We start from the raw sequence: 113049 nt of genomic DNA on the forward strand, positions 1-113049 counted from the left end.
CTCCGAGCCGGCCGCGCGCCCCTGGCCCGACGCCCGCGCCTGCCCCCCCCCGCTGCCCGACCCGCCGGCCGCGTCGCCGGCCCGGCCGGCCTCCCGCGCCCTCGGGGAGGATGGGGCCGTGACGAGGATGAGTGACGGCCGGTACGCGCCGGCGGGGTCGTTGATCGGGATGGTGCAGCGGGGGCGCGGGCTGGGTGCGCGCATGGTGGCGGAGGATCCGCGGGGGGCCGCCGAGGTGGTGGCGGGGTGCGTCCGGTGGGACTGGCGGTGGGACGACGCCGATCAGCGGGCGGTGTACCTGGCGCGGCTGCTGCGGGACGCGGGGGTCGAGGCCGCGCCGCTGGCGCCGGTGCCGGGTGGGCGGCGGCACGAGACGCACGGGGCGGGGGAGGCGGCGGAGGGGGACATCGAGGCGCTGGTCGAGCGGCTGGAGCGGGAGTGGGTGGAGCGCCGGTGGTGCGGGCCGGTGCACACGGCGCGGGCGTTGGCCGGGTTCGGGGTGCGGGCGCGCGGCGCGGCGTCGCTGCTCAGGCGCTTCTGGCTGTGGACGCCGCACTCGCACGAGCGGGTGGGGTACCTGGAGGCACTGGCGGTCATCGAGCCGGCCGGGCTGGACGGGATCTACCTGGAGTGCCTCTGGGACTGCGAGGAGGACGCCCGGCTGCTGGGGGTGGAGCGGGCTCCGGACGGGGCGCAGGTGCGGGAGCGGCTGCGGTACCTGGAGCGCGACGAGCTGGAGGGGGAGGCGGTCCGGGCGGCCGCCCGGGAGAGGCTGCTGCGGTGCCGGTCCGCTCGCGGTGAGCGAGTGCGAGGGGAGGGGCGGGAGCGGGCTAGAGTGGGAGGGTGAACGTGTGAGTGATGGTCCGGGCCGGTAGCGGCTCGGGCCTCATCCATTTCCGGGCACCTTCTGTGACCCGCGCGTTCACCGGCCCACCTGCCAGCACGAGCCTACGGAGGCCCCGCCTTGAGCGATCAGCCGTTCGCGCATCTGCACGTCCACACCGAGTACTCGATGCTGGACGGCGCCGCCCGGCTGAAGCAGATGTTCAAGGAGGTCGAGCGGCTGGGGCAGAGCCATGTCGCGATGACCGACCACGGCAACATGTACGGCGCGGCCGAGTTCCACAAGCAGGCCACCGCCGCCGGCATCACCCCGGTGATCGGCATCGAGGCGTACGTCGCCCCGGAGGCCCGCTCCAACACCAAGCGCATCCTGTGGGGCCAGCCGCACCAGAAGAAGGACGACGTCTCGGCGTCCGGCGCCTACACCCACAAGACCATCTGGGCCCGGAACAAGGAGGGCCTGCACAACCTCTTCAAGCTGACCTCGCGCTCGTACTCCGAGGGCTGGCTGGTCAAGTGGCCCCGGATGGACAAGGAGCTGATCTCCGAGCTGTCCGGCGGCCTTATGGCCACCACCGGCTGCCCCTCCGGCGAGCTGCAGACCCGGCTGCGCCTCGGCCAGTTCGACGAGGCGCTGCGGTCCGCCGCCGAGTACCAGGAGATCTTCGGCAAGGAGAACTACTTCCTGGAGCTGATGGACCACGGTCTCGACATCGAGAAGCGGGTCCGCGACGGGCTGATCGAGATCGGGAAGAAGCTCGGCATCCCGCCGGTCGTCACCAACGACTCGCACTACACCACCGAGGCCGACGCCGGCGCCCACGACCTGCTGCTCTGCGTGCAGACCGGCAAGAACCTCTCCGACCCGGACCGCTTCCGGTTCGACGGCACCGGCTACTACATCAAGTCGGCCGCCGAGATGTACGCCCTGGACCAGTCGGACGCCTGGCAGGAGGGCTGTCGCAACAGCCAGCTGCTGGTGGCCTCCCGGGTCGACACCGAGGGCATGTTCGAGTTCCGCAACCTGATGCCGCGCTTCCCGATCCCGGAGGGCTTCGAGTCCGAGGCGGACTTCTTCAAGTCCAAGGTCTGGGAGGGCATGGACTGGCGCTTCCCTGGCGGGTACGACGAGGAGCACAAGAAGCTCGCCGAGTACGAGATGGACACCATCATCCAGATGGGGTTCCCGGCGTACTTCCTCGTGGTCGCCGACTTCATCATGTGGGCGAAGAGCCAGGGCATCGCGGTGGGGCCGGGCCGTGGTTCGGCGGCCGGCTCGCTGGTCGCGTACGCCATGGGCATCACCGACCTCGACCCGATCCCGCACGGTCTGATCTTCGAGCGCTTCCTCAACCCCGAGCGCATCTCCATGCCCGATGTCGACATCGACTTCGACGAGCGCCGGCGCGGTGACGTGATCCGGTACGTGACGGAGAAGTGGGGATCCGACAAGGTCGCCATGATCGTCACGTACGGCACCATCAAGGCGAAGGCCGCCATCAAGGACTCCTCGCGCGTCCTCGGCTACCCGTACGCGATGGGCGACCGGATCACCAAGGCGATGCCGCCGGACGTCATGGGCAAGGGCATCCCGCTGTCCGGCATCACCGACAACAGCCACCCGCGCTACAGCGAGGCCGGCGAGATCCGCGGGCTCTACGAGACCGACCCCGACGTGCGCAAGGTGATCGACACCGCGCGCGGCATCGAGGGCCTGATCCGCCAGCCCGGTGTGCACGCGGCCGGCGTCATCATGTCCGCCGAACCGCTGACCGACCACATCCCGGTCTGGACCCGGCACACCGACGGCGTCACCATCACGCAGTTCGACTACCCCACCTGCGAGGGCCTCGGCCTTCTCAAGATGGACTTCCTCGGCCTGCGCAACCTGACGATCATGGACGACGCCGTCAAGGCGATCGAGAAGAACAAGGGCGTCAAGATCAATCTTCTTGAGCTGCCCCTGGACGACAAGCCGACCTACGAACTGCTGGCGCGCGGTGACACGCTCGGCGTCTTCCAGCTCGACGGCGGCCCCATGCGCTCGCTGCTGCGCCTGATGAAGCCCGACAACTTCGAAGACATCTCGGCCGTTCTGGCGCTGTACCGGCCGGGTCCGATGGGCGTCAACTCGCACACCAACTACGCGCTGCGCAAGAACGGGCAGCAGGAGATCACCCCGATCCACCCGGAGCTGGAGAAGCCCCTGGAGGAGGTGCTCAGGCCCACCTACGGCCTGATCGTCTACCAGGAGCAGGTGCAGAAGGCCGCGCAGATCCTGGCCGGCTACTCGCTCGGCCAGGCCGACCTGCTGCGCCGCGCCATGGGCAAGAAGAAGAAGGAGATCCTGGAGGCCGAGTTCGTCCCGTTCCAGAAGGGCTGCCGGGAGCGCGGCTACTCGGACGCGGCGATCCAGGCGGTGTGGGACGTCCTGGTCCCCTTCTCCGGCTACGCGTTCAACAAGGCGCACACGGCGGGCTACGGGCTCGTCTCCTACTGGACGGCGTACCTCAAGGCCAACTACCCGGCCGAGTACATGTCCGGCCTGCTCACCTCGGTCAAGGACGACAAGGACAAGTCGGCCGTCTACCTCAACGAGTGCCGGAAGATGGGCATCAACGTCCTGCCGCCGGACGTCAACGAGTCGGACGCGGACTTCACCCCGCACGGTGACACCACCGTCCGGTTCGGCCTGACCGCCATCCGCAACGTCGGCGGCCCGGTCGTCGAGTCGATGATCCGGACCCGGAAGACCAAGGGGAAGTTCTCCTCCTTCCCGGACTTCCTGGAGAAGGTGGAGTCGGTGGTCTGCAACAAGCGGACCGTCGAATCGCTGATCAAGGCCGGTTCATTCGACTCGCTCGGCCACACCCGCAAGGGCCTGACCGCGCAGTTCGAGCCGATGATCGACAACGTCGTCGGCATCAAGCGCAAGGAGGCCGAGGGGCAGTTCGACCTCTTCGGCGGCGACACGGCGAGCGACGAGCCGAGCTTCGGCCTGGACGTGGTGTTCTCCGAGGACGAGTGGGAGAAGTCCTTCCTGCTCACCCAGGAGCGGGAGATGCTCGGTCTGTACGTCTCCTCGCACCCGCTGCACGGCATCGAGCACGTGCTCGCCGACAAGGCGGACTGCGCGGTCGCGGACCTCGCCGAACGGCCGGACGGGACGATCGTCACCATCGGCGGCATCATCTCGGGCCTCCAGCGGAAGATGACCAAGCAGGGCAACGCCTGGGCGATCGCGACGGTCGAGGACCTCGCGGGCTCGATCGACTGCATGTTCTTCCCGGCCAGCTACCAGCTGGTCTCCTCGCAGCTGGTCGAGGACGCGGTGGTGTTCGTGCGCGGGAAGCTGGACAAGCGCGAGGACGTGCCCCGGCTGATGGGCATGGAGCTCACCGTCCCGGACCTGTCGAACGCGCACGCCGAGGCGCCGATCATCATCAACATCCCGAGCGGGAAGGTGACGCCCCCGTTGGTGGCGCGGCTCGGCGAGGTGCTGAGCAGTCACCGGGGGACGACCGAGGTGCGGGTCCGGCTGGAGGCGCGCAGCAGGACGACGGTGCTGCGGCTCGACCGGCACCGGGTGAAGTCGGATCCGGCGCTGTTCGGGGACCTGAAGCAGCTGCTCGGCCCGAGCTGCCTGGCGGGCAACGGGGCGGCGTAGGGGCTGTCCCCTGCGCGGACCCCGCGGAGCGCCCGTGCCCGGCCGGGTACGGGCGCTCCGCGCTACGCGGAGTTGCGCAGCGGGGCCGGTACGGCGGTGTGCAGGGCGGAGACGAAGGCGGAGATCGCGGGGTGGGCGCCGGCCCCGGCGCGGAACGCGGTGCGGGTGCGGCGGTACATCGGCAGCCGGGTGAGGACGACCCCCGGCGGCGGCCGGTCGATGCCGAGGTGCGGGACCAGCGCCACCCCCTGACCGGCCGCCACCAGGGCGAGCACGGTGGCGAAGTCGTCGATCTGGTGGCGGATCCGGGGCGCGAAGCCCGCGCTCTCGCAGGCCCGGACGGCCATGCTGTGGCACAGGGTGCCCGGCGGGGCGAGGATCCAGGGTTCGGCGCGCTGGTCGGCGACGGCGCCGGGGGCGCGGGCCGCCAGGTACATCGGCTCGGTGAAGATCGGCCGGGTCATCGCCAGCCCGGGCTCCGGGTCGGCGGGCACCAGGTCGTACTCGTGCAGCAGCGCCACGTCCAGCTCGCCCGCGCGCAGCGCCGCTGCGACCTCGGCCGGGTCGACCTCGGTGACCATCGGCTCCAGCCCCGGGTGCCAGCCGGCCAGTTCGGCGAGCACGGCGGGGATGATCGCGCGGGCCGCCGACGGGTAGGTGCCGATCCGCAGCGGGCCGGCCAGGCCGTCGCGGGCGTGGGCCAGTTCGGCGTCCGCCTGCTCCAGCCGTTCGAGCACGGCCTCGGCGTGCCGGACCAGGTTGCGCCCGGCGGGGGTGAGGGTGACCCGGCGGCCGGTGCGTTCCAGCAGCGGGACGCCGGCCTCCTTCTCCAGCACGGACAGCTGCTGGGACACCGCCGAAGGGCTGAAGCTGAGCGCCTCGGCGACGGCGGCGATGGTGCCGAGGTGGGCGAGTTCGCGCAGCAGGCGCAGGCGTCGGACATCGAGCATCGGCTCAGCTTACGAGAAGCTTCGGAAACGTGAACTGGACCTGGGGGATCGGCGGGCCGCAGGATCGTGGGCATGGAACTCAAGGGCATTTTCGTCCCGCTGGTCACGCCGTTCGCGGCCGACGGCTCGGTGGCGCTGGACGCGCTGGAGAAGCTGGCCGGCTCGGTGCTGGACGACGGCGCGGCCGGACTGGTCGCGCTCGGCACCACCGGTGAGCCGGCCGCCCTGAGCGCGGACGAGCGGCGCGCGGTCACCGAGGTCTGCGCGGCGGTCTGCGCCGGGCGCGGTGTGCCGCTGCTGGTCGGCGCGGGCGGGCCGGGCACCGCGGCGGCGGCCGAGGAGCTGGCCGGGCTGGCCGCCCGGGTGCCGGGGGTGGCGGGGGCGCTGGTGACCGTGCCGTCCTTCGTCCGGCCGGGCGAGGCCGGGACGGTCGCGCACTTCCGGGCGCTGGCCGAGGCCAGCTCGGTGCCGCTGGTCGTCTACCACATCCCGTACCGCACCGGGCAGGCGCTGTCGGGCGCCGCGCTGCTGGAGCTGGCCGCGCTGCCGAACGTGGCGGGCGTCAAGTACGCGACGGGCGGGGTGGACCAGGCGGCGGTGGAGCTGCTGGCCGCGGCGCCGGCCGGGTTCTCGGTGCTGGGCGGGGACGACGCCGTGCTCGCGCCGCTGCTGGCGCTCGGCGCGGACGGCGGCATCCTGGCCTCCGCGCACCTGGCGACCGCGCGCTTCGTCGAGCTGGCCGAGGCCTGGCAGGCCGGGGACGCGGCGCGCGCCCGGGCGCTGGGCCACCGGCTGACCGGACTGGCGGTGGCGGCCTTCGCCGCGCCGAACCCGGCGGTGGTCAAGGGCGTGCTGCACGCGCAGGGGCGGATCCCGACGCCGGACGTCCGGCTGCCGCTGCTGCCGGCCGGGCCGTCGGAGGTCGCGCGGGCGCTGGAACTCCTCAGTGGTCTGGACCACTGAGGACCACAGGATGGAATGCCGGGCCGCCCCGTGCCGGTGACAAGGCATGATGGGCGGAGTGCGGCTGTGAGTTGCAAGATCAAGAGGAGTAGTCGGATGAAGATCGGCATTGTCGGGGCCACCGGCCAGGTCGGCGGCGTGGTCCGCGAGATCCTGGCGGAGCGCAACCTCCCGGTGGAGCAGCTGCGGCTGTTCGCCTCGGCCCGCTCGGCCGGGCGCACGCTGCCCTGGCAGGGCACCGAGGTCACCGTCGAGGACGCGGCCACGGCCGACTACACCGGCCTGGACATCGTGATCTTCTCGGCCGGCGGCGCCACCTCCAAGGCGCTCGCCCCCAAGGTCGCCGCCGCCGGTGCCGTCGTGATCGACAACTCCTCCGCCTGGCGCCGCGACCCCGAGGTCCCGCTGGTCGTCTCCGAGGTCAACCCCGAGGCGATCGCCGACCGCCCCAAGGGCATCATCGCCAACCCGAACTGCACCACCATGGCCGCCATGCCGGTGCTGCGCCCGCTGCACGACGAGGCCGGCCTCGCCGCCCTCGTCGTCTCCACCTACCAGGCCGTCTCCGGCAGCGGCGTGGCCGGCGTCGCCGAGCTTCAGGACCAGGCCGCCAAGGTCGTGGACGGCGCCGCCGCCCTCGCCCACGACGGCTCGGCCGTCGAGTTCCCCGAGCCCAAGGTCTACCAGCGGCCGATCGCCTTCAACGTGGTGCCGCTGGCCGGTTCCATCGTCGAGGACGGCTCCAACGAGACCGACGAGGAGCAGAAGCTCCGCCACGAGAGCCGCAAGATCCTCGGCATCCCCGAGCTCAAGGTGGCCGGCACCTGCGTGCGCGTCCCGGTCTTCTCCGGCCACTCGCTGCAGATCAACGCCCGCTTCGAGCGCCCGATCAGCCCCGAGCGCGCGGTCGAGCTGCTGGCCGGCGCCCCCGGCGTCGAGCTGAGCGACATCCCGACCCCGCTCCAGGCCGCCGGTCAGGACCCGAGCTACGTCGGCCGGATCCGCGTCGACGAGACGGTGGAGAACGGCCTGTCGCTGTTCATCTCCAACGACAACCTGCGCAAGGGCGCCGCGCTCAACGCCGTCCAGCTGGCCGAGCTGGTCGCCGCCGAGCTCAAGGGCTGATCCCCGCCGCGCACCGCGCGAGGGCCCCCGTCCGCGACCGCGACCGGACGGGGGCCCTCGGCGTCGGTACCGGGAAAGCGCCGGACGGCCGGGGTTCGGCGGGCGGATCCGGGGGAACAAGGTGACCCAACGATCGGGCGGCTGCGGGCACCCCTCACCCCATCCCGCCCGGGCCCGGGCGCAGCGCGCCCACCCCGGCCCCGTCCGTCCCGGCGGAGCCCCACCCGAGGGCGAGCGGAAAGAGGTGCGCGATGGACCGCTGTGTCGTCCTGGTGGACGCCGGATACCTGCTGGGCGCCGCCGCGAGCCTGCTCGCCGGTGACCCCTCCCGTTCCAAGGTCACCGTCGACCACACCGCGCTGATCGCCGCCCTGCGCGAGCGCGCCGAGGCCGAGACCGGTCTGCCGCTGCTGCGGATCTACTGGTTCGACGCCGCGCCGGAACGCCGCCCGATGCCCGAGCACCGGCGGCTGCGCGTGCTGCCCCGGGTCACCGTGCGGCTCGGTGCGCTCACCCGGGCCGAGGGCCGCTGGGTGCAGAAGGGCGTCGACGCCGCGATGCACGCCGAACTCTCCGAACTCGCCCGCAACCGGGCCTGCGCCGACATCGTGCTGATCACCGGCGACGGCGACCTGCTGCCCGGCATGATGTCCGCCAAGGAGCACGGCGTCGTCGTCCACCTCTGGGCGCTGCAGGCCGCCGACGGCGACTTCAACCAGTCCGAGGACCTCGTCGGCGAGGCCGACGAGCGACGGGTGCTGGACCGCGAGTGGATCGAGGGCTCGTTCAGCCTGCGCGACACCTCCAGCGTCTTCCCCGGCCCCGGCGCCCGGCACGACATCGCCAAGATCCTCGCCGCGCCGCCCGCTGCGCCCCCCGCCACCCTGCCGGGCCCGCTGCCCGCGGCCCAGGTGCCCGGTCGCCCCGCCGAGGCCGAGCCGGTCGCCGTGGCGGCCCCCGCCGCCAACGGGCGCCCGCAGCCGGCCGTCGCCGGACTCAAGATCGTCCCCACCCCCAAGGACCTCGCCGGGCGCAGCGCCGACCGGCAGGCCGCGGCCGACCGGCAGCAGGCCGGCCCGGTGCTGCGCTGGTCCTCCGACCGCGGCTGGATCGAGCGGCCCGCCACCGAGCCCGCCGTCACCGCCGGCGACGGCCTGCCGACCCTGGCCCAGCTCACCACCGCCGAACAGCGCTGGGCCGACCGTGAGGAGGACATCACCTCCATCGGCGGCGACGCCCACGAGGTCGGCCAGGTCTTCGCCCGCCGCTGGACCGGCCGGATGGGTGACGTCGAACGGCTCACCGTCCTGTGGCCCGGCTACCCGCGCATCCCGCACCGGGTCGACGGCGAGCTGCTGCGCTACGCCGCCCGCTTCGGGCTGCTCGCGCACAAGGACGACCAGATCGACGAGCACGACCGGTACGCGATCCGGGCGGGCTTCTGGAAGGAGCTCGCCGCCAGGGTCCCCGGCGGTGACCTGGTCGTCGACGACTGACCGGTCCGGGGCGGCCCCCGGCGGCGCCGCGGGCGGGGCCCCGTTGTCCGGTTCGCCCGTTGCACCGCGTAGAGTCTCCGGTCGTGAGTGAGACGGCCGGGCGGGCACCCCAGGAGACCTCGCCGTGCTGCGCCGTACGCGACCTGGTCCGCACGTACCGCGCCGGGCGCGGCGCCTCGGCCACCGCGATCCGGGCCAACGACGGCATCACCCTGACCGTCCGGCAGGGTGAGATCTTCGGCCTGCTCGGGCCCAACGGCGCCGGCAAGTCCACCCTGGTCCGCCAGCTCACCGGCCTGCTGCGGCCCGACTCCGGCAGCATCGAGATCCTCGGCCACGACGTGGTCCGGCACCCCGAACGGGCCGCCCGGCTGCTCGGCTACCTCGGCCAGGAGTCCAGCGCGCTCGACGAGCTGACCGTCGCCCTCGCCGCCGAGACCACCGGGCGGCTGCGCGGTCTGAGCCGGGCCGCGGCCCGCGCCGCCGCCGACGAGGTGATCGCCGAACTCGCCCTGGAACCGCTCGCCCACCGGCCGCTCGCCAAGCTGTCCGGCGGCCAGCGCCGGCTCGCCTGCTTCGCCGCCGCCCTGGTCGGCGACCGGCCGCTGCTGGTCCTCGACGAGCCCACCACCGGCATGGACCCGGTCGCCCGGCGGGCCGTCTGGTCGGCGGTCGAACGCCGCCGGACCGAGCGCTCGGCCACCGTGCTGCTGGTCACCCACAACGTGATCGAGGCGGAGACGGTGCTGGACCGGGTCGCGGTGGTCGACGACGGCCGGGTGATCGCCTGCGACACCCCCGGCGGCCTCAAGGCGCTGGTCGACGGTGACGTCCGGCTCGACCTGGTCTGGCGCGACGAAGCGCCGCTGGCCGTCCCCGCGGTGGCGGCGCTCGCCGAACGGGCCGAGCGCACCGGCCGCCGCTGGACCGTCCGCACCACCCCCGAGCAGGCCCGCGAGCTGGTCGCCGCCGTCACCACCGGCCCGGCCTTCGCCGCCCTGGACGACTTCACCCTGGCCACCCCGAGCCTTGAGGACGCCTACCTCAAGCTGGGCGGCCGCCACGGAGGACTGGCCAAGTGACGCTGCTCTCGGCACCGGCGCGCACCACCCCGGACACGGCCGGCGGGCCCGCCCCGCTCGCGCCCGCCGCCCGGATGCTGCCCGCCCTCGCGGCCGTCTACCGGGCGCAGCTCGCGCGGGCCCGGGTGGCGCGGATCCCGCTGCTGTTCGTGGCCACCTTCCAGTCGCTCGGCATCCTGGTGATGATGCGGGGCGTCGTCGACTCCGGGCAGACCTCGGCCGCCCGGTACGTGGTGTCCGGCTCCAGCGTGCTGGTGGTCGCCTTCGTGGCGCTCAACCTGCTCGCCCAGTACTTCGGCCGGCTGCGGGCCAGCGGCGGGCTGGACCACTACGCGACGCTGCCGGTGCCGGCCGCCTCGGTGGTGCTCGGCACGGCCGCCGCCTTCGCCTCGTTCACCCTGCCCGGGACGCTCGTCACCGCGGGGGTCGGCGCGGTGATGTTCGGGCTGCCGCTCGGGCAGCTGTGGGTGCTGCTCGCGGTGGTGCCGCTGGCCGGGGCTGCGCTCTCCGGGCTCGGGGCGGCCTGCGGGCTGCTCGCGCCCAAGCAGGAGATCGCCACCATGCTGGGGCAGCTCGGCATGTCGGCGGCGCTGCTGCTCGGCGTGCTGCCGGTGGACAACCTGCCGCAGCCGGTGCTCTGGCTGCGCGACCTGCTGCCGTCCACCTACGCGGTGGAGGCCTTCGCCCGGACGTTCCGGCCGTCGCCGGACTGGGCGGCGGTGGCCGGGGACCTCGCGGTGTGCGCGGGAGTGGGCGTGGTCTCGCTGGCCGTCGCCACCTGGGCGTACCGGCGGGCGACCCGCCGCTAGCCGGTCGGTGCCCGGCCGGCGCCGGTCGCCCGGTCGGTGGGTGGCCGGGTCGCGGGGGCGTCGACCGTGAAACGATGGGGGGTGTGACCGTACCGAACACACCTCCGGATCCCGCGCGCGCCGACGGCTCCGATGCCGCGCCCGCGGACTCCGTGACCGGGGACTCCGTGCCCGCTCCGTACGCCGCGCCCGACCCGCACGCCGCGCGCGATCCGTACGCGCTGCCGCCGGGGCTCGACCTGGTGGCCGGCAAGCCGAAGCCGGCGGAGCCGCTCGCCCAGCGGCTGCTGCCCGAGCTGAGGATCGGGGCGGCCACGGTGCTGGCCTGCCTGGTGCTGGGGGTCGTGATGGGCGTGCTGTGGGCCTGGCTGGCGCCCAAGGTGCCGCTGGTCGTGGACGGCAACAAGATCCTCTACGCCGACCCGGAGGGCGAGCAGCGGGCCGGGGCCGACAGCGTGTTCGTGCTGATCGGGCTGGGGATGGGGATCCTGACGGCGCTGGGCGCGTTCCTGGTCAGCCGGAAGCGCGGCGGCGGGATCTCGGTGGCGGTCGGGCTGGCGGTCGGCGGGCTGCTGGCGTCGGTCGGGGCGTGGGGCCTCGGGCGGTGGCTCGGGCCGGGCCGCGACCTGGTCGCGGAGGCGCGGCGGGTCGGGAACGGCGGGCACTTCCAGGCGGACATCGACCTCGGGGCGTACGGGGCGGTGCTGGCGTGGCCGATGGCGGCGATGGTGCTGCTGCTGGCGCTGTCGGCGGCGTTCGGGAAGCGCGAGGAGGACCCGCCGCCGTACTGGGGGGTGCCGGGCCCCGCGGCCGTGGACGCGGGGGTTCCGTCGGCTGAGGAGCGGCGGGAGGGCTGAGGTCTGCCCCCCGACCTCGGGTCAGTGGGCGATGGGGGCGGTGCGGGCGTTGGTGAGGGTGACGAGGTGGGCGGGGGAGAGCTCGACCTCCAGGCCGCGGCGGCCGGCGGAGACGTAGACGGTGGGGTGGGTGAGCGCGCTGGCGTCGACGACGGTGCGCAGCGGGCGGCGCTGGCCGAGCGGGGAGATGCCGCCGAGGACGTAGCCGCTGCTGCGTTCGGCGGCGGCCGGGTCGGCCATCGCGGCGCGCTTGCCGCCGACCGCCGCGGCCAGCGCCTTGAGGTCGAGCCGGCCGGCGACCGGGACGACGCCGACGGTGAGGACACCGTCGATGTCGGCGACCAGGGTCTTGAAGACCCGCTCGGCCGGCACGCCGAGCGCCTCGGCGGCCTCGCCGCCGTAGGAGGCGGCGGCCGGGTCGTGCTCGTAGGAGTGGACGGTGAACGGCACGGCGGCGGTCTCCAGGGCGACCGTCGCGGGCGTGCCCTGGCCGCCCTTCTTCGGCTTCTTGGCCACGGGGGCTCCGCAAATCGGTGGGGTGCGGTCGGTGGGGTGCGGTCGGTGGACCGGGTCAGTTGGGGCTGAAGGACTGGCGGGTGAGGTTGACGGCGGGCAGCGAGGGCAGCCAGCTGAGCACCGCCGTCTCGCGGCGCAGCAGTTCGAGCTCGGTGCGCAGCCGCTGGGCGTTGTCGGGGCAGGCGAGCAGCTGCTGCTTGAGCGGGACCTCCAGGACGGCGGCCGCGGCGACCAGGTAGGACAGCACCTGCGGGTCGTCGGGCAGTTCCTGGCGGCCGACGGTGCTGGCCTCGCGGGCCCCGGCGAGCCGGCGCTGGTAGGTGCGGAAGACCCGTTCGACCTCGGCGGCCAGTGCGCCGGAGCCCTCGCCGGTGCGTTCCTCGATGGGTTCGAGCTCGCCGACGAGGTACGGGCCGCCGACGTCGACGGACCGGAGCCAGAACCGGGTGGTCCCGGTGATCAGCAGCTCGTACCGGCCGTCCGGCTGCGGCTGGACGGAGGTGACGTCGGCGACGCAGCCGATGTGGTGGAGCGCCTCCAAGGGGTCGCCGGTGGTGCCGAGGCCGTCCAGCGGGCCGGCCGGGCCGTCCTCGGGGCGGACCGGGGCGACCTCGCGGCCGTCCTTGATGGCGAGCACGCCGAAGCGGCGCGGCTGGTCCTCGGGTCGCTCCAGCAGGTCGGCGACCAGACGGCGGTAGCGCTCCTCGAAGACGTTCAGGGGCATCACCAGGCCCGGGTAGAGCACGGTGTTCAGCGGGAAGAGCGGAAGCCGTTCTGTCACGGCGGACAGCGTAGTTCCCCGGACCCGCCGGGCCTTCACGGCCCGGGTGCTCAGCGGTCCTCAGCCGCGCTGGAGCATCCGGCTGGCGCCGGCGGCGACCGTGGTGGCGAGCACCCAGCCGACCACGACCAGGCCGGAGGAGACCCACTGGGCGGTGCCGCCGGGGTTCCAGCCGGTCTGGCCGAGGTCGACGACCGGGAGCAGCTGGCCGAGCGCGTACAGCACCGGGTTCCAGTGCGGGCGCTCGTCGGCCTTGAGCGGCTGGAGCGCGTGGGTGGCGAAGTAGAGGCTGCCGAGCGCCCAGGCGAGCAGCAGCCAGAGCGCGGCGCGGCCGGGGCGGAAGCCGTAGCCGACGGTGGCGTCCTGGATCCGGCCCCAGATCCGGGCCGGCAGCGGCAGGGTCTGCCGGCGGCGGCGCTGCTTGGCGTAGAGCACCTCGCGGGCGTCGTCGTCGGCGCCGTCGCGGCGCAGCGCGGCGGCGAGCTGCTCGTAGGACTCGGGCTGGAACTCCACGGAGGAACGTTCCAGCCAGCCGATCCGCTGCCGGACGGGGAACGGCACGGCCGGGCGCAGGCACTCGTAGGTGAACCCGGTGAGCCCGACCGATCCCCCCTGCGGCCAGGAGCCGGGGGCGTCGACCAGGTTGCCGATCCGGGCCCGGGACAGCGAGACGGCGCCGCCCTCCGGGAACCGGCAGGTGAAGCGCAGTTCCGGGGTCTGGATCCGGCGCAGGGTCACCTCGTCGCCGTCGACCAGGTGGAACTCGGCGTCGGAGAGCAGACAGGCGTTCTCGAAGCGGCCGTCGGAGAGCCGGACCTGGCCGAAGGCGCGGAACGGCGTGCTCGGCGCGTCCGGCGGCGGGACCTCGCCGTACCCGGAGCCGTAGTAGGTCTGGGACCCGTACCAGCCGCCGTCGGCCGAGCCGCTCAGGTACAGGGTGTGGCCGACGGTGAGTCGCACCGCGTTGAGGGCGTTGCGGTTGCCCGGCGCGGCGCGCAGCTGGGCGCCGCGCAGCGAGAGCCGGCCGCCGATCCGGGCGGTCCGCAGGCTGACCTCGCCGTGGGTCGCCAGCCGGTCGGCCTCGCAGTCCTGGCTGACCGCGATGCCGTCGGCGGACAGCGCCCGGCCGAACCGGTCGCCGCCCAGGACGGCCTGGTTGATCAGCAGGTCGGTGCCGATCCGGGCGTCGGTGAGCCGCACGCCCTGGCGGATCCGGCAGCGGGCCAGGTGCAGGTCCCCGGAGGTCGCCAGCCGGGAGGCCTCCAGCCGGGGGATGAGGCAGTTGATGAAGCGCAGGGTGCCGGCCTCGGCCTCGGAGATCAGGACCTTCTGGTCGAAGCGGCAGTCGTGCAGCTCGACGTAGTGGCCGATGGTGCCGCCGGCCAGGTCGAGCGGGCCGGTGACCAGGGCGCCGGTCAGCTTGAGCGAGGCGACCCGGCCGGGGACCGCGGCCGGGCCGCCCAGCAGCAGCCGGGCGAGCACCCGGGCGCGGACCGTTCGCTCCGGACCCCAGACGGCCTCGCCGAACGGGTCGTCCTCGGCGGCCTCGCCGCTGCGCAGGTCGTGGATCCGGCCGAGCCGGAACGCCTGCCAGAGTGCCTGTTCGGCGGCCGTCCAGTCGTCCGGTGCCCGATCCGTCACGGTTCCCCCCGATTCCCCCGGCCTCCCCCGGCCGTCTCGCCCTTCGTATCACGGACTGAAATGCGGGACCGTCGGTTCCGGCCACTCCTTACACTGGGGGCGTGATCTCTCGAATCGATCTGCGCGGCTCGCTCGACGACCCGCGCGACCTGCTGCCCCGTGCCGACTTCGACGTCGCGGCCGCCCTGGAGAAGGTGCGTCCGATCGCCGAGGACGTGCATCATCGCGGGGTCGCGGCGCTGATCGAGATCACCGAACGCTTCGACGGCGTGCGGCTGGAGTCCACCCGGGTCCCGGCCGAGCAGATCGCGCGGGCGCTGGAGGAGCTGGACCCGAAGGTGCGCGCCGCGCTGGAGGAGTCGATCCGCCGCGCCCGCATCGTGCACGCGGACCAGCGCCGCGAGGGGCACACCACCCAGGTGGTGCCGGGCGGCACGGTCACCCAGCGCTGGGTGCCGGTGGACCGGGTCGGGCTGTACGTGCCCGGCGGGCTGGCCGTCTACCCGTCCTCCGTTGTGATGAACGTGGTGCCGGCCCAGGAGGCGGGCGTGCGCGGCATCGCGGTGACCTCGCCGCCGCAGAAGGCCTTCGGCGGTCGGGTGCACCCGACCATCCTGGCGGCCTGCGCGCTGCTCGGCGTCACCGAGGTCTACGCGGTCGGCGGTGCCCAGGCGGTCGCCATGTTCGCGCTGGGCACCGAGGAGTGCGAGCCGGTGAACATGGTCACCGGCCCCGGCAACATCTACGTGGCCGCCGCCAAGCGCTACTTCGCCGGGCGGATCGGCATCGACTCCGAGGCCGGCCCGACCGAGATCGCCGTCCTCGCCGACGACAGCGCCGACCCGGTGGACGTCGCCGCCGACCTGATCAGCCAGGCCGAGCACGGCCCGACCTCGGGCTCGGTGCTGGTCACCGACTCGGTGGCGCTCGCCGACGCGGTCGAGGCCGAGCTGAAGACCCAGGTCGCCCGTACCCGGCACAGCGAGCGGGTGGCCGAGGCGCTGGGCGGCCGGCAGTCCGGCGTCATCCTGGTCGACGACCTGGAGCAGGGCCTGGCCGTGGTCAACGCCTACGCGGCCGAGCACCTGGAGATCCAGACCCGCGACCCGCACGCGGTCGCGGCGAAGGTGCGCAACGCCGGCGCGATCTTCCTCGGCCGGTTCACCCCGGTCTCGCTGGGCGACTACGCGGCCGGCTCCAACCACGTGCTGCCCACCGGCGGCTGCGCCTGCCACTCCTCGGGCCTGTCCGTGCAGACCTTCCTGCGCGGCGTGCAGGTCGTCGAGTACGACCGCGAGGCGCTGGCCGGCATCGCCGAGCACGTCGTCAACCTGGCGAACGCCGAGGACCTGCCCGGTCACGGCGACGCGATCAAGGCCCGATTCGACTGGACGGTTCCCGGAACGTGACCACGATCGACGACCTTCCCGTCCGGGACGAGCTGCGCGGCCAGTCGCCCTACGGCGCCCCGCAGCTCGACGTCCCGGTCCAGCTGAACACCAACGAGAACCCGTACCCGCTCCCCGAGGAGCTGGTCGCCCGGATCGCCGAGCGGGTCGCCGAGGCCGCCCGGAACCTCAACCGCTACCCCGACCGCGACGCGGTCGAGCTGCGCGAGGGCCTGGCGGCGTACCTCACCCGCACCACCGGCCACGCCGTCGCCCGGGAGAACGTCTGGGCCGCCAACGGCTCCAACGAGGTGCTCCAGCAGCTGCTGCAGACCTTCGGCGGCCCCGGCCGAACCGCGCTCGGCTTCGAGCCCTCGTACTCGATGCACGCGCTGATCTCCCGGGGCACCGGCACCGGCTGGATCTCCGGCCCGCGCAACGCCGACTTCACCATCGACCTGGACGCCGCCGTCGCGGCGATCGCCGAGCACCGCCCGCACGTGGTGTTCGTCTGCTCGCCGAACAACCCGACCGGCACCGCCGTCGACGCCGCCACCGTGCTGCGGCTGTACGAGGCCGCGCAGGCCGCCCGGCCCAGCCTGGTGGTGGTCGACGAGGCGTACGTCGAGTTCTCGCACCGCGACTCGCTGCTGCCGCTGATCGAGGGCCGCCCCAACCTGGTGGTCTCCCGCACCATGTCCAAGGCCTTCGGCGCGGCCGGGCTGCGCCTGGGCTACCTGGCCGCCGACCCGGCGGTGGTGGACGCGGTGCAGCTGGTCCGGCTGCCGTACCACCTGTCGGCCGTCACCCAGGCCACCGCGCTGGCCTGCCTGGAGCACACCGACACCCTGCTCGGGTACGTCGGCCGGCTCAAGGCCGAGCGCGACCGGCTGGTCGAGGCGCTGCGCGGGCTCGGTCTGGAGGTGACCGACTCGGACGCCAACTTCGTCCAGTTCGGCCGCTTCGCCGACACCCACGCCGTCTGGCGGGCCATCCTCGACCACGGCGTCCTGGTCCGTGACAACGGCGTCCCCGGATGGCTGCGCGTCACCGCCGGCACCCCCGCCGAGAACGACGCCTTCCTGGCCGCCGTCGCCACCGTGATCAAGGAGCTCTAACCCGAATGACCCGCATCGGACGCGTCGAGCGCACCACCAAGGAGACCTCCGTCCTGGTCGAGATAGACCTGGACGGCACCGGCAAGACCGACATCTCCACGGGCGTCGGCTTCTACGACCACATGCTCGACCAGCTCGGCCGCCACGGTCTCTTCGACCTCACCGTGAAGACCGACGGCGACCTGCACATCGACACCCACCACACCATCGAGGACACCGCCCTCGCGCTCGGCGCCGCCTTCCGGCAGGCGCTCGGCGACAAGGTCGGCATCTACCGGTTCGGCAACTGCACCGTGCCGCTGGACGAGTCGCTCGCCCAGGTGACCGTCGACCTCTCCGGCCGCCCCTACCTGGTGCACACCGAGCCGGAGAAGATGGCGCCGATGATCGGCACCTACGACACCACCATGACCCGGCACATCCTGGAGTCCTTCGTGGCCCAGGCCCAGATCGCCCTGCACGTCCACGTGCCGTACGGTCGCAACGCGCACCACATCGTGGAGTGCCAGTTCAAGGCGCTGGCCCGGGCCCTGCGCTACGCCGCCGAGCGCGACCCGCGCGCGGCCGGCATCCTCCCGTCGACCAAGGGCGCACTGTGAGCAACTCCGCGATGATCCTCATCTTCGTCGGGCTCTTCCTGGCCGGCGGCGTCATCTCGTTCTGGAAGCAGAAGCACTCCAAGGGCGTCATCCTCGTGCTCGCCCTGGGTTCGCTGATGTGCCTGGGCTCGGGCCTCATGCGCCTGTAACCGTCGAGCGAACGAAAGACTGGGACACCTGAACATGGGCAAGAACGTCGTGGTGCTCGACTACGGCTCGGGCAACCTCCGCTCGGCGCAGCGCGCCCTGGAGCGGACCGGGGCGAACGTCACCGTCACCTCCGACTACCAGACCGCGATGGACGCCGACGGCCTGCTGGTGCCCGGCGTCGGCGCCTTCGAGGCCTGCATGCGCGGGCTGAGGTCGGTCCGCGGGGACTGGATCATCGGGCGCCGGCTGGCCGGCGGCCGGCCGGTCATGGGCATCTGCGTGGGCATGCAGATCCTCTTCGAGAAGGGCGTCGAGCACGGCGTGGAGAGCGCCGGCTGCGACGAGTGGCCGGGCACCGTGGAGCCGCTGGAGGCGCCGGTCGTGCCGCACATGGGCTGGAACACCGTGGACGCCCCCGAGGGCAGCCGGATGTTCGCCGGCCTGGACGCGGACACCCGCTTCTACTTCGTCCACTCCTACGGGGTGCGCAGCTGGGAGCTGGAGGCTCACAGCGCGCGGATCAACCCGCCGCTGGTCACCTGGGCCACCCACGGGCAGCCGTTCGTCGCGGCCGTCGAGAACGGTCCGCTGTGGGCCACCCAGTTCCACCCCGAGAAGTCCGGCGACGCCGGCGCCGCCCTGCTGACCAACTGGGTCAGCACCCTCTGACGACGGAAGAGTTTCAGATCATGAGCCGCCTCGAACTGCTGCCCGCCGTCGACGTCCGGGACGGCCAGGCCGTCCGCCTGGTCAAGGGCGCCTCCGGCACCGAGACCTCCTTCGGCGAGCCGCTCGCCGCCGCCCTCGCCTGGCAGGACGCCGGCGCCGAGTGGCTGCACCTGGTCGACCTCGACGCCGCCTTCGGCACCGGCTCCAACCGGGACCTGGTGCGCGAGATCACCGGGACCCTGGACATCAAGGTCGAGCTGTCCGGCGGCATCCGCGACGACGCGTCGCTGGCCGCCGCGCTGGCCACCGGCTGCACCCGGGTCAACCTCGGCACCGCCGCCCTGGAGAGCCCCGAGTGGGTCGCCAAGGCCATCGCCGAGCACGGCGAGCGGATCGCCGTCGGCCTGGACGTGGTCGGCACCACGCTGCGCGGCCGCGGCTGGACCAGCGAGGGCGGCCAGCTGTTCGACGTGCTGGCCCGCCTGGACGCCGAGGGCTGCGCCCGCTACGTGGTCACCGACGTCAACCGGGACGGCACCCTGACCGGCCCCAACCTCCAGCTGCTGCGCGACGTGTGCGCCGCCACCGACAAGCCGGTGGTCGCCTCCGGCGGCGTCTCCTCGCTGGACGACCTGCGGGCCATCGCCGGTCTGGTCGGCGAGGGAGTCGAGGGCGCCATCGTGGGCAAGGCACTCTACGAGCAGAAGTTCACCCTCGGAGAGGCGTTGGAGGCGGTTTCGGGATGACGGAACGTCGGATCGTGCGCGGCCGGCTCGGCGGCTTCTCCGTCTGGGAGGAGACCCTCGGCGCGTCGCAGGCGGTCGCCGCCGGGGACCACGTGCACGTCGCCGGTGCCCGGCCGCTGGTGGACGGCGTGCTGCACGGCGAGGGCGACCCCTACGAGCAGGCCCGGACCGCCTTCGGCAACGCGCTGGAGGCCCTGGCCGCGTACGGTCTGACGGCGGACGACGTGGTCCGCACCCGGGTGTACCTCACCCACGCCCGTGACATCGACGCGGCGGGCCGCGCCCACCAGGAGCTCTTCGGCGCGGTGCGCCCGGTGGCCGCCGTCGTGGTGGTGGAGAGCCTGGTCGACTCGCGGATGCTCGCCGAGGTCGAACTCGACGCCCACCGCGCCGGACTCGCCGCGACCCTGGAAGCTCTGGAAGGCAATCAGCCGTGACCCTCGCAGTACGTGTCATCCCCTGCCTGGACGTCGACGCCGGCCGCGTGGTCAAGGGCGTCAACTTCCAGAACCTCCGCGACGCCGGGGACCCGGTCGAGATGGCCAAGCTCTACGACGCCGAGGGCGCCGACGAGCTGACCTTCCTCGACATCACGGCCTCCTCCGGCGACCGCGAGACCACCTACGACGTGGTCCGCCGCACCGCCGAGCAGGTCTTCATCCCGCTCACCGTCGGCGGCGGCGTCCGCGCCGTCGAGGACGTCGACAAGCTGCTGCGGGCCGGCGCCGACAAGGTCGGCGTCAACACCGCCGCCATCGCCCGCCCCGAGCTGGTCCGGGAGATCGCCCAGCGGTTCGGCCGCCAGGTGCTGGTGCTCTCGGTCGACGCCCGGCGCTGCCCCGAGGGCACCGAGACCGCCTCGGGCTTCGAGGTCACCACGCACGGCGGCCGTCAGGGCACCGGGCTGGACGCCGTCGAGTGGGCCGGGCGCGCCGCCGAGCTGGGCGCGGGCGAGATCCTGCTCAACTCGATGGACGCCGACGGCACCAAGGACGGCTACGACCTGGAGCTGATCCGGGCGGTGCGCAAGACCGTGTCGGTGCCGGTGATCGCCTCCGGCGGGGCCGGGAAGCTCGCCGACTTCGCCCCGGCGGTGGAGGCGGGCGCGGACGCGGTGCTGGCCGCCAGCGTCTTCCACTTCGGCGACCTGCGGATCGGCGAGGTCAAGAACGCGCTGCGGGAGGCCGGGCACCCGGTCCGCTGAGGCCGGACCGGGTACCCGGTCCGCACTGCCCGGGCCCGGCTACTTGAGGGCGAGCAGCACGGACAGCAGGACCACCAGCAGGCTCAGGACCGCGATGACGCCGAGCGCCGGGCCGCCGAATCCCGCAGGGACTCGCCCGCCCGGACCAGCAGCCGGCCGGTGCCCATCAGGGCCCGGCCGGTGCTCGTCAGGGCCCGGCCGGTGACCGCCATCAGCAGGTCGGCGGTCACCGGGGGGCCCGGTGGGCGCGGCTGGTCCGGTGGGCCCTCCGGGGCCGGCGGTCCCGGCTGGAAACCGCACGTCGGCGACGTGCAGCGGCTCCTCGCGGGTCATGCGGTCCAGGACCACCAGCCGCAGCGGCTCGCCCTCGGCCGGGTCGTTCGTCGTGCCCGGGAAGGGGCGGGCCGGGCGCTTCGGGTCGTCGGCCAGGAAGTACTCCCGGACGGCGCCGCCGACCCGCTCGTGCACCGCGTCGAAGTACTCGGCGCCGGGCGCCCGGGCGGGCCGCTCGAGCAGGACCACGCCCTCGGTCAGCGGGGCCGCCCGGCTGCCGCTGCGGGCCCACTCGCCCGGCTGTCCCACCTCCGCCGCCTTCAGCGGGACCACCCGGTAGAGCAGCCAGAGGGTGGCGCCGTCGGAGCCGGTCACCTCGCGCAGGTAGGCGTGGTCGCCCGGTTCGCCGGAGGCGGAGTCGCCGAGCAGCGCGGTCTGCCGGCGCGCGACCAGCACGTCCGGCGCCGCCGCGACCGCGAAGCCGCCGGTCGGGGTGCAGACGATGGCGAACGGCCAGGCCGTCCGGCGCGGGGCGGCAACCGGGGCGCTCATGCCGAGGCCCCCCGCAGGTCGAGCCGGGAGCCGGGGTACTCGTCCTCGAACTCCTGCAGCCGGGCCTGGAACGCCTTGACGATCCGGGTCAGCGCCTCCTGGTCGGTGGTCGCCTGCTCGACCTCCCGGCGCAGCGCGGCGGCGTCCTCCTCGATCCGCTTCCCGATGCCGCGCTCCCGGTCCTGGACGAAGGCGACGAACGCTCCCAGGAAGTCCTCGCCGAGCGCCTGCAGCACCGGTGCCTTCGCCGCCCGCACCCGGAGGAAGGCCCTGATCAGCGGCAGCGTGCCGGTGACCCCCTGGAGCAGGCGCTGCCGCCGCTCCAGGGCGCCGTTGCTCTTCAGGGCGCCGGTCCGCCGGGCCTCGGTGAACTCCTGCAGCGCGGTGACGAAGAGGTCCACCACGACGGCCATGAAGGGCAGTTCCACGTTGAGCGGGACGGCCCGCGCGCCGGGCGTCTTCACCACGATCCCGTTCTCGTCGAGCCGGGCGAAGCCGAGCCCGACGGCGCTGACCGGGATGAGCCGGACGATCCCGGAGTCGCCCTGGGTGGCGCGCCGGGCGGCGACGAAGTTGCGGAACTCGGCCACGGCGTGCAGCCCGTCGGCCACCTGCCCGAGCGTGTACCCGGCCGCGGCCAGCAGGTCCCACTTGGTGACGACGATGTGCACCACGCCGGTCTCGTTCTGGTTGACGACGTTGAGGATCGGCCGCAGCTCGCTGAGCAGCAGCGGGTCGCCGGCCAGGAACCTCAGCACCTTCTCGCCGTCCAGCAGGAGCAGCAGGAACCGGGAGGTCTTGAGCAGCGCGTCGACCTTCTGGAAGGCCTCCGACCGCTCGTCGCCGTGGGTGAGCAGCTCGCCCGCGTAGTCGGCGTAGGAGACCGCGAACGGGTGCAGCACCCGGCGCCGGGTGGTCCGGACGTCGCAGGTGAAGTCCCAGGTCGGGAAGTCCGCGACGAAGGTCGGCAGCGGCCAGTCGCCGGGGCCGACGGCCTGCTCGTAGACGTGGTTGAGCCGTTGCGACTGGCTGAACGGCAGGGTGACCGAGAAGCCGAGTTCCGGGTCCTGCTGGGAGAGCCTGGCGAAGAGGCCGGCGAGGTAGACGGTCTTGCCGGAGGACCGTGGGCCCACCACGGTCACCGGGATCGAAGACATGAGTGCCCTTTCCGTACGAGCGGTCCGCACACGAGTCCCGCACGGGCGGGGCCCGCGCGTAGTAGAGCGCCCGGGGCGGTGGCCGGAACCCGTCGCAGGACGGGTTCGCGGACTTCGCAAGGTTTCCGTGATCTCAGGACGGCCCCGGCTCCCCGCCGGCGACCTCCAGCAGGCCGGGCAGGGAGAGCACGGTGGTGCTGCGGCGGCCGAGCCGGAGCAGGCCGCGGTCGGCCAGCTCGTGCAGGGCGTGGTGGACCCGCCGCTCCCCGGCGCCGATCATGGCGCCCAGCTCGACCTGGGTCAGCCGGGGGTGGATGGTGATGCCGACGCCGCGCGGACCGGTGGTGCCGTACCGCTGGGCCAGGTCGGCGAGGTCGTGGGCGAGCCGGTTGACCACCTGTTCGGAGGCGAGGCCGACCAGGCGGCGGGTGGTGGTGCGGCCGCGGTGCACCAGGCAGCGGCTCAGCGCGATCCCCGCCACCGGGTGGGTGCCGAGCCAGCGCAGCCACTCGGGCTGGGCGATCCGGCGGACGGTGACCGGGCCGGCGGCGGTCACGGTGGCCGAGCGGGGCCGGCCGTCCAGGGCGGCGGCCTCGCCGACGACGTCGCCGTAGGCGCGGACGTCCAGCAGGACCGGGGTGCCCGCGGCGTCCTCGACCGTGGCCTTGGCGAAGCCGGTCAGCAGGAGCAGGACGAAGCCGCCGCGGTCCTGGTCGAGGATCAGCGTCTCGTCGGGGCCGTGGCTCCGGCGGGTGCCCAGCCGCAGGACGTCCTGCTCGGCGGCGAACGCGGCGGGGGAGCCGTCCCGGCGCAGTTCGGCGAGCAGCGTGCCCGCGGGCCAGCCCCGGGCGGGCGGCCGGCCGGGGTCGTCGTGGAGTCGGTTCGCTTCGGGCGGCTGCGCCGGTCTCAACCCGCGGTCCTCCGCTGGACGGTGGGGTGGTCTGCTGGGGCGTGCCCGAGCGAGGCTAGCGCAGCGCCGGGGGGACGGGAAGGCCGGTGGCGGCCCGGCGCCGGCACCCGTCCGGATCGTCAACTGCCCCTCGCTGAACGGGACATGACGATCGGACGGGTGCCGGCTCCGGGGTGCCTTCGCGGGCTCTCAGGACTCCTTCGGGGGTTCGCCCTTGATCAGGGCGAACGGGGCGCCGAACGGGTCGGCGAGCCAGGCGATCCGGCCGACGTCCGGGACGTTCTCCGGCCCCATCAGCACGGTGGCGCCGGCGCCGGTGGCCCGGGCGACCACGCCGTCCACGTCCACGGCGCCGAAGTACGGCGTCCAGCTCGGCGGCTGGGCCTCGCCCATCACCGGGGCGATGCCGCCGAACGCGGTGCCCCGCAGGTCGCCCTCGGCGGGGGAGAGCACCTTGTACGTCATGCCGGGTGCGGGGAAGTCCTCGGAGCGCCAGCCGAAGACCTTCCGGTAGAAGGCGAAGCCCGCGTCGACGTCACTGGTGTGCAGCTCGGCCCAGATCAGCGCGCCGTCCTCGGAGACGACGTCCAGGCCGGTCACCGTGCCGGGCTGCCAGAGCGCGAAGTCGGCGCCCTGCGGGTCGGTCAGCTGGGCCATCCGCCCGGCGTCCATCACGTCCATGGCCGGGACCCGGACGGTGCCGCCGGCCTGCGCGACGGCCTTGCCGGTGGCCTCGGCGTCGGGCGTGCGGAAGTACGTCGTCCAGGCCGAGCGCGCGCCCTCCTCGGTGAGCGGGCCGACGGCCGCGGCCGTCTTCCCGTTCAGCTGGAGGAAGCCGTAACCGCCGGCCTCCGGGCCGGCGGACCGGAAGGTCCAGCCGAAGACCGTCCCGTAGAAGGTGGCGGCGGCGGCCGGGTCCGGGCTGCCGAGGTCGATCCAGCAGGGGGAGCCGGCGGGGAAGTCGGTGGTGAGCATGGTGTCGCGTCCCTTCGGGGGAGGGAGACGGGAACGACGGGCGGGGCCGGGCGGCGGCCCGCCCGGCCTCTGCCATCTGCGAGTCTGCACCCCGCCGGTGACATCCGCAGCCGGGACCGCCCCCGGCTACGGGATCGGCAGGGCGTGGCGCAGGGCCTCGACGGCGTCCTCGGGGCCGTCCACCGTCAGCTCGGCGCGGGCGCCGCGGCCGAAGGCGAAGAGCACCAGCTCGCCCGGCTCTCCGGTGATCCGCACGGTCGGCATGCCGGCCGGGCCGACGGTCAGGCTCCGGCCGTCCGGGTGGCTCAGCTGCAGCCGCACGGGGGAGCGGCGGCCGGCCTCCAGCCGGGCGATCAGCGGGAGCCGGCGCCAGAGCGCCTCGGCCCGGCCGGGCGGTGCGGGCCGAGGCCCGGGGCCTTCGCCGGCGCGGGCGACGTCCTCGGCGTGCACGTAGTACTCGACGGTGTTGGCCGCCTCGTCCGCGCCGGGCAGCGAGAACAGCGAGAGCACCGGCGGTCCGGAGCGGAACATCCGGACCAGCTCCTCGTAGGGCCGGTCGGCGTACGACTCCTGCACCCGGTGGGTCCAGCCGGCCAGCGGACCGACCCGGATGCCCGCGGCGGCGTCCGGCCGCCGCTCGCGGATCACCAGGTGGGCGGCGAGGTCCCGGGTGGACCACCCGGCGCAGAGGGTGGGCGCGTCCGGTCCGGCGGCGGCCAGCAGTTCGGCCAGGCGGTGGCGCTCGGCGAGGGCGTGGTTCGACATGCCCTCAGCCTAGGCGTCCCGCTGACGGGGGTTCAGCGCAGCTGCCCGGTGAGCTTGGTGGAGCCGGGCCGGTTGCTCGCGGTCAGGATGCAGGTGTAGTCGCGCCAGCCCTGCTGGTAGAAGGAGAAGTTCGGGCCCACCGGGTAGCTGTAGTACGGCCCGCCGCCGCCCTGCCGGGCCTCGGCGGCGGCCTGCGCCTCCTTGCAGCCGTCCCGCATCGCGTTGCCGATCTGGTAGTCGCCGGACAGCCCCTCCGGCAGCAGCTGGTCGGCGACGGCCTCGCCGTCGTGCTTCTCCTCGCAGGGGCGGGCCTCCGGCTTGGTGACCGTCTTGCTCAGCTGCGGGTGGTCCAGGCAGGCGCCGACGGTGAAGAAGCTGTACGGCACCGCCTTGCTCGGCGTGGGCGTCGGCGTCGGGGTGGGCGTCGGCGTGGGGGTCGGGGTGGGCGTCGGCGAGGCCGTGGTGGGGGTGGGCGGCGGCGGCTTGGGCGCCGGGTCGTCCGCGGGCCACAGCAGGACCGTCGCCACCACCGCGAGCAGGACCGCCAGCACCGCCGCGACGGCGATCAGCAGGCCCCGGGACGCCCGGGCGTCGGAGGTGCCCCCCGGGCGGGGGCGGTCGTCGTCGCCCGGCGGCTCGGCGGGGTCGGCGGCGCGCTGCTCGGAGGTCATGACCATGAGAATGGCGCAGAACCGGGCCGCCCGGCAGGCGGTTGGCACAACTCGTTCGATCGGATGGTCGGTCCGGCGCCCCGGGGACCGTCCGCCGCTGTTCACGGCCGCGGCCGCGATCCGGACGGCGGCCCGGCCGCCCGGACCGGGCTGACACAATGGCCCCATGTCCACCACACCCGCCGCCCCCGCTTCCACCGCCCTGGCCGCCGAGATCGCCGCCCGCCTCAAGCGCACCGAGGACGGCCTCCTCCCGGCGATCGCGCAGCAGTACGACACCGGCGAGGTGCTGATGCTGGGCTGGATGGACGACGAGGCGCTGCACCGCACCCTCACCACCGGCCGCTGCACCTACTGGAGCCGCAGCCGCCGCGAGTACTGGGTGAAGGGCGACACCTCCGGCCACGTGCAGCAGGTCAAGTCGGTCGCGCTGGACTGCGACGGCGACACCCTGCTGGTCAAGGTCGACCAGACCGGCGCGGCCTGCCACACCGGCGACCGCACCTGCTTCGACGCCGACGTGCTCCCGCTCGGCTGACCGACCGCCCGGCCGACCACCCCCTTCCGCCCCTCCGTCGTAAGGTGCCGCACGCCATGGACCTCGAAGCCTTCCGCAAGCTCGCCGTCGACACCCGGGTCATCCCGGTCACCCGCAGGCTCCTCGCGGACGGCCTCACCCCGATCGGCCTCTACCGCAGCCTCGCCGACGAGCGCCCCGGCACCTTCCTGCTGGAGTCCGCCGAGCAGGGCCGCAGCTGGTCGCGCTACTCCTTCGTCGGCGTGCGGTGCGCCGCCACCCTGACCGCGGCCCCGGACGGCGGCGCCCGCTGGCTCGGCGCCCCGCCGGTCGGCATCCCCACCGACGGCGACCCGCTGGAGGTGCTGCGCGCCGCGCTGCGGGCCCTGCACACCCCGCGCCACCCCGACGACGGCCTGCCCCCGCTCACCGGCGGCCTGGTCGGCTACCTCGGCTACGACGTGGTCCGCCGGCTGGAGAAGCTGCCCGACCTCAACCCGGACGACCTGAAGCTGCCCGAGCTGACCCTGCTGCTCGCCACCGACCTCGCCGTGCTCGACCACGCCGACGGCACCGTGCTGCTGATCGCCAACGCGGTCAACCACAACGACCTGGCCAGCGGGGTGGACGAGGCCTACGCGGACGCCGTCGCCCGGCTCGACGCGATGGAGGCCGACCTGCTCAAGCCGGTCGACCCGGGCCTGGCCACCTTCACCCCGAGCGGCCCCGGCGAGGTCCGCTCGCCGTTCGGCGGGGAGCCGTACCGGGCCGCGGTGGAGGAGATCAAGGAGCGGATCCGGGCCGGCGAGGCGTTCCAGGTGGTGCCCTCGCAGCGGTTCGAGGCGCCCTGCCCGGCCTCCGCGCTCGACGTCTACCGGGTGCTGCGCACCACCAACCCGAGCCCGTACATGTACCTGTTCCGCTTCCCCGGCCCGGACGGCGGCGCCGAGGGCGGCTTCGACGTGGTCGGCTCCAGCCCGGAGGCGCTGGTCAAGGTCACCGACGGCGCGGCGATGCTGCACCCGATCGCCGGCACCCGGCACCGCGGCGCCACCCCGCACGAGGACGCCGAGCTGGCCGCCGAGCTGCTCGCCGACCCCAAGGAGCGGGCCGAGCACCTGATGCTGGTCGACCTCGGGCGCAACGACCTCGGGCGGGTCTGCGAGCCGGGCAGCGTCGAGGTCGTCGACTTCATGCAGATCGAGCGCTACAGCCACGTCATGCACATCGTCTCCACGGTGACCGGCAAGGTCGCCGAGGGGCGGACCGCCTTCGACGTGCTGACCGCGTGCTTCCCGGCCGGCACCCTCTCCGGGGCTCCCAAGCCGCGGGCGATGCGGATCATCGAGGAACTGGAGCCCACCCGCCGCGGCCTGTACGGCGGCTGCGTCGGCTACCTGGACTTCGCCGGGGACTCCGACACCGCGATCGCCATCCGCACCGCCGTGCTGCGCGACGGCACCGCGTACGTGCAGGCCGGCGCCGGCGTGGTGGCCGACTCCGACCCGCACGGCGAGGACACCGAATGCCGCAACAAGGCCGCCGCCGTCCTGCGCGCGGTGGCCACCGCGAATACGCTGCGTAGGCCGTAGGACCGCCGGTCCCCGCGCGGGTCGCGGGGGCCGCCGCAGCGGAAGGGACAGCAGGATGCCGGAGGCGCAGCGGCGGATCGTGACCTCCGCCAGGGAGCAGCTGGTGCGGCAGCCGGGCGGCCACGGCGGCGTCCTCGCGGACGTGCGGCTGGACGGGCAGCCGGCCGCGCTGGTGCTGCTCGCCCCGGGGGCGGTGCCGGACCCCGCCGGGCACTACCGGGCCGGGGACGCGCTGGTGGTGCTGGACGTGCTCCCGGCGCCGGAGCCGGCCGGGCGCCACCGGTTCCACGCCGCCGCGGGCGTCCCGCTGTACGTCGTGGTGGACCCGCGGGAGGGCGTCTGCACGGTGCACAGCCGCCCGCTGCCCGGCGCCGGGTACCGGGAGGCGGAGCGGGTGCCCTTCGGGAACGATCTCTTCCTGCCGCTGGGGGAGCGCACCTTGGTGCTGGAGACGGGCGGTTTCCCGGTCGAGCCGCCCACCCCGGGTGCGGTGGCGGGGTGAGGGCGGGGGACACTGGTGCGGTGAGCGCTGAAGCCCCTACCGACGCCGTACCCCCCGCCCCCGCCGCCGCTCCCGCGCCCGCCGCGCGGGCCGGACGGCGCACGCTGGGGGTGATGCTGCTGCTCACCGTGCTGGGCGCGGTGCTGGTCCTGACCGCCGCCGGCCGGGTCTGGGCCGAGGGTACGGCGGGGACCCTGGAGGTCTCCGTCACCGGCGGGAAGATCTCCGAACTGCCCGCCGGGCTGGCGCTGGTGGCGCTGGCGGCGGCGGTGGCGGTGTTCGCGGTGCGCGGCGCCGGCCGGCTCGCGGTGGGGGCGCTGACCGTGCTGGCCGGGCTGGGCGCGGCGGCCGCCGCGGCGGCGGGCGCCGGGGACACCGCCGCGCTGGACGCGGAGGCGGCCCGCAAGCTGGCGCTGACCGGCTCGGCCGCGACCGGGGTCTCGCACACCGCCTGGCCGTGGGTGGCCCTGCTGGGCGGGCTGCTGCTGGCGCTGGCCGGGCTGCTGACCGCCCGGTACGGGCGCGGCTGGCCGGCCATGGGCAGCCGCTACGAGGCGCCGACCGGCAAGGCGGCGCCGGCGAAGCGGCGGGCCGCCGCCGCGGAGAGCCCGGCGGACCTGTGGAAGGCGCTGGACCGGGGCGAGGACCCGACGGCGGGCTGACCGGACGGACCGCCGCGCGCCGAGCGTCGACGCGCCGGGCCCGACTGTGACGTGATAGACCCGGCACCCCCTTTGGGGCGTGCTTGTGTGGCCCGGCACAATGGAGACGTCAAGTGGGACACGTCAACCCGTGAGGGGCCGAGCAGGCCCGGTCGGGCCCCGAGAGCGTAGGAGCACCATCCGATGGCAGCAGCAGCACACGGCCACAACCCCGCCGCCTGGACCGGCGTGACCATCTCGTTCCTCGGCTTCGGCATCGCCGGCGTTGCGATGATCCTCCCGTCGGTGCTGCTGACCTGCGCCGGCCTGGCGGTCGTCCTGCTCGGCGGCGTGGTCGGCAAGGCCATGTCGATGGCGGGCATGGGCAAGCAGCCCAGCACCATGGTCTACACCCCCGAGGAGCAGGCCGCGCTGGCCGCCGCCTCCGCCTGATCGAACGGCACCTCGCGTGAACGGCGGCCCGCGGGCCGCCGTTTCGCTTCTCCCGCCCGGGCGCCCGGGCGGGCACAATCATGGGCGTGAACGCCGCCCCCGCCCCCACCGCCGCCCGGCCCTCCGCGCCGCGCCGGCTGGTGCCGCCGCTGTCCGCAGTGGCCGCCGTGGCCATTCCCACCGGGTACGTCGCCACGGTGGACCCGAACGTCCCCGGGCACTACCCCGACTGTCCCTTCCTGGCGGCCACCGGCTGGTGGTGCCCCGGCTGCGGCGGGCTGCGCTGCGTGCACGCGCTGACCCACGGGGACCTCAGCGGAGCGCTGCACGACAACGCGGTCGCGGTGCTGCTGTTCGCCGTGCTGGGGGTGCTCTGGGTGCGCTGGCTCTGGGCCGCGCTGCGGGCCCTGCCCGGCCCCGGGCTCGCGCTGGGGGCCCGGCGCTGGGTGCTGGTGGGGCTGCTCGTCCTGGTCTTCACGGTGGTCCGCAATCTGCCGGTCGGCGCGGGCCTGGCACCGCCCCCGGTCTGACCGTTCCGGTGGTGGTGGCGGTGTGAAGCCGCAGTTCGCGGCGGTCGCCGGGGGTCCGTTCCGTGAGACGCGCGCCGGGCGGATGCGCCGTGCGCTCCCCCGTGCCGATACCATCGAAGGGCCGGAGGTCCGCTAGGCCGTCCGGCTCCTCGCCAGCGGGACCAGGACTGGCAGACATGATGGGGGCGCCCGAGTGAGTGTGCTCGACTCGATCGTCGAAGGGGTCCTGGAGGACCTCGCCGAGCGGCAGGCCCGGGTCTCGCTGGACGAGCTCAAGGAGCGCGCCGCCAAGGCCCCGGACGCCAAGGACGGCGTGGCCGCGCTGCGCGGCGACGGTGTCCGGGTGATCTGCGAGGTCAAGCGCTCCAGCCCGTCCAAGGGCGCGCTGGCCGCGATCGCGGACCCGGCGTCGCTGGCGATCGACTACGCGGCCGGCGGCGCCGCCGCGATCAGCGTGCTGACCGAACAGCGCCGCTTCGGCGGGTCGCTGGCGGACCTGGACGCCGTCCGGGCCGCCGTGGACACCCCGCTGCTCCGCAAGGACTTCATCGTCACCGCCTACCAGCTGTGGGAGGCCCGGGCGCACGGCGCGGACCTCGCGCTGCTGATCGTCGCGGCCCTCGAACAGCCGGCCCTGGTGTCGCTGATCGAGCGGGCCGAGTCGATCGGCCTCACCCCGCTGGTCGAGGTGCACGACGAGGAGGAGATCAAGCGCGCGGTGGACGCCGGCGCGCGGATCATCGGCGTCAACGCCCGCAACCTCAAGACCCTCGAGGTGGACCGCAACACCTTCGGCAACGTCGTCCACGCGATCCCGGACGGCATCGTCAAGGTCGCCGAGTCCGGGGTGCGCGGCCCGCTCGACGTGATCTCCTACGCCAACCTGGGCGCGGACGCGGTGCTGGTCGGCGAGTCGCTGGTGACCGGCAAGGACCCGCGGGCCGCGGTGGCCGACCTGGTCGCCGCCGGTGCCCACCCGGCGATCCGGCACAAGGACTGATCCCGCCGCCATGAAGATCGCCACCCGACTCGCTCCCGGCTGCCGCCCGCGCGGCTGCCGCGCGCCCGCACGCCGGGTGCTGGGGCGGCGGGTGCGGTACGTCATCGGCTGCGAACCCGGGCAGGTGCCGGGGCGGCGATGGCGCGAGACGTCCGGCTGAGCGCAGCCGACAGACGTCACCGTCAACCGTCGTCATCTTCCCGAGGGACTTCACCATGTCCGAACGGTCCGACAAGGACTACCTGCCCGGCGCCGAGGTGCCGGACGCGCGCGGCTACTTCGGCGCGTACGGCGGCCGCTTCATCCCGGAGGCGCTGGTCGCCGCCGTGGAGCAGGTCGCCGAGGAGTACGAGAAGGCCAAGGCCGACCCGGCCTTCACCGCCGAGCTCGACGCGCTGCTCAAGGACTACACCGGCCGCCCCAGTCCGCTGACCGACGTGCACCGGTTCTCCGCCGAGGCGGGCGGCGCGCGCATCCTGCTCAAGCGCGAGGACCTCAACCACACCGGCTCGCACAAGATCAACAACGTGCTGGGCCAGGCCCTGCTCACCAAGCGGATGGGCAAGACCCGGATCATCGCCGAGACCGGCGCCGGCCAGCACGGCGTGGCCACCGCCACCGCCTGCGCCCTGTTCGGCTTCGACTGCACCATCTACATGGGCGAGGTCGACACCCAGCGCCAGGCGCTGAACGTCGCCCGGATGCGGATGCTCGGCGCCGAGGTCATCGCCGTGAAGTCCGGCAGCCGCACGCTCAAGGACGCCATCAACGAGGCGTTCCGCGACTGGGTCGCCAACGTGGACTCCACCCACTACCTGTTCGGCACCGTGGCCGGCCCGCACCCCTTCCCGATGATGGTCCGCGACTTCCACCGGGTCATCGGCGTGGAGGCGCGCGAGCAGGTGCTGGAGCGCACCGGGCGGCTGCCCGACGCCGTGGTCGCCTGCGTCGGCGGCGGCTCCAACGCGATGGGCATCTTCCACGAGTTCATCCCGGACGCCGGGGTGCGGCTGATCGGCTGCGAGGCGGCCGGCGAGGGCGCCGAGACCCCGCGGCACGCGGCCACCCTCACCAAGGGCGACCCGGGCGTGCTGCACGGCTCGCGCACCTACGTCCTGCAGGACGAGGACGGCCAGACCATCGAGTCGCACTCGATCTCGGCGGGCCTGGACTACCCGGGCGTCGGCCCGGAGCACGCCTGGCTGAAGGACACCGGCCGGGCCGAGTACCGCCCGGTCACCGACGACGCCGCCATGCAGGCGCTGCGGCTGCTGTCCCGCACCGAGGGCATCATCCCGGCCATCGAGAGCGCGCACGCGCTGGCCGGCGCCCTGGAGCTGGGCCGCGAGCTCGGGCCCGAGGCCACCATCCTGGTCTCGCTCTCCGGGCGCGGCGACAAGGACATGCACACCGCCGCCGAGTACTTCGGCCTCTACGACGAGCCGGGCGCCGGCTCCGCCCACGGGGGTAAGTGACCATGGCTTCGAAGCTCAGTGGCATCCTGGCCGCCGCCGAGGCGGAGGACCGCGCCGCGCTGATCGGCTACCTGCCGGCCGGCTTCCCGTCCGTGGACGGCGGCGTGCGGGCGGTCAACGCGCTGATCGAGGGCGGCTGCGACATCGTCGAGGTCGGCCTGCCGCACTCCGACCCGGTGCTGGACGGCCCGACCATCCAGACCGCCGACGACATCGCGCTGCGGGCCGGCGTGCGGATCAAGGACGTGCTGCGCACCGTCCAGGAGGTCGCCGCCGCGCACCCCGCCGCGGCGGTGCTGGTGATGACCTACTGGAACCCGGTGGACCGGTACGGCGTCGCGCGGTTCGCCGCCGACCTGGCCGCGGCCGGCGGGGCGGGCTGCATCCTGCCGGACCTGCCGGTGGAGGAGTCCGAGGAGTGGCGCAAGGCGGCCGGGGAGCACGGTCTGGACACCGTGTTCGTGGTCGCGCCGAGCAGCAAGGACAAGCGGCTGGCCGAGGTCACGGCGGCCGGCAGCGGCTTCGTGTACGCGGCCGCGGTGATGGGCGTGACCGGCAGCCGGGCGCAGGTCGGCGACCTCGCCGAGGACCTGGTCGCCCGGACCAGGGCCACCACCGAGCTGCCGGTCTGCGTCGGCCTCGGGGTGTCGACCCGTGAGCAGGCCGCGCAGGTGGCCGGGTTCGCGGACGGCGTGATCGTCGGCTCGGCGTTCGTGCAGCGGATCCTGGACGCCGACGGGGACGAGGAGGCCGCGCTGGCGGCGGTGCGTTCGCTGGCCGGTGAGCTGGCGCAGGGCGTGCGCCGGCGGTAGGACCGCCCGCCACGGCTCGTCCGGCGGCCCGTCACCCCTTTGCCGGGGGTGGCGGGCCGCCGTCGTTCCCGGACCCGTTCGACGCCCGTCCGGTCAACCCGCCGACCCGAACGGGTGAACAGTGGCGGGCACGCGCACCAGCGGTGGTTGGGCCGCGTTGAGTGGAGGGACGAGTGCACCTGCCACGTGCCCGGTGCCCGGGGGCGAGCGAGCGGAAGGGGTCGGCCGATGCCCGGTCTTCAGCGAGCCGTGCTGCTGCGGGCGGCCGCGGCCGCGCTGGCGCTCGGCGCCGCGCTCGGGGCGCAGAGCGCGGTCGGGCCGGCGCTGGCCAGGCGGGGGGTGGAGCGGGCCGAGCGGGACGCCCAGGTGTGCGCGGAGGCGGTCCGGCTGGAGGCGGTGGCCCGGGCCGGCCGCTCGGCCGCCCGGGGCCGGCCGGAGTTCGCCGCCCCGGACCGCTCCGCCGCCGTCCGCCGCGACCTGGGGTGGCCGCCCGGCTGCGGCCCCGACCACCCGTTAGGGTGAAATGCCCTCAGAGTGTCTTAACCTTCACTCTTTTGGCTTAACTCGGAAATCAGGAGGAACCCGGCGTCCCCACGAGCGGTTCATAGGGGCGTGACGGTGTTTCCCGAGGGGGTTGTCCGGATGGCCGGGCCGGCGACTGAGTGGATCGGCACGGCCGCCCGGCTCGGCCTGGCCGTGGTCTGGGGCTGGGCCGGGCTGGCGAAGATCGCCGACCCGGCGGAGGCCGCCCAGGCGGTGCGCGCGTACGAGATCCTGCCCGAGTCCCTGGTCAAACCGGTGGGCCACGGGCTGCCCTTCCTGGAGCTGGCGCTCGCCCTGCTGCTGGTGATCGGCCTGGGCACGCGCCTGGTCGCGGCCGTCTCGGCGGTGCTGCTGCTCGCCTTCATCGGCGGGATCACCTCCGCGTGGGCGCGCGGCATCTCGATCGACTGCGGCTGCTTCGGCGGCGGCGGGGCGGTCGACGCCTCGCAGACCGAGTACCTGCAGGAGATCCTGCGCGACACCGGGTTCCTGCTGCTGGCCGGCTGGCTGGTCTGGCGGCCCCGTACGAAGTTCTCCGTGGACGGCTGGCTGGCCGGCTGAGTGCCGGCTCCGCCGTCCCGGTCCCACCCACCGCACCCCCACCCCCCGAACCTGGAATTCCAAGGCTGATGAGCGAGAAGAACCGAGAAGGCAAGCGCACCGCCCGTGAGCGGATGCTGGCGGAGCGGGCCGAGGACGAGGCCCGCGGCCGGCGGAGGAAGAAGCTGATCATCGGCGGTGTGGCGCTCGCGGTGATCGCCGCCGCGGTGGTCACCGGCGTGGTGGTGCAGGACCAGCGCTCCACCCCGGAGACCCCCACCGCCGTCCCGGCCGGCACCATCGGGGACAAGAACCTGGTCGTCCCGGTGGGCTCGGACAACGCGCCGTCCGTCCTCACCGTCTACGAGGACCCGCGCTGCCCCGCCTGCGGCATCTTCGAGCGGGAGTTCTCGTCCACCGTCAGCCAGCTGGAGGACGCGGGCAAGATCTTCACCAATTACCACATCGTCTCGTTCATCGACCGGGCCGTGCCGGGCAAGGGCTCCAAGTACGCGGCCAACGCGCTCGGCTGCGCCCAGGACGCCGGGCACTTCCGCGACTACCACGACGTGCTGTACCGCAACCAGCCGGACGAGACCAACGACGCCTTCGGGAACAAGGCCACCCTGATCAACCTCGCCAAGCAGGTCGACGGCCTGGTCACGCCGACCTTCGAGGCCTGCGTCAACGACCTGAAGTACAGCGGATGGGTGTCCGCCGTGCAGCAGGACTTCGACAAGTCCAGCTTCAAGTCCACGCCGACCGTGCTGCTCAACGGGCAGCCGATCTACCCGAAGTTCAACAACGAGGAGATCACCCCGGCCAACCTGGTGAAGTGGGTGGACGCGGCCAACCAGGGCAAGCAGCTGGGCACCCCCGGCACCCACGGCCAGTCCCCGGCGCCCACCAGCACCACCTCGGAGGCCAACAACCCCTCGCCGAACGCCGGCTGAGCGGGCGCGTACGCTGCGGGGTGGCCGCCGCCCCCTCCCCGTCCGGAGGGGGCGACGGCGGGCCGTGCTCCGGGCCCGCGCCCCGATCTGTGCCCGACTGTGACCGCCGGGGTGTCCTGGACGGGCCGTCGACCCTGTAGCGTCGGAGCTGCCATGGATATCGCCTACATTCCCAGCCCGTCGCGGGGTGTCCTGTACCTCGGACCGATCCCGCTGCGCGCCTACGCCTTCTGCATCATCCTCGGTGTCGTCGTCGCCGTCTGGCTCGGCAGCAAGCGCTGGGTCGCCCGGGGCGGTGGCCGGCACACCGTGGGTGACATCGCCGTCTGGGCCGTGCCGTTCGGCCTGGTCGGCGGCCGGCTGTACCACGTGATCACCGACAACCAGCTCTACTTCGGCGAGGGGAAGAACCCCTGGAACGCCCTGAAGATCTGGGAGGGCGGCCTCGGCATCTGGGGCGCGATCGCGCTGGGCGCGGTCGGCGCCTGGATCGGCGCCCGCCGCCGCGGCGTCCCGCTGCCCGCGTACGCGGACGCCATCGCGCCGGGCATCGTGCTCGCCCAGGCGCTCGGCCGCTGGGGCAACTGGTTCAACCAGGAGCTGTACGGCCGGGAGACCACCCTGCCGTGGGGCCTGGAGATCACCAAGACGCTGCCCAACGGCGAGGTCGTCACCACGATCCACCACCCGACCTTCCTCTACGAGTCGCTCTGGTGCGTGGGTGTCGCGCTGCTGGTGATCTGGGCGGACAAGCGGTTCACCCTGGGCCACGGGCGGGCCTTCGCGCTGTACGTGGCCGGGTACACGGCGGGCCGGTTCTGGACCGAGTGGCTGCGGGTCGACGAGGCGCACCACATCCTGGGCCTGCGGCTGAACGACTGGGTGGCGATCCTCGTCTTCCTCGGGGCCGTCGCGTACTTCGTGATCGTCGGGAAGAAGCGGCCCGGCCGGGAGGACCCGGCGAGCATCGATCCGATGGCGAGCGCCGAGGCACGGGTCGGGGAGCCCGCCGACGCGCCGTCCGACGAGCCGGGTGACCTGCCGAAGGCCGAGCGGGACGCGGAGCCCGCCGCCGGCGCCGCGGAGTCCGGCGCCAAGCGCGACAAGCTGGAGAAGGGCGCCAAGAACCCGGCCTGACCTGCGCCGACCCCTGCTCCCGGCCGCCTCCGCACCCCGTGCGGAGGCGGCCGAAGCCATGTTCGGACAGCCTAACTTTGCTGGAAGTGCCCAGCTCAAGAGGGTTACGGTCAGTCAGTAAGGCGATCTGACCAATGGACGGAGGGGAACGGCCGTGACTGCGACCGCCCTGGAACACGAGGCCGGGCACCAGCCCCGGATACCCGCCGCGGGGCACCACCGGGACGTCAACGGCGGCTGGCTGCGGCCGGCGGTGTTCGGTGCGATGGACGGCCTGGTCTCCAACTTCGCGCTGATGACCGGCGTCGTCGGCGGCGCCGTCTCCACCAGCACCGTGGTGCTCACCGGCCTCGCCGGGCTGGCGGCCGGCGCCTGCTCGATGGCGGCGGGCGAGTACACCTCGGTGGCCTCCCAGCGGGAGCTGGTGCAGGCCGAGATCGAGGCCGAGCGGCTGGAGCTGCGCCGCAACCCGCACGGCGAGCTGGCCGAGCTGGCCCAGCTGTACGTCGAGCGCGGGGTGGATCCCGAGCTGGCCCACGAGGTGGCGCGGCAGCTGTCCGCCGACCCGGAGCAGACGCTGGAGATCCACGCCCGTGAGGAGCTCGGCATCGACCCCAACGACCTGCCCTCGCCGTGGGTGGCGGCCGGGTCCTCCTTCGTCTGCTTCGCGGTGGGCGCGTTGCTGCCGCTGCTGCCGTACCTGCTGGGTGCGACCTCGCTGCTGCCGGCGCTGCTGGTCGCGGCGGCCGGGCTGTTCGTCTGCGGTGCGGTGGTGGCCCGGGTGACCGCGCGCAGCTGGTGGTACAGCGGCCTGCGGCAGCTGGCGCTGGGCGGTGTCGCGGCAGCGGTGACCTACCTGCTGGGCGTGCTGATCGGCGGGCAGGTCGGCTGACGCCGGACGGGTCGATGGGGCGAGCGACCGAGGGGCCGGAGGGACTGGCGGGCCGGGTCGGCCGGGCACTGTGCCGTTGCATTGTTATGCGCCCGAACGGGTGAGCTTGCACACATGGCCGCCCGGCTGGACCTGGCCTTGTCTCGCCATATGGGCCCATTCGCCGAGGAATCGCATCCGCGGATCGATTTCCGGGCTGGAATCGCAGGCCGCATTGATCGACTCCGATGGCCGGGGGATCCGGCCCCTGTTTCAGCCCCTGGAGCGCCGGGCACAATCGTCGGGACGTGCGGTGTGGCACGTTCCCTCATCACCCCCGTGACCTGCGGGTCCGTCCGCGATGTGGACGCTTTTTTCCGCTTCCCGGGGTCTTCGGCATCATGTAACGTGCGTGCCTCAATCGCATCAGGGCCAGCGTCGTCCCTACTGCACCAGTTTCGAAAGACGACGACGGGAGAGCCGATGCTGTCTGCATCCATGCACTCCGCCAACGAGCCCCAGGCCGGCGCCGCCCGCCCGCCGTACGCGCTCGTTCCGGATGCGCGACCTGCTGCTCAGGGCCTGTACGACCCGCGAAACGAGCACGACGCCTGTGGCGTCGGATTCGTCGCCACGCTGACCGGCACCGCCGACCACACCGTCGTCGAGCAGGCGCTGACCGTCCTGCGCAACCTGGAGCACCGCGGCGCCACCGGCGCCGAGCCGGACTCCGGTGACGGCGCGGGCATCCTCACCCAGATCCCGGACGCCTTCCTGCGCGCCAACGTGGCCTTCGAGCTCCCGGCGGCCGGCGGCTACGCGGTGGGCATCGCCTTCCTGCCCGACGCCGACGACGAGGACGCCGCCGCCGTCGCCCGGATCGAGGCGATCGCGGACGAGGAGGGCCTGACCGTCCTCGGCTGGCGCGACGTCCCGGTCACCCCCGACCTGCTGGGCGCCACCGCCCGCGGTGTCATGCCGCGCTTCCGCCAGCTCTTCCTGGCCGGCGAGGGCAAGACCGGCCTGGCGCTGGACCGGGTCGCCTTCGTGGTCCGCAAGCGCTCCGAGCGCGAGGCCGGGGTCTATTTCCCCTCGCTCTCCGCGCGCACCATCGTCTACAAGGGCATGCTGACCACCGGCCAGCTGGAGCCCTTCTTCCCCGACCTGTCGGACCGGCTCTACGCCTCCGCGCTCGGCCTGGTGCACTCGCGCTTCTCCACCAACACCTTCCCGAGCTGGCCGCTCGCCCACCCGTACCGGTTCGTCGCGCACAACGGCGAGATCAACACGGTCAAGGGCAACCGGAACTGGATGACCGCCCGGGAGTCCCAGCTCGCCACCGACCTCATCCCCGCCAACCGCAACGGGCAGGGGCTGGAGCGGATCTTCCCGATCTGCACCCCGGACCACTCCGACTCGGCCTCCTTCGACGAGGTCCTGGAGCTGCTCCACCTCGGCGGCCGCTCGCTGCCGCACGCCGTGCTGATGATGATCCCGGAGGCGTGGGAGAACCACGCCACGATGGACCCGGCCCGCCGCGCGTTCTACCGGTACCACTCCAACCTGATGGAGCCCTGGGACGGCCCGGCCTGCGTCACCTTCACCGACGGCATCCAGATCGGCGCCGTGCTGGACCGCAACGGCCTGCGCCCGGCCCGCTACTGGATCACCGAGGACGGCCTGGTCGTCCTCTCCTCCGAGGTCGGCGTGCTCGACATCGAGCAGACCCGGGTGGTCAAGAAGGGCCGGCTGCAGCCCGGCCGGATGTTCCTCGTCGACACCGCGGAGCACCGCATCGTCGAGGACGAGGAGATCAAGTCGGCGCTGGCCGCCGAGCACCCCTACGAGGAGTGGGTGGAGGCCGGGCAGATCCAGCTCGCCAAGCTCCCCGAGCGCGAGCACATCGCGCACACCCACGCCTCGGTCACCCGCCGCCAGCAGACCTTCGGTTACACCGAGGAGGAGCTGCGGGTCATCCTGGCGCCGATGGCCAAGACCGGCGCCGAGGCACTCGGCTCGATGGGCACCGACTCGCCGATCGCCGCGCTGAGCGAGAAGCCGCGACTGCTGTTCGACTACTTCGTGCAGCTGTTCGCGCAGGTCACCAACCCGCCGCTGGACGCGATCCGCGAGGAACTGGTCACCTCGCTGCTGTCCAACCTCGGCCCCGAGGGCAACCTGCTGGCCGCCGAGGCCGCCGCCTGCCGCTCCGTCGGCATCACCTTCCCGGTGATCGACAACGACGAGCTGGCCAAGCTGGTCCACGTCAACGCGGACGGCGACCAGCCCGGGCTCAAGGCCGTCACGCTGTCCGGCCTGTACAAGGTCGCCGGCGGCGGCGAGGCGCTGGCCGCCCGGCTCGCCGCGATCGCCGCCGAGGCCGACGCGGCGATCGCCGACGGCACCCGGATCATCGTGCTCTCCGACCGGCACTCGGACGCCGAGCACGCCCCGATCCCCTCGCTGCTGCTCACCTCGGCGATCCACCACCACCTCATCCGCACCAAGCAGCGCACCCGGGTGTCGCTGCTGGTCGAGGCCGGTGACGTCCGCGAGGTGCACCACGTCGCGCTGCTGATCGGCTACGGCGCCGGCGCGGTCAACCCGTACCTGGCCATGGAGTCGGTCGAGGACCTCGTCGCCCAGGGCACCTTCCTGACCGCGATCGAGCCCGAGAAGGCGATCAAGAACCTGATCAAGGCGCTCGGCAAGGGCGTGCTCAAGGTGATGTCCAAGATGGGCATCTCCACCGTCGCCTCCTACCGCGGCGCGCAGGTCTTCGAGGCCATCGGCCTCTCCCGGGAGCTGGTGGACGCCTACTTCGCCGGCACCACCACCAAGCTCGGCGGCATCGGCCTGGACGAGATCGCGAAGGAGACCGCCGCCCGGCACGCCAAGGCCTACCCGGCCTCCGGCATCCCGGCCGCGCACCGCGCGCTGGAGATCGGCGGCGAGTACCAGTGGCGCCGCGAGGGCGAGCCGCACCTGTTCGACCCGGACACCGTCTTCCGGCTGCAGCACTCCACCCGCAACCGCCGCTACGACGTCTTCAAGCAGTACACGGACCGGGTGAACGAGCAGTCCGAGCGGCTGATGACGCTGCGCGGCCTGTTCAAGCTCGACGCGCTCGGCCGCACCCCGGTGCCCGTCGAGGAGGTCGAGCCGGTCTCCGAGATCGTCAAGCGCTTCTCCACCGGCGCCATGTCGTACGGCTCGATCTCGCTGGAGGCGCACGAGACCCTGGCGATCGCGATGAACCGCCTCGGCGGCAAGTCCAACACCGGTGAGGGCGGCGAGGACCCGGACCGCCTGTACGACCCGGAGCGCCGCTCGGCGATCAAGCAGGTCGCCTCCGGCCGGTTCGGCGTCACCTCCGAGTACCTGGTCAACGCCGACGACATCCAGATCAAGATGGCCCAGGGCGCCAAGCCCGGCGAGGGCGGCCAGCTGCCCGGCCACAAGGTGTACCCGTGGGTCGCCAGGACCCGGCACTCCACCCCGGGTGTCGGTCTGATCTCGCCGCCGCCGCACCACGACATCTACTCGATCGAGGACCTGGCGCAGCTGATCCACGACCTCAAGAACGCCAACCCCGAGGCCCGCATCCACGTGAAGCTGGTCTCCGAGGTCGGCGTCGGCACGGTCGCGGCCGGCGTCTCCAAGGCGCACGCGGACGTCGTGCTGGTCTCCGGCCACGACGGCGGCACCGGCGCCTCGCCGCTCACCTCGCTCAAGCACGCGGGCGGCCCCTGGGAGCTCGGCCTCGCCGAGACCCAGCAGACCCTGCTGCTCAACGGCCTGCGCGACCGGATCGTGGTGCAGACCGACGGCCAGCTGAAGACCGGCCGCGACGTCGTCATCGCCGCCCTGCTGGGCGCCGAGGAGTTCGGCTTCGCGACCGCCCCGCTGGTGGTCTCCGGCTGCATCATGATGCGCGTCTGCCACCTGGACACCTGCCCGGTCGGCGTCGCCACCCAGAACCCGGTGCTGCGCGAGCGGTTCTCCGGCAAGCCCGAGTTCGTGGTCAACTTCTTCGAGTTCATCGCCGAGGAGGTCCGGGAGATCCTGGCCTCGCTGGGCTTCCGCTCGATCGAGGAGGCCGTCGGCCACGCCGAGCACATCGACGCCGAGGCCGCGGTCGACCACTGGAAGGCCGCCGGGCTCGACCTCGCCCCGCTGTTCCACGTGCCCGAGCTGCCCGAGGGCGCGGCTCTGCACCGCACCACCACGCAGGACCACGCGCTGGACAAGGCCCTGGACAACCAGCTGATCGACCTGGCCCAGGACGCCCTGGAGAACGGCGACGCCGTCCGCATCCAGCTGCCGATCCGCAACGTCAACCGGACCGTCGGCACCATGCTCGGCCACCAGGTGACCAAGCGGTACCGCGGCGAGGGCCTGCCGGAGGGGACCATCGACGTCACCTTCACCGGCTCGGCCGGCCAGTCCTTCGGCGCCTTCGTGCCGCGCGGCATCACGCTGCGCCTGGAGGGCGACGCCAACGACTACGTCGGCAAGGGCCTGTCCGGCGGCGTGATCGTGGTCCGCCCGGCCCGTGACGCGGCGGCGATCGGCAACGACGCGCAGAACCACGTCATCGCCGGCAACACCATCGGCTACGGCGCCACCGACGGCCGGATCCACCTGCGCGGCAAGGCCGGCGAGCGGTTCGCGGTCCGCAACTCCGGGGCCACCCTGGTGGTCGAGGGCGTCGGTGACCACGGCCTGGAGTACATGACCGGCGGCCGGGTCGTCGTCCTCGGCGAGACCGGGCGCAACCTGGCGGCCGGCATGTCCGGCGGCATCGCCTACGTGCTGGACCTGCGCCCGGCGAACGTCAACAGCGGCATGGTGGGCATCGAGGCCCCCGACGCCGCCGCCCGCGAATGGCTGCGCGAGACCGTGCAGCAGCACTACGAGGAGACCGGCTCCACCGTGGCGGCCGAGCTCCTGGCGGACTGGGGCAGCGGGGTCTCCCGCTTCTCCACGATCATGCCGACCGACTACAAGGCAGTGCTCGCCGCCAAGGACGCCGCTGAGCGCGATGGCCTCTCCGAGGCCGAGACCACTCGCAAGATGATGGAGGCGGCACGTGGCTGACCCCAAGGGCTTCCTGACCACGCCCAAGCAGCTGGCCGAGCGGCGTCCGGTGGACGTGCGCCTGCGCGACTGGAACGAGGTCTACGTCGAGCGCAGCCTGCTCCCGATCATCACCAAGCAGGCCGGGCGCTGCATGGACTGCGGCATCCCGTTCTGCCACAACGGCTGCCCGCTCGGGAACCTCGTCCCCGAGTGGAACGACCTCGCCTACCGGGACGACTGGAAGGGCGCGATCGAGCGGCTGCACGCGACCAACAACTTCCCGGAGTTCACCGGGCGGCTCTGCCCGGCGCCCTGCGAGTCGGCCTGCGTGCTCGGCATCAACCAGGACGCGGTGACCATCAAGAACGTCGAGGTCACCATCATCGACAAGGCCTGGGACCGCGGCGGGGTCACCCCGCAGGTGCCGGAGCGGCTGTCCGGCAAGACGGTCGCCGTGGTCGGCTCCGGGCCGGCCGGCCTGGCCGCCGCCCAGCAGCTCACCCGGGCCGGGCACACCGTGGTGGTGTACGAGCGGGCCGACCGGATCGGCGGCCTGCTGCGGTACGGCATCCCCGAGTTCAAGATGGAGAAGCGCCACATCAACCGCCGCATCGAGCAGATGCGCGCGGAGGGCACCCGGTTCCGCACCGGCGTGCACGTCGGCGAGGACGTCACCGGGCAGCAGCTGCGCGAGCGCTTCGACGCGGTGGTCGTCGCCGCCGGCGCCACCACCGCCCGCGACCTGCCGGTGCCCGGGCGCGAGCTCAAGGGCGTCCACCAGGCCATGGAGTACCTGCCGCTGGCCAACAAGGTGCAGGAGGGCGACTTCGTGGAGTCGCCGATCAGCGCCAAGGGCAAGCACGTCGTGGTGATCGGCGGCGGCGACACCGGCGCGGACTGCGTCGGCACCGCGCACCGGCAGGGGGCGGCCTCCGTCACCCAGCTGGAGATCATGCCGCGGCCCGGCGAGGACCGGCCGGCCAACCAGCCGTGGCCGACCATGCCGATGACCTACAAGGTCACCTCGGCGCACGAGGAGGGCGGCGAGCGGATCTACTCCGTCTCCACCACCCACTTCAGCGGCGACGAGGAGGGCAACGTCCAGCAGCTGCACCTGGTCGAGGTGGAGTTCAAGGACGGGAGGTTCGAGCAGGTGCCGGGCACCGAGCGGGCCGTCCCGGCGCAGCTGGTCACCCTGGCGATGGGCTTCACCGGGACGGACGTGAAGAACGGTCTGGTCGAGCAGCTGGGCGTGGACCTCGACGCACGCGGTAATGTGGCCCGGGACGGCCGCTTCGCCACCAATGTCGATGGCGTCTACGTCTGCGGTGACGCGGGACGAGGCCAGTCCCTGATCGTCTGGGCCATCGCGGAGGGCCGTTCGGCCGCCGCGGCGGTCGACACCTACCTGGGCGGCAAGACCCCGCTGCCCGCCCCGATCCGGCCGACGGACCGCCCGCTGGTGGTCTGATCCGGTCCAGGTAGCCCGGCACCGCACTGCCGGGTCGTACCGAGCCGCACCCCGTCAGCGTCGCCGGGCCACCGCGGTCCCTGGCGCCTGCCCACATCCCCGACCAGTTTGGGGGCAGGCGCCTTTCGCGTTCCCGGGGGCGGGTCAGTCCTCGGGGAAGAGGATGGGGCGGCCGGCGAGATTGAGGACCACGCGGTCGCCCACGGGACGGGCCGAGCGGAACCGGACGTCCTCCAGGAACCCCGGGGGTTCGCAGTCGGCCGGCCGGTCGACGCGGCCGACCAGCACCAGGACGTCGGCGGTCTCGTACACCTCGCCCGGAAGGAGACGGGCGCAGCGCCGCAGGTGCACCGAGGCCTCCAGCCGCCGTTCGCCCTCACGATGCGCGTAGTCGGTGTCGGTGACCCAGGCGGGGAGGGTGTCGTCCTCCCGGGTATGGGGGCCCGGCGGTGCCTGGGACTCCACGGCGGCGACGGCGTAGGGCTCGTCGAGGCCGGCGAACCGGAACTCCCAGACCGGGACCGTCGCCGTTCCGCGGCTGGTGCGCTGGGGCCGGGTCGCGGGCCGGACCTCGGTGACGGTGAGCACGGTGTTGCAGGGCTCTCTGGTGCAGGGGTCGTCGCGGTAGCGGACGAGGTTCTCGTAGGCGACGCGCGGGTCGGTCAGCGGCAGAGCTGTGGACGTCCCGTCCGGGAAGGAGACCGTCCCGGTGCCGCGGGATGGCGGGAACCCGGCCGCGAGATCGATCCGGTCGCCGAGGAAGGCCGCGAAGGTGCCGTCGTCGGAGAAGTCCCTCGGCAGCCAGTATTCCGCCTCCAGGCTCGGGTAGTAGCCGGTGCGCCAGATCCGCTCGGTCTCGGAGCCGGGCCAGGCCTCGGCCACCTGACGGGCCATCTCCAGGGCCCTGCCGGCGGGGACCAGGACGTCGGCGGGGGCGGTGGAGGAGTCACCGGGGAGGAGGAGCACGGCGAGCAGGACCACGGCGGCGGTGCGAAGTCGTCTCAGCACATTGTCGGGGACGCCCGGAGGCGTGCCCGGGTTGCGTCAACGGTTGTCGGTTCCGGCCGAGTTGCGGCTCCCACGGGCACACCGGGGGGCTGGGGATGTGCATGGCGACGGCGGGGGACTAGAGTGCGTTCCGGGGAGCTACGAGTCGGCTACCGCGCGTATCCGGACGGCGGGCGTCCGGGCGGTCACGGCGGCGGCCGACGGCTCCGTCGAGGGTGTTCCGAGGACTGTTGTTTGTCGGTCCCTGATGGAAGACTGCGGCCGACGGCCGGGGGGCTGCCGAGGTGTGGAGGGTTGAGGCGATGGGTGCGACTCAGGCGGGTGGTGGTGCCACCGTGCGGCGTCTGCTGCTGGGGTCGCAGCTGCGAAGGCTCCGGGAGGCCCGGGGCGTCAGCCGGGAGGAGGCCGGGTACTCGATCCGGGCCTCCGAGTCGAAGATCAGCCGGATGGAACTCGGCCGGGTCGGCTTCAAGGAGCGCGACGTCGCCGACCTGCTGACGCTGTACGGGGTCGACGCGGAGCCGGAGCGGGCCTCGGTGCTGGGGCTGGTGCGGGCGGCCAACGCGACGTCCTGGTGGCACGGGTACGGAGACGTCCTGCCGGGCTGGTTCCAGAACTACCTGGGCCTGGAGGAGGCCGCCACCGAGATCCGCAGCTACGAGGTGCAGTTCGTCCACGGGCTGCTGCAGACCGCCGACTACGCCCGGGCCGTGATCACCCACGGCGGGCACGTCACCGAGCCCGCCGAGATCGAGCGGCGGGTGGAGGTGCGGCTCAAGCGCCAGGAGGTGCTGAGCGCCGAGCGGGCGCCGCGGCTGGTCGCGGTGCTGGACGAGGCCGTGCTGCGCCGGCCCTGGGGCGGGCCGGAGCTGATGCGGGCGCAGGTCGACCGGCTGCTGGAGCTGACCGAACTGCCGAACGTCGAGTTCCAGGTGATGCCGCTGGGCTTCGGCGGGCTGCGCGCGGAGGGCGGGGCGTTCTCGGTGCTGGCCTTCGACGAGCAGGAGCTGCCGGACATCGTGTACCTGGAGCAGTTCACCACCGCGCTGTACCTGGACAAGCCGGCGGAGGTCGCCGAGTACGCGGGGGCGATGGACGGTCTGGTGGCGGACAGTCTCTCTCCCGAGCGGACACGAGAACTTCTTCGCTCGGTACGCCAAGAGCTCTGACGGATAAGTACGATGAGCCCCGATCAGATCTGATCGCGAACGACCGCGAACGATGTTCGTGCGTTCCCGTAGGCATGAGAGGGATCAGATGTCGTACCTTTCCGAGTTGGCGCTGCAGTTCATCGACGGTGAGTGGCGCGAGGGCAGCGGCTCCTGGGACATCGTCGACGTCGACCCCTTCACCGGTGAGAAGATCGCCGCCATCACCGTCGCCACCGTCGAGGAGGTCGACCAGGCCTACCGGGCCGCGGCGCTGGCGCAGAAGGAGTGGGCGGCCACCAACCCCTACGCCCGCCGGCTGGTCTTCGAGCGCGCGCTGCGGATCCTGGAGGACCGCGAGCAGGAGATCACCCGGGACATCATGGCCGAGCTCGGCGGCACCGCCGTCAAGGCCTGGTTCGAACTCTCCCTCACCAAGGACATGCTGCGCGAGGCGATGCAGCTGTCGCTGCGCGCCGAGGGGCGGCTGCTGCCCTCCCCGGTGGACGGCAAGGAGAACCGGCTCTACCGGCTGCCGGTCGGCGTCGTCGGGGTGATCAGCCCGTTCAACTTCCCGCTGTTCCTGTCGATGAAGGCGGTCGCCCCGGCGCTGGCGCTCGGCAACGGCGTGGTGCTCAAGCCGCACCAGGAGACCCCGGTGGTCGGCGGCACCCTGATCGCCAAGATCTTCGAGGAGGCGGGCCTGCCGGCCGGCCTGCTGAACGTCGTGATCACCGACATCGCCGAGATCGGCGACGCGTTCATCGAGCACCCGATCCCCAAGGTGATCTCCTTCACCGGCTCCGACAAGGTCGGCCGGCACGTCGCCACCGTCGCCGCCTCGCACTTCAAGCGGACCGTCCTGGAACTGGGCGGCAACAGCGCGCTGATCGTGCTGGACGACGCCGACGTCGACTACGCGGTGGACGCGGCCGTGTTCAGCCGCTTCGTGCACCAGGGGCAGGTCTGCATGGCCGCCAACCGCGTGCTGGTCGACCGCACCGTGGCCGAGGAGTTCACCCGCAAGTTCGTCGCCAAGGTCGCCACCCTCAAGGTCGGCGACCCCCGGGACCCGGCCACCCACATCGGCCCGCTGATCAACCCCGTCCAGGCCGACGCCCTCACCGCGCAGGTCGACCAGGCGGTCGCCGCCGGTGCCACCGCGCTGCTGCGCGGCACCACCACCGGCAGCCTGATGGAGCCCGTGGTGCTCGGCGACCTGCCGGCCGACGCGCCGATCCTGCGGCGCGAGCTGTTCGGGCCGGTCGTGCTGGTCGTGCCGTTCGACGGCGAGGACGAGGCGGTGCGGATCGCCAACGACACGCCGTTCGGCCTCAGCGGCGCGGTGCACACGGCCGACGTGGAGCGCGGTGTGCGGGTCGCGCAGCGGATCGAGACCGGCATGATCCACGTCAACGACGGGACCATCGCGGACGAGCCGGTGGTGCCCTTCGGCGGCGAGAAGAGCTCGGGCGTGGGCCGGCTGAACGGCGAGTCCACGGTCGACGCGTTCACCACCGTGAAGTGGATCTCGATCCAGCACGGGCGCAGCCGCTTCCCGTTCTGACCCGGGGTCCGGCCGTCCCTCCGCTTCGGCAGGGACGGCCGGGTTCCGCTTGCCGGCCGGGGCTGCCCTATGCTGCGCCTGTCGGATCGCATGGTGACCAGTGGGGACTGAGTTCGACCGTGTGTGATCGGAACGGACCTAAGGGGTGGCAGGGGTGACCGAGTTTCAGGAGATCGGCCGGGAGTGGCTCATCGGTGACGAGGGCGACGAGGTACGGCCGCCCGCCGACCTGCGCCCCGAGATACCGCACCCCGCCCGGATGTACGACTACTACATCGGCGGCAAGGACAACTTCCCGGCCGACCGCGAGGCCGCGGAGCGGGTGCTCGGCATCAGCCCGATGGTGCGGATCAGCGCGCTGGCCAACCGGGCCTTCCTCGGCCGCGCGGTGCGTCACCTCGCCGGCGAGGGCATCCGGCACTTCGTCGACATCGGCACCGGCATCCCCAGCGCCGGGAACACCCACGAGGTCGCCCAGCAGGTGCGGCCGGACGCCCGGGTGGTCTACCTCGACAACGACCCGATCGTGCTGGTGCACGGCCGCGCCCTGCTGAGCGGCACCACCCCGGAGAGCACCTCGGTGGTCCAGGCCGACCTGCGCGACCCGGCCGCGATCCTGGCCCTCCCCGAGGTCCGGCGGGCGCTGGACTCCGGTGAGCCGGTGGCGCTGCTGCTCGTCGCCGTCCTGCACTTCATCGACGAGCAGGACGACCCGTACGGCATCGTGCGCACCCTGGTGGACGCCCTGCCGTCCGGCAGCCGCCTCGTCCTCTCGCACGGCACCCTGGACTTCACCCCGACCGCCGACGCCGGCCGAGGCCCCGCCGTCTACCGCAACGCCTCCGCCCAGCTGACCATGCGCACCCGCGAGCAGGTGCTGCGCTTCTTCGAAAGCCTCGACCTCACCGACCCCGGCCTGGTCACCGCCCCCCTCTGGCGCCCCGACGCCCCCGAGCAGCCGACCGACTCCCAGGTCGCCATCTGGGCCGCCGTGGCCGAGAAGCCCTAGCGGGGGTACCGGACCAGTTCGTCGGTGGCGAGCTCGAAGGCGAACGGCTCCGGGATCGGCACGCCGTCCCCGAACTTCCCGGTCCACCGCTGGTGGTAGGTGCCGCCGCCGGGTTCGGAGTGGAGGGTGAGCGTGCCCTCGCGCGGGTCGATCACCAGGTAGAGCGGGATCGCCATCTGCGGGTAGTCGCGGACCTTGCCGACCAGCTCGTTCTCCGGGTTGGAGGGGGAGACGATCTCGACCGCGATCGCGGCCAGCTCGGCGGGCACCTGGTTGCCGCCGAGCTCGACGGTGTCGAGCGGGATGTAGGTCAGGTCCGGGTTGCGGAGCTTGCCGGTGGTCGGAGAGATGAGGTCGGTGTTCTCGCTGGGCATCAGGTCGGCCGGGCGGTGGGCATCGAACTGCTCTCGGACGATCATCAGATTGCGCTGGTGGCTCACCGATGGGCCGGCCATCATGATGATCTCGTCACCCGACACCTCGATCTTCCAACCTGACGGCGGGGTGAGGCTCTGGGCGTAGGCCAGCAACTGCGCATGCCGTTCGGGGATCTGGAATCCGGCCATGGGGCCATCCTCTCACCTGGCGCCGATCGTCGAATCAGTAGTTCGTGTCACGAATTACGACTGTTAGGCTGGGCTGGTGGACAAGAGCGAGGGTGGCGGAATCGGGGTTGTCGGGGCGATGGTGCGGGCGGCGTTCCTGGTGGACGCGGTGTACGCCGAGTCGGCGCGTGAGTACGGGCTGACTCCGCAGCAGGGGCAGTTGCTGTGCGTGCTGATGGGGCGGTCGTACGTGATGGGGGAGCTCGGGGGGCTGCTGCGGCTGGCCAAGTCGAGCCTGACCGGGCTGGTGGACCGCAGTGAGCGCAACGGGCTGGTGCGGCGGGAGAGTTGCGAGGCGGACGCGCGGGCGGTGCGGGTCGCGCTGACGGCGGAGGGGGCGGCGCTGGCGGAGCGGTTCCACGCCGAGACCTGTCGGCGGGTCGACGGGCTGCCGGCCGGGCTCTCCGCGGCGGAGCGGGAGATGCTGGCCGGGCTGCTCGGGCGGGTCGTGCTGGACAACGAGGCGCCGCCGGTCTTCGGGGAGCCGGGCTGATCCCGATCGACAGGGGTTGCAGTTCGCGCAACGAACTAATAGGTTCGTGATGCGAACTGCAACTCTTTTCTGCTTTGGGGGCAAGAGAACATGAGTCGTAGCAAGAGCGTCGTCTTCGGATTCGGCGCGCCGGGTGACATCGCCGACACCGGCCGGCTGCTGAGCGTCGTCCAGCAGGCCGACCGGGACGGGCTGGACCACTTCTCGCTGTCCGACCACCCCTACCTCGGCGGGCGGGTGGACGCCTACGCCGCGCTCGGGTTCCTGCTCGGGCGCACCGAGCGGATCAGCGGCTTCGCCAACGTCACCAACCTGCCGAGCCGGCCCGCGCCGCTGCTGGCCCGGGCGGTCACCTCGCTGTCCGCGCTCTCCGGCGGGCGGGTGGTGCTGGGCATGGGCGCCGGCGGACTCTGGGACCGGATCGCCGACCTGGGGGTGGAGCGGCTCACCCCGGGCGAGGCGGTGGAGGCCTTCGAGGAGGCGATCCTGCTGGTCAAACGACTGTCGGGCGGCGGCGAGCCGGTCACGCACGAGGGCCGGCACTACCGCGTGCGGCGGATCGAGCCCGCGCCGGTGGCCGCGCCGCCGGTGTGGACGGGCTCCAACGGCCGCAAGTCGCTGGCCGTCACCGGCCGGGTCGCCGACGGCTGGATCCCCGGTCACGCCGCAGACTGGCTCAGCGAGCGCTACCGCACCTCGCGGCCGGTCGTCGACGAGGCGGCCGCCGCCGTCGGGCGCGACCCGCGCGAGATCCGCACCGTCTACAACCTCCCGGGCCGGATCACCGAGCGCCCGCTGGCGGCGACCCGGAACGGCGAACGGACCTGGCTCGGCGGCTCGGTGGAGCAGTGGGTGGCCGAGCTGACCGGCGCGGTGCTGGAGCACGGGGCGTCCGGCTTCACCCTCTTCGCCGCCGACCACGGCTCGCCGGACCCGCTGACCCTCGGCCGCTGGGCGAACGAGATCGCCCCGGCGGTCCGCGAGGCGGTCGCCAAGGGGTAGCGGCGGCCGCGCCGGAGCACGTGCGGACGCGGCGGGTGCTCAGGCGGCCCGGGACTCGCGGCGGTAGCCGCCGGGGGCGAGGCCGAACTCCCGCTTGAACGCCTTGGCGAAGGCGTACTCCGAGCCGTAGCCGGTCCGTGCGGCGACGGTGGTGAGCGGAGCCTCCGACTCGCGCAGCAGCCGGGCCGCCGTGGTCATCCGCCAGCGGGTCAGGTACGCCATCGGCGGCTCGCCGACCAGAGTGGTGAACCGTCGGGCGAACGCCGCCCGGGAGAGCCCGGCCCGGGCGGCGAGCGACTCCACCGTCCACGCCGTGGACGGCGCCTCGTGGATCGCGGTGAGCGCCGGAGCCACCGCAGAGTCGCCGAGCGCCGCCGCCCAGCCGGCCGCGGTGGCGGGCGGCTGCTCCTCGAACCACGCCCGCAGGATGTACAGCAGCAGCGAGTCGATCAGCGCCGGGACGATGCCGGTCGACCCGATCCGCGGGTTCTCCAGCTCGGCGCCGAGCAATTGGACGGCCGCGCTCAGCTCCGGGTGCCGGCCGTGCCGGGTCTGCAGGTGGACGATCGCCGGCAGTTGGCGCACCAGCGGGTGCGGGCGGGCCTGGTCGAGGTGGTAGTTGCCGCACAGCAGGCTGGTGCGCGGCCCGTCCCCGCCGATCGACACGGTGCCGATCGGCAGGGACGGCCGGTAGTCCGAGGCCTGCTCGGGGGTGATGGGGGTGCCGGGCCGGTCGGTGAGGATGTGGCCGCGGCCGTCGCGCAGGAACACCACGTCCCCCGGGCTGAGCGCGACCGGCGCGGCCTCCTCCTCCAGCGGCACCAGCCAGCACGTTCCGTACAGCACCACGTGGAACCCGGCGCCGACGACCGGGGGCAGCCGAAGCCCCCACGGTGCCCGCCCCTCGGTGCGCACGGAGGTGGGCTGCCCCGTACGCATCGAGCTCAGTGCCTCGCTCAGGATGTCCACGCGCCCTCCCCGTTGCCGAGCCGTCCCGGGCAAACCCTACGGAACCGGGGAACCCGGCGGAAGCTCAGCCGACGGTCAGGACGATCTTGCCCTGGGTGCGGCCGGTGGCGATCAGCTCGTGCGCCTTGCCGGCCTCCTCCAGCGGGAAGGTCTCGGCGATGTGCGGACGGATCCGGCCCTCGTCGACCAGTCGGGCGATGGCCTCCAGCGAGGCGTAGTCCGGCTCCACCGAGACGCCCGCGAACCGCCGCCCGGCGGCCTCGACCTCGGTGGCCAGCGCGGTGTTCCAGTGCTCCATGATCGAGACCAGCACACCACCCTCGGGCAGCACCGCCAGCGAGGCGGTGCCCTGCGAGGAGGAGTCGAACACCACGTCCACCTGGCCGACCCGCTCCAGGAACCCCTCCTCGCGGTAGTCGATCACCTCGTCGGCGCCCAGCGAGCGCACGAACTCGTGCTTCGGCTCGCTCGCCAGGGCGATCACGTGCGCGCCGCGCGCCTTGGCGATCTGCACGGCCAGGTGGCCGACGCCGCCCGCCGCCCGGTGGATCAGCACCCGCTGTCCCTCGGCCAGACCCGCCGCGTCCACCAGGCCCTGCCAGGCGGTCAGCGCGGCCAGCGGCAGGGCCGCGGCCTGCACGTGGTCCAGCGAGGCGGGCTTGCGGGCCACCTGGCGGGAGGGCACCGCGACGTACTCGGCGTAGCCGGTGGCGGCGCGCGGGAAGAACGGCATCCCGAACACCTCGTCGCCGACCTTGAAGCGGGCGCCCGGCGCGGCCTCCTCGACCACGCCGGAGATGTCCCAGCCGACCCCGAACGGCGGCTCGCCGAGCAGCGGGTACATCCCGGAACGGACCGCCGCGTCCACCGGGTTGACGCCGGCGGCGTGGACGCGGACGAGCACCTCGGCGCTGAGCGGGGTGGGCCGGTCGGTCTCGACGACCTCCAGGACCTCCGGGCCGCCGACGGTCTGCTGGACGACTGCACGCATGGGACTGCTCCTTCTCGGAACTTCGCTGAGGGGACTCTCGGTGACGTGATCAACGGTAGGCAGGCCCCGCGCGCGGCTGAATATCCCGCTGTCTCGGGAAGATGTCCCAACGTCTCGCCCGCCGGCCGTCCTGGACGCCCGGACCGTCGCGGACGCCCGTGCCGTCCCGCACGCCCCGACCGGAATGGACCCTCCCACGGCGGGAGGGTCCACGATGGGCCCGTGCGAGACCCAGACGACGTCCTGCGGGACGACCTCCTCACCATCGGGCGCTTCGCCCGCCTCTGCCGGCTGAGCGTCAAACAGCTCCGCCACTACGACGACACCGGCCTGCTGCCACCGGCCCGGGTCGACCCCGCCACCGGCTACCGCTACTACGCCCCCGGGCAGGCCCGCGACGCGCTCACCGTCGCCCTGCTGCGCGAACTCGACGTGCCGCTCCCGGTGATCGCCGCGACCCTGGCGTCCGCCGAACCGGAGCGGGCCCGGCTGCTGCGCGCCGAACGCGACCGGGTCGCCGAGCGGATCACCCGCGACCGCGCCCGCCTGGAGCTGCTGGAACGCCTCGCCGACGGCGGCGGACTGCCCGGGTACGAGATCACCCTCGGACAGGAGCCGCGGCGCCGGCTGGCCGTCGTCCGGGCGGTGGCCGGGCCCGGCGAGCTGGCGGAACGGATCGGCGGGGGCGTCGGCCGGCTGCTGGCGGCGCTGGACGGCACGCCGTGGCGGCCCCCGCTGTGGGGGCTGTTCCCGCTGGACCTCGGGGACGGCATGCGGATCGCGGTCGGCGCGCAGACCGCGGAGGAGCCGGGTGCGCTGCCGGACGGGCTGGAGTGGGAGGTGCTGCCCGGCGGGCCGGCGGTCGAGACGGTGCACCACGGCCCGTACACCCAACTGCCGCTCGCCTACCACGCGTTGCTGGCAGCCGTGCACGAGCGCGGGCTGCGGCCGCTGGCGCCGGTGCGGGAGGCGTACCTGGTCGGGCCGGGGGAGGCCCCGGCGGAGGAGTGGACGACCCGGCTGGTGGTCCGGGTCGAGGAGCGGACGGAGGGGACGGCGTGACGGGGCCGCGCGCGGGCGAGCACTGCGAGACGACGACGCTGGACGTGCTGCTGCGCCACCAGGGCGTCGAGCTGTCCGAGCCGATGCTGTTCGGGCTCGGGTCCGGGCTGTCGTTCGTCTACTGGGACGGCAAGGGCCTGGACTTCCCGTTCCTCGGCGGGCGGGTCAAGCCCTTCGAGCTGACCCGCGCCCTGGCCGCCCGGCTCGGACTGGAGCTGGAGGTCCGGGAGACCGGATCGGCCCGCCGGGCCTGGCAGAACGTGGCCGTCGAGCTGGATGCCGGGCGCCCGGTCGGGCTCCAGCTGGACAGCTACCACCTGGAGTACTTCACCTCCCGGGTGCACTTCGGCGGGCACATGGTCGCGATGGAGGGCTATGACGCCGACCGCGCGCACCTGGTGGACACCGCGCAGCAGGGCGGCTCGGTCACCACCAGCCTGGCCTCGCTCGCGGCGGCGCGCGCCGAACGCGGCCCGATGACCGCCCGCCACCGCTCCTTCACGCTCGCCCTGCGCGGCGAACTCCCGGACCTGCGGGGCCTGCTGGCCCCGGCGATGGCCGACTGCGCGAGGGCGTTCCTGCATCCGCCGATCGCCAACCTCGGGCACCGCGGCATCGCGAAGGCCGCCGCCGCCGTGCCGGGCTGGCTGGCCCGGGCCGAGCAGCCCGCGCGCCAACTGCCGCAGGCCGCGCTGATGATGGAGCGGGCCGGCACCGGCGGCGCGCTGTTCCGCAACCTCTACCGCGACTTCCTCGGCGAGTGCGTCGAACTGCTCGGGGGCAGCCGGGTGCGGACCGCCCACGAGCGGTACATCGTGGCCGCGGCGGGCTGGACCGAGGTGGCCGCGCTGGTCGCCGCGGCCGGGGAGTCCGGGGACGCCGCGCCGCTGGAGCGGGCCGGGCGACTTCTGGAGGACCTCGCGCGGATCGAACGCGAGGCGATGGGGGAGCTGGCCGCGCTGCGTTAGGACGTGTCCGACATGCCCCGGGGCCTCAGCGGCCGGTGGCCAGCTCGCCGATCCGGACGAGGCGGCGTCCGGAGCGTCGGCAGTGCCACCAGGCCTGCGCCCCGGCCGCGGCGGCCACCAGCGGGTGGGTGTGGCCGGGGCAGGCGGGCCACTGGACGAACTCATGGCCGGCCAGGTGGTCCTGCACCCGTTCGGCGACGTACGCGGTGAGCGGGCCGGGCGGGAGGTAGGGGTCCGTGTCCTGGGCGAACAGCATGCCCCGGTCGGCCCCCAGGCCGAGCAGGAAGCCGCTGTAGTGGTCCTCGGAGAGCTCCCAGCGGACGCCGGCCGGGAGCCGGTCGCCGGCGGGCAGGTGCCGCAGGTCCCGGCCGATCCGGGCGCAGGCGTCGTGGAACTCGGCCGGCACGTCCGGCGGGGGCGTGCCGTCCAGGGGCCAGGCGGCGATGGTCCGCATGCCGTCAGGCTAGCCGGGAGAGAGCCGGAAGGGGACGGGAACGGGGGGCGGGAACGGGACCGGCCCCGGGGTGTGGACCCCGGGGCCGGTCGGGTGCTGCCGATGGGCGGTTCGGTCAGAAGACCGGCTGGCCGGCCCGGACCAGGCGCCAGGACTCGCTGTAGAAGTCCGCCGGGTCGATGACGCCCTTCTCCTTCACCCAGGCGATCATCGCGTTGCGGATCTCGTCCGAGTTGGCCCACAGCTTCTGCGCGGCCGCGACGTGCGGGAAGTTGCCGCCGCCGTTGGCGCGGTAGTTGTTGACCGCGAGGACGAACTGGGCGTTCGGGTCGATCGGCTTGCCCTCGAAGGAGAGGTTGACGATCCGCGAGCCGACCGGCTGGGCGATGTCGATGTCGTACGAGACGCCGTACACCGCGTCGTAGTTGTAGTCCGGGGTGTTCTGCGCGTTGGTCAGGGTGGCCTTGTCGACCACCGCGCCCGGGGCGAGCTGGGCGTAGTACTTCGCCGAGAACTCCAGGTAGTCCTTGAGCTGCGCACCCGTCAGGATGCGGGCCTCCAGGGTGTTCTCGTAGATGTACAGGCCGGCCGCGTCGCGCAGCTTGACCTGGCCGGACGGGATCACCGCGGTGCGGTTGAACGGCGCGGCCTGGGCGAGCACCGGCAGCTTGGCGTACTGGCCGCCGGCCAGCGCGGCGCGCACCACGTCGGCCTGGACCCGGCCGATGAGGTCGATGATCGGGGTGTCCTTGAACGGGGCGTCGGCGATGGACAGCTCGATCTTGGAGGTGCCGATGACCTGGTTGACGTAGGCGACGACCTTCTTGTGCTGCTCGGTCATCAGGCCGACGATCTCCGGGTCCTCCGGGACGGTGTTGGAGTTCAGCACCCGGGAGGAGAGCGAGACGACCTTCCACGCGCCCTTGTCGAACTCGACCTCGAAGTCGAAGCAGGTCAGCCGCTGGCCCCAGGCCAGCGGCTCGGAGAGCACGACCGTCCTGCCGGTCTGCTTGTTGACGACCAGGCGCTGCGCGATCTCCTTGTGCGCGTGGCCCACCAGGACGGCGTCGATGCCCGGCACCTGCTCGGCCAGCGCCACCGAGGCGTTCTCCGCCCAGGGCAGCTGGTCGCCGTAGGAGGTGGCCTCGTCCATGCCGGAGTGGCAGGCGACCACGACGACGTCCGCGCCGGCGGCCCGGACCTTGGGCACCCAGGTCTTCGCGGTCTCGACGATGCCCGGGAAGGTCATCTTGCCGGCGACGTTGGCCTTGTCCCAGATCGCGATGCCCGGGTTGGTCAGGCCGACGATGCCGACCTTCAGGGCCGGGCCGTTGTCCAGCTTCAGCTTGCGGATCACGTACGGCGGGAAGGCCGGCTTGTCGTTGCGGGCGTTCAGCGCGTTGGCGCCCAGCAGCGGGAAGTCCAGCTGCTCCTCGTAGGCGCGCAGGGTGTCGATGCCGTAGTTGAACTCGTGGTTGCCGAGCGCGGCGGCGGTGTACTCCATGGTGTTCATGGCGAGCGCCATCGGGTGCTCGGGCGCGGTGTCGGCCTCGGTGGCGATCGGCTCGATCCGGGCGTAGTAGTACGTCAGCTGGGTGCCCTGGATGGTGTCACCGGCGTCGATGAGCAGGCAGCGGTCCCAGCCCTTCTCCTCCCGCACCTGCTTGGCGAGCGTGGAGATCTTGGCGAGTCCGACCTCGTTGTGGGCCTTGTCGGCGTAGACCGCGTCGGTGAAGTAGTCCCAGTTGAGCACCCGGCCGTGCAGGTCGGTGGTGCCCATCACGGTGAAGGCCTGACGCTTGGTCCGGCCCTTGGCGCGGGCCTCCTCCGGTCCGGCCGCCGCGGCGGGGGTGGCGGCGGCGAGGGCGGCGCTGCTCGCGAGGGCGGCGCCGGCGGCGGTGGCGGCGGACCGGGTGACGAAGTCACGGCGGTTCAAGGACATTGGAGGACTCTCCCGGGTGGGGACTGCGAACGGACCGTCAACAGTGACGCGCGTAGAAGTACGCGCGTAGAAGTGTGCCGTCCGGCCGGGCCGATGGATAGCCCCCGGACCTTTCCAACAGGTGAGATCTTGGCGACTCGTTCATGACGCGGGCGGGCAGGTGCCGTATGCCGCACCTGCCCGCCCGACGCGCCCCGGAAGGACCGATCTAGATGTAGCCCTCGCGGACCGCGTGGGCGACCGCGTGCGCCCGGTTGCGCAGCTGCAGGCGGGTGGTCAGACCGTGCAGCACGTTCTTGACGGTCCGTTCCGAGTACGACAGCCGGGCCGCGATCTCCCCGGTGTCCCACCCCTCCGCGACCAGCCGCAGCACGTCCGACTCACGCTCCGACAGACCCGCCGGAGCCTGCCCAGGCATGCCCTGCACGGACCGCTGCAGCCGGCCCACCTGGGCGATCAGCCGGCCCTGCAGATCCGCCGGCAGGTCGCCGTCGCCCCGGGCGGCGGCCAGCACCGCCCGGCCCAGCCGCTCCGGCGTCGCCTCCCGGCGCCACAGGATCGCCGCCACCCCGCACTCGACGGCCTCCATCAACTCGGTCTCGCGCAGCCGCTCGACCACCAGCACCACCCGCTGGCCGGCCCCGCGCACCAGTCGCCGCAGGGCCGCCGTGGCGGCCGCGTCGGCGGACTCGGCGACCAGCACGGTGACCGTGCCCGGCGCGGCGGTCCCCGTCGGGTCCACCACCGCGACGCCGGGGAAGCGGCGCAGCTGCGCCTCCGCCCCCGCCCGGGAGAGCGGATCGGCGGCCTGGACGGCGACCGGCACCGTCGAGGTGCGGGCCGCCGCGCCGGCGACCGGCCGGGCCGCCCCCGCCGGAGCGCGGACCGGCCCGGCGGCGGACGTCTGGGAATGGGTGGCCGCCACCGCGGCCGTACCCGACGGGTGCCCGGCCACGGCGACCCCGCGGGACGCCACCGGGCGCTGTGGCGGCACCGTACGCGTGGCGGACGCCGAAGCCCGCACCGCCGGACCACGGCGGTCGTACTCGGTGTGCAGAACAGTCAAATCTGGCCCCCTCCTGGAGAAGCCGGCCCGGCCACCCGGTAGACCCCGAACCTCGGGACGTTGCGCCCCACCCGGGACGGCCGGCCGTTTCGACGGCGATCCGGGAGCGCTGCCCGTGCCCCGGAAACTGCCACCATGCTTCCCGCCGGGGCAGCCTCCCGGCCATCGTGGTCCACCACGAGATCGGACCCGCCGGGCAGTCCCCGCCGATCGGCGGGGGCAACGGTTCGGGCTCCGACGGTGGTCAGAGGGACGGCAGCGGTGCCCGCACGGCAAGTGGAGGGTGTCCCTCCGGGCGGTTGTGCGGCTCGGCGGCCGGTCGGGCGGATCCGCCGCCTCACGGTGAGAACCGGACTCGCCGGTAACGCGTGGTTAGCACGTCAAGCCGTTTTCCCGGTACAACGGCGGATGCTGCCCGTCCGGTCACTGGCGGAAGGCCGGGAAGGGCAGAAGGCGAGAAAGGAGCAACCGGGGATGAGTGTCACCACGTCGACCCACCTCGCGGAACGCGAACCACAGCTCAGGCTGATCGCGGACCGGGCCGAGGCCGCCCGCCGCGGCACCGGCCACCTGCTGCTGATCACCGGCGCCACCGGCACCGGCCGCACCGCGCTGCTCGCCGAGGCCGCCCGCCGCGCCGCCGTCGACGGCACCGCCGTGCTGCGCGCCCGCTGCTCGGTCGAGGAGACCGCCACTCCCTACGCGGCCGCCCGCCAGCTCTTCGACACCGGCCCCACGCCCACCGGCCCCTACGACCGCACCGCCCGGAGCACGCCGCGGTCCGTGCCGGTGTCCGCGTCCGCATCCACGTTCACGGCCGCGGGCGCCGACGCCGACAGCGACGCCGACACCGCCGGAGCCACCCTCTGGTCGCTGCTCCGCCTGCACGGCAGCCACCACCCGCTGGTGCTCGCCGTCGACGACATCCACCTCGCCGACGAGCCCTCCCGCCGCTGGCTGCGCCAGGTCGCCCGCCGCATCGACCGGCTGCCCGCCCTGCTGATCGTCACCGAACACCGGCAGGCCACCCTCGGCACCCCGTCCGACCGCTTCGCCCGCGACCTCACCCCCGACCTCGCCACCACCCTGCGGCTCGCCCCGCTCGGCACCCCCGCCGCCGTCCGGATCGCCCGGCAGCGCCTCGGACCCGGCACGCCCCCCGGGCTCGCCGCCGACTGCGCCCGCGCCAGCGGCGGCAACCCGCTGCTGCTCACCGCGCTGCTGGCCGACCTCGCGGCGGGCCGGGCGGATTCGGTGGACGGGGCGGACGAGGCGGACACGGCCGACGGGGAGGGCACCGTCGCCCTGCCCGCCGCCCTGCCCGAACGCTGCGGCGCCCTGCCCGGAGGCGCCTTCGCCGAAGCCGTCGACACCTGGCTGCACGGCGCCGGCCCACAGGCCGTCACCGCCGCCCGCGTCCTCGCCCGGATGCGCGAACACCCCGCCGCCGACACCACCCCCGCCCCCGGAACCCCGCACCTCGACCCCGTCCCGCTGGTCGCCGAACTCACCGCCGCCGACCCCGGCCGGCTCGCCGGCTGGCTCGCCCACCTCACCCTCCACCGCCACCTCGAAACCCCCGGCCCCGGCCACTGGCCCCGCTTCGCCCACCCGCTGCTCGCCGACGCCGTCCTCACCGGACACGCCCCCGGCCACCGCGCCGAAGTCCACCTCGCCGCCGCCGAACACCTCCACCGCACCGGCGCCCCCGACGAAACCGTCGCCGGCCACCTGCTGCTCACCCCCGCCCCCACCCCCCGCTGGGCCGCCGACACCCTGCGCCGCGCCGCCCGCAAGGCCGCCGAGGCCGACCACCCCGCCGGCGCCGCCGCCCTGCTGCGCCGCGTCCTCGCCGAACCCCTCAGCGACCGTCAGCGCGGCCTGCTGCTCACCGAACTCGGCAGCCTCGAAGTCACCCTCGGCCCCGACGAACGCACCGTCGGCCTGCGCCACCTCGCCGAGGCCGTCCACCTCCAGCAGACCGACGAAGGCGTCTTCCGTGCCGCCAACACCCTCGGCGCCGTCCTCGCCACCCGCGGCGACACCGCCGCCGCCCTCGAACTCATGGACGAGCTCGCCCACCGCTTCGTCGACCAGGAGGACGTCCTCCACGCCGTCCAGGCGGCCACCGCCCAGATCGCCGCCCACGACGGCCGCAGCTGGCTCCAGGTCGTCGAAGGCGTCCAGCGCCTCGCCACCCGCACCCCCCAACGCCTCGCCCCACCCGCCTTCGCCCTGCTCACCGAGTTCGACGCCACCAGCGGCCTGCTCTCCGCCACCGAGGTCGCCGCCCGCATCCAGGAACTCGACGCGGCCCCCGTCGACCCGCTCTGCCGCTCCTACCTGCTGGTCTCCCTCGCCACCCTCTCCCAGTGGGCCGACCTCCTCGACCAGGCCGACGAGATCGTCGCCCGCGGCTTCGCCTGCTACCGGGGCGGCCCCCTCGACCCCGGCTACCAGTGCCTGCTCAGCGTCCGCGCCGAGACCAGGATCATGCGCGGCGAGTACCAGGCCCTGCTCGACGACTACGCCCTCACCGCCAGCGGCTCCGGCCCCGCGGCCTCCGTCACGGCACCCGTCCCCGCACTCCGCCAGGCCACCCCCTGGGGACCGTCCGGACTGCCCCGGCCGCGCCCCTGGGACGCCCCCGGCCTCCCCGACGCCGCCCCAGGCCCCTCCTGGTGGACCCCCGCACCCCACCCCGCCACCGACGACACCACCCCCGGCCGCTACGCCGAACTCCTCGGCCAGCAGAACGCCCACCTCGTCGCCCAGAGCGTCATCGCCCTCGTCGAGACCGGCCGCCTCTGGCAGGCCCACGGCCTCGCCCGCGCCGTCGCCGCCGACCGCGCCCAGGACTCCTGGGAATGGAACGAGTACCTCTACGCCCGCGGCCTGCTCCGGCTCGCCTCCGGCGAACCCGCCGAAGCCCTCGCCGACCTGCTCGAATGCGGCCGCCGCCAAGGCGAACGCCAGGTCCACAGCCCCATCGTCACCCCCTGGCGCTCCGTCGCCGCCGAATGCCACCTCCAACTCGGCGAACCCGGACCCGCCGTCGCCCTCGCCGAGGAGGAACTGCGGCTCGCCCGCGTCTGGGGCACCCCCCGCGCCGTCGGCCGCGCCCTGCGCTCCCTCGCCGCCGCCACCGGCGGACGCCACGGCCTCGACCTCGCCACCGAAGCCGTCCACCTGCTGCGCGAGGCCGAGATCGACACCGAACTCATCCCCGCCCTCATCACCCACGGCCGCCTGCTCGGCGACGGCGGCCGCCGCGGCGCCGCCCGCCGCGCCCTGCGCGAGGCCGCCGGCCGCGCCGAACGCCTCGGCGCCGTCCGCCACCGCGCCGCCGCCCTGGAGTCGCTGCGCGCCTCCGGCGCCCGCATCGGCCGCGCCGACCACGCCGGCGCGGAGGCGCTCACCGACAGCGAGCTGCGCATCTGCCGCCTCGCCGCCGCCGGGCACTCCAACGCCGAGATCGCCGCCATGCTCCACCTGGCGGTCCGCACGGTCGAGACCCACCTCACCAACAGCTTCCGCAAACTGGGGGTGCGGCGCCGCCTGGAACTGTCCGGCGCCCTGGAGGCCTGACGGGGGAGCGCGGGCCGCGTCGCGGGGCGGTGCCGGTGGGGACCGGCCCCGGAGCAGGGGCGGGACGGTGCCGTGGGGCTGACGGGCCCGGAAGTCTCGACAGGCGGTGCAGGTGTCGGCGGGTGTGCTGCGGCCGGCCCCGGGGGGTGCGTTTCCGGGACCGGCCGTGGGGTTCTGGTCAGGACGCCGGGACCAGGGCGGCCATCTCGTCCACCGCGCGGGCCAGTTCGGCCGCCGGGTCCGCCCCGTCCGGCACCCACGGCTGCCAGGTGAGCGCCCGCAGGTAGCCGTCCACCGCCAGCGGCAGCCGCCGGCGGACGATCGGTTCCGTGGTCGGCCCCGGCCCGGCCGTGCGCAGCCGCACCAGCAGGCCCGGCACGTTCGCCGCCGGCGGCAGCGGCGCCGAGCCGACGAACGCCGCCAGCTCCTCCAACTGCGGCCAGATCCGCGGCGCGGGCGGGGCCGCCGCCAGAGCCGTCGACGGAGCCTCCGGCGCCGCCGCGGCCGGGGCCCTCAGTGGCACGGCGCGACCGGGCAGGGGGCCCCGGGCACGAGCCGCGACGGAGGGCCCCGCCGCCTCCGACGACAGCGCGGGACCGAGGCCGCGCCGGTCGGGCTCGGACGGCGACGGGGAGGTGCCGGGCCTCGGGCCCGGCCCGGAGCCTTTCCCGGACCCGCCGTCCGAGCCGGTCCGCGAGCCCGTGCCCGTGTCCGAGCCACCCCCGGAGTCCTTCCCGTCGTCCCCGTCGTCCCCGCCCCCGCGCCGCGTGGACCGGTCGTCACCGGGATCCTTCGGCCACAGGAGCACCGTCGCGACGTACGACCCCGCCGCGATCAGCAGCCACATCGCCGGCGGAGCCTGCAGGAAGTACGCGGCCGTCCCCGTGGCCACACCCGCCCCTCCGGCCACGGAGAAGCGGGTGGAGTTCAGGTACGCCCGGACCCGGCCGCCGGAACCGCCGGGACCGGCGGGCCCACCAGGCCCGCCGGTCCCACCGTTCCCGCCGCCACCGTTACTGGTAACCACGGATCTCCTCGAACGCCCCGTCCAGCGAGCCCGTCCCGTCGAACAGCTTGCCGCCGGTCAGGTCCGCGATGCCCTGCAACTGGCCCTTCGCCGCCTCGCCGAACAGGATCGGGAACACCGGCACCGACTTCTGAGCCGGCGACAGCCCGCCGAAGAAGGCCCGGAAGTCCTGCTCCGTCGCCCCCTGGTTGCTCTCCCCGTCCGTCATCAGCACGATCGAGGTGAAGCGGTCGTCCTTGGCGGCCGACTGCTGCCGCTCGATCACCCGGTACGCCTCCTCCAACGAGGAGTACACCGCCGTCCCGCCCTCGGCCGACAGCGCCTGGACGTCCCCGTCGATCGCCTTCAACTCCTTGTCGGAGTCCGAACCGGGAGGCACCGAGTGGGTCTTCGTCGACTTCACCTTCTCCGCGAACGAGATCAGCGTGACCTCCTCGCGCTCCCGGAAGCTCCGCACTCCCCGGGTGTCGTCCGTGCCCGTCAGCCGGCCCATCGCCGACTTCAGCGACGCCAGCCGGGCCCCGTTCATCGACCCCGAGGTGTCCAGCACGTACACCGTCCGCGACGGCCGGCGCAGCTCGTTCTGGTACGAGGACAGCAGCCCGTCCGCCACCGCCCGGGTGCCCGGGAACGGCAGCTCGTGGAGCCGCTCCGTCGACAGGCCGGCCGCCGGGGCCGCCCCGGGCGTGACCGGCCGACGCAGCGTCAGCTCCGAGATCCGCTTCTGCACGTCCGGCTTCAGCAGGTAGGCGGTGAGCCGCTGGAACGACTCCCGCTCCCGCTGCTGCGACGAACTCAGCAGGGTCAGCGGATAGTTCGCCGAGATCACACCGTCGGTCGGGCGCACCACGGTGAGCTGCTGCTCGGCGGGCAGCGTCTTGTTCAGCGACAGCAGCACCGACTCGTAGTTCACCAGCGCCCCGACCGACCCCTGCTCCGCCCGGCTGTACGCCTGGGCCAGCCAGCCGGACGAACCCGAGGTCAGCTTCTGCCCGGTGAAGAACTGCTTGAGCTGCGGCGCCGCCTTCTGCACGTCCGCGTCGGTCAGCGCCGAGGTCGCCCCCGAGAACGCCGAGGCCACCGCCACCAGCGCGGAGAAGCCCGAGTTGGACCGCGACGGGTCCGCCATCCCGTACGCCAGCTTCCCGGAAGCCGCGGCCTCCGCCAGATTGCCCCAGGTCACCTTCGAACCGTCGCCCCACGCCAGGTCCTTGAGCACCGAGGAACGGATGCCGAAGGCGACCGGGGAGGCCATGACCGGCGTCTCGGAGAGCAGCTTCGACCTGCTGCCCTCGTCCAGGTGCAGATACTGGTTCGACGGGAACCAGATCGCGTCGTACTTGCCCTCCGCCCTGCCCGAGGACACCGCGTCCGCGCCGTCCAGCGAGCCCGTCCAGGCGAACTGCACGCTCACCCCGGTGGCCTTCTGGGCCTCCTCCAGCACCGGCGCCATGTCCTGGAGCTCACTGCCCGCGAGCACGCGCAGCACCCCCGGCTGCGCGCTCGGCGCCGGCGGCTCGCTGGTCCCCGGCGGGGCGGGCGTGGGCGTGGGCGTGGGCGCGGGCGAGGATGTGCACGCCGTCACCGTCGCCACCAGGAGGGCCAGCCCGACGGCCAGGCCCCGAACACCGCTCTTGCGCATCGTCCTTGCTCCCGTCCCCATGTCCCCCGTCATCACTTCTTCACGGCCTGGACCAGGCTCTTCATGATCTCCGGCCTCGGCACCGAGGCCAGGCCGATGCCCGCCGCACCCAGATCGGGCGCGAAGGTGAACCCCGGCGTGCCCGGCGTGCCGTTGAGACCGCGCACCTCCGCCGCGAACTCCTCCGTGCCGGCCACGCTGCCCGTGGGCCGGAAGCCGTACTTGACCTCCAGCTCCCGCAGCTTCGGCTCCTCGGTCAGGACCTTCCCGAGCTTCAGCCCGTCCGGGGTGAACCCGACGAGCGTGTGGTCGGAGGTGATGGTGACGTCGGGGTAGAGCATCACCATGTCCTTCGGCATGCTCCCCGTCCCGTCCAGGGCCAGGCGGAGCACCTGGGACTCGTAGGCGAGCACCAGCGGGTGGCCGTTGTTGGAGACGAAGTCGTTGAACGGCTCCTCCGTGGAGTTCTTCATGCTCCCCTGCTTGTTGATCGCGTCCCTCAGGGCCGGTGCGATGGCGTCCACGGTGGCCTGGTCCTTCACCACCTGCTTGTTGTTCAGCAGGTAGGCGACCATCGCGATGTAGAGCGTGCCGGACGAAGAGGTCTCGGGATTCGTGGTGGTCAGGAAGATGTCCCCGCTGAGGGAGCTCGGCCGGTTGGTCGCGTTGAGCTGGTCCCACCTCCGGCCGGCACCGACCGCCTTGAGGAACTCACCCATCGAGAACGTCCAGAGCTTGGAGCCCGGATCCTGCTTCGCCAGGTTGTTCTCCTTGAGGACGTTGGCGACGTCCGTGTGCGTGACGATCACCAGCGGCGAGTAGAACGGCCGGGCCAGGGTTCCGGTCACCTGGTTCTGGTGCGCGACCTCGTCGGCCGGCAGCTGGCTGGCCGGGAAGACGAAGTCCGCCGACTCCTTCTTGACGTCGTTCATCTGCCAGGAGCCCGCGCTGGCCACGCTGACGTCCAGCCCCTTCGCGGCCAGCGCGGCCTTGACCCCGGAGTCCTGGAAGAACGCGTTCTTCTCCGACCCGACGACACCGGTGATCTTCGCGACGGGCGGCGTCGGCGGCGTTGGCGGATCGTCAGGGGAATCGATCCATTTGAGGACCGTGAACACCAGACCGCCGACCACCAGCAGTGCCACCGCGGCCCCGAACCACGCACCACGCCTCATGCCGGACGCTTCCCCCTCGCTGGAACCACTTCCGGACCCCGGCACCGCACCGGGATGACGAGCGTCCCGCCGTGCCACGTGCGGCGGCGGAAGCGGCGGTGAACCGGAGGTGAACACACCTTCACGGAATCGCATCAGGGGACGGGTGCGGGGCGACTCCGGGGAACCTCTCGCACGCCGGTCCGACGTTGTGTCAGATTGTTCAACTCTCCTTACGGCAACGGCCATCCCGTTGTCCGGACCCGCATCGTCGTTACGCGCCGGTAATGCCTACTCTCAGCACTATGCGCCGAGCAAAAATCGTCTGTACCCTCGGGCCCGCCACCGACACCTACGACCAGATCAAGTCCCTGGTCGACGCCGGGATGGACATCGCCCGACTGAATCTGAGCCACGGCTCCCACGCCGAGCACGAGGAGCGCTACCGCCGGGTCCGCAAGGCCGCGGACGAGACCGGCCGAAGCGTCGGCGTGCTGGCCGACCTTCAAGGCCCGAAGATCCGCCTCGGGACCTTCATCGAAGGCCCGGTACTTCTCGAACGCGGCGACGAGTTCACCATCTCCACCGACAACGGCGTCGACGGAGACCAGAACGGCTGCGGCACCACCTACCCCGGGCTCGCCGGGGACGTCACCGCCGGCGAGCTGATCCTCGTCGACGACGGGCGGGTCACCCTGGAGGTCGTCGAGGTGGCCGGACCGCGGGTCCGCTGCGTCGTCGTCGAGGGCGGCCTGGTCTCCGACCACAAGGGCCTCAACCTCCCCGGGGTCGCCGTCTCGGTGCCCGCGCTCAGCGAGAAGGACATCGCCGACCTGCGCTGGGCCCTGCGGGCCGGGGCCGACCTGGTCGCGCTCTCCTTCGTCCGCAGCGGGCGGGACGTCGAGGACGTCCACCGGGTGATGGACGAGGAGGGGCGCCGGGTCCCGGTCATCGCCAAGATCGAGAAGCCGCAGGCGGTGCAGAACCTCGACTCCATCGTCGACCGCTTCGACGGCATCATGGTGGCCCGCGGGGACCTGGGCGTCGAGATGCCGCTGGAGGAGGTGCCGATGGTCCAGAAGCGGGCCGTCACGCTCGCCCGGCGGAACGCCAAGCCGGTCATCGTGGCGACCCAGATGCTCGACTCGATGATCAACTCCTCCCGGCCCACCCGCGCCGAGGCCTCCGACGTCGCCAACGCCGTCCTCGACGGCACCGACGCGGTGATGCTCTCCGGCGAGACCTCGGTCGGGAAGTACCCGTCCGAGACGGTCCGCACGATGGGGCGGATCATCGAGGCCGCCGAGCAGGACATCCTCGCCGACGGGCTGTCCCCGCTCACCCCGAGCAACAAGCCCCGCACCCAGGGCGGCGCCGTCGCCCGGGCGGCCGCGGAGATCGGCGACTTCCTGCACGCCAAGTACCTGGTGGCCTTCACCCAGTCCGGCGACACCGCCCGCCGGCTGGCCCGCTACCGCTCGCCGATCCCCGTCCTCGCCTTCACCTACGAACCGGCCGTCCGCAGCCAACTCGCCCTCACCTGGGGCGTGGAGACCTTCCTCGGCCCCTTCGCCCCCACCACCGACGAGATGGTCGAGCAGGTCGACGCCGCCCTGCTCTCCCTCGGCCGCTGCCGCAAGGGCGACATCGTCGTCATCACCGCAGGATCCCCGCCCGGCCTCGCCGGCTCCACCAACCTCGTCCGCGTCCACCACGTCGGCACCCTGGACGACTGACCCATAGCAGCACGTTTGCGCGAGGGCGGCATCCCCCATGTCGGGGAATGCCGCCCTCGTCGCGGTCCCGAAGGCGGAGCGGACCACTGGCGGCTTCATACCATCCGTGTTATGACATGGGGAGAAGTAGAGCTCGAACCCGAGGTCCGGGACTGGATCCTCGGCCTGGGGCAGGAGGCGCAGGAGACCGTGGCCTTCTACGTGGACCTGCTCGCGGACCGGGGTCCGCTACTTGGTGAGCCCCACAGCAGACAGCTGGACGGCAAGCTCCGCGAGCTCCGGTTCCACCTGGTCGAGCTCGACATGCGGATCACATACTGGATCGCATCGGGCAGGAGGATCATCCTGCTCACCGTGTTCCGCAAGACCCGGATGCGGGAGAGTGTCGAGGTCGACCGGGCCGGGCGGGCACTGCGACGCTGTGCGGCGGAGCGGCACACCGTCGACGAGGAGGAGTGAGCGTGATGAGTGAGCGAACGTCCTGGCGGGCCATGCGGGAGGAGATCCTGAACCGCCCGGGCGCGGGTGGCGCCTATGAGGCGGCTCGCATCCGGTTCGAGCTCGGCGAGACCGTCCGGCTTCGTCGGGAAGCGCTCGGCATGACCCAGACTCAGCTCGCGGCGGCTTGCGGTATGCAGCAGCCCGCGATCGCCCGTTTCGAGGCCGGCGGCACGATGCCCACCATCGTCGTTCTCGAACGTCTCGCCTCGGCCCTCGGCATGCGCCTCACCGTGGAGTTGGAGCCCCTGGACCGGGCGAGCTGAGAAGTCAGTACTTGGGGCCGATGTAGGTGTCCATGAGCGCCACGGACTCCTTGCGGGCGACCGAGATGTTGACCTGGCCGGTCGGCCGGGGGGCCGAGGCCTTCCACTGCACGCCGACGGCGTCGAGGGTGTCGGTGAAGAGGCGGATGATGTCGGTCGAGGTGTTGGTGAAGAAGTAGCGCGGGTACTCGTAGCGCTTCTGGACGCCGCCGACGGTGCGGGTCGTCCAATTGGTGATCCGGCAGCCGTCGGAGTGGATCAGGCCGCGCAGGAACTCCCAGGGGTGGGCGTCGACGATCTCCTGCTGCCAGGGCTCCAGGGCTATGGTGCGCTCGTGCTTCTTGCCGGCGCCGTGCTGGGGGAAGTGACAGTACAGGTGCTGCGAGTAGAGCTTGACCACGTAGCAGCCCGTCCGCCGAATGCGACACGGACTGTTGCGTGGCATCACCTGGCGCATGGCCTGATCGACGGCGTCGATGATGCCGGGCCACTTGGCATCGCAGGTGATGAAGAGGCTGGGGCTGCGGTGCTGTTCGGGCCAGGTGATGTGGCCGTCGCCGAGGTAGAGGCCGAGGAGGTAGGCGTAGGCCGGGCGGTCGAGTGTGTCGCCGAAGCAGTGCGGACAGGTGGATCGTTTCCGGCCAGGAAGCCGGTCGCGCTTGGCGAGGTCCTGGTGCTTCCACCAGGAGACGGTGCCAGGCGGAACATCGAACCGGCGAGCAACCTCGGTGTTTGCAGCGCCTGCACGGAGGAGACGGACAGCCTGTTCGCGCACGGAATTCGTGGTCATGTGCGCCAGTTTTGGCGGAGTCGTGGGCTGTGGCAGGGGTTCTACTGAAAGCCGCTCGATGTGATGAACTTCCCACTGCCTGGGAATATGAGGAAAATCCTGTGCCGAGTGTGGGATTCGAACCCACACGCCCTTTCAGGCAATCGCTTTTGAGGCGATCGTGTCTGCCCTTCCACCAACTCGGCGAGTCGCGCCCGTGAAGGATACCCTGCGCGCATCGTCCGGCGCAGCTAGGTACCCTCGTGCATGCAGTACCCCCGCCGGAACGAGGAGCCCCGTGAGCACCGCCGACGAGCAGGCCGAGCCGCTTGAGACCGATTCGCCCCAGATCACCCGGATTGTGATCGCCGAGGACGAGGCGCTGATCCGTCTCGATCTGAAGGAGATGCTGGAGGAGGAGGGGTACACCGTCGTCGGGGAGGCCGGGGACGGAGCCACGGCGGTCCGGTTGGTGGAGGAACTGAAGCCGGATCTGGCGATCCTGGACGTGAAGATGCCGGTGCTGGACGGGTTGTCCGCGGCCGAGCAGATCCATGAGCAGCACCTGGCGCCGGTGCTGATGCTGACCGCGTTCTCGCAGCGGGAGCTGGTGGACCGGGCGCGGGACGCGGGGGCGATGGCGTACATCGTCAAGCCGTTCTCCAAGAGCGACCTGGTGCCCGCGATCGAGATGGCGGTGTCCCGGTACACGGAGATGCGGACGCTGGAGGAGGAGATCGCGGATCTCACCCAGCGGCTGGAGACCCGGAAGCTGGTGGACCGCGCGAAGAGCGTGCTGCAGACCAAGTTCGGGCTGAACGAGCCGGCCGCGTTCCGGTGGATCCAGAAGACGTCGATGGACCGCCGGATGACGATGGCGGCGGTGGCCGAGGCGGTCATCGAGGAGGGCGCCGCGCAGGACCGCAAGAAGGCCGAGGAGGCCGCGGGCGGCGCGGAGTAGCGGAGGAACGGGAGGGGCCCGGCACACGCGTGCCGGGCCCTTTGCCGTGGAGCGGGGCGGGGTCAGTCCTCGCCGAGGTAGGCCTTGCGCACCGACTCGTCGTGCAGCAGGTCGGCGCCGGTGCCCTGGAGGACGATGGCGCCGGTCTCCATGACGTAGCCGCGGTCGGAGAGGGAGAGCGCGGCCTGGGCGTTCTGCTCGACCAGCAGGATGGTGGTGCCGTCGGCCTTGAGCTCGACGATGGTCGCCATGATCTTCTGCATCATCAGCGGCGAGAGGCCCATCGAGGGCTCGTCGAGCATCAGCAGCTTGGGTCGGGACATCAGGGCCCGCCCCATGGCGAGCATCTGCTGCTCGCCGCCGGAGAGCGTGCCGGCGGCCTGCTTGCGGCGTTCGCCGAGGATGGGGAAGAGGCCGTAGGCGCGGTCGACGTCCTTGGTGATGCCGTCGGTGTCGCTGCGCAGGAAGGCGCCGAGGAGGAGGTTCTCCTCGATGGTCATGCGCGGGAAGATGTGCCGGCCCTCGGGGGAGTGGGCGAGGCCGAGGGCGACGATCTTGTGGGCGGGGACGGCGGCGAGGTCCTGCCCGTCGAAGGTGATGCTGCCGGCGGTGGGCTTGAGCAGGCCGGAGAGGGTGCGCAGGGTGGTGGTCTTGCCGGCGCCGTTGGTGCCGATCAGGGTGGTGACCTCGCCCTGGTTGACGGTGAAGCTGATGCCCTTGACGGCCTCGATCTTGCCGTAGGCGACGCGGAGGTCCTGGACGTCGAGGAGTGCGGTCACTGGTCGGTCTCCGTAACGGGGGCGGTGCCTTCGAGCGGGGCGCCGAGGTAGGCGGTGATGACGCGTTCGTCGTTCTGGACGGTCTCGCGGTCGCCCTCGACGATCTTCTGGCCCTGGACGAGCACCGCGGTGCGGTCGCAGAGGTTGAAGATGAACCGCATGTCGTGCTCGATGACGAGGACCGAGACGCCCCGGTCGCGGATGGCGAAGACGAGCTCCTCGGCGGCGCGGGTCTCCTGCGGGTTCATGCCGGCGGTGGGCTCGTCGAGCAGCAGCAGGCCGGGGTCGGAGGCGAGGGCGCGGGCGATCTCCAGCTTGCGCTGCTCGCCGTAGGGGAGGTTGCGGGCGAGGTGGTCGGCCTTGCCGGCGAGGCCGGTGAACTCGAGGAGTTCCATGGCCTTCTCGCGGCTCTCGGCCTCGGAGCGGTGGAAGCCGCGGCCGCGCAGGACGGCGGAGAGCAGCCCCTGGCGCATCCGGCTGTGCCGGCCGACCTGGACGTTCTCCAGCACGGTCATGTTGGCGAAGAGCCGGATGTTCTGGAAGGTGCGGGCGATGCCGGCCTGGGTGACGAGGTGGGGCTTGGGCGGCAGGACGGTGCCCTGGTAGGTGACGGTGCCCTCGGTGGGGACGTAGAGGCCGGTGAGGCAGTTGAAGAAGGTGGTCTTGCCGGCGCCGTTGGGGCCGATCAGGCCGATGATCTCGCCGCGGCCGACGGTGAGCGAGACGTCGTTGACGGCGGTGAGGCCGCCGAAGCGCATGGTGACGCCGGAGACGTCGAGCAGGGGGCCGTCGGTGCCGGCCGAGGGGGCGGCGGGTGCGGGGGCGCTGGTGGTGGTCATCGGGGGTCACGCCCCTGCCTTGGTGAGGGCGACGCCGTCGCCGGTGGGTTGCGCGGGGATGGCGGCCTCGTGGAACTCCAGCTGCCGGCGCCGGTTGGGGATGAGGCCCTCGGGGCGGACGCGCATGAGGACGATGAGGGCGATGCCGAAGGCGAGCAGCTGGTAGTCGGCGAGGAACTCCAGCTTCTTCGGGATCAGGAAGAGGAGCGTGGCGCCGGCCAGCGGGCCGCTGATGGTGCCCATGCCGCCGAGGATGACGGCGGCGAGCAGGAAGGCGGAGTTGGGCGGGAGGGCTTCGGCGAAGGTGTACTGGTCGGGGGTGACGGTGTAGCTGACGTGGGCCTGGACGGTGCCGGCGAGGCCGGCGAGGCAGGCGCCGAGGGCGAAGGCAAGGAGCTTGAGGCGGAAACCGTTGATGCCCATGGCCTCGGCGGCGGTCTCGTCCTCGCGGATGGCGACCCAGGCGCGGCCGATGCGGGAGTTGCCGACCCGGGCGAAGACCAGCACGACCAGGGCGGTGACGAGCAGCATCAGCAGGTAGTAGTTGGAGAACCGGCCGAGTTCGACGCCGAGGACCGTGGTGGGCTTGCCGAGGTCCCAGCCGAGGATCTGGAGGTCGGGGATCCGGGGGATGCCGTTGGAGCCGTTGGTGATCTTGGGGCCGGTGGTGCCGTTGAGGTTGAGCATGGTGATGCGGAAGATCTCGCCGAAGCCGAGGGTGACGATGGCGAGGTAGTCGCCGCGCAGCCGCAGGGTGGGGGCGCCGATGACGACGCCGAAGACCATGGAGACGGCGGCGCCGGTGAGCACGGCGGCCCAGAACGGGAACTGGACGTGGATCGGCGAGGCGGGGGAGCCGGAGACCAGGGCGGCGCTGTAGGCGCCGACGCCGAGGAAGGCGACGTAGCCGAGGTCGAGCAGGCCGGCGAGGCCGACGACGATGTTCAGGCCGAGGGCGACGGTGGCGAAGATCAGGATGTTGGTGGCGACCGAGGTGTACTGGTCGCTGGTCTGGGTGAAGGGGAAGCTGGCGGCGGCGGCGAAGGCGGCGCCGGTGGTGACGGTCTGGTACTTGACGGTCAGCGCGCGCAGCCGGGCGAGCAGGCCGGAGCGGCCGAGTGCGGCGACCACGGAGGCGGCGAGCAGCAGGTAGCCGGTGAAGAGTTCGCCGTACTCGGTGTCGATGCCGAAGGTGATGGCGAACAGGCCGGCGGCGAAGGCGACGACGATGAGGCCGACCTCGGCCCAGGAGGGCAGTTCGCGGGGGGCGGGCAGCGGGCGCTGGACGGTGCCGAGCCGCAGCCAGGTGTTGGCGAGGTGGCCGAGCTGGACGAGCAGCACGGCGCCGGCGGCGAGGGCGAGGCCGCCCGCGAGCGCGGTGAGGACGGGCGCGACCGGCTTGTCGTCGGGGATCGCGTGGGTGGCGAACCAGACGGCGGGGGCGATCGGGACGAGCAGGAAGAGCCGTCGGTCGAGGATGCGCGGCGGGACGGCGGTGCGGCGGTCGAGCGGCAGCCCGAGGGCGCCGGTGACGGCGAGCAGGGAGCCGGCGGCGAGGGCCCAGCCGCCGGGTTCGAGGTTGGCGAGGCCGCCGAGGTCGCTCGCGATGGACAGGGCGGAGAACCAGCCGACGGCGAGGGCGCCGGTGGCGGCGAAGAGGACGGCGTTGTGGCTGTGCCGGGGGGCGGCCCAGCGCAGGCCGGGCACGCCCTGGGTGGCGAGCAGCAGCAGGAGGGTGACCAGTCCGGCGGTGAGGGCGAGCCACTGGAGGCCGGCCGGGGAGCCGTAGTAGGTGAGGTCGCCGGGGTAGTCGGAGGTCCAGGTCCAGGGTGTCAGGGCGGAGCCGGTGACGGCGAGGGCGCCGGCGCCGGTGAGCAGGGCGGCGGTGCGGCCGGGGAGGGAGATGACCGGGGTGGTTTCGGTGCCGGTGGTGGTCATGGTGCTCACGCCCTGTCCGCGACGCGCTCGCCGAGCAGGCCCTGGGGCCGGACGAGCAGGACGACGATGAGGAGTACGAAGGCCCAGACGTCCTTCCAGGCGCCGCCTCCGAAGAGGTGCATGCCGGGCAGGTGCTGGATGTAGCCGGTGGCGAGGGCCTCGGCGAGGCCGAGGGTGATGCCGCCGAGCATGGCGCCGTAGATGTTGCCGATGCCGCCGAGGACGGCGGCGGTGAAGGCCTTGAGGCCGAGCAGGAAGCCCATCCGGAAGTCGACCTGGCCGCTGCGCAGGCCGTAGGCGACGGCGGCGACGGCGGCGAAGGCGGCGCCGATGGCGAAGGCCATGACGATGATCCGGTCGGTGTCGATGCCCATGAGCTTGGCGGTGTCGGGGTCCTGGCTGGTGGCCTGCATGGCGCGGCCGGAGCGGGTGCGGGTGACGAACCAGCCGAGGGCGATCATGCAGAGCGGGGCGGCGATGATCAGGAAGAGGTCGCTGCGCTGGATGGCGACGGAGCCGATCTCGAAGGGGTCGCCGGGGATCTTCGGGAAGACCCGGGCCTTCTTGGCGTCGGGGTAGAAGGCGAAGACCAGTTGCTGCAGCGCGATGGACAGGCCGATCGCGGTGATCAGCGGGGCGAGCCGTGGTGCCGTGCGCAGGGGCCGGTAGGCGAAGCGTTCGGCGGCGACGGCGGTGAGGGTGGAGACCAGGATGCCGGCGACCAGCATCAGCGGTAGGGCCAGCCACAGGGTGGTGCCGCCGGGGAGGGCGAGGTAGGCGGTCAGGGCGCCGAAGCCGCCGACCATGACGATCTCGCCGTGGGCGAAGTTGATGAGCTGGACGATGCCGTAGACCATCGTGTAGCCGATCGCGACGAGCCCGTAGAGGGCGCCGAGGATCAGGCCGTTGGCCAGCTGCTGCGGTAGGTCGTGCACCGCTGGGCCTCCGTTGTGCGTGTGGGGTGTCCGTGGGTGGTGGATGCGGGTGCGCGCGGGGGCACTCGTGATGCCCCCGCGCGGTCGACTCCGTTGTGCTGTGGCCGGCCTGACGGAGCGTCGGGTCGGGTCGGCGCCTTCGGGGTTCAGCCGTTGGGGGTTCAGCCGGCGAAGGTTCCGGACTTCTCCACGGCCCACTTGCCGTCCTTGACGGTGTAGACGGTGAGCTGCTTGTTGGTGGTGTCGCCGAACTCGTCGAAGGAGACCTTGCCGGTGACGCCTTCGAAGGAGACCTTCTGGACGGCCTTGACGACGGCGGCGCGGGCGTCGGCGGGGAGCTTGTCCTTGTTGGCGGCGGCGACGGCCTTGACGCCCTGGATGATGGCCCAGGCGCTGTCGTAGGAGTAGCCGCCGTAGGTCTCGTAGGCGTCCTTGAAGCCGGCGGCCTTGTAGTCGGCGATGAACTTGGCGGCGGTGGGCAGCTGTTCGACGGGCAGGCCGACGGCGGTGGCGAGGTCGCCCTGGCCCTTGGGGTTGAGCTTGATGAAGTCGCCGCTCTGGATGCCGTCGCCGCCCATCAGCGGGACGGTGACGCCGGCGTCCTTGAGCTGGAGGGAGAGCGGGCCGGCCGCGGGGTACTCGCCGCCGTAGTAGACGGCGTCGGCGCCGGAGGACTTGACCTTGGTGACGACGGCGGCGAAGTCGCGGTCGTCGGGGTTGACGTGCTCCTCGCCGACGACCTGGCCGCCGTTCTTGAGGAACTGGCCCTTGAAGGTGGCGGCGAGGCCGGCGCCGTAGGTCTTCTGGTCGTCGATGATGAAGACCTTGGTCTTCTTGGCGTCCTTGACCAGGTAGTTGGCGGCGAAGGGGCCCTGCACGGCGTCGGTGGTCGCGGTGCGGAAGTAGGTCTCGAACGGGCGGGCCTTGACGCCGCTGGCCCACTTCTCGCCCTGGCTGAGGGCGACGCCGGTGTTGGCGGGGGAGATCTGGACGAGCTTGGCGTCGTTGAAGATCTGCTGCATCGACTGCGCGACGCTGGAGTTGAGCGGGCCGACGACGCCGATGACGTCCTTGTCGCCGACCAGCTGGGTGGCGTTCTGCTGGCCGGGGCCGGGCTTGCCGGTGTCGTCGAGGGCCTTGAGCTCGAACTTGATGCCGGGGACCTCGTGCTTCTCGTTGGCCTGCCGGATCGCGAGGTCCACGGAGTTGCGGATGCCGAGGCCGAGGGCGGAGAGGTCGCCGGTGAGCGGGGCGTCGACGCCGATGAAGACGGTGGTCTCCTTGCCCTTCGCGTCGTCCCCGGACTTCTTGTCGTCGCGGGAGCCGCATGCGGTGAGGGTGAGGGCGCCGATCACGGCAATGCTCACGACAACTGCTGAACGATGACGCACGAGGGTCCCCTTCGGTTCAGGAGGGCGCCGCGCCTGAACGGCGGGAGCCTGGATGCGCGGTGGGCCTGGCCCATTCCGTGTGGCGCGGTGACTGGCCGTGACTCTAGATGTCGGTCGGCGGCTCGGGCAGTGGTGCGGCGAGGCTGTGATTCTCTTGTTATGAGCACACAGAGAAGTCGTCTCACCATGTGGTCGTTCCGGCCCGACCGATCCGTCGGCGCCAGGGGTTCTTTCCTCAACTCGCCCTATGTAAGGCGTAGAAGGGCAGGTTACTCCTGGCCTTGCCGATAATCGGACAGTGGTGTTCACGGTGCTGGTGGCGGGCATGCGCGTCCGAATATCGGACAGCGATGGATTCGGTGAGCCGCTTTCGTCAGTCCCGACCCCCGAAACTGTCAGTTGCTTGGATGTCCTACTTGTTACGCAGTGTTACATCACTGAAAAATGCCCGGACATGCCGCCGCCCCCTTGTCCAGACCAACGACTGCCCAGGGCTGTCGGAGGTCAAACAAGGGGGCGGGCAAGGGATTTGACGAACTATCGGCTCAGAGGTCGCGCAGCATGCAGGTGAGGCGGCAGCTGGTGACCCGCTTGCCGGTGTCGTCGGTGATCGCGATCTCGTAGGTGGCGGCCGTGCGGCCCTTGAAGACCGCCGTCGCCACGCCGGTGACCAGGCCGGAGGTGGCCGAGCGGTGGTGGGTGGCGTTCAGGTCCACGCCCACCGCGTACCGGCCCGGGCCGGCGTGCAGCATCGCGCCGACCGAGCCCAGCGTCTCGGCCAGCGCGGCCGAGGCGCCGCCGTGCAGCAGGCCGTACGGCTGCTGGTTGCCGTCCACCGGCATGGTGCCGACCACCCGGTCGCCGGAGGCCTCGACGATCCGGATGCCCAGCTTCTCGCCGAGCCGCCCGCCGGAGAAGGTGGCCGGGTCCACGCCGAGCCGGGCGAAGTGCTCCAGCATCTCCGGCGAGACGTCGAGGAGGGGGGCCTGGACGCCGCCGTCGGGGGTCGCGCCGGGCGCCGCGCCGGAGGTGGCGGTGGCCGGGTCGGTGGCCGGGTCGGTCATGGGGGGCTCCTGCCGCTCGGGGGTCACGTCGTCGTGCTGCCTGTGATCGTACGACCGTCCTACTCGGCGGTAGAGACGGTGACGGGAGAAGCCGGGTGTGGCGGCCGGGGCACGAGTGCACCCGAGGGGCGCCCGCCCCGGGCGTGCCCCTTTTGTCGGCGGCGGGCCCTAGGATCGGTGGCCGGTAGTGGAATCGGCAGGAACGGACGTTGACGTGGCTACGCAGAGTACGGACAAGGGCGCGGCGGGTGGCGGCGGAGCCGGGTCGCGGCCCCGCCTGATGCTGCTCGACGGGCACTCCATGGCCTACCGGGCGTTCTACGCACTGCCCGTGGAGAACTTCAACACCTCCACCGGCCAGCCCACCAACGCGGTGTACGGCTTCGCCTCGATGCTCGCCAACACCGTCCGGGACGAGGCGCCCACCCACCTCGCGGTCGCCTTCGACCTCTCCCGCCAGACCTTCCGCTCGGTCGAGTTCCCCGACTACAAGGCCAACCGGGCCAAGACCCCGGACGAGTTCCGCAGCCAGGTCGGCCTGATCGGCGAGCTGCTCGACGCGATGCACGTGCCGCGGCTGACCGCCGAGGGCTTCGAGGCCGACGACATCATCGCGACCCTGGCCACCGCCGCCGAGGCGGCCGGCTTCGACGTCGACATCGTCACCGGCGACCGCGACTCCCTGCAGCTGGTCACCGAGCACATCACCGTGCTGTACCCGACCAAGGGCGTCTCCGAGCTCACCCGCTACACCCCGGAGAAGGTCGCCGAGAAGTACGGCGTCACCCCCCGCCAGTACCCGGACCTCGCCGCGCTGCGCGGCGACCCGTCCGACAACCTGCCCGGCATCCCCGGCGTCGGCGAGAAGACCGCCGCCAAGTGGGTCAACCAGTTCGGCTCCTTCGACGAGCTGGTCGCCCGCGCCGACGAGGTCAAGGGCAAGATCGGCGAGAAGCTGCGCGAGCACCTCGACTCGGTCAAGCGCAACCGCGTCCTCACCGAGCTGGTCCGCGACGTCGAACTCCCGCTCGGCGTCGGCGACCTGGCCCGCGCGCCGTTCGACGCGCCGGCCGTCGGCGCGCTGATGGAGTCGCTGGAGTTCCGCAACGCCAACTTCCGCGACCGGGTCTTCGGCATCGACCCGGCCGCCGCCGAGCCCGAGGCCCCCGAGCTCGCCCCCGGCGTCGAGGTCGACGGCGAACTGCTCACCGACCCCGGCACCCTCGCCGCCTGGCTGCGCGAGCACGCCGGCGGGAAGTCCCCGGTCGCGCTGGCCGCCGTGTACCAGTGGGCGCTCGGCAGCGGCGAGGTCACCGAGGTCGCGCTGGCCGCGGGGGAGACGGCCGCCTGGTTCGACCCGGCGCTGCTCGCCGAGGAGGACGAGCGCGCCTTCGCCAACTGGCTGAGCGACCCGGCCGCGCCCAAGGCCCTGCACATCGCCAAGCAGGTCATGCGCGCCTTCGCCGAGCGCGGCTGGACCATCGAGGGCGTCGTCGCCGACACCGCGCTCGCCGCCTACCTGGAGAAGCCCGGCCGCCGCACCTTCACCCTGGAGGTGCTCGCCGAGGAGTACCTGGGCCGCTCGCTCGCCCCGGCCCCCGCCGCCGAGTCCGGCCAGCTCGCCTTCGACGCCCCGGAGGAGGACCCGGCCGCGCACGCCCAGGCGCTGATGCTCCAGGCCCGCGCCGTGCTCGACCTCGCCGCGCTCTTCGACACCCGCCTCTCCGAGGTCGGCGCCACCGAGCTGCTGCGCGACATGGAGCTGCCGATCGCCGCCCTGCTCGCCCGCATGGAGCGCACCGGCATCGCCGCCGACCGCGACTGGCTCACCGGCCTGGAGGCCCAGTTCGCCGCCGAGATCCAGCGCGTGGTGGAGGAGGCGCACGCCGCGGCCGGCCACGAGTTCAACCTCGGCTCGCCCAAGCAGCTCCAGGAGATCCTCTTCGGCGAGCTCGCCCTCCCGAAGACCAAGAAGATCAAGACCGGCTGGACCACCGACGCCGACGCGCTCACCTGGCTCGCCACCCAGACCGACAACGAGCTGCCGGTCATCCTGCTGCGCCACCGCGACCAGGCCAAGCTGCGCACCACCGTCGAGGGCCTGCTCAAGACCGTCTCCCCGGCCGGGCGCATCCACACCACCTTCAACCAGATGGTCGCCGCCACCGGCCGGCTCTCCTCGCAGGACCCCAACCTGCAGAACATCCCGGTCCGCACCGAGGAGGGCCGGATGATCCGCCGCGCCTTCGTCGTCGGCGAGGGCTACGAGTCGCTGCTCACCGCCGACTACTCGCAGATCGAGCTGCGGATCATGGCCCACCTCTCCGAGGACGAGGCGCTGATCGAGGCCTTCGCCAGCGGCGAGGACCTCCACAGCACCGTCGCCTCCCAGGTCTTCGAGGTCCCGCGCGACGCCGTCGACGCCGAGATGCGCCGCAAGATCAAGGCGATGTCCTACGGCCTGGCCTACGGCCTCTCCGCGTACGGGCTCTCCCAGCAGCTCGGCATCAAGCCCGCCGAGGCCCAGGGCCTGATGGACACCTACTTCGAGCGGTTCGGCGGCGTGCGGGACTACCTGCACCGGGTCGTCGAGGAGGCCCGCGCCACCGGCTACACCGAGACCCTGCTCGGCCGCCGCCGCTACCTGCCGGACCTCAACAGCGACAACCGCCAGCGTCGCGAGATGGCCGAGCGGATGGCGCTCAACGCCCCGATCCAGGGCTCGGCCGCCGACATCGTCAAGATCGCCATGCTGCGGGTCGACGAGGCGCTGCGCACGGCCGGGCTCACCTCCCGGATGCTGCTCCAGGTGCACGACGAAATCGTGCTGGAGCTGGCGCCGGGCGAGCGCGCGCCGGTCGAGGCGATCGTCCGCGAGCAGATGGCCGGCGCCTACCCGCTGCGCGCCCCGCTGGACGTGTCGGTCGGCGTCGGCGCCGACTGGGAGGCCGCCGCGCACTGACGGCACTGACGGCACCGGCTGCGCTGACGGCCCGTCAACAGGCCCCGGGCGCCGCTTCTTCGAGGCGGTGCCCGGGGCCTTTCCGGCGCCGGGGAGCGGTCCTACCCTGGCGGGTATGCCTGCCGATGAGGTGCTCCGCCGCGGCCGTGACGGCACCACCGCGGACCTCGTGTTCGAGTCGGGCGGGGGCTCCTGGTCCGCCGCCGCGCTCCTGGTGCTGCGCACGCTCGCCGTCCTGCTCGCCGTGGGCCTCGTCTTCCTCCCCGCCGGCATCCTGGTGGTGGCGGTCGCGGTGATCGTCGGTGCCACCTTCGTGGGCGCGGTGACCGTCTGCGGGGCGCTGTGGGCGGCCGCCGCGCTGCTCCTGTGGCCGTTCGCCGCGGTCGCCGAGCTGCGGTCGGTCCGCCGGGTGCAGTTCGCCCCGGCCCGGGCTCCGACCGAACTGCGTTTCGTCCGGGGTGCCCGCGCCGGCGCCTGGGCCCCGATCTCCGGCCTGCGGCGCATCCAGCTGGACGAGGCCGTGGAGGAGCCCTACGAGGGCGACCCCCGGGCGGCCGCCCGCACCCTCACCATCACCGTGGTGACCCTGACCGGTGACGACGGCCGTCGACACCGGATGCCGGACGGTACCGACGTCGACGCGCTCCAGCGGTCCCTGGAGGACCTGCTCGGCCCGGCCGGTGTCCCCGTCCTGCGCCGCACCGAACGGCGCGTCCGCCGCAAGCCCCCCGTCCCCGCCGGCGGCTGGGTGTACGGCGGCTCGGGCTCGGCCAACTCCGGCGGGGGCTTCTCGGGCGGCGGGTGAGCCGGAGCGGGCGGCGCGTCGCGGGCCGTGGCGGCGGCGCTCGCCCGGGTGCTGAACCCGGTGGGGTTCCGGTGGAGTTCAGCGCGGTCCGGCGAACGGCGCGGAAACTCCCCGCGGCGTCGGCCCGCCCGCCCGTCGACGCCCGACCCGGCGGGGCCGTCCCCGCGGACGCCGCGCCTGAGGACGTCCGCCCGGCGGCGCCCCGCCGGAGCAGCGGCCCTGAGTGCCGGCCGCCGGCCGCGGACCGTCGTGCCGCCGTCCGCGCGCCCGGGAGCCGGTGGGGCGTCGCCGGAACGCTCCGGTCCGCCGTTGCGGCTGCGGGGGCTTGATACCGGGTCAGGGAGGCTCTTCACTTGTCATGGCGCCGTCGTTCTCGGTCGCGGCGCCGAACCGTCCGCACCCATGCTCCGACGCCTCACCCGACGAGTCTGGAGATCCCCTCATGTCCCAGTCCCGCCTGCGGCGCGCCGTTGTCGCGCTCACGGCCCTGCCCCTGCTCGCGCTCGGCGCGGGCCAGGCCGTGGCCGCCCCGACCCCGGCCCCGATCCCCGCCGCCTCCCAGGTGACCGCGATCGAGGACGAGGTCGCCCGCACCCTGGCCGCCTCCCTCGCCGACCCCGCCCTGCGCGAACGGCTACGCTCGGCGACCGCCGCCGCGCCCGCCGGGGCCGAACTCGCCCCGCTGGCCGCCGGCCTGTCCGGCCCGGCCGCCCGCGGGCTCGCCGACGCCACCACGCGCGCGGACCTCGGCATAGCCGCCGCCAAGGGCCTCGGCGCCGACCTCGGGCCGCTGCTGCGGGTCCAGCTGGCCGACCCGTCGATGCGGGCCGCCCTGGACGCCGGCGCCGCGCCGCTGGTGGCCACCGCCGGCACCGACGAGCACGCCCGCAGCGTCCGCGCCTACGACACCGCCGGCCGGGTCCGCGGCCTGGACGCCGCCACCCTGCCCACCCGCCCGGTCTACCTGGTCGACATCGACACCGCCAAGGCACTGAAGGCCGGGATCGCCGTGCTCCAGCGGGAGTTGGGCACCCGCGGCATCGCTCCCGCGGCCCAGGCGCCCGCCGCCGCGCAGGCCGCCGGCTGGTGGGGCACCAAGATCACCTCGATCGAGGTGAACGACGACGAGGAGCCCTGGTTCAAGGGCGCCGCCGAGATGTTCAGCCTGGTGTCCGGCTTCGGTCTGGACGGCAAGGTCCGGGTCGACTCGGTCGCCATGCCGTACCTCCAGTACGACCACACGGTGTACTACCCGAACCAGATCCTGGTGAACTGGTCGAACTACAAGTACAACCTGGCCGACGTCGTCCTGATGGAGGACGACGGCGACACCAACTACCTGGCCCTGGCCCAGGCGGTGGCGGCCGTCCTGCTCACCATCGCCGACCAGGGCGCCTACATCCCGCTGGTCAACGCCGTCCTGGCGGCGCTGCCCTCGAACTGGTGGACCGACGACCCGGACTACGTCGAGTCTTGGTACACCCTCGCCCGCACCAGCACCGGCCGGCTCAACGGCGCCCGCGCCAACGGCTGGATGACCGTCGAGCCGTACTGGGTCAGCGCACTCTGACGGGCCCCCGCCGTCACCGGGCCGGCGCCGCGCGTCCGTGTGCTGCACCGGCCCGCAGTTGATCAACCCGTGTCAAGAAGTCGATTTCGTACTACCGTGGGCCCGATGACGACGGAATCCAGGACGACCGGCCAGTCCGCCTCCCCGGCCGGGGCGCCGACGCTCCAGGCCCGCAACTCCGCCGCGTTCTGGACCGCGACCGGCGTGTCCCGGGGCCACGAGGTGATCCGGCGCCGCGGGTTCCTCGCCGTCCACGGCGACGAGCGGGCCGGCGGGCGGATCCTGATCCAGGAGCCCGACCTCGACCCGGGCGAGGTCGCCGAGGTGGGCGAACTGGTCCGCCGGGCCGCCGGTCCGGTGATCGTCGAGGATCCGTTTAGCTCGACGGACCTGAGCCACCTGGCCCTGCGCACCTGGCAGATGCCGATCATGCTGCGCCCGCCCGGCCCCGTCGACGCCCCGGCACTGGAGGTGACCCGGGTGCGGCGGCCCGAGGACCTCGGGGCGGCGGAACGGATCGTGATCGAGGGCTTCGAACTGACCGCATTCGAGCCCTACCGCCCCGGCGAGCTCTTCCCGGCCCGCCTGATCGAACAGCCGGGCGTGGATGTGTTCGTCGCCTCGGTCGACGGCGTGACCGCGGGAGCCGGCGTGAGCGTCGTGGCCGACGGCATCGCCGGCCACTACTGGATCGCCACCTCCTCGGCCTTCCGCTCCCGCGGCGTCGGCCGCGCCGTCATGCTCGGCGCCCTCGCCCACCTGACCAACCTCCCGGCCACCCTCACCGCCTCCAAGCTGGGCCGGCCCCTGTACGAGTCCCTGGGCTACACCGTCGCCTCCCCCTCGACCTGGTGGGCCTCGGCCTGAGACACGAGGCCGAGCGCAGGAAGTCGGTCCCGCCGACTTCCTGCGAGCTCGTGGGTGGGTGCGTCGCACACGTGCACTCGACGGGGTGAAGTCGCCCACGGCATCACGCAGTTCGAGCGGCGCCGACGAACCTGGCCCCCCTGGTGGCCTGCTAGTGTCCGCCGTGTCCGGCGCCGCTTGCCAGGCACGGACGGATGGAGAGTGCTTCTGTGATCAGCGATGCCGTCGGCCGCCACCCGGAGCGGCCTTTCCGGCTGATCGTGACGGGCGGCGGAACCGGCGGTCACACCTATCCGGCGCTCACAGTGGTCCGCACAGCGCGGGCGAGACTCGCCGCCGTCGGCCGGGCGCTGGACGTTCTGTGGGTGGGCACGGCGGACAGCTTGGAGTCCCGTGTCGCGGCGGGTGAGGGGATCCGGTTCGCCGCAGTCGCCACGGGGAAGATCCGACGCCACCGGAATCCGATCAAGATGGTCTCCCCGGCGAACGTGCGGGACATGGCGCGTGTGCCGCTCGGTATCGCTCAGGCCCGCGCAGTGGTCTCCCGGTTCCGCCCTGACGTGGTGCTGGCCACGGGCGGATACGTCGCGGTTCCGGTGGGCATCGCCGCTTCGCTGTGTCGTCGTCCGCTCGTCGTCCACGAGCAGACGGTGCGCCTTGGCCTGGCCAATCGGACACTCGCGGGACGGGCGGCACGCATCGCGGTGTCGTCCGAGTCCACGCTTCCGCTGCTGCCGGAGGCGTCCCGGTCGATCGCGGTCGTCACCGGCAACCCGGTGCGGCCCGAGATGCTGGCCGGTCACGCGGACAAGGCGATCCAGTCGCTCGGGTTGCGCGGCTTCCGCCGTGACCTGCCGACCGTCTACGTCACGGGAGGTGCGCAGGGCTCGGAGCAGATCAACGGATTGGTGGCCGAGGTTCTGCCCTGGCTGCTGACCGGCGCCAATGTGATCCACCAGTGCGGCCCGGCGAACGTCGAAGCCCTGCGGGCCCGCGCCGAGGCCCTTCCCCCGCATCTGGCGTCCCGGTATCTGCTCACCGGGTTCGTCGGTCCCGAGTTGCCCGATGTCCTCGCGCTGGCCGATGTGGTGGTCTCCCGGAGCGGGGCGGGCACGATCGCGGAGCTGACGGCGCTGGGCAAAACTGCCGTCCTCGTCCCCCTCGCCAGCTCGGCGGGCAACGAGCAGGCCCACAACGCCAGACACCTGCACGACGCGGGGGCGGCGGTCGCCCTCCTCGGTGATGTGACGGCGGAGCGGCTCCGGGAGGCGGTCGATCCGCTGCTGACGGATGCCCATCGTCGTGCGGGTATGGCTGAGCGGGCGCGCTCCTACGGCCGGCCGGACGCCGCCGACCACCTGGTGGACCTGCTCCTGTCGGCCGCCGTCGAACACTGATGGACGGTCACCGGAGCCCGGGGTGAGGCTCGCCCCGGGCTCCGGTGTTCTCAGGCACCGTGGATGCTGGTCCCGCCTGTGGATTCCGACCGCGTCCTGGCGGGTCAACTCTGACCGCCGGCCTGGCCTGGCCGAGGGCTGCGGAGCGGATCGGCCGCTCCGCAGCCCTCCAGCGTGCGGGAGGGGTTCGGCACGCCGGCGGGTCAGATGGGGAGGTCCCAGCCCGGGCCGTCCTCGCTGCCGAGCCAGACCCGCTGGACCGCCGCCGATACCCTGAGGCCGAAGGCGTCCTGCGAAATCCAGCGCCATGGTGGCCTCCTGGGTCCGGCCGCTCAGAGGGTAGTCGTCGCGGTACACACGGTCGCCGAGCGATGAAGGGCGGCCCATAGGCCCCAGGACGGTGCGCTGCGCAGGAAGTCGGCGGGGCCGACTTCCTGCGCGGGGCTTTCAGGGGGTGGTGTGAGTGGCGGCCCGCGCGGGGGCAGCAGCCCCAGCGCTCGGCGAGTTCGTCGACGAGGAGGAGCCCGCGTCCGTGCTCGTCGTCCGGGGTGGCGGCGTGGAGGGAGGGGCGGCCGCTGCTGGCGTCGTGGACTTCGAGACGCAGGCGGGAGTTGACGAAGGCGAAGCGGACCTCGATGAGGCGGTCGGCAGGGGCGTCGGAGTGCTGGACGGCGTTGGCGAACAGCTCTCCGAGGAGGAGTTCGGCGATGTCGGTGTAGCGGTCGCCGGTGGGTAGGGCGGCGAGATACGCGCGGAGGAGGTGCCGGGCGATGGGGGTGGAGGCGGTGCGGGAGTCGAGGCGGGCGGCGAACGTGCGGGGCCGGCGGGAAGCGGGCATGGCGGGGCACCTCGGTGGGGGTGGGATGGAGGGACGTCAGGGCGACGCTTCGGTGTGTAGCGATGCGATTACCCAGCGCGCTCACTGTGGCCTAGGATCGGCGATACCTTCAACCTTTCGGAGCGGAAGGGATAGTCGTCGGCGATCATGAATCGCAAGGAGCTTGACCCCGACTCCTCACCCACGGCCAAGTTCGGCGTGCTGCTTCGCCAGGCCAGGGAGGCGCGAGGCTGGACGCAGGATCAGTTGGGCGGGCTGGCCGAGTACTCGGCCGTTCACATCTCGGCAGTGGAAACCGGGCGCAAGCCTCCAACCAGTCGCTTTGCGAAACGAATTGATGATGCGTTCGAAATAGACCGGTTCGAGCGGGAGTGGCGTCAGTCCGAACAGCGATTTCTGTTCGAGGGTTTCGACCAGTACACGGTGAAAGAGCGGGACTCCGTGACCGTTCGGATCTTCGAGCTGGACATGGTTCCTGGCATGCTTCAGCACCCGGACTACAGTGCCGCCTACGAGATGGCGCCGGTCCGACGAGGTGAAGCCACGCAGGAGCAGGCGGAGGAGCGGCTGAAGGTCCTGGCGGAGCGCCAGCGGCTGCTCGACCGTCCTGTGACGGTCCATGCGGTCCTCGACGAATCGGCTCTGCGGCGCCAAATCGGCGGAACTGCCGTCATGGCCCGTCAGATGAAGCACCTGGAAGACCTGGCGGCACGGCCCCGTGTCATCCTTCAGGTCGCCCCGTGCACCCTTGGCGAGCTGCGCCCCTTCTCGCATTCGGTCACGTTGTTGACCCTGCCCACGCGCACGATGGTCGGGTACACCGAAACGCTCGGACGGGGCCTTCTGGAACGCGACTCCGAGGTCGTGGCCGGATGGGCCGGCCAGTACGATCGCCTTCAGGTCGACGCCCTCACGCGGCTGGACAGCGTGACCATGATCCGGGAGGCACGGAGGGATTATGAACGGCATGCACAGTGACCACCCGGCTGCCGCCGCGTGGCGAAAGAGCTCCTACAGCAACGGGCAGGGCGGATGTGTCGAGGTCGACGACTCCCACCCCGGAGCGGTGCGCGACTCCAAGGATCCCCATGGCCCGGTACTCGTGTTTCCCACGGAGGCGTGGCAGTCGTTCCTTGTGGCCGTTCGAGTCGGTGAGTTCGGCGAGGTCTGACGGAATCCACGAGTCGTCCAAGGCCCCGCTGCCCATGGTTTGGGGCGGCGGGGCCTCCTCTTGAGGTCTACTTCCGGGCGTTGGTGCGTTTGGTGGGTTCAGCCGTCGACGGGTCCTCGGGCCAGGGGTGGCGGGGGTAACGGCCCCTGAGGTCGGCGCGGACGGCGGGGTAGCCGTTGTGCCAGAAGGATGCCAAATCTCCGGTGATGGCGGCGGGGCGGCCGGCGGGGGAGAGGAGGTGGATGGTGAGGGGGACGCGGCCGCCGGCCAGGGCAGGGGCGGCCTTCCAGCCGAAGAGTTCCTGCAACTTGACGGCCAGCACCGGGCGGTCGGTGCTGTAGTCCACCCGGATCTTCGAGCCGGTGGGCACGGTGATGCGCTCGGGGGCCAACTCCTCCAGGCGGCCGGCCTGGCCGCTTGCCCAGGGGAGCAGGCGTTGCAGGGCGTCGGTCGTGTTGATCCGTGCGAGGTCGGATCGGCGGCGGGCGCGGGAGAGTTCGGGCTCCAGCCACTCCTCGGCGCGTTCGAGCAGCGCCGCGTCGCTGACGTCCGGCCAGGGGTCGCCGATCGCCGCGTGGAGGAAGGCGAGGCGCTCGCGCAGGTTGGACGGGAACGTCAGCAGCGCGCTGACGCCCTCGCGGGTGAGGCCTTCGAGGAGGGCGGTGCGGACGAGGGCCCGGTCGGGGTTGGTGAGGGGCTTCTCGGCGAGTTCCACGGCGCCGAGGGAGTCGACCCGGCGGGCGACGACCTCGCTGCGCCGGGTGTCCCAGTGGACTTCGGCGCGGGTGGACAACAGCGGTGCTCCGGCGAGGCGGGCGGTGTTCTCGTCGAGCGCCGCAGCGTGCAGGATCCGCGCGGAGGGGGAGCCGGCCGGGCGGTCGGCGACCGCGACGGCGAGCCAGGGCAGGGCGCCGAGCGCGGTTCCGGGGGCGAGTTCGGCCGCCGTGCCCGAGGCCATCAGGTAGGGGCTGCGCTCGCCGGGGGCGGGCCGCTCCACCCGGGCGCGGGCGATGCGTTCGGGGAAGGCGAGGGCGACGACCAGGCCGACGGCGGTGGCGTCGGGCAGTGCGGTGGCGGGTTCGTCGGAGGTGGCGCGTTGCAGGCGGCGGACTTCGTCGCGCCAGCGCCCGGCGTAGGGATCACGGGAGTCCTTCACACCGCGCCATACCGCGCCGAGGTCGTCGCCCAGCGCGCGCGGCGGTTCCTCGGAGAGCAGGGCGACGACCTCGGCCGCCCGGCGGGCGCCCACGGCGGGCGCGCCGTCGACGAGCGCCCGCCCCAGCCGGGGGTGCAGGCCGGTGCGGGCGAGGCGGGTGCCGCGCGGGGTCGCCCGGCCGTCCGGGGAGACCGCCCCGAGGGCGATCAGCGTCTCCCGGGCGGCGGCCATCGCGCCCGCCGGGGGCCGGTCGGGCAGGGCGAGTCCGGTGGCGTCCGGGTCGCCCCAGACGGCGGCCTGGAGGGCGAAGGACGTCAGGTCGGCGAGGGCGATCTCCGGGGTGGGGAAGCGGGTGGCGCGGGCGTCCTCGGCCTCGTGCCAGCAGCGGTAGACGGTGCCCGGGGCCTCGCGTCCGGCGCGGCCCGCGCGCTGGCGGGCGGCGGCGAGCGAGGCGCGGACGGTGACCAGGGCGGCGAGCCCCCGCGCGTGGTCGGTGCGCGGTTCGCGGGCGAGCCCGGCGTCGACCACGACGCGCACGCCGGGGACGGTGAGCGAGGACTCGGCGACGGCGGTGGCGAGCACCACGCGGCGGGAGGTGGACGGCGCGAGGGCGGCGTCCTGGACGGTCTGCGGGGCGCGCCCGTGCAATTGCAGGACCTCGGCGGGCACGCCGCCGAGCTGCCCGGCGACGCGGGCGATCTCGCCGACGCCGGGCAGGAAGCAGAGCACGTCCCCGTCCCGCTCGGCGAGCGCCCGCCGCACCACCGCGGCGACGTGGTCGAGCAGCGCGAAGTCCACCCGGGTGCCGTGCGCGGGCCGCACGGCCCGGGCGGGCGGCGCCCAGACCACCTCGACCGGGTGCGAGACGCCGTGCGCCTCGACGACCGGAGCGCCGCCGAGGAGTTCGGCCCAGGCCGCGGTGTCCGAGGTGGCCGAGGCGCAGACGATCCGCAGCTCGGGCCGCAGGGCGGCGCGCACGTCGAGCAGGAAGGCGAGCGCGGTGTCGGCGTCCAGGTGCCGCTCGTGGCACTCGTCGAGGATCACCACGTCGACGCCGGGCAGCTCCTGGTCGCGCTGGAGGCGCTGGAGCAGCACGCCGGTGGTGACCACCTCGACCACGGTCCGGGGCCCTGCCTTCCGTTCGCCGCGCACGGTGAGGCCGACCTCCTCGCCGACGGCCGAGCCGAGCAGCCAGGACATCCGCCGGGCGGCGGCCCGCACGGCGAGCCGGCGGGGCTCGGCGACCAGGACGCGCCGCACGGGGGCGCCGTCGTCGAGCAGCCCGGCCAGGGCGAGCGGCACCAGGGTGGTCTTGCCGGTGCCGGGTGGGGCGGCGAGCACGGCGGTGCCGCGGGCGTCGAGGGCCCGGTGCAGGGCGGGCAGGGCGGTGCGGACGGGCAGCTCGCGCCAGGACGGGTGCACGCCTCAGTCCCGTTCGGTGACGAAGATCGCGGTGCCGGGGATGAGCCGTCCGCGCAGCGGGGACCAGCCGCCCCAGTCCTGTTCGTGGCCCTCGGGCCATTCCGGCTCGACGAGGTCGACCAGCCGGAAGCCGGCGGCGACGAGTTCGCGGACCCGGTCGCCGAGGGTGCGGTGGTGCTCGACGTAGGTGGCCCGGCCCTGCTCGTCCTGTTCGACGTAGGGGGTGCGGTCGAAGTAGGAGGAGACGGCGGTGAGCCCCTCGACGCCGGGCTCGTCGGGGAAGGCCCAGCGGATCGGGTGGGTGACCGAGAAGACCCAGCGCCCGCCGGGCCGCAGCACCCGGTGGACCTCGCGCATCAGCGCGGCGGTGTCGGCGCTGAACGGGACGGCGCCGTAGGCGGAGCAGGCGAGGTCGAAGGAGGCGTCGGCGAACGGCAGCACGGCGGCGTCGGCCTGGACGACCGCGACGGGGGCGGCGCCGCGGGCGAGGTCGATCCGCAGCGAGTGCTGGAGCTGGCGGTGCGAGATGTCCAGGGCGACCGGGTGGGCGCCCCGGCCGGCCAGCCAGCGCGAGCACTGGGCGGCGCCGGCGCCGATCTCCAGGACGGTGCGGCCGGCGACCTCGCCGAGCAGCCGGGCGTCCGCCTCGTCGAGGCCCTCGGGGCACCAGGTGAACCGGTCGTCGCCGAGGAACTCGCCGTGTTCGTCCTGGTATTCGTCGGCGTTGCGGTCCCACCAGTGGCGGCTGGCGCGGCTGCTCTCGCCGGTGCCGGCGGAGCGCCTTACCGCGTCGTCGCCGTCCTCGTCAAGATCAATGGGGTCGGGGAGGGGGGTGCCGGTCACGGTAGCAAGGCCCATCGCGTAGGGTGTCGTCTGCGGAAGCGCCGCTGCCGCGAACCGGGCCGAGAGGTCCGGTGTCCCGGCGGTGGCATCCGGGGAAGGTCCTCCCTGCGGCCGCCACCCGTTGAGGTGCGCAATCGGAGGATATGGCCTGTTCCATACCGGGCTCCACCGTCTTGCCGTTCTTGGCGTTGACCGTGCCTGGCCGTCCCCGTATGCTACAAGTTGCGCTGCGGGCCTGCGCGCCTCGGACGGAGCAGGTCGCGCTCGCATCTGTCGAAGACCCCACGGTCGCAAGACGGACGCCGATCTCCCGTTGTCTCGGGAATCCCGGTGCTCCGTGTTCTTGGCTGTCCGGCTTTCGGTGGGAGCGATACGGGCCCTCCGCGTGGCATTACCTACGACTTTCATGTCCGTACCGGAGCCCTTTTCCTAATGACGAGCCCCACCGACTCCTCCCTCAGCACCACCCCGCAGGTCGCGCTCAACGACATCGGCGACGCCGAGGCGTTCCTGGCCGCGATTGACGAGACCATCAAGTACTTCAACGATGGCGACATCGTCGAGGGCGTCATCGTGAAGGTCGACCGTGACGAGGTCCTCCTCGACATCGGTTACAAGACCGAGGGCGTCATCCCGTCCCGCGAGCTGTCGATCAAGCACGACGTCGACCCGCACGAGGTCGTCGCCGTCGGCGACAACATCGAGGCCCTGGTTCTCCAGAAGGAGGACAAGGAGGGTCGTCTCATCCTGTCCAAGAAGCGCGCTCAGTACGAGCGTGCCTGGGGCACGATCGAGAAGATCAAGGAAGAGGACGGCATCGTCACCGGTACCGTCATCGAGGTCGTCAAGGGTGGTCTCATCCTCGACATCGGCCTCCGTGGCTTCCTGCCGGCCTCGCTCGTCGAGATGCGCCGCGTCCGCGACCTCCAGCCCTACGTGGGCAAGGAGCTCGAGGCCAAGATCATCGAGCTGGACAAGAACCGCAACAACGTGGTCCTGTCCCGCCGTGCCTGGCTGGAGCAGACCCAGAGCGAGGTCCGCCAGACCTTCCTCACCACCCTGCAGAAGGGCCAGGTGCGCTCCGGCGTCGTCTCCTCGATCGTCAACTTCGGTGCCTTCGTGGACCTGGGTGGCGTCGACGGCCTGGTTCACGTCTCCGAGCTGTCCTGGAAGCACATCGACCACCCGTCCGAGGTTGTCGAGGTCGGCCAGGAGGTCACCGTCGAGGTTCTCGACGTCGACATGGACCGCGAGCGTGTCTCCCTGTCGCTGAAGGCGACCCAGGAGGACCCGTGGCAGCAGTTCGCCCGTACCCACCAGATCGGCCAGGTCGTTCCGGGTAAGGTCACCAAGCTGGTCCCGTTCGGTGCGTTCGTCCGCGTGGACGAGGGCATCGAGGGTCTGGTCCACATCTCCGAGCTGGCCGAGCGCCACGTCGAGATCCCGGAGCAGGTCGTCCAGGTCGGCGACGAGATCTTCGTCAAGGTCATCGACATCGACCTCGAGCGTCGTCGCATCAGCCTCTCGCTGAAGCAGGCCAACGAGGCGCTGGGTGCCAACCCGGCCGAGGTCGAGTTCGACCCGACCCTGTACGGCATGGCCGCGTCCTACGACGACCAGGGCAACTACATCTACCCGGAGGGCTTCGACCCCGAGGCCAACGACTGGCTGGCGGGCTACGAGAAGCAGCGTGAGGAGTGGGAGCGGCAGTACGCCGAGGCCCAGTCCCGCTTCGAGCAGCACCAGGCCCAGGTCATCAAGAGCCGCGAGGCCGACGCGGAGGCCGCTGCCGAGGGTGGCGACGCCGTCGCCGCCGCCGCCGGTGGCTCCTACTCGTCCAGCAGCGACGAGGGCTCCGGCGCCCTGGCCTCGGACGAGGCCCTGGCCGCCCTGCGCGAGAAGCTGGCCGGCGGCCAGAGCTGAAGCTCTGCCCCGCTGGTGCGTGACTAGCGCATAGCGTCACCGATGAACCCCGCTCGGTTTCCGAGCGGGGTTCATTGTTTTTCGACCTTCATTATTCATTCCTTATGTGGGGGATTTTTGTGATGAGGGGCTCATTCAATGCCTATGGGTGATTCGGGAATTCGGGCCTACCTTGGGAGGAGTTGCCCGATGGGTCGCTCACCCGGCCCCGCACGCTAGGCACCCTCCGCACATGAGCCTTCGCTCCGCCGTGTCCTCCGATGCCTCCCCCCGCCCGTCCGTCGATCCGCAGGTCGGCGGACGCCTCGCCGCCCTCGGCCGGTTCTGCTTCCGGCAGCGTCGCTGGGTGCTCGGTTTCTGGGCGGTCGTGCTGGTGATAGGCGTACTGATCGGCGGACGGGTCTTCGCGGGCTCGGTGGCCGGCGCATCCTCCTCCGCCTCCGAGGCGGACCGCGGCAGCGCCGTCGTCACCGCCGCCGACCCGGCCAAGGGCACCGTCACCGCGGTGGTGGACGGCCGGCCGGTGGACGACACCACCGTCCGGGACGCCGTCACCCGGGCCACCGCCGAGATCGCCGCCCTGCCCGGGGTCTCCTCGGCGACCGACGCCTACGGCCCCGGCCCGGGCGCGGCGGCGCTGCGCTCGGCCGACGGCAACGCGAGCCTGGTCTCGGTGCGGATGGCCGACACCAGTACCTCCGCCGAGACCACCGCCGTCACCCAGCGACTTTCCGCCATTCAGGGCGAGGTCGGGGCGGACGGCGCGAAGGTGACCGTCGGCGGGGACCTGGTGCTCCAGGACGAGGTCAAGAAGCAGACCGAGAAGGATACCCGCTTCGGCGAGATCGTCACCCTGCCGCTGACCCTGGTCGTGATGGTCCTGGTCTTCGGCGGCCTGGCCGCCGCGAGCCTTCCGGTGATCGGCGCCGTCGCCTCGGTCGGCGGAGCGCTGCTGGCCATGTTCGGCTTCAGCCGGATCATGGACATCGACACCAGCGTGCTGCCGATCGCCACCGTGCTGGGCCTCGGCCTGTCGATCGACTACGCGCTGCTCATGGTGAACCGCTTCCGCGAGGAGCGCGGCCACGGCGCCCCGATCGCCGCCGCCGTCGAGCGGACCGCCGCCACGGCCGGTCGCACCGTCGCCTTTTCCGGCCTGACCGTGGCCGTCGCCCTCTCCGGCCTGTTCGTCTTCACCAGCCCGGTGCTCGCCGCCGTCTCCGCGGCGGGCGTGAGCGTCGTGGTGATCGCGGTCGCCGCCGCGCTCACCCTCGTCCCGGCGCTGCTCGGCTTCGCCGGGAGCCGGATCAAGACGCCCAGCGCGCCCGTCCCCGACGAGGGCTTCTTCAGCCGCACGGTGCGCCGGGTCGGCAAGCGGGCGGTGCCGGTGGTGCTCGCCTGCACCGCGCTGCTGATGGCCGCCGGGGCGCCGTTCCTGCACGCCGACATGCGCAACTCCGGTGCCGCCGTGCTGCCCGCCTCCTCGGCCGGGCGGCAGGTCGCCGAGACGATCGACCAGCGCTTCCCGCAGGCCTCGGCCGCTCCGATCACCGTGGTGGTGGACAGCGGCGCGGCCGTCGCCCAGGCCTACGCGGACGACGTGGTGGCCAAGCTGCCGGGTGTCAGCGGCGTGCGCGCCGTCACCCCGGTGAGCGACACCGTCTCCACCATCGACGTGCTGGTGCACGGCGATCCGCAGGGCGGGCAGGCCAAGCAGGTGGTCAAGGAACTGCGCGCGGACCGCGGCGGGCTCACCACCCAGGTGACCGGCGGGGCGGCCTCGGTGGTCGACTTCCAGGACGAACTGCGCAGCCGGGGGCCGATCGCGCTCGGCCTGGTGGCCCTCGGCACGCTGATCCTGCTCTTCCTGATGACCGGCTCGGTGGTGATGCCGGTCAAGGCCCTGCTGATGAACCTGCTCTCGCTGGGCGCCTCGCTCGGCGCGCTCACCCTGGTCTTCCAGGACGGTTGGTTCAGCGGACTGCTCGGCTTCAGCCCGACCGGCGGACTGGAGACCTTCATCCCGGTGCTGGTGTTCGCCTTCGCCTTCGGGCTGTCGATGGACTACGAGGTCTTCCTGCTCTCCCGGATCAAGGAACTGCGGGACAAGGGGCACAGCTGTTCCCGGTCGGTGGAGCTGGGCGTCCAGCGCAGCGGTCGGATCATCACCTCGGCGGCGCTGCTGATGGTGATCGTCTTCGCCGGCTTCGCGCTCGGCGACATGCTGATGGTCAAGCAGATGGGCATCGCGCTGGCGGTCGCCGTGGCGGTCGACGCCACGCTGGTGCGCTGCCTGCTGGTGCCCGCCGCGATGAAGCTGTTCGGCGAGTTCAACTGGTGGGCGCCGGCCCCGCTGCGCCGGCTGCACAACCGGTTCGGACTGAGCGAGCACGTCGAGCTGCCGGAGATCGGGCCGGCGGCGCTGCCGGTCCAGCGGCCCGCCGCCGCTCCGAAGGAACTCGTCGGCACCGCTCCGTAACGGTTGCGGAGTACCGTGCTGAGGCATGCGGATCACCAAGTTCGGACATGCCTGCGTACGCCTGGAGCACGAGGGGACGACCGTCGTCGTCGACCCCGGGATGTTCACCGATCCCGCGGCCCTGGTGGGCGCGGACGCCGTACTGATCACCCACGAGCACGCCGACCACTTCGAGGAGGCCCGGCTGCGGGCCGCGCTGGAGGCGGACCCGGCGCTGCGGGTGTGGACCAACCCGGACGTCGCCCGGCAGCTGGAGGGGGTGGGCCGGCGGGTGACGGCGGTCGGCGAGGACGACGCCTTCGACCTCGGCGGGATCGGCGTCTCGGTGCACGGCGAGTGGCACGCGGTGATCCACCCGGACATCCCGCGGGTGCGCAACGTCGGCTTCCTCCTCGACGGCCGGCTGTTCCACCCGGGCGACGCGCTGACCTTGCCGCCGCAGCCGGTGGACACCCTGCTGCTGCCGATCGCCGCGCCGTGGACCAAGGTCGGCGAGCTGATCGACTACGTGCGCGAGGCCGGGCCGCGGCAGGCCGTCCCGGTGCACGACGCGGTGCTCAGCCCGGCCGGCGTCGCCGTGCACACCCGGCTGGTCGGCCCCGGCGGCCCGGGCACCGGCGCGGAGCTGCACACCCTGGGCGAGGGCGAGAGCCTCGACCTGGGGTGACTCGACCTGGGGTGACCGCGCGGTGAGGTCCGCCGGTAGCCTGGCGCCATGCTGAAGATCGGACTGACGGGCGGCATCGGCGCGGGCAAGAGCGAGGTGTCGCGGCTGCTCGCCGCCCACGGCGCGGTGATCGTGGACTCCGACGTGATCGCCCGCGAGGTGGTCGCCCCCGGTACGGCGGGCCTCGACGCCGTGGTCGCCGAGTTCGGCGCGGACGTGCTCGCGGCGGACGGCTCGCTGGACCGGCCGGCGCTCGGCGCGATCGTCTTCGCCGACCCGGCGCGGCTGCGGGCGCTGAACGCGATCGTCCACCCGCTGGTCCGGGCGCGCTCCGCCGAGCTGGAGGCGGCGGCCGCGCCGGACGCGGTGGTGGTGCACGACGTCCCGCTGCTCGCCGAGAACGGGCTCGGGCCGCTGTACGACGAGGTGATCGTGGTCGACGCGGCGGACGAGGTGCGGGTCGAGCGGCTGGTCCGGCTGCGCGGGATGACCGAGCAGGAGGCCCGGGCCCGGATGGCGGCCCAGGCGAGCCGGGCCGACCGGCTGGCCGTCGCCGACCTGGTGATCGACAACAGCGGCCCGCTGGAGGAGCTGGCGCCCAGGGTCGCCGAGGTGTGGGAGCGGCTCACCGCCCGTGGCTAGGCCACTGCCATGCGGTCGGCCGCGGCGGCGGCGAAGGCGCGGATCATCGGGTGGGCCCGGGTGCCGTCGCCGGCCAGCTCCGGCTGGAACAGCGAGGCCAGGAAGAAGGGGTGCGTCTCGGCCGGCAGCTCCAGGATCCGCAGCTGCCCGGAGTCGTCCGCGCCGCTGAACCGCAGGCCGCCCGCGCGCAGCCGCTCCAGGTAGGCGTCGTTCAGCCCGTACCCGCAGTGGTACCGCTCCACCGTGCGCGGCGCGCCGAGCACGCGCTCGGCCAGCGAGCCGGGGGTCAGCCGCACGGCGCCCTCGTGCCCCACCAGGGAGCAGCTGAGCGGCACGATCACCAGGTCCGCCTCACCGGGACGGCTCTCGCCGTGGGCGGCGCCGCCGATCCCGCAGACGTGGCGGGCGTACTCCAGCACCGCGTGCTGGAAGCCGGCGCAGGTGCCGAGGAAGGGGATGCGCCGCTCGCGGGCGGTGCGGACGGCGGCCACCGCGCCGTCCTCGCTGCGGTACGGGCTGCCGGGCAGCAGCCAGACGGCGTCGAAGCCGTCCAGCGCGCCGGGGGCGGCGGCGTCCTCGGTGGGGATCCAGTAGGCGTCCAGGACGAGCTGGTCGCGGTCGGCGAGCGCGTCGAGCAGGGCGGGGACGCGGGTGTGCGAGCGGACGGCGGTCGAGCGGTCGCCGACCAGGGCGAGGCGGGGGATCGGGTGGGTCATGGGGCTATCCTGACCGGCGGCGCGACATCAGCGCCAACGATGATTGCTTACCCCTCGATCAGTGGACGTGATGAGCGCGTGGAGCCGCAGCAGCTGCGCACCTTTGTCGCCGTGGTCCGGCTGGGCTCGTTCTCCGAGGCCGCCCGCGAACTCGGCTACACCCAGTCGGCGGTCTCCCAGCAGATCGCCGCGCTGGAGGCGGACCTCGGCACGGCGGTGCTGCACCGCCGTCCGGTCGGCCCCACCGAGGCGGGAGCGCGGCTGCTGGAGCACGCTGCGGCCCTGCTGCTGAGGATCGACGCGGCGCGCGCCGACATCGCGCGCCTGGCGGGTGCCGCGAGCGCCTGTCTCACCGTCGGGGCCACACCGCTGGCGCTCGGGGCGGAGGTGGGGCGCGCGCTCGCCGAGGTGCGTCGCGTCCATCCGACGGTGGACCTGACGGTCCGGGTGCTCGCCCAGGACGCGCTGCCCGCCGAGGTCGCGACCGGCGCCGTCGACCTCGCGCTCGTCGACGGCCCGGCCGCCCCGTCCGATCCGCTTCCGCTGCCCGACGTGGGCCCGCTCGCCACCGTCGCGGTCGCCGAGCAGCCGCTCGCCGTCGCCCTGCCGGCCGGCCACCCGCTGGCCGGGCGCTCCGGGCTCGCGCTCGCCGACCTGTCCGCCGCCCGCTGGCTGCACGCCCCCGCCCTCGCCCCGACCGGCGCCCGGCTGCGCGCCGCCACCGCCGTCGACGGCTACCGGCCGTCCCTGCGCTACCTGGGTACCGATGTGCGCGGGCTGCTCGCCCTGGTCGCGGCCGGACACGGGCCGGCCCTGCTGCCCGCCGCGGTGGCGGCCGGCGCGCCGGGGGTGGTGGCCGTCCCGGTCCGGGCGCCCCGCCTGGTGCACCGCACCGAACTCGTCCACGGCGCCCTGCCGGAGGGGCCCGCCGCACTGCTGGCCCGGCTGCTGACGGGGGAGCCGGACGGGACTCAGCCGACGATGCGGGCGCCGGGGCAGCAGGGGGCGTCGACCCGGTAGCAGACGTAGCGCAGACAGCCCAGACATATCGATATGTTCTCCAGCCGCCAACTCTGACCGTGACACGTGCAGTCGGCCCGCTCGCGCAGCAGCGTGTCCCAGCCGTCCGCACCCCCGTTGGCGGCGAAGGCCGCGGCGACGTACGCGGTGGTGGCGGGGGCTTCGTCGGCGGTGCCGCGCCGGGTGGCGTCGAGGTGCCAGCAGTACAGGGCGAGCAGCGCCCGGCCGTCGACCAGGCGGTAGCCGGCCCGGCCGTCGTCCTCCCAGTCCCGGACCAGCCGCGCGACCCGTTCGGGGAACGGGCGCGCGGGGTCGAGCAGGCGGCGGTTGCCCTGCAGCCGTGGCGGGTTGGCGGTCATGTGGTCCCCTTTCCGGGGCCCACGGTAGGGCGTCAGGTCGCGAAGTCCCCGACCGGGGTGGGAGGTTGGTGACGGCTTGTTACCCGCACGTGGTGCCGTCGGGCGGCACCACGCCGTCCAGCAGGTACTGGTCGACGGCCTGCTTGAGGCAGGGGTTGCCGGTGTCGTAGCCGCCGTGGCCCTGCCCGCGCAGGGTGACGGTCACCCCGACGCCCGGGCCGAGCCGCTGCGCCATCGCACGGGCCCCCTCGTAGGGGGTGGCCGGGTCGCCGGTGTTGCCGATGACCACGATCGGCGCCGCGCCGGGGGCGTCGACCTCGGGGTGGTCGGTGCGTCCGGGCACCGGCCAGTGCGAGCAGGCGGTCAGGCCCCAGGCGGCGAAGTCGCCGAAGACCGGGGAGGCCTGACGGAACGCCGGGAGCTGTTCGCGCACCTCGGCCTCGGTGTAGCGCTGCCGGTCGTCGACGCAGCTGACGGCGCGGTTGGCGGCGAGCAGGTTGCTGTAGTGGCCCTGGGCGTCGCGGCCCGTGTAGGCGTCGGCGAGGGCGAGCAGGGTGGTGCCGGAGCCGCCCTGCATCGCCTCCTGGAGGCCGACGGCGAGGGCGTTCCAGCTCGCCTCGCTGTAGAGCGCGGCCGCGATGCCGGTGACGGCGAGGTCCTGGGTGAGTCTGCGGCCGCCGTCGGCCGGCAGCGGGGCGGCGTCCAGGCCCTGCAGGAGGGTGGTGATCCGCCGGGTGCCCTCGGCGCCGCCCGGGCCGGTCGGGCAGGCCTCGCCCGCCTGGTCGGCACAGGCCGCCATGAAGTTCTCCAGGGCGAGCTGGAAGCCCTTGGCCTGGCCGAGCGAGCCCTGCAGCGGGTCCTGGTCCGGGTCGACGACGGCGTCCATCACCAGGCGGCCGACGTTGTGCGGGTACAGATGGGCGTAGACGCCGCCGAGTTCGGTGCCGTAGGAGAAGCCGAAGTAGTGCAGCCGGTCATCCCCGAGCACCTGGCGCAGCAGGTCGAGGTCGCGGGCGGCCGAGACGGTGTCGACGTAGGGCAGGACGGCGCCGGAGTTCTGTTGGCAGGCGGCGGCGTACGCGGTGTTGGCCTCGTCGAGCGCCCGCGCCTCGGCGGTGTCGTCCGGTGAGCCGTCGACGGCGGCCGAGGCGTCCGTGGCGGCGTCGTCCAGGCAGTGCACGCCGGCGCTGTCGCCGATCCCGCGGGGGTCGAAACCGACCAGGTCGTAGCGGGTGTTGAGGTCGGCGTAGTCCTTGGCGAGGGCGGGCAGGGTGGCGACGCCGGAGGCGCCGGGGCCGCCGAAGTTGAAGATCAGCGAGCCGATCCTCGGCCCGCCGGTCGACCGCGCCCGGATCAGCGCGAGGTCGAGGGTGCGCCCGTCCGGCCGGGCGTGGTCCAGCGGGGCCTTCAGGGTGGCGCACTCCCACGGCGCGCCCGGGGCCCGGCCGCCGCCCTGGGCGGCCGACGGGGCCGGGCAGGTGTGCCAGGCGAGCTGCTGGCCGGTGAGCGCGGCGGGCAGCTCCGGGGTGGCCGCGGTGGCGGTGGGGGAGGCGGTGGCGGGGGAGGCGGCGGTGCTCGCGGGGGTCGACGGCTCGACCTTGGCGGAGCTCGCCGGGGCACCGCCGTGGCACGCGGTGAGGCCGCCGGCCAGCGCCACGGCCAGGCCCAGGGCTCCGGCGCCGCGTACGACAGGGTGCATGGGGGTTCCGATCCGAGGCCGCCGGGGGAGCTTCCGTGCCGGAAGCCTAGGTCGGGGGCGGGTCGCCCGCCCGCCGGACTGGTCCGTTCCGGCGGCGCCCGCCCGTGCTGCCGCGCCGCCGTGTCACCCCTGCGTGTGTCGGAAGCCCCGTCGGCCCGTCACGGGCCCACGAACACCGTGGGTGTCTGATTGGCTACGCATGGCGCGCGGCGCTCGCGTCGACCCCGGGGGGTACGGCGCGGCGGCCGTTCATCGACACGACGGGAGAAGAAGTGGCGGACAAGCGGCTCAAGGCCTGGGGCAACAACCGTGCCGGCCAGCTCGGGGACGGCTCCTGGGCCGCCCTGCACACCAAGGCCACCACCGTGCTCGGGCTGGCCGGCTCCGACGTGGTCAGGACCGCCGCGGGCGGGGCGGGCGCGGCCACGGGGCACGGGCTGGCGCTGTTGACCGACGGCAGTGTGCGGTCCTGGGGCGCCAACGGCTCGGGGCAGCTCGGTGACGGCTCGGTCTCCGGCCGGGGCGCGCCGGACTGGGTCGTCAACCTGGGCGACGCCACCGACATCGCCGCGGGCGGCGGCCACAGCCTCGCGCTGTGCGAGGACGGCACGGTGCTCGCCTGGGGCCAGAACGCCCACGGTCAGCTCGGCAACGGGGGCGACGCCGACAGCAGTGTTCCGGTCCGGGTCAGACGCCTCGACGAGGTGATCGCCATCGCCGCCGGACTCCACCACAGTCTGGCGCTGCGCGCGGACGGCACCGTGTGGGCCTGGGGCCACAACGTCAACGGCCAGCTCGGTGACGGGACTTCGGCCGCCCGCAACGTCCCGGTCCAGGTGGCCGGCCTCGGCGCGGTCACCCGGATCGCGGCCGGCGCCAACCACAGCCTCGCCGTGAGCGGCGGGAACGCGGTGAAGGCCTGGGGCTTCAACGCCTCCGGCCAGCTCGGCGACAACACCACGATCAACCGCTACACCCCGGTCCACACCCGGGGCGGCTGGTCCGGCGGGGTCAGCTGGATCGCGGCCGGCTCCCACCACAGCCTGGCCGTCACCGGCGGCGACCACCGGCTCAGGGCCTGGGGGCAGAACACCTCGGGCCAGCTCGGCGACGGCAGCACGACCTTCCGGGTCACGCCGGTGGCGGTCCCGGGCCTGACCGGGGTGCGGCAGGTGGCGGGCGGCCGTGAGCACACCGTCGTCCTGCTGGCCGACGGTGAGGTCCACTCCTGCGGGGCCAACGCCTCCGGCCAGCTCGGCGACGGCGGCACCACGGACAGCAGCTCCCCGGTGCGGACCTTCACCGACCTGGTCCGCGCCGACACGATCGCCGCAGCGGTCGGCGGCGACTTCAGCCTCGCCGACTGACCGGGCCCGCCCCGTCGGCGGTCGGCGCGCCGCTGGTCGGTTCGTCGGTGGTCGGTTCGTCGGTGGTCGGTTCGTCGGTGGTCAGCCCGCCGACGGGGTCTCGGGCCGCAGCGCGCGGACGGCGAACAGCGTGCTGAGGTGCGGCGAGCCGAAGTACAGCGGCAGGTGCCCGGTGCGGAAGTAGCCGGCGGCCGGCCAGGAACCGTCCGGGAGCTGTGCCCCGGCCAGCCGCCGGCGCAGGCCGGGCAGGTCGGCGGTGGCGCCCGTGTACTCGCCGGCGATCACGAGCAGTGCCAGTTCGAGCGGGGTGTCGGCGAACTGGGTGGTGACGTGCTCGACCGCGCGCCGTGCCGGTTCGGCCAGTTCGGGCACGGCGGTGGCCGCCCGGGCGGCGGCGTGCAGGAAGGCCTCGGGGGAGGCGTAGTACCGGGTGCCGGTGCGCGGGCCGCTCAGGTGCTGGCGGACGTACCGCAGCGTCGCCTCGGCCGCCGGGTGCGGCAACCGGCCCGCCGCGCCAGGGAGGTGGAGCGCGAAGAGGATGTCGGCGGCGATGACCGCGTCGTAGCGGCGGCCGCGGGAGGAGGTCCGGTCGGTGTCCTCCCAGTAGGCCGGTATCGGGCCGTCGTCCGGGCCGATCTGGGTGTCCAGCAACTGGCCGGCGTAGTCGGCCGGTTCGTCCGGTGCGAGCAGCCCGTGCCGGGCGAGTCCGGACAGCGCGACCGCGGTGCTGCCGGTGTCGGCGGGGAAGGGCACACCGGGCGGGAACAGGCCGAACCGGTTGCGCTGCGGATCGCGGTGGCTCCGGACCTGCTCCGCCAGCGCGGCCACCAGCTCGCGCTCCTCGGGCCGTTCGGCGTCGGGGCGCAGCAGGGCGAGGCCCCACATCGCGGACAGGCCCTCGTGGTCGGGGTCGAACCCGAGGTCCACCCCGTGCGAGACCAGCAGGCGCCGGCGGGCGTCGGCGCCGGTGAGCGGTGCCCGCAGCTCCGGGTCGAGGCCGGGCCGGGCGGACGGCAGCCCGCCGGGGCCCAACGCCCCGTGCAGGAAGCCCAGTCCGCGCCCGACGGCGGCGTTCCACACTGTTTCGTCGGCGGACATGTGTCCCGTCCCCTCGTGTCGCCCTGCTCCACTGGCCGGTACGGCCGGCCACCCCCGCCTCTCCTCCTACCCCGCGCCGGCGCGCGTCTCACCCGGCGGGCGGCCTGCGGAACAGCGCGGTGAGCAGCACGGGCAGGCCGAACAGCGGCGAGCCGGGTTCCTGCGGCAGCATCGGGCGGAGCTCCAGCTCGGTGAAGTCGCCGAAGATCCAGCGCAGTTCGTCCGGGGTGAAGGCGAGGCCGCCGTCCAGCCTCCCGGTGCGGTAGAGCTCGGTGTCGGGCAGTTCCGAGCCCATCGCGCCGGCCGCGAAGCAGGTGAGCCCGAGGTGCCCGCCGGGTGCCAGCACGCGCTCCAGCAGCGCGAGGTAGCTGATCCGGCGGTGCGGGGGCAGGTGGTGGAGGCAGCCTGAGTCGTACACCAGGTCGTAGGCGGGGAGAGGGAGTTCGACGGTGAAGATGTCGCCGTGGTGGAACCGCGGGGCGACGCCCGCCGTCTGTGCGCGCTCGTGCGCCCAAGCGAGGGCGGTGGCGGAGAGGTCGACGGCGTCCACCTCGAAGCCGCGGGCGGCGAGGTGGACGGCGTTGCGGCCGGCCCCGCAGCCGAGGTCCAGCACCCGCGCGCCGGGGGCGAGCAGGCCGCGGTCGAGGTGGGCGACGAGGTTCTCGTCCGGCGCGGCGGCGAAGAACGGCCGCCCGGAGGCGCGGTCGGCGTAGAGGTCGTCCCACCAGGCGGCGGCCCGGTCGGTCCAGCGGTCCGCCTCGGGCGCGAAGAGCCCGTCGAGCAGCGCGAGGACGTCGTCGGTGGAGCGGATGGAGCGGTTCAAGGGCGGCCCTTCCGGTGGGTTTCGGTGCGGTCGAGCCTAGGAGTTCGCGGGCGTTCGAGCACCCCCGAGTCGGGTCCGTGGAAAGGCTCGTGCGGCCGGTGGCGGGCGCGCCCGGCGGCGGTCCGGCGGGTCCCCTCGCGGGTGGGGCGGGCGGCAGGTGGTGCTGTCGCGGGAGGCCGGGAAGGGCCCGTCCAGCAGCGCGGGCGGGGGTCGGGGCGGGCCGTCCGAGGTCAAGGTTCGGTCTCGGTCCACGGCCCCGGGTAGGGTCGGCGGCATGACGGACGAGGTGCTGCGGGTGGTGCTGATCGGGGGGACGTCGAACACCGGGAAGTCGACGGTCGCCCGGCTGGTGGCGGAGCGGCTCGGCTTCGAGTGCCGGTCGACCGACACGCTGGCGCGGCACCCGGGCCGCCCCTGGCCGGTGCCGGGGTGGGAGGTGCCGCCGCACGTCGCGGAGCACTACCGCACGCTCACGGTGGACGAGTTGATCGCCTCGGTGCTCGCCCACTACGCGCGGCTGCGACCGGTGATCGGGGAGCTGGTCGCGGAGCGGGTGGCGGACGGCGACGGCCCCGGTCTCGTCCTGGAGGGCTCGGCGCTGTGGCCCGACGGCGTGGCACGGCTGGTCGGCCCGGGCACCGCGGCGCTCTGGCTCACCGCGGACGGGGCCGTGATCCGTGAGCGGATCCGGCTCGCCGGACGGTACGCGGAAGCGACGGAGGACGGGCGCTACCTGATGGACAGGTTCCTGGCCCGCAGCGTCCGGTACCAGGAGCTGATGCTGGCGGAGCTGGACCGGCTCGGGCTGGACCGGCTGGACGCCGGAAGCGGCCGCGCGGCCGACGAGCTGGCGGACGCCGTGCTCGCGGCGCTCGCGCGGCGGCGGCCCGTCACAGGCTCAGGGTGAACGAACCCTCCCCGTGGCGGCGGCCGTTGACCTGGAGCTCCAGCAGGTGCACGCCCGCGTGGTAGCGCCGGGTGCTGATCGGCTTCACGGCGTGCCGGCGCACGGCCCGCCAGGTCTCGCCGGGCGCGAGCGAGCGGGTGGTGAGCTTGAAGACCTTGGGCGTGCGGCTGCCGTTGGCCTTCACGTGGTGCACGACGTAGTCGATGACCACGCTGGCGCTCTCGTCGTGGGTGTTGGTCACCGCGTACTCGAACACCAGCTCCTCGCCGAGCGTGATCTCGGCGGTGCGCACGAGCGGGCCCTCGACGTCGACCGGGACGTCGGGCCGGTGGCCGAGCAGCGCGAGCGCCTCGGGGCGGCCGGCCTTGATCAGGGTGCGCAGGCCGTGCCGGATCAGCGGGAGGGTGGTCGGCGCCGGGTCGGCGAGCCAGCGGGCGGCGGTCTCGACAGCGGTGCCGGGGTGGTCGCGGCTGATGTCGTTGAGGTGGTTGGCGACCGAGCGGCGGACGTACTCCGAGGAGTCCCGGTACAGCGCGTCGAGCACGGGCAGGGCGGGCGCCGGATCGGCGATCAGCGCCGGGAGCCGGGCGGCCCAGGGCAGCCGGGGCCGGGTGCCCTCGCTGGCGAGGCGGCGCACATGCGGGTCCGGGTCGGCCGTCCACCGCCGCACGACGGCGAGCGCGCGACCCTGGTCGGCGCGCAGGAACGGGCGGACGGCCATCTCGGAGGTCAGCCGCGGGGTGAGCGCGGCGAGCAGTGCGAGCGCCGGTTCGAAGGCGTCCAGACCGCGGACGGCGACGGCCTCGCCGACGGGGAAGGTCATCGGGCCGGTGAACTCCTCGTCGCGCAGCGCCTCGCGCAGCACCCGCTCGAAGGCGGGGTAGTCGGACGGGAGGTCGGCGAGCACGGCGTCGCGGACCGCGGCGACGCGTTCGCTGAAGCCGAGCCCGTCCAGCGCCGCTCCGCACCCGTCGAGGGCGTCGGTGGTGACACCGTGGCCGGTCCGGGCCAGGCAGCGGGCGAGTCCGGCGACGGTGTCCGGGTTGAGCATCTCGTCGGCTGAGGGCACGGTGGTCTCCTTGGTGCTCGGTGGTGCGGCGGCCGCGGACGTCACCCGCCCGTCGCGGCCCGTGTAGCGTGGCACACCCCACTGACAACGGGTGCCCTGCGACCTGTGACGCGGTGGCTGCCGGGCGGACGGTCGGAAGGGGCGGGGACGTTGCCGTACGAAGGTCTGATCGTCGACTTCGCGGGAGTGCTGACCACCCCGCTCGGCGAGTCCGTGCGCGGCTGGTGCGCGCGCAACGGCCTCGCGCCGGACACCTGGCGGCGCGCCCTGGTGGACGACCCCGCCGGGCGGGCGCTGTACGGGGAGCTGGAGCTGGGCCGCATCACCCAGCACGAGTGGAACCGCCGCACGGCCGCCCTGATCGGGGTCGAGCCCGAGGACCTCATGGGCCGGGCGCACGCCGGGGTGCGGTCCGTGCCCGCGATGGTGGAGCTGGTGCGGGCGGCCCGCGCGGCGGGCCTGGCCGTCGCCCTGCTCTCCAACTCCTACGGTCTCGACCCCTACAACCCGTACACCGCCACCGGCGTCTGGGACCTCTTCGACGTCCGGGTGATCAGCGGCGAGGTCGGGCTGGCCAAGCCGGACCCGGACATCTACCGGCTCACCCTGGAACGGCTCGGCCTGCCGGGCGAGGCGTGCGTCTTCGTCGACGACCACGCCCCGAACCTCGCCCCGGCCGAGGCACTGGGCATCACCGCCGTCCACGCGGACGGCCCCGGGACGCCGGGCGCGGTGGCCCGCCTGCTGGGGCTGCCGTAGCGGCGGGGTCCGTAGCGCTGTGGTCCGCGGTCCGCGGTCCGGGCTCCGCGGTCCGGGCTCCGTGGTCCGGGCTCCGGGCGGAGGGTGACAGTGCGACCGTGGGTGTGCGACGCTTCCACGCACGCGCCGCCCGGCCGTACGGTCGAACGCGGGCGCGGTGACTCGGGGAGTCGGGGGGTCGGATGGCCGAGGACGTGCCACGGGACGGGAGCCGTCGCCGGGCCGGCGGGGGAGCGGTCGGCGGTCGGACGGTACCGCTGCTGCTGGTCGTTGGCGGGTTGCTGCTCGCCGCCGCGGCGCTGCGGCCGGCCGACGGCCTGCTGGGCCCGCCCGGGGACGCGGTGGTCCGTACGACCGGCCCCGTGGTGCTGATCGCCCTCGGCTGGGCGGTGCTCGTCGGATGGTTCACGGCGCGTTTCCGGGCGGAGGTCCGCCCGCTCGTCGGGCCGACGCCCTGGACCGAACGCCTGCGCGAGGCGGCCGGGTTGCTGCTGGGCGCCGCCGCCGCGCTGGTCCCGCTGCTGCTGCTCGCCCTCCACAACCGCCTGCGGAAGCCGTCCGGCCCGCAGGAGCCGATGGTGCTCCCGACGCGGCCGGCCCCGACGGAGCCCCCGGAGGACACCCCGCCGGTCGAGGGCGGCAGCAACCTGCTCACCCTGCTGCTGTACGCGCTCGGCGCGCTCCTCGTGGTCGCCCTGGTCGTGGCGCTGACCCGGGTGGTGCTGGTCCGGTACCGCGCCCGGCAGCGGGCGCGCCCGCTGCCCGCCGTCGGCCGGGCCGCCCCCGGGGAGGACGCCCTCGCGGCCGCCGTCGCGACCGGCCGGCGCTCCCTGCACGGCGCCGACGCGCGGGCCGCCGTGATCGCCTGCTACGCCGCGATGGAGGGCTCGCTGGCCGAGTCCGGCGTGGAACGGCGGATCGGCGACAACCCGGCGGAGCTGCTGGAGCGGGCCGTCGCGGACGACCGGGTCGACCGGGCCCCCGCGTACGCGCTCACCGAGCTGTTCCGGGAGGCCAGGTACTCCTCCCACGCGATGGACGACGGCCATGTGCGCCGGGCCCGCGCCGCCCTGGACACCATCGCCGCCCGGCTGGCCGCGGACGGCGGCGATCGGCCCGCCGCCGACGGGGCCGGGCAGTCCGCGGCCGACCGCGCCGCCGCGCCCCGGAGCCGTCGATGAGCAGCGAACCCGCCCGCCGCCGCGCCGCCGCGTCCGAGGGCGGACGGCAGCCGACCCGAACCGGCTCCGTACGCCACAGCCTGACCGAACTGACCGTCGTCGCCGTCCTCGCAGAGGTGGTGCTCGGTCTGGTCGGCGGCCCGCCGGCGGTCGTCGCCGGGGCGGCCGTACTCGTCGCCGTCGCCCTGCTCACCGGCCGGTACGTGGCCGGCGCCGGGTCCGAGGACGTGGGCCTGCGCCGGCGGCCGCGGCTGATGGACTCGCACGAGCCGGGCCTGTCCGACTGGCGCTGGACCGTGCGCCAGGGGCTGACGCCGGACCGCGACGCCCAGCTGCTGCGCGGCCGGCTCCAACGGCTGTTCGCCGCCCGGCTGTCGGAGGAGCACCACGTCTCGCTCACCGCCGACCGGCAGCGGGCGGCGGAGCTGATCGGCGCCCGCCTCTGGCCGTGGATCGACCCGGTCGGCGAGCCGCCGGCCCCGGCCTTCCCGCCGGACGTCCTGCGGGAGCTCGTCGACCGGTTGGAGTCCCTGTAGCCGCCCGGCCGAGCGTCCTTCCAGCCATGAGTTCCGACGCCGAGGCGTCCGCAGCCGCCTGTCCCGTCCGTTCCGTCCGTCCCGCCCGTCCCGCCCGTCCCCTCAGGAGAGCCATGACCGCCGACCCGCAGGCCCCCGTCGACCCGAGCGACCACGGCGGGCCCGGAGAGCTGACGCCGCAGCAGGCCGGGGAGCGCGTCCGCGCGGTGCTGAAGGAGATCGAACGCGCCGTCGTCGGCAAGCCCGACGCGCTGCGCCTGGTGATGCTGGGCATCGTCGCCGGCGGCCATGTGCTGATCGAGGACCTGCCGGGGCTCGGCAAGACGCTGCTGGCCCGCTCGTTCGCGACCACCCTGGGCCTGGACTTCCGCCGGATCCAGTTCACGCCCGACCTGCTGCCCTCGGACGTCACCGGCGCGCCGTTCTACGACCAGCACAGCGGCGAGATGGTGTTCCGGCCCGGCCCGCTCTTCACCCAGCTGCTGCTGGCCGACGAGATCAACCGCACCCCGCCGAAGACCCAGGCCGCGCTGCTGGAGGCGATGGCCGAGGGCCAGGTCTCGGTCGACGGCGCCACCCGCCGCCTGCCGCAGCCCTTCGCGGTGATCGCCACCGCCAACCCGATCGAGTACGAGGGCACCTACTCCCTGCCCGAGGCCCAGCTGGACCGCTTCCTGCTGCGGGTGCGGATGGGGTACCTGTCCACCGGTCTGGAGGCCGCGATGCTGCGCGCCCGGCTGGACCGCTCCGCCCCCGAGGCGGTGCTCGACACCGTCAGCAGCCCCGCCGAACTGCTCGCCGTACGGGCCGCGGTCGAGCGCGTCGAGGTCGACGAGGACCTCGTCGACTACGTCGTCGCGCTGGTCGACGCCACCCGCAACGACCAGCAGATCCAGGTCGGCGCCTCGCCGCGCGGCGGCCTCGCGCTGGTGCAGCTGGCCCGGGCGCACGCGATGCTGCAGGGCCGCGACTACCTGATACCGGAGGACGTCAAGGAACTCGCCGTCCCCGCGCTGGCCCACCGCGTCACCCTCAAGCCGGAGTTGTGGGTGCGCCAGGTCGAGGCGGACGAGGTGCTGGCGCGGGTGGTCGCCGGTGTTCCGGCGCCGCAGACGGTACCGCGCGCCGCCGGGCCGGGCGTGGACGCCGCGCGGTGACCGTCCCGCCTCCCGCCGCAGGCCCGCCTCCTGCCCCCGACCCGGTGACCGCCCGCATCCTCGCCCGCAGCGCCCGGGCCACCGCCGACGGCCTGCCCAGCAGCCCGCCCTCGCCGCACTGGCGGGCCGCCGAACGGACCCTGCGGCTGCTCTCCGTCGCCACCGCCGCCGCCGTGGCCGCCCTGCTGACCGGTCACGGCTGGCTGCTCGCCCTGGCCGCCGCCCCCGCCGTGCTGCTCGCCCTGGCGGCCCCGGGCGGCGGCCGGCCCACCGAGCTGGCGGCCACCGTCACCGTGGAGCCGCGCCGTTGCTTCGAGGGCGAGCGCATCACCGCCCGCATCGAGATCCACCAGGACGGGCGGACCGGCCCGCTCGACCCCACCATCGCCCTGGGCCCCGGCGTCGTCCTGGAGGCGCTGACCGTGCGCCCCACCGGCGTGGACCTCGCCCTGCGCGCCGACAGCTGGGGCCGCTGGAGCCTGGGCACCGTCGACATCGACGTGCACGACGCCGGCGCCCTGACCCGCCGCACCGTACGGACCGAGCTCGGCACCGCGGACGTCTTCCCGGTGCCCGCGACCGCCCGCCTGACCCCGATCCCGGTCCGGCTGCCCGAGCGCCTCGGCGAACACACCACCCGCCACGACGGCGCCGGCGTCGAGGTGGTCGGCGTCCGCCCGTACGTCCACGGCGAGCGCCAGCGGCGCATCCACTGGCCCTCCACCACCCGCCGCGGCAGCATCCAGATCAACCAGTTCGCCGCCGAACGCGCCTCCGACGCCGTCGTCCTGCTCGACACGCTCGACGACGTGCACGACCCGGCCACCGGACTGTCCAGCCTGGACGAGAGCCTGCGCGCCGCCGTCGGACTGACCCGCGCCTACCTGCGCCGGCACGACCGGGTCGGCCTGATCGCGGTCGGCGGGCAACTGCGCTGGCTCACCGCCGGCACCGGCGACCGCCAGGTGTACCGGATGGTCGAGAGCGTGCTGGAGGTCCGCCAGGACCGGGCCCACCGCGGGCCCGCGCTGCCCCGGCTGCCGCTGACCGCTCTGCCGGGCCACACCCTCGTCTACGCGTTCACCCCGCTCGCCGACCAGCGGATCCTGGAGGTGCTCGGCCGCGTCGCCGACCACGGCAACCCGCTGGTGGTGGTGGAGATCCCGGTCGGCGAGCCCGTGGTCGAACAGGACGACGAGGTGGGTGCGTTGGCCCTGCGGCTCTGGCGCGCCGAGCGGGAGGCGATGCGCGCCGCCCTGCGCGGGCGCGGCGTCCCGGTCGCCCGCTACGTTCCCGGCGAGGCGCTGGACCTCGCCCTCGCGCCGCTGCTGCGCCGCCGGATCACAGGAGGATCCCGATGACGAACCGGCTGGAGAGGATCCTCCTGTGCGTCGTCGGCGACGCCCTGTTGCTGGCCTGCGCCGGGGTCGGCGCCGACGACGGCGCGGCCGCCCTGGTCGGGCCGGTCGGACTCGTCGCCCTGCTCGCCGTGGCGACCTGGGCCGCCCCGCCGCCGCCCGAGCCGGAGCGCCGCCCCACCACCTGGCCGGCCCGGCTGGCCACCCGGCGCACCACCGCGCTGGCGACCGGCTGCGTCCTGCTCGCCGCCCTCGGCGAGCCCGGCCTCTGGCGGGGCGCGGCTGTCGCCGTCCTGCTGACCGCCTACCTGCTGCTGCTCGACGCCTTCGGCCCCGACCGCCGCCGCCCCCGCCCCGCCCACACCGTCGCCGCCCTCGCGGCCTCCGCCCTCACCCTCCCGGCCGCCCTCACCGACACCGGCGCGGGCGAGTGGTCGCGGCCCCTCGCCCTCCTCGGCATCCTGACCGCCGCCACCGGCCTCGCCCTCGCCCTACGCCCCCGCCGGGAGAACTGACAATCCGGCTGCTCCCGGCACAGGAAGTCGGACCGGTCGACTTCCTGTGCCGGGCGCCCCCGGGCGCGGGCAGGAGCCGGAAGTCGAACTGGCCGACTTTCTGTGCCAGGTCCAGCACGGCACTGCCCGCATTCCCCAGGGCGCGGGCAGGAGCGGGAAGTCGGACCGGCCGACTTCCCGCACCGGAACGAACGTGGCGGCGGCGGGAGCCGCGGCCCCGGCAGCGGGCTGCGTCAGGCCGCGGCGCCGCGCCGAGGAGCGCAGCCGCGTCGTGGCCTTCCACCTGCTCTGCCGCCGGGACGGCCGCCCCGCACCGGGTGCCCTTGGTAACGCCTACCGGTGGGTGTTCTTGACGTTGGGCTGCGCCTTCTGGTTGTAGATCTCCTTGCCGTCGGCGTTGAAGGCGTGGACGTAGGGGGTCGCGGGGAAGCGCTTCTCGTTGGGGTCGGTGGAGACGGCCGCCGTGTGGACGAACGCGCCGCCCGCCATCACGGCCGGGTACTGGGTCGGGTCGTCGCCGTAGCTGACGGTGATCTTGGCGACGTCGGACGTGTAGTGCCCGGCGCCCAGCGAGAGGTACTGCCCGGGAGCGACCGGCTCGCTGAAGCTGTCGAAGAACGCGATCCGGTGACCGGTGCCCCAGAGGCGGTCGTTGATGAAGGTCGGCGGGGAGGACAGGCTGTTGCCGCTGCTGCCCTTCGTCTCGCACTGCACGTACTTTCCGGCGGAGTTGACGGCGACGACCACGCCGTCGGTGTCGGACGAGGCGACGGGGGTGCGGACCGCGATCACCGCGTTGTACTGCGACGCGTCGGAGCCCAGGCAGGTGCCCAGGATCCCGGCGACGGTCCCGGCGTCGATCGGGGTCGTCGTCGTGCTGGTGACGGTGAAAGCGGCCGGGGCGCCAGGCGCACCGGTGACGGCCGTGCCGCTGCCGGAGGCCGGGGCGGCGGGCGCGGTGGCCGGGGCGGCGGCGGGCGCGGCCTCCGGCGTGGCGGTCGGCGTGGTGGCCGGGGCGGCGGCGGGCTCGCTGTGGATCGTGGGGGCGGGGGTGGAGGTGCCGGTCGCGGCGGTGGCCATTCCCCCGGCGGCCGCGACGGCCGCGGCGGTCGCGGTGGCGGCGATGAGCATGATCGGGCGGATGCGCATGGATCCGTGTCCTTTCCTGCGGGCGTCCGGTTGACGCCGGCACCCCTGTAGGCCCCCCGATGCCCGGCGGGTCGCACCCCGCACGCGTGATCCATGTCATAGGCCGCGGGTGCGACCCCGGCACGGCGCTCGTGCGTACAGGGCGGGAGGCTTCACCCGCGACGCACGGCTTTCACCGCCGTGGGCGAGGAGTGCCTCCTCACGACCCGCTTGTGCCGCGAGCTGCCGGACAGTCCCAGAAGAGAGAGGCCCTTGATGACGCCACAGGAGTTCGACGCGTTCTACGCGGCGTCCTTCTCCCGCCTGACCGGGCAGCTCTACGCGATTACCGGCGACTGGTCCGAAGCGCAGGACGTGGTCCAGGAAGCCTTCATTCGTGCGTGGGACCGAAGGCGCACCCTCGACCCGGACGACGCCCCGGAGGCATGGATCCGGACCACGGCCCGGCGGCTGGCCCACTCCCGCTGGCGGCGGCTGGCCCGGGGCCTGCACTTGGCCGGCCGCCACCACCGCCAGGAACCACCCACCGTCGAGCCGCCCAGTGAGGAGCACCTGATGCTGGTCACCGCGCTCCGGTGCCTGCCCGAGGCACAGCGGGCCGCGCTCGTCCTGCACCACATGTGCGACCTGTCCGTCGAGCAGGTCGCGGCCGAGACCGGCGCCGGCGTCAGCGCCGTCAAGAGCCGCCTCGCCCGAGGCCGGACCGCGCTTGCGGCCATACTCGCCGACCGGACCCCGACCAGCGAGGAAGGAAAGCTCCGTGTCTGACCCCACGCACGACACCCTCGGCGACCGGCTGCGGCTGCTCGGCACGCAGATGTCCGCACCGACCCTGCCCGCTGCGGAGATCCGCCGCCGCGCCGACCGGCGCCGCCACCGCCGGCGCGCCCTGGGCACGGCAGTGGCCTGCACCGCCGTAGCCCTGTGCCTGGCCCTCCCGTCCGTGCTGAACTCACCGGGGCCGAAGCACTCACCGGGGACGCAGAACTCACCGGCACCGCAGCGATCGCCGGAACCACAACAAGGAGCGGCCACCTCGGACGCCTCCTCCGCGCCGGCTTCTCCCGCCCCTCCGGCCGCTTTCACCGTCACCAGCACGGCGACGACCCCGATCGACGCCGGGACTGTCGCCGGGATCCTGGGCACCTGCCTGGGCTCGGACGCGTCGCGGTACCACGCGGTGATCGCGGTCCGCACTCCCGTCGCCTCGTCCGACACCGACGGCGTGGTCGTCGCCGTCGACTCCGCCGGAAAGTATGTGCAGTGCGAGTCGAAGGGCGACAAGGGCAGCAGCATGTCGGCCCCTCCGACGCTCATCAACGGCCGCCTGTGGGGCGCCGGTCACCGGATCGAGTTCTTCGACGGCTTCAGCGCGCCGGCCGGTGATGGGCAGCATCTCTCGCTGGGGGCCGGGCACTACACGCCCGAGGTCGCCAAGATCACCGTCAGCTACGGCGATGACCCGACCCAGTACCCGGTCGTCATGGCGGGCGGAGCGTTCGTCCACACGGCGGCCGTCTCCCCAGGCGCCAACGGGAACGCTTTCCCGCCGGTCTCCTACGTCCACGCCTTCGGCGCGGACGGCAAGGAGATCTACAACCAGAAGACCCAGACTGCCGCCAAGAACACCCCCCGGTAGGCGCGACCGCAGGGGTTCGGTGAAAGCCCACGCATGTGTGGTTGGTTCGGCGGCGCCT

104 protein-coding genes and 1 tRNA gene are annotated in these 113049 nt (G+C 73.4%); 67 read left to right on the forward strand and 38 right to left on the reverse strand.

Annotation, left to right across the window (positions count from 1 at the left end; translation table 11 throughout):
* The first annotated feature begins 118 nt into the window (after positions 1-118).
* Both ACFU9E_RS08495 and dnaE read left to right on the forward strand, forming a co-directional pair.
* Positions 119-847, forward strand: coding sequence for a hypothetical protein (locus ACFU9E_RS08495; RefSeq protein WP_380682205.1), 729 nt, complete (start codon positions 119-121; stop codon positions 845-847).
* Positions 848-964: 117 nt separating this feature from the next.
* Positions 965-4510: a DNA polymerase III subunit alpha gene (gene dnaE / locus ACFU9E_RS08500; RefSeq protein WP_380682204.1), complete on the forward strand. Its 3546-nt coding sequence runs from the start codon at positions 965-967 to the stop codon at positions 4508-4510.
* Between the two features lie 62 nt (positions 4511-4572).
* On the opposite strand, the gene ACFU9E_RS08505 is transcribed toward dnaE, so the two are convergent.
* Entirely contained in the window at positions 4573-5460 is an 888-nt protein-coding gene (locus ACFU9E_RS08505; protein WP_380682203.1) for a LysR substrate-binding domain-containing protein, read from the reverse strand.
* A gap of 72 nt (positions 5461-5532) precedes the next feature.
* Between ACFU9E_RS08505 and ACFU9E_RS08510 the strand changes: the two genes are divergently transcribed.
* From ACFU9E_RS08510 to ACFU9E_RS08535, 6 genes are all read left to right on the forward strand, one after another.
* Complete coding sequence (locus ACFU9E_RS08510; protein WP_380682202.1) at positions 5533-6423, forward strand: dihydrodipicolinate synthase family protein; 891 nt, start codon at positions 5533-5535, stop codon at positions 6421-6423.
* Positions 6424-6519: 96 nt separating this feature from the next.
* Positions 6520-7548 carry an aspartate-semialdehyde dehydrogenase gene (locus tag ACFU9E_RS08515; protein ID WP_380682201.1) on the forward strand — a complete coding sequence of 343 codons (1029 nt, stop codon included), beginning with the start codon at positions 6520-6522 and terminating at the stop codon, positions 7546-7548.
* 251 nt (positions 7549-7799) lie between these two features.
* On the forward strand, positions 7800-9044 hold the full coding sequence (locus ACFU9E_RS08520; RefSeq protein WP_380682200.1) for an NYN domain-containing protein: 1245 nt from the start codon (positions 7800-7802) through the stop codon (positions 9042-9044).
* 83 nt (positions 9045-9127) lie between these two features.
* A complete protein-coding gene (locus ACFU9E_RS08525; RefSeq protein ID WP_380682199.1) occupies positions 9128-10126 on the forward strand; it encodes an ABC transporter ATP-binding protein in 999 nt (332 codons plus the stop codon).
* Positions 10123-10935 carry an ABC transporter permease gene (locus ACFU9E_RS08530; protein ID WP_380682198.1) on the forward strand — a complete coding sequence of 271 codons (813 nt, stop codon included), beginning with the start codon at positions 10123-10125 and terminating at the stop codon, positions 10933-10935. Before ACFU9E_RS08525 ends, ACFU9E_RS08530 begins: the two co-directional genes overlap by 4 nt.
* Positions 10936-11018: 83 nt before the next feature.
* Positions 11019-11792 (forward strand): hypothetical protein, encoded by a 774-nt coding sequence (locus ACFU9E_RS08535; protein ID WP_380682197.1) that lies wholly within the window; start codon positions 11019-11021, stop codon positions 11790-11792.
* A gap of 21 nt (positions 11793-11813) precedes the next feature.
* Here ACFU9E_RS08535 and ybaK read toward each other — a convergent pair whose 3' ends face one another.
* Genes ybaK through ACFU9E_RS08550 form a run of 3 tightly spaced genes read right to left on the reverse strand, consistent with a single transcriptional unit; the run spans position 11814 to position 14730 of the window.
* Positions 11814-12308, reverse strand: a complete 495-nt coding sequence (ybaK, locus tag ACFU9E_RS08540; protein WP_380682196.1) for a Cys-tRNA(Pro) deacylase — start codon at positions 12306-12308, stop codon at positions 11814-11816.
* A 55-nt stretch (positions 12309-12363) separates the two neighbouring features.
* A complete protein-coding gene (locus ACFU9E_RS08545; protein WP_380682195.1) occupies positions 12364-13089 on the reverse strand; it encodes an LON peptidase substrate-binding domain-containing protein in 726 nt (241 codons plus the stop codon).
* Between the two features lie 60 nt (positions 13090-13149).
* Positions 13150-14730, reverse strand: coding sequence for an oxidoreductase (locus ACFU9E_RS08550; RefSeq protein WP_380682194.1), 1581 nt, complete (start codon positions 14728-14730; stop codon positions 13150-13152).
* A 101-nt stretch (positions 14731-14831) separates the two neighbouring features.
* Between ACFU9E_RS08550 and hisD the strand changes: the two genes are divergently transcribed.
* Genes hisD through hisF form a run of 8 tightly spaced genes read left to right on the forward strand, consistent with a single transcriptional unit; the run spans position 14832 to position 20604 of the window.
* Positions 14832-16139, forward strand: coding sequence for a histidinol dehydrogenase (gene hisD / locus ACFU9E_RS08555; protein ID WP_380682193.1), 1308 nt, complete (start codon positions 14832-14834; stop codon positions 16137-16139).
* Complete coding sequence (locus ACFU9E_RS08560) at positions 16136-17236, forward strand: histidinol-phosphate transaminase (RefSeq protein WP_380682192.1); 1101 nt, start codon at positions 16136-16138, stop codon at positions 17234-17236. The genes hisD and ACFU9E_RS08560 overlap by 4 nt, the downstream gene beginning before the upstream one ends.
* Before the next feature lie 5 nt (positions 17237-17241).
* Positions 17242-17835, forward strand: a complete 594-nt coding sequence (gene hisB, locus ACFU9E_RS08565) for an imidazoleglycerol-phosphate dehydratase HisB (RefSeq protein WP_355361642.1) — start codon at positions 17242-17244, stop codon at positions 17833-17835.
* A complete protein-coding gene (locus tag ACFU9E_RS08570; protein WP_344325680.1) occupies positions 17832-17984 on the forward strand; it encodes a hypothetical protein in 153 nt (50 codons plus the stop codon). Before hisB ends, ACFU9E_RS08570 begins: the two co-directional genes overlap by 4 nt.
* Positions 17985-18018: 34 nt before the next feature.
* A complete protein-coding gene (gene hisH, locus ACFU9E_RS08575; RefSeq protein WP_380682191.1) occupies positions 18019-18654 on the forward strand; it encodes an imidazole glycerol phosphate synthase subunit HisH in 636 nt (211 codons plus the stop codon).
* A gap of 20 nt (positions 18655-18674) precedes the next feature.
* Positions 18675-19400 (forward strand): bifunctional 1-(5-phosphoribosyl)-5-((5-phosphoribosylamino)methylideneamino)imidazole-4-carboxamide isomerase/phosphoribosylanthranilate isomerase PriA, encoded by a 726-nt coding sequence (gene priA / locus ACFU9E_RS08580; protein WP_380682190.1) that lies wholly within the window; start codon positions 18675-18677, stop codon positions 19398-19400.
* Positions 19397-19837, forward strand: a complete 441-nt coding sequence (locus tag ACFU9E_RS08585) for a Rid family hydrolase (protein WP_380682189.1) — start codon at positions 19397-19399, stop codon at positions 19835-19837. Before priA ends, ACFU9E_RS08585 begins: the two co-directional genes overlap by 4 nt.
* Positions 19834-20604: an imidazole glycerol phosphate synthase subunit HisF gene (hisF, locus tag ACFU9E_RS08590; RefSeq protein ID WP_380682188.1), complete on the forward strand. Its 771-nt coding sequence runs from the start codon at positions 19834-19836 to the stop codon at positions 20602-20604. Before ACFU9E_RS08585 ends, hisF begins: the two co-directional genes overlap by 4 nt.
* A gap of 39 nt (positions 20605-20643) precedes the next feature.
* On the opposite strand, the gene ACFU9E_RS08595 is transcribed toward hisF, so the two are convergent.
* From ACFU9E_RS08595 to ACFU9E_RS08620, 6 genes are all read right to left on the reverse strand, one after another.
* Positions 20644-21429 carry a hypothetical protein gene (locus tag ACFU9E_RS08595; RefSeq protein ID WP_380682187.1) on the reverse strand — a complete coding sequence of 262 codons (786 nt, stop codon included), beginning with the start codon at positions 21427-21429 and terminating at the stop codon, positions 20644-20646.
* Complete coding sequence (locus tag ACFU9E_RS08600; protein ID WP_380682186.1) at positions 21426-22586, reverse strand: hypothetical protein; 1161 nt, start codon at positions 22584-22586, stop codon at positions 21426-21428. The genes ACFU9E_RS08595 and ACFU9E_RS08600 overlap by 4 nt, the downstream gene beginning before the upstream one ends.
* A 133-nt stretch (positions 22587-22719) precedes the next feature.
* On the reverse strand, positions 22720-23496 hold the full coding sequence (locus ACFU9E_RS08605; protein ID WP_380682185.1) for a Crp/Fnr family transcriptional regulator: 777 nt from the start codon (positions 23494-23496) through the stop codon (positions 22720-22722).
* Between the two features lie 189 nt (positions 23497-23685).
* Positions 23686-24471 (reverse strand): VOC family protein, encoded by a 786-nt coding sequence (locus ACFU9E_RS08610; protein WP_380684397.1) that lies wholly within the window; start codon positions 24469-24471, stop codon positions 23686-23688.
* Positions 24472-24597: 126 nt separating this feature from the next.
* Positions 24598-25236 carry a TIGR03085 family metal-binding protein gene (locus ACFU9E_RS08615; protein WP_380684398.1) on the reverse strand — a complete coding sequence of 213 codons (639 nt, stop codon included), beginning with the start codon at positions 25234-25236 and terminating at the stop codon, positions 24598-24600.
* Between the two features lie 32 nt (positions 25237-25268).
* Positions 25269-25907 carry a hypothetical protein gene (locus tag ACFU9E_RS08620; RefSeq protein WP_380684399.1) on the reverse strand — a complete coding sequence of 213 codons (639 nt, stop codon included), beginning with the start codon at positions 25905-25907 and terminating at the stop codon, positions 25269-25271.
* Positions 25908-26073: 166 nt separating this feature from the next.
* Between ACFU9E_RS08620 and hisI the strand changes: the two genes are divergently transcribed.
* The 17 genes from hisI (at position 26074) to ACFU9E_RS08705 (ending at position 44026) form a co-directional block, all read left to right on the forward strand.
* The gene (gene hisI, locus ACFU9E_RS08625; protein WP_380684400.1) at positions 26074-26445 is read left to right on the forward strand and encodes a phosphoribosyl-AMP cyclohydrolase; all 372 of its coding nucleotides are present in this window, start codon (positions 26074-26076) and stop codon (positions 26443-26445) included.
* Positions 26446-26501: 56 nt separating this feature from the next.
* A complete protein-coding gene (locus ACFU9E_RS08630) occupies positions 26502-28016 on the forward strand; it encodes an anthranilate synthase component I (protein WP_380684401.1) in 1515 nt (504 codons plus the stop codon).
* 55 nt (positions 28017-28071) lie between these two features.
* On the forward strand, positions 28072-28518 hold the full coding sequence (locus tag ACFU9E_RS08635) for a hypothetical protein (RefSeq protein WP_380684402.1): 447 nt from the start codon (positions 28072-28074) through the stop codon (positions 28516-28518).
* A 20-nt stretch (positions 28519-28538) separates the two neighbouring features.
* Positions 28539-29180, forward strand: a complete 642-nt coding sequence (locus ACFU9E_RS08640) for a TIGR02234 family membrane protein (RefSeq protein WP_380684403.1) — start codon at positions 28539-28541, stop codon at positions 29178-29180.
* A gap of 183 nt (positions 29181-29363) precedes the next feature.
* A complete protein-coding gene (locus tag ACFU9E_RS08645; RefSeq protein WP_355361615.1) occupies positions 29364-29612 on the forward strand; it encodes an HGxxPAAW family protein in 249 nt (82 codons plus the stop codon).
* Between the two features lie 80 nt (positions 29613-29692).
* Positions 29693-30142 (forward strand): DUF2752 domain-containing protein, encoded by a 450-nt coding sequence (locus tag ACFU9E_RS08650; protein ID WP_380684404.1) that lies wholly within the window; start codon positions 29693-29695, stop codon positions 30140-30142.
* A 193-nt stretch (positions 30143-30335) separates the two neighbouring features.
* On the forward strand, positions 30336-31142 hold the full coding sequence (gene trpC, locus ACFU9E_RS08655; protein WP_380684405.1) for an indole-3-glycerol phosphate synthase TrpC: 807 nt from the start codon (positions 30336-30338) through the stop codon (positions 31140-31142).
* A 10-nt stretch (positions 31143-31152) separates the two neighbouring features.
* Entirely contained in the window at positions 31153-31302 is a 150-nt protein-coding gene (gene trpM, locus ACFU9E_RS08660) for a tryptophan biosynthesis modulator TrpM (RefSeq protein WP_344337432.1), read from the forward strand.
* A 55-nt stretch (positions 31303-31357) separates the two neighbouring features.
* The gene (trpB, locus tag ACFU9E_RS08665; protein ID WP_380684406.1) at positions 31358-32617 is read left to right on the forward strand and encodes a tryptophan synthase subunit beta; all 1260 of its coding nucleotides are present in this window, start codon (positions 31358-31360) and stop codon (positions 32615-32617) included.
* Positions 32618-32619: 2 nt separating this feature from the next.
* A complete protein-coding gene (trpA, locus tag ACFU9E_RS08670; protein WP_380684407.1) occupies positions 32620-33429 on the forward strand; it encodes a tryptophan synthase subunit alpha in 810 nt (269 codons plus the stop codon).
* Positions 33430-33657: 228 nt separating this feature from the next.
* Entirely contained in the window at positions 33658-33951 is a 294-nt protein-coding gene (locus tag ACFU9E_RS08675) for a hypothetical protein (RefSeq protein WP_380684408.1), read from the forward strand.
* 120 nt (positions 33952-34071) lie between these two features.
* Entirely contained in the window at positions 34072-34533 is a 462-nt protein-coding gene (locus ACFU9E_RS08680; protein WP_355361603.1) for a MauE/DoxX family redox-associated membrane protein, read from the forward strand.
* Positions 34534-34601: 68 nt separating this feature from the next.
* Positions 34602-35465: a DsbA family protein gene (locus tag ACFU9E_RS08685; protein WP_380684409.1), complete on the forward strand. Its 864-nt coding sequence runs from the start codon at positions 34602-34604 to the stop codon at positions 35463-35465.
* Positions 35466-35618: 153 nt separating this feature from the next.
* The gene (gene lgt, locus ACFU9E_RS08690) at positions 35619-36602 is read left to right on the forward strand and encodes a prolipoprotein diacylglyceryl transferase (RefSeq protein WP_380684410.1); all 984 of its coding nucleotides are present in this window, start codon (positions 35619-35621) and stop codon (positions 36600-36602) included.
* Between the two features lie 169 nt (positions 36603-36771).
* A complete protein-coding gene (locus tag ACFU9E_RS08695) occupies positions 36772-37494 on the forward strand; it encodes a VIT1/CCC1 transporter family protein (RefSeq protein WP_355362093.1) in 723 nt (240 codons plus the stop codon).
* A 477-nt stretch (positions 37495-37971) separates the two neighbouring features.
* Positions 37972-42573, forward strand: coding sequence for a glutamate synthase large subunit (gene gltB, locus ACFU9E_RS08700; RefSeq protein ID WP_380682062.1), 4602 nt, complete (start codon positions 37972-37974; stop codon positions 42571-42573).
* On the forward strand, positions 42566-44026 hold the full coding sequence (locus tag ACFU9E_RS08705) for a glutamate synthase subunit beta (protein WP_380682048.1): 1461 nt from the start codon (positions 42566-42568) through the stop codon (positions 44024-44026). Before gltB ends, ACFU9E_RS08705 begins: the two co-directional genes overlap by 8 nt.
* 144 nt (positions 44027-44170) lie before the next feature.
* Here the strand turns inward: ACFU9E_RS08705 and ACFU9E_RS08710 are convergent, their stop codons facing one another.
* Positions 44171-45034: a hypothetical protein gene (locus ACFU9E_RS08710; RefSeq protein ID WP_380682049.1), complete on the reverse strand. Its 864-nt coding sequence runs from the start codon at positions 45032-45034 to the stop codon at positions 44171-44173.
* Between the two features lie 302 nt (positions 45035-45336).
* Between ACFU9E_RS08710 and ACFU9E_RS08715 the strand changes: the two genes are divergently transcribed.
* The 3 genes from ACFU9E_RS08715 to ACFU9E_RS08725 all read left to right on the forward strand — a co-directional run bounded on the left by ACFU9E_RS08715 (position 45337) and on the right by ACFU9E_RS08725 (position 48758).
* On the forward strand, positions 45337-46203 hold the full coding sequence (locus ACFU9E_RS08715; protein ID WP_355361593.1) for a helix-turn-helix transcriptional regulator: 867 nt from the start codon (positions 45337-45339) through the stop codon (positions 46201-46203).
* A gap of 88 nt (positions 46204-46291) precedes the next feature.
* Complete coding sequence (locus ACFU9E_RS08720) at positions 46292-47749, forward strand: aldehyde dehydrogenase family protein (protein WP_380682050.1); 1458 nt, start codon at positions 46292-46294, stop codon at positions 47747-47749.
* A 154-nt stretch (positions 47750-47903) separates the two neighbouring features.
* Positions 47904-48758, forward strand: coding sequence for an SAM-dependent methyltransferase (locus ACFU9E_RS08725; protein ID WP_380682051.1), 855 nt, complete (start codon positions 47904-47906; stop codon positions 48756-48758).
* Here ACFU9E_RS08725 and ACFU9E_RS08730 read toward each other — a convergent pair.
* Entirely contained in the window at positions 48755-49324 is a 570-nt protein-coding gene (locus ACFU9E_RS08730; RefSeq protein ID WP_380682052.1) for a Uma2 family endonuclease, read from the reverse strand. The two genes, ACFU9E_RS08725 and ACFU9E_RS08730, sit on opposite strands and share 4 nt — an antisense overlap.
* Positions 49325-49424: 100 nt before the next feature.
* On the opposite strand from ACFU9E_RS08730, the gene ACFU9E_RS08735 reads away from it, so the two are divergent.
* Complete coding sequence (locus ACFU9E_RS08735) at positions 49425-49856, forward strand: MarR family winged helix-turn-helix transcriptional regulator (RefSeq protein WP_380682063.1); 432 nt, start codon at positions 49425-49427, stop codon at positions 49854-49856.
* 90 nt (positions 49857-49946) lie between these two features.
* The gene (locus ACFU9E_RS08740) at positions 49947-50858 is read left to right on the forward strand and encodes an LLM class flavin-dependent oxidoreductase (protein ID WP_380682053.1); all 912 of its coding nucleotides are present in this window, start codon (positions 49947-49949) and stop codon (positions 50856-50858) included.
* Between the two features lie 39 nt (positions 50859-50897).
* Here ACFU9E_RS08740 and ACFU9E_RS08745 read toward each other — a convergent pair whose 3' ends face one another.
* Both ACFU9E_RS08745 and ACFU9E_RS08750 read right to left on the reverse strand, forming a co-directional pair.
* The gene (locus ACFU9E_RS08745) at positions 50898-51827 is read right to left on the reverse strand and encodes an AraC family transcriptional regulator (protein ID WP_380682054.1); all 930 of its coding nucleotides are present in this window, start codon (positions 51825-51827) and stop codon (positions 50898-50900) included.
* Positions 51828-51891: 64 nt separating this feature from the next.
* The gene (locus ACFU9E_RS08750; protein WP_380682055.1) at positions 51892-52818 is read right to left on the reverse strand and encodes an NADP-dependent oxidoreductase; all 927 of its coding nucleotides are present in this window, start codon (positions 52816-52818) and stop codon (positions 51892-51894) included.
* A gap of 222 nt (positions 52819-53040) precedes the next feature.
* Here ACFU9E_RS08750 and ACFU9E_RS08755 point away from each other — a divergent pair, with 222 nt between their 5' ends.
* Both ACFU9E_RS08755 and ACFU9E_RS08760 read left to right on the forward strand, forming a co-directional pair.
* Positions 53041-53880, forward strand: a complete 840-nt coding sequence (locus ACFU9E_RS08755; RefSeq protein ID WP_380682056.1) for a MerR family transcriptional regulator — start codon at positions 53041-53043, stop codon at positions 53878-53880.
* A complete protein-coding gene (locus ACFU9E_RS08760; protein ID WP_380682057.1) occupies positions 53877-54848 on the forward strand; it encodes a BtrH N-terminal domain-containing protein in 972 nt (323 codons plus the stop codon). Before ACFU9E_RS08755 ends, ACFU9E_RS08760 begins: the two co-directional genes overlap by 4 nt.
* Before the next feature lie 25 nt (positions 54849-54873).
* Here ACFU9E_RS08760 and ACFU9E_RS08765 read toward each other — a convergent pair whose 3' ends face one another.
* From ACFU9E_RS08765 to ACFU9E_RS08775, 3 genes are all read right to left on the reverse strand, one after another.
* Complete coding sequence (locus tag ACFU9E_RS08765; protein ID WP_380682058.1) at positions 54874-55302, reverse strand: hypothetical protein; 429 nt, start codon at positions 55300-55302, stop codon at positions 54874-54876.
* 115 nt (positions 55303-55417) lie between these two features.
* Positions 55418-57244, reverse strand: coding sequence for a bifunctional metallophosphatase/5'-nucleotidase (locus tag ACFU9E_RS08770; protein WP_380682059.1), 1827 nt, complete (start codon positions 57242-57244; stop codon positions 55418-55420).
* A gap of 208 nt (positions 57245-57452) precedes the next feature.
* A complete protein-coding gene (locus ACFU9E_RS08775) occupies positions 57453-58070 on the reverse strand; it encodes a LuxR C-terminal-related transcriptional regulator (RefSeq protein WP_380682064.1) in 618 nt (205 codons plus the stop codon).
* Positions 58071-58784: 714 nt separating this feature from the next.
* On the opposite strand from ACFU9E_RS08775, the gene ACFU9E_RS08780 reads away from it, so the two are divergent.
* On the forward strand, positions 58785-61898 hold the full coding sequence (locus ACFU9E_RS08780) for an AAA family ATPase (RefSeq protein ID WP_380682060.1): 3114 nt from the start codon (positions 58785-58787) through the stop codon (positions 61896-61898).
* A gap of 178 nt (positions 61899-62076) precedes the next feature.
* On the opposite strand, the gene ACFU9E_RS08785 is transcribed toward ACFU9E_RS08780, so the two are convergent.
* From ACFU9E_RS08785 to ACFU9E_RS08795, 3 genes are all read right to left on the reverse strand, one after another.
* Positions 62077-62421 carry a hypothetical protein gene (locus tag ACFU9E_RS08785; RefSeq protein WP_380682061.1) on the reverse strand — a complete coding sequence of 115 codons (345 nt, stop codon included), beginning with the start codon at positions 62419-62421 and terminating at the stop codon, positions 62077-62079.
* Positions 62422-62911: 490 nt separating this feature from the next.
* Positions 62912-64567 carry an extracellular solute-binding protein gene (locus ACFU9E_RS08790; RefSeq protein WP_380683505.1) on the reverse strand — a complete coding sequence of 552 codons (1656 nt, stop codon included), beginning with the start codon at positions 64565-64567 and terminating at the stop codon, positions 62912-62914.
* 32 nt (positions 64568-64599) lie between these two features.
* A complete protein-coding gene (locus ACFU9E_RS08795) occupies positions 64600-65742 on the reverse strand; it encodes a substrate-binding domain-containing protein (RefSeq protein ID WP_380683504.1) in 1143 nt (380 codons plus the stop codon).
* Positions 65743-66026: 284 nt separating this feature from the next.
* Between ACFU9E_RS08795 and pyk the strand changes: the two genes are divergently transcribed.
* From pyk to ACFU9E_RS08810, 3 genes are all read left to right on the forward strand, one after another.
* Positions 66027-67457 carry a pyruvate kinase gene (gene pyk / locus ACFU9E_RS08800; protein WP_380683503.1) on the forward strand — a complete coding sequence of 477 codons (1431 nt, stop codon included), beginning with the start codon at positions 66027-66029 and terminating at the stop codon, positions 67455-67457.
* 111 nt (positions 67458-67568) lie between these two features.
* Positions 67569-67916 carry a type II toxin-antitoxin system RelE/ParE family toxin gene (locus ACFU9E_RS08805; RefSeq protein ID WP_380683502.1) on the forward strand — a complete coding sequence of 116 codons (348 nt, stop codon included), beginning with the start codon at positions 67569-67571 and terminating at the stop codon, positions 67914-67916.
* Between the two features lie 5 nt (positions 67917-67921).
* The gene (locus tag ACFU9E_RS08810; RefSeq protein ID WP_380683501.1) at positions 67922-68221 is read left to right on the forward strand and encodes a multiprotein-bridging factor 1 family protein; all 300 of its coding nucleotides are present in this window, start codon (positions 67922-67924) and stop codon (positions 68219-68221) included.
* A 4-nt stretch (positions 68222-68225) separates the two neighbouring features.
* Here the strand turns inward: ACFU9E_RS08810 and ACFU9E_RS08815 are convergent, their stop codons facing one another.
* A complete protein-coding gene (locus ACFU9E_RS08815; protein ID WP_380683500.1) occupies positions 68226-69011 on the reverse strand; it encodes a helix-turn-helix domain-containing protein in 786 nt (261 codons plus the stop codon).
* A gap of 102 nt (positions 69012-69113) precedes the next feature.
* Positions 69114-69196, reverse strand: a tRNA-Leu gene (locus tag ACFU9E_RS08820).
* Positions 69197-69288: 92 nt separating this feature from the next.
* Here ACFU9E_RS08820 and ACFU9E_RS08825 point away from each other — a divergent pair.
* A complete protein-coding gene (locus ACFU9E_RS08825) occupies positions 69289-69951 on the forward strand; it encodes an ANTAR domain-containing response regulator (protein WP_380683499.1) in 663 nt (220 codons plus the stop codon).
* 62 nt (positions 69952-70013) lie between these two features.
* Here ACFU9E_RS08825 and ACFU9E_RS08830 read toward each other — a convergent pair whose 3' ends face one another.
* The 6 genes from ACFU9E_RS08830 to ACFU9E_RS08855 form a co-directional block, all read right to left on the reverse strand.
* Positions 70014-70730 carry an ABC transporter ATP-binding protein gene (locus ACFU9E_RS08830; protein WP_380683496.1) on the reverse strand — a complete coding sequence of 239 codons (717 nt, stop codon included), beginning with the start codon at positions 70728-70730 and terminating at the stop codon, positions 70014-70016.
* Positions 70727-71569: an ABC transporter ATP-binding protein gene (locus tag ACFU9E_RS08835; protein ID WP_380683495.1), complete on the reverse strand. Its 843-nt coding sequence runs from the start codon at positions 71567-71569 to the stop codon at positions 70727-70729. The genes ACFU9E_RS08830 and ACFU9E_RS08835 overlap by 4 nt, the downstream gene beginning before the upstream one ends.
* A gap of 6 nt (positions 71570-71575) precedes the next feature.
* Positions 71576-73507: a branched-chain amino acid ABC transporter permease gene (locus tag ACFU9E_RS08840; RefSeq protein WP_380683507.1), complete on the reverse strand. Its 1932-nt coding sequence runs from the start codon at positions 73505-73507 to the stop codon at positions 71576-71578.
* Positions 73508-73512: 5 nt separating this feature from the next.
* Complete coding sequence (locus ACFU9E_RS08845; RefSeq protein ID WP_380683494.1) at positions 73513-74442, reverse strand: branched-chain amino acid ABC transporter permease; 930 nt, start codon at positions 74440-74442, stop codon at positions 73513-73515.
* Positions 74443-74603: 161 nt separating this feature from the next.
* Positions 74604-75833, reverse strand: a complete 1230-nt coding sequence (locus ACFU9E_RS08850; protein ID WP_380683493.1) for an ABC transporter substrate-binding protein — start codon at positions 75831-75833, stop codon at positions 74604-74606.
* A 545-nt stretch (positions 75834-76378) separates the two neighbouring features.
* On the reverse strand, positions 76379-76792 hold the full coding sequence (locus ACFU9E_RS08855; RefSeq protein WP_344342964.1) for a hotdog fold thioesterase: 414 nt from the start codon (positions 76790-76792) through the stop codon (positions 76379-76381).
* A 385-nt stretch (positions 76793-77177) separates the two neighbouring features.
* On the opposite strand from ACFU9E_RS08855, the gene polA reads away from it, so the two are divergent.
* From polA to ACFU9E_RS08880, 5 genes are all read left to right on the forward strand, one after another.
* Positions 77178-79859, forward strand: a complete 2682-nt coding sequence (gene polA, locus ACFU9E_RS08860) for a DNA polymerase I (protein WP_380683506.1) — start codon at positions 77178-77180, stop codon at positions 79857-79859.
* A 115-nt stretch (positions 79860-79974) separates the two neighbouring features.
* Positions 79975-80664, forward strand: a complete 690-nt coding sequence (locus ACFU9E_RS08865; RefSeq protein WP_380688754.1) for a hypothetical protein — start codon at positions 79975-79977, stop codon at positions 80662-80664.
* Positions 80665-81106: 442 nt separating this feature from the next.
* Positions 81107-82234 (forward strand): DUF3103 family protein, encoded by a 1128-nt coding sequence (locus ACFU9E_RS08870; RefSeq protein WP_380688756.1) that lies wholly within the window; start codon positions 81107-81109, stop codon positions 82232-82234.
* A 105-nt stretch (positions 82235-82339) separates the two neighbouring features.
* A complete protein-coding gene (locus ACFU9E_RS08875) occupies positions 82340-83101 on the forward strand; it encodes a GNAT family N-acetyltransferase (protein ID WP_380688758.1) in 762 nt (253 codons plus the stop codon).
* 209 nt (positions 83102-83310) lie between these two features.
* Positions 83311-84498, forward strand: coding sequence for a glycosyltransferase (locus ACFU9E_RS08880; protein ID WP_380688760.1), 1188 nt, complete (start codon positions 83311-83313; stop codon positions 84496-84498).
* Between the two features lie 7 nt (positions 84499-84505).
* Here ACFU9E_RS08880 and ACFU9E_RS08885 read toward each other — a convergent pair whose 3' ends face one another.
* Positions 84506-85336 (reverse strand): ATP-binding protein, encoded by an 831-nt coding sequence (locus ACFU9E_RS08885; RefSeq protein ID WP_380714862.1) that lies wholly within the window; start codon positions 85334-85336, stop codon positions 84506-84508.
* Positions 85337-85483: 147 nt separating this feature from the next.
* Between ACFU9E_RS08885 and ACFU9E_RS08890 the strand changes: the two genes are divergently transcribed.
* Together ACFU9E_RS08890 and ACFU9E_RS08895 are read left to right on the forward strand one after the other, a co-directional pair.
* Entirely contained in the window at positions 85484-86314 is an 831-nt protein-coding gene (locus ACFU9E_RS08890; RefSeq protein WP_380689817.1) for a Scr1 family TA system antitoxin-like transcriptional regulator, read from the forward strand.
* A complete protein-coding gene (locus ACFU9E_RS08895; RefSeq protein WP_380714864.1) occupies positions 86304-86507 on the forward strand; it encodes a DUF397 domain-containing protein in 204 nt (67 codons plus the stop codon). The genes ACFU9E_RS08890 and ACFU9E_RS08895 overlap by 11 nt, the downstream gene beginning before the upstream one ends.
* A 67-nt stretch (positions 86508-86574) precedes the next feature.
* Here ACFU9E_RS08895 and hrpB read toward each other — a convergent pair whose 3' ends face one another.
* Both hrpB and ACFU9E_RS08905 read right to left on the reverse strand, forming a co-directional pair.
* A complete protein-coding gene (gene hrpB, locus ACFU9E_RS08900; protein WP_380714866.1) occupies positions 86575-89085 on the reverse strand; it encodes an ATP-dependent helicase HrpB in 2511 nt (836 codons plus the stop codon).
* Positions 89086-89088: 3 nt separating this feature from the next.
* Complete coding sequence (locus ACFU9E_RS08905; RefSeq protein WP_380682407.1) at positions 89089-89943, reverse strand: class I SAM-dependent methyltransferase; 855 nt, start codon at positions 89941-89943, stop codon at positions 89089-89091.
* A gap of 417 nt (positions 89944-90360) precedes the next feature.
* On the opposite strand from ACFU9E_RS08905, the gene rpsA reads away from it, so the two are divergent.
* From rpsA to coaE, 4 genes are all read left to right on the forward strand, one after another.
* Complete coding sequence (rpsA, locus tag ACFU9E_RS08910; RefSeq protein ID WP_376083884.1) at positions 90361-91851, forward strand: 30S ribosomal protein S1; 1491 nt, start codon at positions 90361-90363, stop codon at positions 91849-91851.
* Positions 91852-92083: 232 nt separating this feature from the next.
* A complete protein-coding gene (locus tag ACFU9E_RS08915) occupies positions 92084-94330 on the forward strand; it encodes an MMPL family transporter (protein ID WP_380682408.1) in 2247 nt (748 codons plus the stop codon).
* A gap of 25 nt (positions 94331-94355) precedes the next feature.
* Positions 94356-94997, forward strand: coding sequence for an MBL fold metallo-hydrolase (locus ACFU9E_RS08920; protein ID WP_380682409.1), 642 nt, complete (start codon positions 94356-94358; stop codon positions 94995-94997).
* Between the two features lie 48 nt (positions 94998-95045).
* Positions 95046-95639, forward strand: a complete 594-nt coding sequence (coaE, locus tag ACFU9E_RS08925; RefSeq protein WP_380682410.1) for a dephospho-CoA kinase — start codon at positions 95046-95048, stop codon at positions 95637-95639.
* On the opposite strand, the gene ACFU9E_RS08930 is transcribed toward coaE, so the two are convergent.
* Positions 95636-96355 carry a hypothetical protein gene (locus ACFU9E_RS08930; protein ID WP_380682411.1) on the reverse strand — a complete coding sequence of 240 codons (720 nt, stop codon included), beginning with the start codon at positions 96353-96355 and terminating at the stop codon, positions 95636-95638. The genes coaE and ACFU9E_RS08930 overlap by 4 nt on opposite strands.
* Positions 96356-96433: 78 nt before the next feature.
* On the opposite strand from ACFU9E_RS08930, the gene ACFU9E_RS08935 reads away from it, so the two are divergent.
* Positions 96434-97375, forward strand: a complete 942-nt coding sequence (locus tag ACFU9E_RS08935; RefSeq protein WP_380682412.1) for a LysR family transcriptional regulator — start codon at positions 96434-96436, stop codon at positions 97373-97375.
* Here ACFU9E_RS08935 and ACFU9E_RS08940 read toward each other — a convergent pair.
* Together ACFU9E_RS08940 and ACFU9E_RS08945 are read right to left on the reverse strand one after the other, a co-directional pair.
* Positions 97327-97734: a hypothetical protein gene (locus tag ACFU9E_RS08940; RefSeq protein WP_380682413.1), complete on the reverse strand. Its 408-nt coding sequence runs from the start codon at positions 97732-97734 to the stop codon at positions 97327-97329. The two genes, ACFU9E_RS08935 and ACFU9E_RS08940, sit on opposite strands and share 49 nt — an antisense overlap.
* A gap of 79 nt (positions 97735-97813) precedes the next feature.
* The gene (locus ACFU9E_RS08945; RefSeq protein WP_380682414.1) at positions 97814-99433 is read right to left on the reverse strand and encodes an alpha/beta hydrolase; all 1620 of its coding nucleotides are present in this window, start codon (positions 99431-99433) and stop codon (positions 97814-97816) included.
* A gap of 272 nt (positions 99434-99705) precedes the next feature.
* Here ACFU9E_RS08945 and ACFU9E_RS08950 point away from each other — a divergent pair, with 272 nt between their 5' ends.
* Positions 99706-100800, forward strand: a complete 1095-nt coding sequence (locus ACFU9E_RS08950) for an RCC1 domain-containing protein (RefSeq protein ID WP_380682415.1) — start codon at positions 99706-99708, stop codon at positions 100798-100800.
* A gap of 81 nt (positions 100801-100881) precedes the next feature.
* Here ACFU9E_RS08950 and ACFU9E_RS08955 read toward each other — a convergent pair whose 3' ends face one another.
* Both ACFU9E_RS08955 and ACFU9E_RS08960 read right to left on the reverse strand, forming a co-directional pair.
* On the reverse strand, positions 100882-101898 hold the full coding sequence (locus tag ACFU9E_RS08955; protein WP_380682416.1) for a hypothetical protein: 1017 nt from the start codon (positions 101896-101898) through the stop codon (positions 100882-100884).
* An 88-nt stretch (positions 101899-101986) separates the two neighbouring features.
* Positions 101987-102721 carry an SAM-dependent methyltransferase gene (locus ACFU9E_RS08960; protein ID WP_380682417.1) on the reverse strand — a complete coding sequence of 245 codons (735 nt, stop codon included), beginning with the start codon at positions 102719-102721 and terminating at the stop codon, positions 101987-101989.
* Positions 102722-102995: 274 nt separating this feature from the next.
* Between ACFU9E_RS08960 and ACFU9E_RS08965 the strand changes: the two genes are divergently transcribed.
* Positions 102996-103628 carry a hypothetical protein gene (locus ACFU9E_RS08965; protein ID WP_380682418.1) on the forward strand — a complete coding sequence of 211 codons (633 nt, stop codon included), beginning with the start codon at positions 102996-102998 and terminating at the stop codon, positions 103626-103628.
* Here ACFU9E_RS08965 and ACFU9E_RS08970 read toward each other — a convergent pair.
* Entirely contained in the window at positions 103612-104697 is a 1086-nt protein-coding gene (locus ACFU9E_RS08970) for a DNA alkylation repair protein (protein WP_380682419.1), read from the reverse strand. The genes ACFU9E_RS08965 and ACFU9E_RS08970 overlap by 17 nt on opposite strands.
* A gap of 150 nt (positions 104698-104847) precedes the next feature.
* Between ACFU9E_RS08970 and ACFU9E_RS08975 the strand changes: the two genes are divergently transcribed.
* The 6 genes from ACFU9E_RS08975 (at position 104848) to ACFU9E_RS09000 (ending at position 110203) form a co-directional block, all read left to right on the forward strand.
* Positions 104848-105456, forward strand: coding sequence for an HAD-IA family hydrolase (locus tag ACFU9E_RS08975; protein WP_380682420.1), 609 nt, complete (start codon positions 104848-104850; stop codon positions 105454-105456).
* A 182-nt stretch (positions 105457-105638) separates the two neighbouring features.
* Complete coding sequence (locus tag ACFU9E_RS08980; protein WP_380682421.1) at positions 105639-106637, forward strand: DUF4129 domain-containing protein; 999 nt, start codon at positions 105639-105641, stop codon at positions 106635-106637.
* Complete coding sequence (locus tag ACFU9E_RS08985; protein ID WP_380682423.1) at positions 106634-107173, forward strand: hypothetical protein; 540 nt, start codon at positions 106634-106636, stop codon at positions 107171-107173. Before ACFU9E_RS08980 ends, ACFU9E_RS08985 begins: the two co-directional genes overlap by 4 nt.
* Before the next feature lie 113 nt (positions 107174-107286).
* Positions 107287-108330, forward strand: a complete 1044-nt coding sequence (locus ACFU9E_RS08990) for an AAA family ATPase (RefSeq protein ID WP_380682424.1) — start codon at positions 107287-107289, stop codon at positions 108328-108330.
* Between the two features lie 44 nt (positions 108331-108374).
* Positions 108375-109691 (forward strand): DUF58 domain-containing protein, encoded by a 1317-nt coding sequence (locus tag ACFU9E_RS08995; RefSeq protein ID WP_380682425.1) that lies wholly within the window; start codon positions 108375-108377, stop codon positions 109689-109691.
* Positions 109688-110203, forward strand: a complete 516-nt coding sequence (locus ACFU9E_RS09000) for a hypothetical protein (RefSeq protein WP_380682426.1) — start codon at positions 109688-109690, stop codon at positions 110201-110203. Before ACFU9E_RS08995 ends, ACFU9E_RS09000 begins: the two co-directional genes overlap by 4 nt.
* Before the next feature lie 333 nt (positions 110204-110536).
* Here the strand turns inward: ACFU9E_RS09000 and ACFU9E_RS09005 are convergent, their stop codons facing one another.
* Positions 110537-111352 (reverse strand): hypothetical protein, encoded by an 816-nt coding sequence (locus tag ACFU9E_RS09005; RefSeq protein WP_380689807.1) that lies wholly within the window; start codon positions 111350-111352, stop codon positions 110537-110539.
* 255 nt (positions 111353-111607) lie between these two features.
* On the opposite strand from ACFU9E_RS09005, the gene ACFU9E_RS09010 reads away from it, so the two are divergent.
* The gene (locus ACFU9E_RS09010) at positions 111608-112120 is read left to right on the forward strand and encodes a SigE family RNA polymerase sigma factor (protein ID WP_380689809.1); all 513 of its coding nucleotides are present in this window, start codon (positions 111608-111610) and stop codon (positions 112118-112120) included.
* A complete protein-coding gene (locus ACFU9E_RS09015) occupies positions 112113-112991 on the forward strand; it encodes a hypothetical protein (protein WP_380689811.1) in 879 nt (292 codons plus the stop codon). The genes ACFU9E_RS09010 and ACFU9E_RS09015 overlap by 8 nt, the downstream gene beginning before the upstream one ends.
* Positions 112992-113049 lie beyond the last annotated feature (58 nt).

The sequence above is a fragment of the Kitasatospora sp. NPDC057595 genome (genome assembly GCF_042800875.1).
In the GTDB taxonomy this organism is placed as follows: domain Bacteria; phylum Actinomycetota; class Actinomycetes; order Streptomycetales; family Streptomycetaceae; genus Kitasatospora.

Coding starts and splice junctions, on each gene's coding strand:
- ACFU9E_RS08630 (WP_380684401.1), top strand. CDS start 26,502: ATGGACCTCGAAGCCTTCCGCAAGCTCGCCGTCGACACCCGGGTCATC.
- polA (WP_380683506.1), top strand. CDS start 77,178: ATGCTGCTCGACGGGCACTCCATGGCCTACCGGGCGTTCTACGCACTG.
- ACFU9E_RS08730 (WP_380682052.1), bottom strand. CDS start 49,324: ATGGCCGGATTCCAGATCCCCGAACGGCATGCGCAGTTGCTGGCCTAC.
- ACFU9E_RS08795 (WP_380683504.1), bottom strand. CDS start 65,742: ATGAGGCGTGGTGCGTGGTTCGGGGCCGCGGTGGCACTGCTGGTGGTC.
- ACFU9E_RS08890 (WP_380689817.1), top strand. CDS start 85,484: ATGAATCGCAAGGAGCTTGACCCCGACTCCTCACCCACGGCCAAGTTC.
- hisI (WP_380684400.1), top strand. CDS start 26,074: ATGTCCACCACACCCGCCGCCCCCGCTTCCACCGCCCTGGCCGCCGAG.
- hisH (WP_380682191.1), top strand. CDS start 18,019: ATGGGCAAGAACGTCGTGGTGCTCGACTACGGCTCGGGCAACCTCCGC.
- ACFU9E_RS08520 (WP_380682200.1), top strand. CDS start 7,800: ATGGACCGCTGTGTCGTCCTGGTGGACGCCGGATACCTGCTGGGCGCC.
- ACFU9E_RS08620 (WP_380684399.1), bottom strand. CDS start 25,907: ATGACCTCCGAGCAGCGCGCCGCCGACCCCGCCGAGCCGCCGGGCGAC.
- ACFU9E_RS08835 (WP_380683495.1), bottom strand. CDS start 71,569: ATGACCACCACCAGCGCCCCCGCACCCGCCGCCCCCTCGGCCGGCACC.
- coaE (WP_380682410.1), top strand. CDS start 95,046: ATGCTGAAGATCGGACTGACGGGCGGCATCGGCGCGGGCAAGAGCGAG.
- ACFU9E_RS08770 (WP_380682059.1), bottom strand. CDS start 57,244: ATGTCCTTGAACCGCCGTGACTTCGTCACCCGGTCCGCCGCCACCGCC.
- ACFU9E_RS08715 (WP_355361593.1), top strand. CDS start 45,337: ATGGGTGCGACTCAGGCGGGTGGTGGTGCCACCGTGCGGCGTCTGCTG.
- ACFU9E_RS08905 (WP_380682407.1), bottom strand. CDS start 89,943: ATGGGCCTTGCTACCGTGACCGGCACCCCCCTCCCCGACCCCATTGAT.
- ACFU9E_RS08600 (WP_380682186.1), bottom strand. CDS start 22,586: ATGTCTTCGATCCCGGTGACCGTGGTGGGCCCACGGTCCTCCGGCAAG.
- rpsA (WP_376083884.1), top strand. CDS start 90,361: ATGACGAGCCCCACCGACTCCTCCCTCAGCACCACCCCGCAGGTCGCG.
- ACFU9E_RS08680 (WP_355361603.1), top strand. CDS start 34,072: ATGGCCGGGCCGGCGACTGAGTGGATCGGCACGGCCGCCCGGCTCGGC.
- trpB (WP_380684406.1), top strand. CDS start 31,358: ATGTCCGAACGGTCCGACAAGGACTACCTGCCCGGCGCCGAGGTGCCG.
- ACFU9E_RS08635 (WP_380684402.1), top strand. CDS start 28,072: ATGCCGGAGGCGCAGCGGCGGATCGTGACCTCCGCCAGGGAGCAGCTG.
- ACFU9E_RS08955 (WP_380682416.1), bottom strand. CDS start 101,898: ATGTCCGCCGACGAAACAGTGTGGAACGCCGCCGTCGGGCGCGGACTG.
- ACFU9E_RS08915 (WP_380682408.1), top strand. CDS start 92,084: ATGAGCCTTCGCTCCGCCGTGTCCTCCGATGCCTCCCCCCGCCCGTCC.
- ACFU9E_RS08650 (WP_380684404.1), top strand. CDS start 29,693: ATGGGCGTGAACGCCGCCCCCGCCCCCACCGCCGCCCGGCCCTCCGCG.
- ACFU9E_RS08895 (WP_380714864.1), top strand. CDS start 86,304: ATGCACAGTGACCACCCGGCTGCCGCCGCGTGGCGAAAGAGCTCCTAC.
- ACFU9E_RS08985 (WP_380682423.1), top strand. CDS start 106,634: ATGAGCAGCGAACCCGCCCGCCGCCGCGCCGCCGCGTCCGAGGGCGGA.
- ACFU9E_RS08510 (WP_380682202.1), top strand. CDS start 5,533: ATGGAACTCAAGGGCATTTTCGTCCCGCTGGTCACGCCGTTCGCGGCC.
- ACFU9E_RS08940 (WP_380682413.1), bottom strand. CDS start 97,734: ATGACCGCCAACCCGCCACGGCTGCAGGGCAACCGCCGCCTGCTCGAC.
- pyk (WP_380683503.1), top strand. CDS start 66,027: ATGCGCCGAGCAAAAATCGTCTGTACCCTCGGGCCCGCCACCGACACC.
- ACFU9E_RS08790 (WP_380683505.1), bottom strand. CDS start 64,567: ATGCGCAAGAGCGGTGTTCGGGGCCTGGCCGTCGGGCTGGCCCTCCTG.
- ACFU9E_RS08855 (WP_344342964.1), bottom strand. CDS start 76,792: ATGCTGGAGCACTTCGCCCGGCTCGGCGTGGACCCGGCCACCTTCTCC.
- ACFU9E_RS08930 (WP_380682411.1), bottom strand. CDS start 96,355: ATGACCCACCCGATCCCCCGCCTCGCCCTGGTCGGCGACCGCTCGACC.
- ACFU9E_RS08595 (WP_380682187.1), bottom strand. CDS start 21,429: ATGAGCGCCCCGGTTGCCGCCCCGCGCCGGACGGCCTGGCCGTTCGCC.
- ACFU9E_RS08675 (WP_380684408.1), top strand. CDS start 33,658: ATGCCCGGTCTTCAGCGAGCCGTGCTGCTGCGGGCGGCCGCGGCCGCG.
- ACFU9E_RS08885 (WP_380714862.1), bottom strand. CDS start 85,336: ATGCCCGCTTCCCGCCGGCCCCGCACGTTCGCCGCCCGCCTCGACTCC.
- ACFU9E_RS08990 (WP_380682424.1), top strand. CDS start 107,287: ATGACCGCCGACCCGCAGGCCCCCGTCGACCCGAGCGACCACGGCGGG.
- ACFU9E_RS08870 (WP_380688756.1), top strand. CDS start 81,107: ATGTCCCAGTCCCGCCTGCGGCGCGCCGTTGTCGCGCTCACGGCCCTG.
- ACFU9E_RS08965 (WP_380682418.1), top strand. CDS start 102,996: ATGACGGACGAGGTGCTGCGGGTGGTGCTGATCGGGGGGACGTCGAAC.
- lgt (WP_380684410.1), top strand. CDS start 35,619: ATGGATATCGCCTACATTCCCAGCCCGTCGCGGGGTGTCCTGTACCTC.
- ACFU9E_RS08875 (WP_380688758.1), top strand. CDS start 82,340: ATGACGACGGAATCCAGGACGACCGGCCAGTCCGCCTCCCCGGCCGGG.
- ACFU9E_RS08515 (WP_380682201.1), top strand. CDS start 6,520: ATGAAGATCGGCATTGTCGGGGCCACCGGCCAGGTCGGCGGCGTGGTC.
- ACFU9E_RS08805 (WP_380683502.1), top strand. CDS start 67,569: ATGACATGGGGAGAAGTAGAGCTCGAACCCGAGGTCCGGGACTGGATC.
- ACFU9E_RS08615 (WP_380684398.1), bottom strand. CDS start 25,236: ATGTCGAACCACGCCCTCGCCGAGCGCCACCGCCTGGCCGAACTGCTG.
- ACFU9E_RS08505 (WP_380682203.1), bottom strand. CDS start 5,460: ATGCTCGATGTCCGACGCCTGCGCCTGCTGCGCGAACTCGCCCACCTC.
- ACFU9E_RS08945 (WP_380682414.1), bottom strand. CDS start 99,433: ATGCACCCTGTCGTACGCGGCGCCGGAGCCCTGGGCCTGGCCGTGGCG.
- ACFU9E_RS09010 (WP_380689809.1), top strand. CDS start 111,608: ATGACGCCACAGGAGTTCGACGCGTTCTACGCGGCGTCCTTCTCCCGC.
- ACFU9E_RS08585 (WP_380682189.1), top strand. CDS start 19,397: ATGACGGAACGTCGGATCGTGCGCGGCCGGCTCGGCGGCTTCTCCGTC.
- ACFU9E_RS08840 (WP_380683507.1), bottom strand. CDS start 73,507: ATGACCACCACCGGCACCGAAACCACCCCGGTCATCTCCCTCCCCGGC.
- ACFU9E_RS08720 (WP_380682050.1), top strand. CDS start 46,292: ATGTCGTACCTTTCCGAGTTGGCGCTGCAGTTCATCGACGGTGAGTGG.
- ACFU9E_RS08780 (WP_380682060.1), top strand. CDS start 58,785: ATGAGTGTCACCACGTCGACCCACCTCGCGGAACGCGAACCACAGCTC.
- ACFU9E_RS08920 (WP_380682409.1), top strand. CDS start 94,356: ATGCGGATCACCAAGTTCGGACATGCCTGCGTACGCCTGGAGCACGAG.
- ACFU9E_RS08645 (WP_355361615.1), top strand. CDS start 29,364: ATGGCAGCAGCAGCACACGGCCACAACCCCGCCGCCTGGACCGGCGTG.
- hisB (WP_355361642.1), top strand. CDS start 17,242: ATGACCCGCATCGGACGCGTCGAGCGCACCACCAAGGAGACCTCCGTC.
- ACFU9E_RS08750 (WP_380682055.1), bottom strand. CDS start 52,818: ATGCGTGCAGTCGTCCAGCAGACCGTCGGCGGCCCGGAGGTCCTGGAG.
- gltB (WP_380682062.1), top strand. CDS start 37,972: ATGCACTCCGCCAACGAGCCCCAGGCCGGCGCCGCCCGCCCGCCGTAC.
- ACFU9E_RS09000 (WP_380682426.1), top strand. CDS start 109,688: ATGACGAACCGGCTGGAGAGGATCCTCCTGTGCGTCGTCGGCGACGCC.
- ACFU9E_RS08865 (WP_380688754.1), top strand. CDS start 79,975: ATGCCTGCCGATGAGGTGCTCCGCCGCGGCCGTGACGGCACCACCGCG.
- trpA (WP_380684407.1), top strand. CDS start 32,620: ATGGCTTCGAAGCTCAGTGGCATCCTGGCCGCCGCCGAGGCGGAGGAC.
- ACFU9E_RS08610 (WP_380684397.1), bottom strand. CDS start 24,471: ATGCTCACCACCGACTTCCCCGCCGGCTCCCCCTGCTGGATCGACCTC.
- ACFU9E_RS09005 (WP_380689807.1), bottom strand. CDS start 111,352: ATGCGCATCCGCCCGATCATGCTCATCGCCGCCACCGCGACCGCCGCG.
- ACFU9E_RS08740 (WP_380682053.1), top strand. CDS start 49,947: ATGAGTCGTAGCAAGAGCGTCGTCTTCGGATTCGGCGCGCCGGGTGAC.
- priA (WP_380682190.1), top strand. CDS start 18,675: ATGAGCCGCCTCGAACTGCTGCCCGCCGTCGACGTCCGGGACGGCCAG.
- trpM (WP_344337432.1), top strand. CDS start 31,153: ATGAAGATCGCCACCCGACTCGCTCCCGGCTGCCGCCCGCGCGGCTGC.
- ACFU9E_RS08815 (WP_380683500.1), bottom strand. CDS start 69,011: ATGACCACGAATTCCGTGCGCGAACAGGCTGTCCGTCTCCTCCGTGCA.
- ACFU9E_RS08980 (WP_380682421.1), top strand. CDS start 105,639: ATGGCCGAGGACGTGCCACGGGACGGGAGCCGTCGCCGGGCCGGCGGG.
- ACFU9E_RS08685 (WP_380684409.1), top strand. CDS start 34,602: ATGAGCGAGAAGAACCGAGAAGGCAAGCGCACCGCCCGTGAGCGGATG.
- ACFU9E_RS08765 (WP_380682058.1), bottom strand. CDS start 55,302: ATGCGGACCATCGCCGCCTGGCCCCTGGACGGCACGCCCCCGCCGGAC.
- ACFU9E_RS08810 (WP_380683501.1), top strand. CDS start 67,922: ATGAGTGAGCGAACGTCCTGGCGGGCCATGCGGGAGGAGATCCTGAAC.